The sequence below is a fragment of the Roseomonas sp. KE0001 genome, from assembly GCF_016107285.1.
Classification (GTDB): Bacteria; Pseudomonadota; Alphaproteobacteria; order Acetobacterales; family Acetobacteraceae; genus Pseudoroseomonas.
Genome location: NZ_RCVQ01000005.1, coordinates 170952 through 285046, shown reverse-complemented (window position 1 = coordinate 285046; position 114095 = coordinate 170952). Strand labels below are relative to the sequence as shown.

Sequence of the window (114095 nt, the reverse complement as noted above, 5' to 3'; positions counted from 1 at the left end):
GACCTATGTGGACCTGCGCCGGCTGCCGGAACTGTTCTGCGGCTTTCCGCGCCGGCGTGGCCAGGGACCGACGCTCTATCCGGTGGCCTGCTCGCCGCAGGCCTGGGCGGCGACCACGCCGCTCGCCCTGCTCGGCACCTGCCTGGGTCTCAGCTTCGATCCCGTCGCCGGCTGCATCCGCTTCGAGAAGCCCGCCCTGCCGCGCTTCCTGGACGGGCTGACGCTCCGCAACCTGCGCCTCGGCGAGGGCCATCTCGACATCGGCTTCGGACGGGCCGGCGGCACCTTCGCCCATCCCGCCGGCGAGGTGGCCATCCAGGTCCTGAGCCGGAGCAACGGGCTACGCGCCGAGCTCCGGGCCTGATCCCGGATCAGCCGGGCAGCGGAAGGCCCGGCACCATCGCCCGCAGGCGCCGCACATCCGCCTCGGTCGGATGCGCGGTGCCGGCATTGGATACGGCGGCGGCACCCGCCGCGACGCCCCAGGCGAAGGCATCCTCATCCCCTGCGCCGCGCGCCAGGGCCAGGGTCATGGCGGCGACGAAGCTGTCCCCCGCGCCGACCGCGCCGCGTACCGTCACCGGCAGCGCGTCCAGGCGGCGCAGCCCACCCTCCCAGGCCAGCAGCGCGCCATCCTTGCCAAGCGTGACGGCGATGCGCCGCGCGATCCCACGGCCCAGCATCTCCCGCGCCGCCGCTTCCAGATCTCCCTCGCCCCGCAATTCGCGCTCGACCAGGGATTCGAATTCGCCGAGGCTCGGCTTGATGAGCTCGATCTCCGGTCCCACCCCGGCGCGCAGCGCGGCGCCGGAGGTGTCGAGCACCATGCGCAGCCCGCGCCGCCGGGCGATGGCACCGGCCCGGGCATAGAAATCCTCCGGCACGCCGCGCGGCAGGCTGCCGCTGGCCACCAGCCACTCGCCCTCCGGCAGCTCCTCCAGCGCGGCCAGCGCGGCCTGCCATTCCGCCTCGGCGACCTCGGGCCCCTCGGGGACGAAGCGGAACTCCTCGCCCAGGCTGCGGTCCAGCACCGTCTGGCTGATCCGGGTGCGGCCGGCGATCGGGATGCTGCGGTGCGGCACGCCGATCTCCTCGAGCAGCTCCTCCAGGAAGTGCCCGGTGACACCGCCGACCAGAACCATGGCCAGGGTCTCGCCGCCGAGCTCGCGCACCACGCGGGCGACGTTGACGCCGCCGCCGCCCGGGTCCTGCCGCTCGTCGAAGGTGCGGACCTTGCGCACGGGACGGACCTTCTCCGCCTCGCAGGCCAGGTCGATGGTGGGGTTCAGGGTGAGGGTGCTGATTCGCATGGACATCCCCCCATAGTTCGGAGCCTGGCGCGGGAGCGCAACCCGAAGATGCCGTGCCCCCTGCCCCGTGCCTTCCGGTTCAGCCCGGCGCCTTGTGGATCGGGTCGACCCAGGGGACGTTCTCCGGCTTCTCCACCGGCTCGATGTCCAGGTTCACCACCACCGCCTCGTTGTCGCTGCGCACCAGCACGCATTCCAGCGTCTCGTCGGTGGAGGCGTTGATTTCCTGGTGCGGCACATAGGGCGGGACGTAGATGAAGTCGCCCGGACCGCCTTCGGCGACGAATTCGAGCCGCTCGCCCCACCGCATGCGGGCGCGGCCCTTCACGATATAGATCACGCTTTCCAGCGGCCCGTGGTGATGCGCGCCGGTCTTGGCATTGGCGTGGATGTGAACTGTGCCAGCCCAGATCTTCTGCGCGCCGACCCGCGCGGCATTGATGGCCGCGGCGCGGTTCATGCCGGGCGTGCTGGCGGTGTTCGGGTCCAGGCTGTCGCCAGGGATCACGCGAACGCCGCTGTGCTTCCAGCCATCCTCCGGGATGCCCGGCGGAAGGTCTTGGTGGTCGTGTCCGTCATGCGGCATGAAGCTATCCTCCCGCCCCTCATCGTGGAATATCGAGATGTGTCCAGAATAATCGTGCTTCCGTCAAGCCGGCACGGGTCGTCTCCCTTTGTCACGGCAACGACATCGGGGCGTCATTCCATCGTCGTCATCCACGCGTAACCGGTCGCGCCCATTGTCGCAGATGGGGATGGGAATGGCGCGCCGGAAGAATGTCCTGCTGATTGTCGTCGACCAGTGGCGCGCGGATTTCGTGCCGGTCCTGGGCGCGAAGTTCCTGCGCACGCCGAACCTCGACCGCCTCTGCCGGGAAGGCGTGACCTTCCGCAACCACGTGACCAACGCCGTGCCCTGCGGCCCGGCGCGGGCCAGCCTGCTGACCGGGCTCTATCTGATGAACCACCGGGCGGTGCAGAACACGGTGCCGCTGGACGCGCGGCACATGAACCTCGGCAAGGCCTTGCGCGGCATCGGCTACGATCCCGCGCTGATCGGCTACACCACCTCCACGCCCGATCCGCGCTCCACCACGTCAGAGGATTTCCGCTTCACTCTCCTGGGCGACCTGATGGAGGGCTTCCGCAGCGTCGGCGCCTTCGAGCCCAGCATGGATGGCTATTTCGGCTGGCTGGCGCAGAAGGGCTACCCGCTGCCGGCCAACCGCGAGGACATCTGGTTGCCCGAGGGGGAGGATGCCGCCCCCGGCGCGACCGACCGCCCCTGCCGCATCCCGGCCGCGCTGTCCGACACCGCCTACTTCACCGAGCGCGCCCTGACCTACCTGAAGGGCAAGGGCGACAGGCCCTGGTTCCTGCATCTCGGCTACTGGCGTCCGCATCCGCCCTTCATCGCCCCTGCCCCCTACAACCGGATGTACGCGCCGGCGGAGATGCCGGCGATCCGCCGCCGGTCCGACTGGCGGGAGGAGGCGGCGCAGCATCCGCTGCTCGGCTTCTACCTGAGCGGCATCGGCCAGGGCTCCTTCTTCCAGGGCGCCGGCGGCGCCGCCGCCGAACTGTCCGAGGCCGCCATCCGGCAGATGCGCGCGACCTATGCCGGGCTGATCACGGAGGTGGATGACGCGCTCGGCGCGGTCTTCGCCCATCTGGACGAGACGGGGCAGTGGGACGACACGATGATCGTCTTCACCTCCGACCATGGCGAGCAGCTTGGCGACCACTTCCTCCTGGGCAAGGTCGGCTATCACGATGAGAGCTTCCGCGTCCCGCTCGTGGTGAAGGACCCGCTGGCGCCCCAGGGCGCCGGCCGCATCGAGGATGCCTTCACCGAGAGCGTCGACGTGCTGCCGACCATCCTGGAATGGCTGGGCGGCCAGCCGCCCCGCGCCTGTGACGGCCATTCCCTGCTGCCTCTGCTGCGCGGCGAGCGGCCCGCAGGATGGCGCGACCACCTCTTCTACGAATACGACTTCCGCGATGTGTACTATTCCAGACCGGAGGCGGCGCTCGGCCTGCCGATGGACGCCTGTTCGCTCTGCGTCGTGCAGGATGCGCGGTGGAAGTATGTCCATTTCACCGCCCTGCCGCCGCTGCTCTTCGACCTCGAGCGCGACCCCCATCAGATGACCGATCTGGCCGGGAATCCAGGGCATTGCGACGTCGTCGCCCGTTATGCCCGGAAGGCGCTGTCGCACCGCATGTTGCACGCCGAGCGCACGCTGACCCATTTCCGCGCCATGCCGGGCGGCCTGGAGAGGCGCGGCGAGGTGTGAACCTTGCCCGCCGGCCCTGCGTCGGGAGGCTCGGAGGAAGGATGGCCTCGATCGCGCGGCGCGCTGTTCCTGGCGCCGTCCTCCCGTCTCCGGCCTCCCTTATGGCTGGCAAGGTTCACAGAGGCGCCCTGAGGCACGGACACCGCGTTTCCAGGCGTTAGCGAGCCTTCCTTGCCTCATCTGGTGAGCGGGCCGGCGGCCTCCCTCCCCTGCCCGACCCGCGGTCCCACCCTGTTCCGGCAGGCGCGCCGGGGGGTTCCGGGCACCGCGTTCCGCGGCTGTCTCCTGCGGCGAGCGGGGATGTGAACTTCCCCAGCCGAACGCTTCATATGGTGTTTTGAAGCCTGTTCCTCTACCATATCTAGCATAAGGCCTGCGATCGATTCGCAACTTCCCAGGACCTTGCAGACCGGAGCCAGTCGATATGGATGGTTACAGCCAGCCGCTTCACGCCCTTGCCCTGCCGGGGCGTGGCCCCGCCACGATCCCGGGTCGGAGCTTTGGCGAGAAACCGCTGGCGGCCCGCCGGCTGGACAGCGGCATGGGGCTCGCCGTCGGGCGGCGCACGGTCTTCCGCCCCGAGGATGGGGAGGATTTCGGCCGGGTGGCGGATCGTGTCGCGGCGGGGAATATGAGCCTGCTGCCGGGCGGCGACAGGGCGGGCGAGCAGGCGAGGCTGCGCAACGCCATCGCGACCGGCGCGCTTCTGACCTCGGGGCGCCACCTGCAGCATGGCGATGCCGGACAGGCCGGGCGCAATATGGAGGTCTTCACCAACTGCGCCACGGCCATCACCGCCTTCGCGGAGTTCTACCTGCTGCTGAACGGCTCCGGCGTGGGGCGCGCCTATGACGATGCGCTGATCGCCATCGACTGGGCCAAGGCGCCCGAGCTGCGCCTGCATCTCGCCGCCGACCATGCCGACTATCCCGCCGATCGCGCCGCGCGGCTGCGCTTCGGCCTGGAGATGGGCCTGCTGCCCTGGGGCACGGGCGAGGCGGAGTTCGACGCCGCGGCCGAGGCGCAGGTGCTGGACTTCCTGGCCCGCGAGATGATCCCCGGCCTCGCCCCCCTGCCTGCGAATGCCGTGCTGCACCGCGTGGAAGACAGCCGGGAAGGCTGGGCGAAGGCCATCGAGATCCTCGAGGCCATGGCGTTCCGCCAGGAGCGCGACCGGGTGCTGGTGCTCGACCTGTCCGCCATCCGGCCTGCCGGCAGCCCGATCCGCGGCATGCAGGGCCGCCCCTCCTCGGGCCCGATCTCCCTGCTGCGCGGCCTGATCCATATCCGCCGCCACGTCATCGAACCCGCCCGGACGCGCGACCCGGCCTCGGAGGTCCTGCAGCCCTGGGAGCAGGCCCTGCTGGTCGATCATCATCTCTCGGTGGAGGTGCAGGTCGGCGGAGCCCGACGCGCGGCCCGCATGGCCACCAAGTCCTGGCGCGATCCCGGCATCCGCCGCTTCATCCGCGCCAAGTCCGAGGGTGGGCTCTGGACCGCCAACCACTCGGTCATGGTGGACCGGGATTTCTGGCAGCGCCTGCGCGGCGGGGATCCGGCGGACGCCCTCACCCGCCAGGCCCGAATGGTCTTCGAGGAGGTCACCGCCTGCGCCTATATCAATGGCGAGCCCGGCTTCATCAACGGCGACCTGCTGGAGGACCACCGGACCGGCAGCGCCTGGAACAAGCCGGTGCATGAGGATGGCCGCGACTTCCACAGCGCCCGCTATCAGGTGGACGCCGCCGCCGGCCTGCTGGCCGAGGTGGCCCGCCGCGCGGCGACGGCGCAGTTTCCCGTCACCACCAATCCCTGCGGCGAGATCACGCTGCATGTCACCGGCGGCTACTGCGTCATCGCCGATTTCGCGCCCCTGCTGGCCTGCCCGTTGGACCTGGCCAGCATCACCCCCGGCGCGGTGCCCGATGAGATCGCCGCGCACTGGGACGCGCGGGTTGAGGACGCGGTGCGTCTCGGCGTCCGCTTCCTCATCCGCGCCAATCGGATGGACGCCCTCTACGGCGAGGAAGTGGCCCGGACGAACCGGATCGGCATCGGCCCGACGGGCCTCCATGAATGGGCCTGGATGCGCTTCGGCCTCGGCTTCGCCGACCTGCTGGACGAGGCCCGCGCCGCCCCCTTCTGGTCCATGCTCGACCGTCTTTCCGAAAGCGCCAAGCAGGAGGCGGACGACTACGCCGACGAGCTCGGCATGGCGCGCCCCGTGACGGTGACGACGGTGAAGCCGGCCGGCACCACCAGCAAGCTCTTCGGCCTGACCGAGGGCGCCCATCTGCCGGCGCGGCGCCAGTATCTGCGCTGGGTGCAGTTCAAGGGCACGCGGGACGAGACCGGCGCGTGGCGGCCGGGCTCCGACCCCCTGCTGGCGGATTACGCGGCGCGCGGCTATCCCCTGCGCGAGCTGCGCAGCTTCCCGGGCATGACCATCGTCGGCTTTCCTACGGTGCCGCTGGCGCAGCGGCTCGGCATGGAAAGCGGCCTGGTGACGGCGCCCGAGGCCACGCCGGACGAGCAGTATCGCTGGCTGCGGCTGCTGGAGCGGCACTGGATCGGCGCGGAGCGGGGCAACCAGGTCAGCTACACGCTGAAGATCTATACCGACCGGCATGATCTCGAGGCGTTCCGCGCCATCGTGCTGCGGGAGCAGCCGCGCATCCGCTGCTGCTCCGTCCTGCCGAGCCGGCCGGACTCCGAGCTGGGCTACGAGTATCTGCCGGAGGAAGAGGTGTCGGCCGGGCGTTTCGCTGCCCTGGTCGAAGGCATCGACGACAGCGCCGTGCGGGAGGCCGTGGACTGGGCGCACCTGCAATGCGCCAGCGGGGTCTGCCCCATCTGAGCACGACTTGCCCGGCCGACCTTCAGGGATCCAGGAAGGCCGGCCGCGCGTCGCGCGCCACGCGGATGCCGCGCGCGGACAGGCTGGCCAGCAGCCAGTCCTCTGGCAGGCGCAGATAGCGGATCAGCAGGCCCAGGTAGAGCCCCATGAAACGGGGACCGTGCCCATCCGAACGGCCATCGAAGGTGGTGCTCAGGGCATGGGCCAGTTCGTGCAGCAGAAGCCAGGCCGGGAATTCCGGCGGCAGGCGGATGCGGAGACGATCGGCATCCGCCTGCCGCCGGCGCGCCTGGACCGGCAGGCGCTCGACACGAGGCGGGTGACGCAGCCCCTGCTCGGCCCAGAGGGCATCGACCATGGGCTGCGCCGCCTCGAAGCGAAGCGTTCCCGGCGCAAGCTCCGCCATGATGGCGTCCTCCCACGCATAGACCCGCCCGCGCTGGACATCGCGCGCCGTCACGGCAGCCGCTCCCTCTCCTGCCCCCGCAGCGGCCGGTTGAGATTGATCCGGCCTCCGGCGTCGTAGCCCTGCCGATAGGCGGCATCCAGCCGGACGGCGCTGGGCCGGGTTCGGGTCAGGCGGATGCGGGTTTCACGGAAGGCCTCTTCCACCGTCGCCTGCTTGACCACCATGAGCGCGGCGCCCGCCGGCGCCTCCCTGTGCCGCTGCCGGCCACGCTCGCGGTGCATGGCCTCCAGGCGCTCGCCGACGCGGACGGCCATGCCCTGCTGGTGGCGCCGGGACGCCACGCGCAGATCCGGGCCGCGAAGCTGCGGACGGAGGGCGCGGAAGGCTTCGAGCTCATGCCGCATGCCTCTCTCGACGACGGCGAGCAGATAGATGGCCAGGCTGACATCTTCCTCGAAACCAAAGAATACGTACTCCGCCTGTTCGCCCTCCCGCGCCAGCCAGACCTTGCAGTCGCAGAAGCGCGCCACGGCCGGCACGCAGGCATCGATGGGTCGTCGCTGCCGTCCCATCAGAGGGACGCTGCGTTGGACGCAGACCGACTGCCGGACCTCAATCTCGCTCATGCTCAGCGCGTAGCGGTCGAGCAGGCGGCCCACCATCTCCGCGGCTTGCAGGGCCTCGGCCTCCGTGCAGCCGTTGGAGACCGTCCTCTCCGTCAGCAGGCGGATACGCTCCTTGACCTTCGCAAGTTCATCGGATTGGCTCACGAAAAGGCCTCTTCCTCTGCCTGCCCTCCCGCACTTGGATGCATCCAACCCTGGGTGCGGTGCCCATGGAGGGCGTCGATTGGATGCATCCAAGTGCGGGAGGGGCTTCCCATTCTGAAGCCGACTGCTTATGCGGAGAGCAACCGTTCGGGAAGCCGCGATCGCATGAGTCAGTCCGAAGCCTTCCGGCATGTCGCCCAGGTGCTGCGCGAGGCGCAGCGCAGCGCCATCGAGATCGAGAACGCGCCGGAGCGGCGCAAACGACTGCGGGATTTCTCGGTCGCGGAAATCGCCAGTCTGTGGGGAGTGGCGCCGCGCCTGTTGCGTCAGGCCCTTCCGCGCCAGGAAGTCCGGGGGATCGCACCGCGCGCCCGTCTCACCTTCGGTGAGTTGCAACAGGCTCGGCGCCAGCTTGAGGCTCAAGGGAAGCTCATCTCCACGCGTCGCGACCCGGCTTCCGGCGAAGCCCTGGCCACTGTCGTCTTCACCAACTTCAAGGGCGGTTCCGCGAAGACGACCAGCAGCGTTCACTTCGCCCAATATATGGCGCTCGCGGGCTATAGGGTGCTGATGGTCGATCTCGACAGCCAGGGCAGTGCCTCGGCGCAGTTCGGCTTCCAGCCCGGCCTCGACGTCGGGGCCGAAGGTTGCTTCACAGCCTGGCTGAACCGTCCTGCCGGCAGCGCGGCCGAGCCGGCCGTGAGGCTCTGTCGCCCGACCTACTGGCCGGCCATCGATCTCGTCCCCGCCAGCCCAGCTTTAGGAGAGGGCGAGGAGATTCTCGCGCGCCGTGCCGGGCAGGGGGTCGAGGAGGAAATCCTTTACTTCGACGAGTTGAAGGCTTTCCTGAGCACGGTTCAGGACCGCTACGACATCGCGGTGGTCGACACCCGTCCGGACGTCAACATGCTGATGTCCACGGCCCTGCACGCCGCCACAGGCATCATCGTGCCCAGCCGCGCCACCATGACCGACCTGGCCTCGACCGGCGAGTTCTTCGCCCATCTGTCCGATTACACCGCCGAGTTCCAGGCCGCCTTCGGACACGGCCTGGACTTCGCCTTCAGCCATATCCTGCTCACCGCCTTCGATCCCACCGACCGCAGTCAGGATGCCCTGGCGCAGCTGATCCGCGAGCGCTTCGGGTCTCTTGTCCTGCGGGAGGCCTTCCTGCATTCCCGGATCGTCGGCACGGCGGGCTTCGGCAAGGAAACCCTCTACGAGTACGAGCCCAGCACCGACCGGGCCGCCTACAACCGGGCCATCGCCAGCGCCAACGCCGTCAACCGCGCCATCGAGGCCGCCATCCTGCGCCACTGGGGGCGGGCGAGCGGCGAGGGGCGGCCGGGTCGCAAGGAGCAACAGGCATGAAGCCTCCCGCATCCCGCTTCCAGAACCTGGCCCAGGCCTTGCGCGACCGGACCGCAACGGTGGCCGGTGAGCCCGCGGCCCTCGGCTCGCCTGGGGCGACGCACCGCCCCGCGGCGGCCCTGGGCGCCATGGCGGAAGGCCTGCGCGAGCGCATCGGCCGGCTGGAGGCCGAGCTGGCCCGCGCCAGCACCACCAATGCCGCCCTGGAGGAGCAACTGGCCCGGACCCGCGGGCTGGCCGAGCGGGCGGGGGCCTCGGAGGAGGAGTTTCTCTTCCTGGACCCTGGCCTGATCCGCGACCCCTTGCCGCATGACCGCCTGCCGGGCGCCTTCGAGGGGCCGGAATTCGAGGCCTTGCTGGCCGATATCCGGGCCAACGGGCAGAACGATGCCATCACGGTCCGGGTGGCGGGGGAGGGGGGGTTCGAGATCGCGGCCGGGCGGCGGCGCCTCGAGGCCTGCCGTCAGCTGGGCCTCCAGGTCCTGTCCCGCGTCCGCCCGCTGGATGACGCGGCCATGCTGCGGGTCCAATTCTCGGAGAACGAGCGACGGGAGGATATCTCCGCCCTGGAGCGGGCGCGTTGGTTCGCACAGGTGCGGGCGCGCCTCGATCTCCAGTCGCGCGAGATCGCCGCGCAGTTCGGTCTCGATCCCTCAACCCTCAGCCTCTATCTGCGGCTGTCGCGCTTCCCCGAGGAGATCATCCGCCGGCTCAAGGAGCCACGACGCCTGGCCATGCTGCGGGCGCGGCGGGTGATGGAGGCCGTGGAGGCCGATGAGGCGGTGCTGCCCCGCATTCTCTCCGCGCTCGATGCCCAGATGCAGGATGCGGGCGGTGACCGCGGCCTGATCGATGGCGAGGAGCAGATCGCTCTCCTGATGCGGGCCGCCGAGGGGCGCGGTCCCGCCGCCTCCGGCCGGGCCGCCCTGCCGGAGCGGCGGCATATCGTCCATAAGGGTCAGAGGCTGGGAACCTTGACCCGCAATGGCGGCCAATGGGTGTTCCGCTTCGCGACGGCGCTGCCGGACGAGACGGTTCAGTCGTTGATCGACCGGCTGCCGGAGCTGATGGCGCGGGAGCCTTCCCCGAAGTCGTGACCCCGGGCGCTGCCGGGGTGTGAACCTTGCAAGCCGGCTAGGGGCGGATGGGAGGCGGGGAGGGCTCCAGCAGCAGTCCGCGGTCGGTGACGCGGACCTTGGCGTTCTTGTAGGAGGACAGCGCCAGGTGAAGCGGCCCCTCGAACTGGGTCTTGAAGTTCTTCAGCGCGCCGACCTTGGAGCCGAACTGCCGCCAGAGCCTTTCCCAGCCGATCGGCGTCTCCTTCTGCAGGGAGTGCAGCCGGTAGGCGAGCCAGAGGTAGATGTCGATGGCGAGAGGGGAGGTGGTCATGTCCCGCAGCGCCGCGCGGTCCACCAGCACCGGATGGCGCCGCAGCTCGTCGAAGAAGGCCTGCGACAGCATCACCCGTTCGACCAGCCGCGCCGTCTTCTTGGAGCGCGGGTCGGGCTCGCCGACATAGCTGAAGGCATCGACCAGCCGCTGGTTGACGATGACGCCTTTCTTGTCGTTGCCGAAGCTGAAGTCGACCGTGCAGGTGGCCAGCCGCTCCAGCTGGTCGGCCACCTTGCCGTTGCTCGGCCCGCCGCGGTTGATGCCGAGCCGGGTGACGACCGCGCTGGCGGAGCGGCCCATGTGGATCTCGCGGCTGCCGCGCTCCAGCGCCTCGGTCTGCCAGTCGATCAGCAGCAGCCGGGCATAGCTGCCGAAGGGCGTGCCGATATACTCCTGGCTGTTGTCGTCCCGCAGCCGCACGCCCGGCCGGACCAGCAGCCGGGCGAAGTCGGTCTCGATCAACCAGTTCTGGTCCTTGGGCTGGTCCCGGTGCGGCAGGCCGGCCAGGCACCAGGCGGAATAGCTGTAGCCGATCTCGCTGGTGCCCTCGAATTCGCGCACGATGGCCGAGGAGGCGTTGTCGGCGATCTGGCGCCCCATCCGGCCGGCCAGGGCCTTGGACAGGCTGTTCGGCCTGGGCTCCAGAATGGCGAGTTGGGCGGCCTCGACCGCACCCTTGACACCTTTGGTCGCGACCACCCGATGCACGTCCGTGCCGGTCTGGAACAGGTCGCCCTGGTTCCTGCGAGCCGTGCCTCGTTCCGCGGTGCGGCCAATGGGGTGGTCAGGGGGAATCGTCTTCGGCTCGACCATGGGGCGAAAACTGCAACGGCTTCCCGGCCGCCGTCGATGCGAACCTTGCCAGCCGTTCCCTCCCAGGCCTGTGATCCTTGCCAGCCCAGGGCAATCCTTCGGGATTCAGGAGGATTGTTATTGAAGAAGGGCTGGCAGGGTTCGCGTGGATAACCCGCCAGGCATTTGATTCTGGAGGCTTAATGCCGGATCGGCCGGGCTGGCAGGGATCACAGCGGACGCGGCGCGGGTGGCTGGCAAGGTTCACAGGGACGGCTTCGCCCAGGCTGGCAAGGTTCGCATCGGCTGGCAAGGTTCACAGCACGAGGGGCGATTCGCGGATGCCGAGTCCCGCCTGCGGCCCGCCAGCCGGCCTGGAGGGCGGCGGGAAGGCGGCACGGGCGGTCCTGGCTGGCAAGGTTCACAGGCCGCCTCAGCGGAAGTCGCGGCTGGGCTGCAGGCGGGGCGAGCGGGAGGCGGAGGTCTCCGCCTCCAGCCCGTCCAGCAGCGCCGTCCGATCGATCAGGCGGCTGGCGATCAGATGCAGGATGGGCACGGCGTGGTCGCCCTGGCCGCGCTCGACATGGCCTTCCACGATCAGCAGGCGGGCGCCGATCAGGGCACGGCGGTCGCGCCGCGCCAGGCTGGCATAGACCACGATGTTGGCGCTGCCATGCTCGTCCTCGGTGGTGAGGAAGACCACGCCCTTGGAGGTGCCGGGGCGCTGACGCATCAGCACCAGGCCGGCCAGGCGAAGGCGCGCGCCGCTCGCCGCCGCCGCCAGGCGCCGGCTGTCGTCGCAGCCGAGCGCGTCGAGGGTCGGGCGCAGCAGCGCCAGGGGATGCCGGCCGAGGGTCAGGCCGGTCGCACGGTAGTCGGCGACCAGGGCCGCGCCCTCGCCGAGGGCGGGAAGGCGGGGCTGCGGCTCCGGCAGCAGCGGCAGGCTGTCCTGGGTGGCGAAGAGGGGCGGCGGGGCGCGCTCGGTTCCATGGACGGCCCAGGCGGCCTGCCGGCGGTCCATCCCGCAATCCCGGAAGGCGTCCGCCGCCGCGAGGGCCTCCAGGGCGGCGCGCGACAGGCCGGCGCGGCGCAGGGCTTCCTCCGGCCCCGTGAAGGGCGCGCCGTTGCCGGCCTGGCGCGCCTGCACCAAGGCCTGCCCCTCCGCCGCCGCCAGGCCCCGCACCATGCGCAGGCCAAGGCGCAGGGCGAGGCCGCCGGATCCTGCCGCTGCCGCCTCCAGCGTGCAGTCCCAGGCGCTGACGTTCACCGCGACCGGCCGCACCGTCACGCCATGGGCCACGGCGTCGCGGACGATCTGCGCCGGGGCGTAGAAGCCGAGCGGCTGGCTGTTCAGCAGGGCGCAGGCGAAGACCTCCGGATGGTGGCACTTGATCCAGGCCGAGGCCCAGACGAGATGCGCGAAGCTCGCGGCATGGCTCTCCGGGAAGCCGTAGTCGCCGAAGCCCCTGATCTGCTCGAAGACGCGCTCGGCGAAGTCCCGTTCATAGCCACGCGCCGTCATGCCGCCGACCAGCTTCTGCCGGTACTCGTCCATCTTTCCGGACTGCCGGAAGCGGCCCATGTCGCGCCGCAGCCGGTCGGCCTCGGCCTCGCTGAAGCCGGCGGCGACGATGGCCAGCCGCATCGCCTGTTCCTGGAACAGCGGCACGCCGAGGGTGCGGCCCAGCACCGGCACCAGCTCGTCCGGCGGGTGCGGCGGGGCGGGGGAGGGGAAGACGACCGGCTCCGCCCGGGCGCGGCGCTGGAGGTAGGGATGCACCATGCCGCCCTGGATCGGCCCCGGCCGGACGATGGCGACCTGCACGACCAGGTCGTAGAAGCAGCGCGGCCTCAGGCGCGGCAGCATGTTCATCTGCGCCCGGCTCTCCACCTGGAAGACACCGACGGAATCCGCCCGCTGCAGCATGGCGAAGGTGTCCGGGCACTCGCGCGGCAGGCTGCGCAGCGCGGCGGGAAGCTGCTTGTGCGCGGCGAGCAGGTCGAAGGCGCGGCGCAGGCAGGAGAGCATGCCAAGGCCGAGCACATCGACCTTCAGGATGCCGAGGGCGTCGATATCCTCCTTGTCCCATTCGAGGACGGTGCGGTCCTCCATCGCCGCCCGGGTCACCACGGCCAGCTCGACCAGCGGCCCCTCGGTGATGACGAAACCGCCGACATGGGTGGCGAGATGGCGCGGGAAATCCTGCAGCTCCTCGGCGAGGCGGAGCGCCAGGGCCAGGCGCGGCTCCTCCGGATCGAGCCCCTCGCCGGCGGCGAGCGCCGGCAGCGTCTCTTCCCGCCCCGGCCCCCAGGCGGCGCCGGCCAGGCGCGCGGTGACGTCCTCGCTGAGGCCCATCGCCTTGCCGACCTCGCGGAGGGCGCTGCGGGGGCGGTAGCGGATGACGGTCGCGCAGATGGCGGCGCGGTCACGGCCGTAGCGGCGGTAGATGTGCTGGATGACCTCCTCGCGCCGCTCGTGCTCGAAGTCGACGTCGATGTCGGGCGGCTCGTCGCGCGCGGCGGAGAGGAAGCGCGCGAAGAGCAGGTCGTGCTGCTCGGGATCGATGGCGGTGATGCCGAGCACGTAGCAGACCGCGGAATTGGCCGCGCTGCCGCGGCCCTGACAGAGGATGCCCTCCGCCTCGGCGAAGCGGACGATCTCGTGCACCGTCAGGAAATAGGGCGCGTAGCCGAAGGCGCCGATCAGCCGCAGCTCCTCCTCGAGCCGGCGCAGCAGGCCGGGTGCCGGGGCGTCCCACCGCGCGGCCACGGCCTGCCGCACGCGGCCCTCCAGCGTCTCCTGCGCGCTGCAGCCGTCCTCCAGGATCTCGTGCGGATATTCGTAGCGCAGCTGGCCGAGCGAGAAGCCCGCGCTGGCGCGCAGTATCCGCAGGCTCCAGTCGAGGGCCGCCGGATGGTCCCGGTAGAGGGCGCGCATCGCCGCCAGCGGCTTGAGCCGCCGCTCGGCATTGGGCTCGGCCTGGAAGCCCAGATCCTCGACCCGGCGGCCCAGGCGGATCGCGGTCATCACATCGGCCAGGCGGCGGCGGCCGGGCGTGTGGAAGCGCGGCTCGGTGCTGGCCAGCAGCCCGCCGCCCGCGGCCTCGGCCATGGCGGCGAGGCGGCGCAGGCGCGTCGCCTCGTCGCCCGCCTGGACGCAGGCCCCGACGCAGAGCAGCGGCAGGGCCAGCCGTCCGCGCAGCCGGTCCGACCAGTGGCGCAACCCCGCCGCGACCGCCGCGCCGGGCAGGCCGGGCGGCGGCAGCACGGCGAGCGCCCAGCCCTCGGCGGCCGCCTCCACCGCGTCCGGCGCGAGGCGGCAGGCCTCGCCGCGCGCCGCCATCCGCGCCGCGGAGAGCAGCCGGGTGAGGCGCCCGTAGCCGGCGCGGTCGGTGGGCCAGGCCAGCATCTCCGGCCCATCCTGCAGCACCAGCCGGGCGCCCAGGGCGAAGGGCAGCCCCGCCTCGCGCGCCGCGACATGGGCGCGCACCACGCCGGCCAGGCTCATCCGGTCGCAGAGGCCGAAGCCGGCATGGCCGAGCGCCGCGGCCATGGCCACCAGCTCGTCGGGCTGCGAGGCGCCCTCCAGCAGCGAGAAGCAGGAGCGGGCGCAAAGCTCGGCGAAGCCGGGCGGATCCTCAGGCGAAGAGGCCATGCAGGAACCAGCGGGCCTCGCTGCGGCAGAGCCAAAGGCGCAGCCCGTCCTCGCATTCCACGCGCCAGTAGTCGCGGGGCGGCCGCTCCGGCGCCGCACCCCACCATTCCGCCTCCAGCCGCTCCGGCCCCTCGCGATGCCGCAGCGGGCGCGGCCGGCCGCGCCAGACCAGGCCATCGGGGGCCGCCTCGACCGGCTCCGGCCGGGCCAGCAGCCAGACCGGGCGTGGGCGGCCGCCCCAGGGGCCATCCTGGTGGTTGTCCCAGTCCGAGGGCGTCCGCACCACGGCGAAAGGCGAGACCGCCCGCACCGCCTGCTCCGGCCAGTGCGAGGCACAGGGCTGCGCCCGCCAGACGGGCAGGCGCTGGCCCAGCCGGTCCAGCAGCCGCTCCAGCGCCTCCCGCGCCGCCGCCTCGCCATCCGCCAGCCCCTCGGACTGGCGGGCCTCGAGCGGCTGGGTCTCGAGGGCGCGCACCTCCAGCCGCTCGATGCCGAAGCCCGGCGCCACCCCTTCCAGCTTCTCCCGCAGCAGGCGGGCAAGGTGCGCCGGGTCGCGCACCGGGCCGCCGGTGCCGAGCCCGATCTCCTGCCGGCTGCCATCCACCCGCCGCAACGCCAGCCGCAGGCGGCGCAGCCCCTGGCCCGCCGCCTCGAGCCGATGGCAGAGCTCGGGCAGCAGGCGCGCCAGGGCCGCATCCAGCCCGGCGCGCGTGATCAGCGGCTCGGGCGGGGCGAGGGTGGCGGCGAAGACCGGCGGCGGCGCGAGGGGGCGCAGCGCGGCACGGGCGGCGCCGGTGGCCAGGTCGAGCCGTGCCAGCAGGCCGGGACCGAAGCGGCGCGTCAGCGGCCCGCGCGGCTGCGCCAGCACCTCCCCGATGCGCCGCAGCCCCAGGCCGCGCAGCCGCCGCAGCATCTCCGCCGGCAGGCGCAGCCGTTCCAGCGGCAAGGGGGAGAGGGCCTCGGCCTCGGTGCCGGGGGGGAGGATGCGAGGCGGCTCGCCCGGCACCGCGTGCCGGGCCAGCGCCGCCGCGGCCGCGGCATTGCCGGCCATGGCCGCCAGGGCGGCATGTCCGCAGGCCTCCAGCGCCGCCAGGGCCTGCCGCGCCAGCGCCGCCTCGCCGCCCGCCAGCGCCTCGCAGCCGGTGGTGTCGAGCAGCAACGTGTCGGGTGCCTCGGTGGCCACCAGGGGCGTGAAGCGCCGCAGATGCAGCGCCAGGGCCGTCAGGCGCGCCGCCGCGCGGTGCGGATCGTGCGGCAGCACCGTCGCCTGGGGCACCATGGCGCGCGCATCGGCCAGGGCCATGCCGGCCCGCAGGCCGAGCCGCGCCGCCGCCGGATCCACCGCCATGACCAGGCGGCGCGGCCCCTCAATGCCCCAAAGCAGCAGGGGGCCGGGGTCCAGCCCCTCGCTCTCCAGCCAGGGCAGGTGCAGCGCCAGGATGCGGCGGGGCGCGGCCTCCATCACGCCGGCTCCGCGCGCAGCGACTCGCCGTCCCAGGACACCCGCCAGCGCCGTGCCGCCTCCAGCCGGGGCGCGCGCAGCAGCGTGATCTCCCAATGCGGCATGGCGGGGGAGCGGGGGTCGGGGGCCGGCAAGGGGCGGATCCGCCAGCGCGTGCGCGCCGTGGTGGGGCCGGCCGGCTCCCCGGCGGGGCGGAGGAGCAGGGCCAGGGCGCCGCGCTCCGCCGCCAGCTGCAGCCGCCGCAGCGCGGTCAGGCCCGGCGGCGGCCCTTCCGCCAGCCGCAGGAGCACTCCCGCCACGGCCGGGCAGCGCAGGCTCTCCTCCATCGCCCAGAGCGCCTCGTCGCACCGTTCCGCCTGGACCAGCACCAGCCGCTCGGGCGGCAGGCCGAAGCCATGCAGCCCGGCGGCCCAGCCCGTCGGCCCCGGTTCGATCCAGCACACCGTGCCGCCGGCCCGGCCGAGCAGGATGGCGGCGAAGCCCAGCGCGGCCGGCATCTGCTCCTCCCCGGTGGTCAGGATCTCATGCAGCATGGCGCGCGGCAGCCCACCGGGAGGCAAGGCGTCATCCAGGGTGGCGCAGAGCGGAATGCCGGGCAAGGCCTCCAGGCCGGGGCAGAGGGCACCCCGCTCGAGGCGGGCGATGCGTTCCCGCAGGCTGGCCAGGGAGGGTGGGTGGGCGGGGCTGGGCATGTTCTAGTTTTGTTCTTATCTTGCCGCGCTTGCAAGCCTGTCGCGCCCAGGCTTGAGCGGGCGGGGCGGGGCTGCCCCTACGAGATTTCATTGCTGTGAACCTCCCGACCAGTATAGACGGGTCCGCCCCAGCCCCCGGAGCATGGATGTCAAGCAGTCTCGCGCAGTTTCAGGACGGAAATCCGCCGCCGCGGCGCGCCATCCGCCCTGACCGCGCCTGCCCTGCTGCCCTCCCGCGCCGCATGGCGGCCGGCACTTCGCCCCCCCGGCTTTCCGCTTGGCCTCTCCTTGGACACCGGGCCTCGCGATTTTCCTCCTCATGCGGAGGGGTTTTTGCGGTGGGTCCGCCTTCCTAGATAAGCGCGGACCGGTGGGCGGCCGACGCACCGCCCGACCCCCAGAGCGATCCCCCGCCAATGTCCGTGTTCGCCCTCCGGCGTGACGCGGGGCGGGCGGCGGCATGGCACGAGACAGACGGGACCCCCTCGGTCCCCCATAACGAAGCAGGTGAATCAATGGACGGGATGTTTACCTACGGTACGGCGGATCAGAACGATGCCGAGGGTGGCGAGACCCTCAAGGCGCGGCATTCGGCGTTCGGGGACATCCTGGGCCAGGAAGGTCAGGACCTGCCCGAGCGCGACGGCACCCTGACCGAGGAGGCGCGCGGCTGGCGCGCCGGCTATGACGCCGGCGAGGAAGGCCTGGACGCTTCCGCCGGGGAGCAGGACGACGAGGCCGAATCCCCCCGCGAGGAGGCGGAGGCCGAGGAAAGCGCCGACGAGGCGGGCGAGGGCGGCAACGTCAACGAGGCCAGCATGGCCCGTTCCGACGATCCCGTCCGCATGTTCCTGCGCGAGATGAGCGGCACCGACCTGCTGACGCGGGAGCAGGAGATCGCGCTGGCCCAGCGCATCGAGGCCGGGCGGGACGCCATGCTGGCCGGGCTCTGCGAGAGCCCGATGACCTTCGTGCACATCGCCGCCTGGAAGACCGCGCTGGAGCAGGGGCAGATGCCGCTGCGGGACGTGGTCGAGCTCGAGGCCATGGCGGCCGATGCCGCTTCCCCCGCCGTGGCCGTCGAGGTGGAGGAGGGCGAGGAGGCCGAGGCCGCGCCGCACGCCACGCTCGACGAGAAGATGAAGCCGGAGGTGCTGGCCGCCTTCGTGGCGGCGCTGGAGGCGCATGAGCAGCTGCGCGCCATGCCGCCCCGCAGCAAGGCCGCGATGGCCTATCGCCAGGAGATGGTGGGCCTCTTCGCCGCGCTGCGCCTGCGTCCGGCCCGGCTCGACCTGCTGGTCGGCCAGGTGCGCGACACCAACCGCCGCCTGCTGGCGCTGGATGGCAAGGCGATGCGCCTGGCCACCGCCGCGCGCATGGACCGCGACCTGGTGATCAGCCTCTGGGACGGCAGCGAGCAGGGCGCGGCGGCGCTGCTGCAGGCGGTGCAGAAGGCCAAGACCAGCTCTGCCAAGCGCGAGGCCAGCCTGCGGGAGCTGCGAGAGGGCCTGCCGGGAATCCGCGCCGCCGTGGCGGCGCTGGAGGTGGAGAGTGGCCTGCCGGCGGCCGAGCTGCGCCGTGTCTGCGCCGAGGTCGGCCGTGGCGAGCGCGACATGCGCAAGGCGAAGGAGGAGCTGACGCGGGCGAACCTGCGTCTCGTCGTCCACATCGCCAAGCGCTACCGCAACCGCGGCCTGATGTTCGGCGACCTGATCCAAGAGGGCAACATCGGCCTGATGCGCGCGGTCGACAAGTTCGACTGGCGCCGCGGCTTCAAGTTCGCCACCTACGCCACCTGGTGGGTGCGGCAGGCGATCACCCGCTCGCTGGCCGATCAGGCGCGCACCATCCGCGTGCCGGTGCACATGACCGAGACGGTGGGCAAGGTGGCGCGGATGAGCCGCCGCTTCCAGCAGAAGGCCGGCCGCGAGCCGACGCCGGAGGAGCTGGCGGGCGAGCTCGGCATGTCGGTGGACAAGGTGCGCGCCGTGCAGCGCCTGGCGCGCGAGCCGGTCAGCCTGGAGAACCCGATCGGCGAGGATGATGACGGGCGCCTCGGCGACTTCATCGAGGACGAGAACGCGGTGATCCCCTTCGAGGCCGCCGCCCGGTCCTCGATGCGCGACGCCACCATGCGCATCCTCTCCGACCTGACGCCGCGCGAGGAGCGTATCCTGCGCATGCGCTTCGGCATCGGCGGCGAGAACGACCACACGCTGGAGGAGGTCGGCAAGACCTTCAACGTGACCCGCGAGCGCATCCGCCAGATCGAGGCGAAGGCGCTGAAGAAGCTGCAGGTCTCGAAGCGCGGACGGTCGCTGCGCAGCTTCCTGGCCTGAGCCGGGCCAGGGGATCGCCCCTGGGCTCGCCCCCGGCCCCGCGATTGTCGGCGGCGGTTCAGAGGATCGCCGTCTCCACCGCGCCGACGCCCGCGAACTCCGCCCGCACCCGGCTGCCGGCCTCCACGGCGGGCATGCCGGTGCAGCTTCCCGTGGTGATCACCATGCCCGCCTTCAGCCCGCCGTAGCGGTGGGCGCCCTTGTTGGCGAGCCACTGGATCAGCCGGATCGGCTCCCCGGCCGAGTTGCCGCCAACCTGCTCGACCACCACCCTGTCATTGAAGGTGAGCTTCACCGGCAGGGCGGGCGGATCGATGTGGCGCCAGTCCATGACCGCCGGCCCGACCACCAGGGCGCCATGGCTCGCCTGGTCGGCGGTGTGGCTCAGCGGATCGCGCCCCAGGCTGACGAAGCGCGTATCGACGATCTCGATCGTCGGATGCAGGCTCTCGATGGCGTCCAGAACCTCCTCGCGCGAATAGGGCGCCTCGCGCGGCGGCAGGTCGGCGCCGAGGCGGTAGCCGATCTCGGCCTCGATGCGGGTGATATTGAAATCGGCGGCGGCATAGGGCGTGGCGTCGAAGCGCAGGTTGCGCTCGTGCAGCGGCGCGCCGGAGGGATCGGCGGTGGGGGAGGCGGCGCCGACCTTGAAACCGGCGATCGGGCCCAGCGCCTCAGCCACCAGCGCGTGGATGGCGAAGACATCCTCCATGGAGGCCGGCTGCGCGCCTTCCGGCAGCGCCTCCAGCCAGTTGCGGCTGCGCCGGGCTTCCAGCAGGGCGGCGGCGGCGGCGGCGGTATCGGTGGCCATAAGCGGGGTTTCTCCTTGGTGATCTGACGGTGGTCGTGGGGGCTGGGATCGTCGGGGCAGCGGGCCATGACGCGGCCGCGGCATCCTGCCGCAAGCCGGCGGGGCCGGGGAGGGGGGCTTGTGACGGGCGGCACCGATGCTATCGAGGCGGCTGTCAGGAGGCCCGCGAGTCGTGACGATCAATCCCCCCGGCATCTCCTCTGGCATCGCCGCGCCCGGCCGTTACCTGCTGCTGCGGCTGGGCACCCGGCGCTGTGCCCTGCCGGCCGCCGCGGTGCGGGAGCTGCTGCCGCTGCCCCGCCTCTGGCGGCCGCCCGGCCTGCCCCGTCCCTTGGCCGGCTTCCTGAACCTGGGCGGCGCGGCGGTGCCGGTGCTCGACCTGCCCCGCCTCCTCGGCCTGGCCGATCCCGCCGGCGGGGCCGAATCGGCGCTCTACCGCCACCTCGTCCTGACGGCGGGCGTGCTGCCGGGGCAGGATCTCGCCCTGCTGGTGGACCGCGTGCTGGACATGATGCCGGCCCCCGCCTCCGCGCTGCGGCCACTCGCGCCGGAGCAGAGCCTGAACGGATGCGCCGCGGCGGAGATCGAGACGCCCGAGGGTTTCGTGCATCTCCTGGCGCCGGAGCGGATCCTGCTGGCGCAGGAGCGGTCGCGGCTCGCGGCGCTGCGCGACGCGGAACAGGCGCGCCTGGCGGAATGGGATGGCGCCGTCTGATGCCGCCGTGCTGATGCCGGGGTCGCGCCCGGACTTCATCCCCGATGCGGAGTTCGAGCGGCTGAAGGCGTTGCTCATCGCGCGGACCGGGCACTTCTACTACCAGGACAAGGATACCCTGCTGTGGGAGCGGCTGCGCCGCCGCCTGCAGCGCACCGGCCTGCGCGGCTGCGGCGCCTATCTGGACCGCCTCGCCGATCCTCTGCTGGGCGAGGCGGAATGGATGGCGCTCGAGGCCGAGATCACCATCGGCGAGACGTTCTTCTTCCGCTACGCCGAGCAGTTCGCGGCCCTGCGCGGCACCATCCTGCCGGAGATCCTGGGGCGCCGGGCGCCGTCACGGGGCCTGCGGATCTGGAGCGCCGGTTGCGCCAGCGGGGCGGAGCCCTATTCCTTGGCCATCCTGCTCCGCCGGATCCTGGGGGAGGAACTGGCGGAATGGCGGGCCTATCTCCTGGGCACCGACCTGAACGAGGCGGTGCTGCAGATGGCGCGGGCCGGGCGCTACAGCCGCTGGGCGTTGCGCGGCGTGCCGGCGGAGGAGGTGGAACGGGACTTCCTGCCGCAGCCCGGCGGGCGGGACTGGCTGCTGCGGCCCGAGCACCGCGCCATGGTGCGCTTCGAGCGGCACAACCTGCTCAGCCTGCTCGACGGCACGTCGCCGCTGCAGATCAATGAATTCGACCTGATCCTCTGCCGCAACGTACTGATCTACTTCCACCCCGACACGGTGGTGCGGATCGTGCGCGCCCTGGCGGAGCGGCTTGCCGAGGGCGGCTGGCTGCTGCTGGGCCATGCCGAGCCGAACCCCGCCTTCGCGGAGTTCCTGGAGGTGGTGAACCTGGCGGGCACCGTGGCCTACCGGCGGCCCGCCGCAGATCTCCGGCCGCCGGAGGCGGCACCGCCGCCTCCGCCCCCGCCCCCGCCCTCCGGCCCGCCTCCCCCCCCGCGTGTCCTTCCGTCGTGGCCACCGCCGCCCCGCAGGGCCGTTCCGCCGCCCCCGCCGCCCCCGCCGGCGTCGCCGGGCGCGGCGGCGCGCGAGGATGCGGAGGTGGCGCTCCGACGCGTCCGCCAGTTGGCCGATGCGGGAGACCTGCCGGCCGCCCGCGCAGCCTGCGAGACGGTGCTGGCGCAGCAGCCGATCCGGCCAGCGCCGCACTACTACAAGGGGCTGATCGCCCGTGGCCTCGGACAGCCCGGCGAGGCGGAGCGCGCCTTCCGTGACGCGCTCTACCTCAAGGGCGATTTTCCCATGGCCCATTACCAGCTGGGGCTGTTGTTGCTAGATGAGGGCCGCCAGATGGCCGGCCGGCGCGCCCTGGCCACGGCCGCGCGCCTGGCCCGGGAGTTGCCCGCCGCCACGCCGCTGGAGGAAGGGGACGGCATGACGGCCAGGCAATTGAGGGAGTTGGTGCGGTTGCATCTCGAGGCTCCTCCCGCAGGCCCGGCCCGCTGATGCCCGGCGGGCTCTCGCCGCTGCCGGGACTGCGCCGCCAGGCCGAACGCCTGCTGGAGGAGCGCACCCGGGCCCTGGCCGGCCGCGCCGCCGGCAGCCGCGCGCAGCCGAGCGTCGCCGTGCTGGCCTGTGGCCTGGGCGAGGAGTTCTGCGCCCTGCCGCTGCATGCGGTGCTCCGTATCCTGAGTTTCGTGCCCTGCGCGCCGCTGCCGGGGACGCCGCCGGCCATGCTGGGCGTCTGCGGCCAGGGCGGCATGCTGTTCAATGTCCTCGACCTGGCCGCCGCCCTGAGCCGGGGCGCCGCCCCGGCGGGGGGGCATCTGCTGCTGCTGCGCCACACCCCGCGCCGCTTCGCCCTGCGGGTGGACCGCGCGCTCGGCCTCGCCCGGCTGCCGGCGGCGCTGCCCTTCCTGGCGGCGGAGGATGCCGCCACGCCGGTCACCGCCCATGCGCCCCTGCCGGCCGAGCTGGCCGGCGAACTGCCCGCCGGCCGGCGGCCGGTGATGTCGCTGATCGATCCCCACCACCTGCTGCGCCCCTATCTGGCGCAGAGCCATGCCGCCCCGGAGGCCGAGACTTGAGCATCGCCAACCGCATCCTCCTCGGCTTCGCCACCATGACGCTGCTGCTGGTCGGCCTCGGCGCCTACGGCCTGCACCAGATCGGCGTGGTGACGCAGTCCTCCGAGATCGTCGTCACCCGTGACGTCGCCATGCTGCGCCAGTTGCTGCTGTTGCAGGAGACCGAGGCGCGGATGCAGGAGACGCGCAGCCGCACCGTGGCCCGCTTCCTGGTGCGCCGCCTGGAGCAGCCGGTGGAGGGCGAGAACCCGCAGCAGGCCTGGCCGCGCCACGCCAGCCAGGCCGAGCGCGTGCTGGGCGAGATGCAGAGCCTGGCCGCCCAGAACATCGCCACGGCCATCACCCGCGAGCGGCGCGAGGGCTGGCAGCGGATCAGCCAGCAGCTGGCCCAGGCGGGATCCGTGCTGCGGCAGCTGCGCGAGCTCAGCGGCGAACAGTTCCAGGCGATCCGCGCCGACGACCTGTCCGCCGTGGCGGCGGAGGGCGCCAGCCTGCTCAATGCCCATACCGAGTTCACGGTCCTGCTGCAGCAGATCCAGGAAACGCTCAACGAGATCGTCGTCACCGGCCAGCGCGCCAGCCTCGACATCTACGAGGAGAGCCGTGTCTCGGTCCTGCTGATGCTGCTCGGCGCGCTGCTGCTCGGCATCGCCGTCACGCTGATGATCCGTCGCTCCATCGCCCGCCCGCTGGCCAAGCTCATGACCTTCGTGGAGCAGGTCGGGCGTGGCGACCTCGGCGGGCGCGCGGCGGAGGACGGGCCGGCCGAGCTGCGCCGCCTCGGGGTCGAGCTGAACGGCATGGTGGAGGGGCTGCGGCAGCTCGCGCGGCAGAGCCGGGACGCGACGGAGAACCTGAACGCCGCCGCCGCCGAGATCCGCGCCAGCACCCAGGAGCAGGCGGCGAGCGTCGAGGAGCAGCTGGCCGCCGTGCAGGAAACCGCCGCCACGGTGGACGAGATCACCCATTCCGGCGGCCAGATCGGCAAGCGGGCGCAGGAGGTGATCGCCTCCGCCCAGGCCACGGCGCAGACCTCGACCGCGGGCCTCGTCGCGGTCGACGAGACGGTGCGCGCCATGGACGCGATCCGCGAGCAGGCCGAGGCGGTCGCCGGCCACATCGTCGCGCTGTCGGAGAAGACCCAGGCGGTGGGCGAGATCATCGCCACGGTGAACGACATCTCCGAGCGCTCGCACCTGCTGGCGCTGAACGCCGCCATCGAGGCGGCGGCGGCGGGCGAGCAGGGGCGCAGCTTCGCCGTGGTCGCCGGCGAGATGAAGACCCTGGCCGACCAGGCGAAGGACGCGACCAACCAGGTGCGCTCGATCCTGGGCGACATCCAGCGCGGCATCAACGCCTCCGTCATGTCGACCGAGGAGGCGGTGAAGCGCGTCGCCGCCGGGCGCGAGCGCACCGGCGTCACCCATGCGACGATCACCGAGATCACCGGACGGATCCAGGAAAGCGTGCAGACCTTCCAGCAGATCGTCGCCAGCACCAACCAGCAGCAGCTCGGCATCGAGCAGGTGATGAGCGCGCTGCAGAACATCCGCCAGGCCAGCCAGCAGACGGCTGCCGGCACCCGGCAGCTCGACATGGCGGCGGGCAACCTGTCGCAGCTCTCCCAGCAGCTGGTGACGCTCTCCGACCGGTACCGCCTGTGAGAGCCCGTTCGAGAATGACCGCCGCCTGAGCCCATGAACGATTTCCGCCAGGAGCTTCTCGCCGCCTTCGCCGCCGAGCATCGCGAGCATCTCGATGCGATCCGCGCCGGCCTGATGGCGGCCAGCGCCGGCGAGCCCTATGACCTGCGGGACATGTTCCGCCGGGCGCACAGCCTGAAGGGCGCGGCGCGGGCGGTCGATCTGCCTGCCGTCGAGGAGCTGGCGCACCGCCTGGAGGCGGTTCTCAGCCGCGTCTCGGAAGGCGGCCTGGCGCTGTCGGCGGAGGTGGTCGCGGCGCTGCGGGCCGGGCTGGATGGCGTGGAGAGCCAGGTGGCGTCGCTGGATGCGACGGGCGGCGCGGCGCCCCGGCCCACCGCCGCGCTCGGCGCCCTGGACGGCGTGCTGGGCGCCAAGGCCGGGCCGGGCGAGGCACCGCGGTCCGGGGCGGCGCCAGCCCCGCCCTTGCCCCCGACCCCGACCCCGACCCCGACCCCGGCTCTGGCCCCGGTGCACCCGGCCGAGGTCGTGACGGGGCCGGACTATCTGCGCCTGCGTGCCAGCCAGCTCGATGCCTTGTCCGGCGCGGTGCATGCGCTGGCCGCCGGCCTGCAGCACCGCGATTCCCTGCAGGCCGGCTTGGCCGCCCTGGAGGCCGAGCTGCGCGGGCTGCGGCGCGGCTGGGAAGCCGCCCGGCGCGGCGCCGGCGGGCCCGGAGCGGGGGGCCAGCAGATGGCGGAGCTGGACCGGGCGCTGGACCGCGCCCTGCGCCAGGCGACGCGGCTCGGGCGGGAGCAGCGCGCGGCGGTAGCGGCGGAGGATGCGTCGCTAGCCGAGCTCCGCCGTCAGGTGGAGCGCATCGCCCTGGTGTCCGCCGAGACGGTGCTGGGCGGCCTCGGCCCGATGGCCCGCGACCTGGCGCGCGAGGCGGGGACGGAGGCGTTGCTGCGCCTGGAAGGGCTGGACCTGCAGGCCGACCGCCGGCTGCTGCAGGCGCTGAAGGACCCCGTCACCCACCTGCTGCGCAACGCCGTGGGCCACGGCCTCGAGAGCGACGCCGATCGTCGCCGCGCCGGCAAGCCCGCAGCCGCCGAGATCGGGCTGCGGCTGCGGATCCGTGGCGGCCTGTTGCTGCTAACTGTCTTCGATGACGGGCGGGGCCCGGATCTGGCGCGGATCGAGGCCGTGGCGGTGCGCCAGGGCCTGCTGCCACCGCGCCCGGCGGATGCGCCGCCGCCGCCGGCCGACCACCTGCTGTCCCTGGTCTTCGAGCCCGGCTTCTCCACCGCTGCCGCGGTCGATCGGCTTTCCGGCCGCGGCATCGGCCTTTCTGTCGTGGCCGAGGCGGCACGGCGCCTGCACGGCACCGCGCGGATGCGGCCCCGCCGCCCCTGGGGAACCGAGGTGGAACTGGCCCTGCCGCTGTCCGCGGCGCGCCAGCCGGTGCTGCTGGTGGAGGTCGCCGGGCGGATCTACGGCCTGCCGGGGCATGGGGTGGAGCGGTTGCTGCGGCTGCGGGCCGATGGGCTGGAAAAGGTCGAGGGCCGCAGCATCGCGCGCATCGGAATCGAGGGTCGGGACGTTATCGCCCCTGTCATGGCCTTGCCCCTTCTTCTGGACCAGCCCGCGCTCCCCATCCCCATCGAGGCCGATCACATCCAGGCCGTGCTGCTGCGCAGTGGCGAGCGGCGCTGCGCCCTGGCGGTGGACCGCCTGTGGGATGTGCGGGAACTGACCGTCGAGGGGCTGGACGCGCCCTTCGACGCCGGCGCCGCCAGCCTCCTCATGGGGGTGGCGTTGCGAGACAATGCGGCGCCCGTGCCGGTGCTGAGCCCCGAGGCGCTGATCGGCCGCTGGCTGCGCGAGGAAGGCCGGCTGGCCGCCGCCGGTCTCAGCCTGGCGCCGCAGGGCCCCGCCCCGGCCGCGGCGGCCACCATCCTGGTGGTGGATGATTCCATCACGACGCGGACGCTGGAGAAGAGCATTCTGGAGGCGCAGGGCTACCGCGTCCTGCTGAGCGTGGACGGGCTCGACGCGCTCAACCTGCTGCGCGGCGACGCGGTGCCCGACCTGGTGGTGGCGGATGTCGAGATGCCGCGCATGGACGGCTTCGCGCTGTTGCAGGCCATGCGCGCCGACCGCCGGCTGGCCGCCATGCCGGTAATCCTGATGACCTCGCGGGCGGATCCCGAGGATGTCCGGCGCGGTCTCGAACTCGGCGCCAATGCCTATCTGACCAAGCAGAAGTTCGACCAGCGCGAACTGCTCTCGACCATCGGACAGTTGCTTTGAGCCTTTCCGCGCCCGCCCGCGTCATGATCGTCGAGGATTCCGCGGTGGTGCGCCGCCTCCTGGCGCATATCGTCTCGCGCGATCCGCGCCTCAGCCTGGTCGCCGCGGTCGGCTCGGCCGAGGAGGCGCTGCGCGAGCTGCCGCGCATCCGCCCCGACGTGATCTCCATGGACATCCGCCTGCCCGGCATGGATGGGCTGGAGGCGACCCGCCGCATCATGGCGGAGCAGCCGACACCCATCGTCGTCATCGCCGACAGCGTCGAGGATGCCTCGCTGCGGATCTCCATGAACGCGCTGCGCGCCGGGGCCCTGGCGGTGGTCGAGAAGCCGGTGGGGATGGAGAGCGGTGGCCACGACCGCATCGCCGAGACCATCTGTACCCAGCTCTCGATCATGAGCCAGGTGCCGGTCATCCGCCGCCGTGGCGTCACGCCGGGCCCCGGTCTCCGGCCGGAGGCGGTTCCGGCGCCGCAGCCGGAGGCGCCGCGCCTGCTGGCCATCGCCGCCTCCACCGGCGGGCCGCCGGCCCTGGCCCAGGTGCTGGGCACGCTGCCGGCGGATTTCCCGCTGCCGGTGCTGCTGGTGCAGCATATGGGAGGCGCCTTCATGGAGGGCTTCTCGCAATGGCTGGATGGGCTGGTCCCGCTCAAGGTCGGCCTGGCGCGGGATGGCGAGGCGCCGCGCCCCGGCCATGTCCACGTGGCCCCCGGCGACCGGCATCTCCTCCTCGGCCCGGGCGGGTTGATGCAGGTCAGCGCCGGGCGGCCGCTGGCCAGCCAGCGCCCCTCCGCCACCCTGCTGTTCCGCTCGGTCGCGGCGGCGCTGGGGCCGCGTGCCGTCGGCGTGCTGCTCACCGGGATGGGCGAGGATGGCGCGCTGGGTCTGGCGGAGCTGCGCCAGGCCGGCGGCTTCACCCTCACCGAGCACGAGAGCACGGCGGTGGTCTACGGCATGCCGGCGGCGGCGGTGCGGCTGGGCGCCTCCTGTCTCAGCCTGCCGCTGCCGCTGATCGGGCCACGCCTGGCGCAGATGGCGCGGGGGCGGGGGGCATGAGCGAGTCCGCCGGGCCGCTGCTGCTGGTCGAGGATTCCGAGACCCAGGCACTGCAGATGCGCCACATGCTGGAGGGCCACGGCTTCCCGGTGCGCCGCGTGGCCACCGCCGAGCTGGCGCTGGAGGCGCTGAACGGCCCGCTGCCGGCGCTGGTCATCGCCGACTATCATCTGCCGGGGATCAATGGCGATGAGCTGGTGCGGCAGATCCGGCTGAACAGCCGGACCCGCGCCATCCCCGTCCTGATGCTGACCGAGGCGCGCGAGGGCGACCTGGAGCGGCAGGGGCTGGAGAGCGGCGCCGATGCCTATGTGGCGAAGTCGGCGGCGCCGGAGATGCTGCTGCCGCGCATCCGCGCGCTGCTGCGGCAGCGGACCGCATCGGCGGCGCCGGAGACGGCCGCCGCGCCGTTCCGCCGCGCCCGCCTGCTGGTGCTGCATGAAAGCCCGACCTACCGGAGCTATCTCACCGGCCTGCTGGAGCGCAGCGGCCACGAGGTCACGCCCTTCGCCCGGCCGGAGGCGGCCCTGGCGGCCGTGGCGGAGCAGCGCGACCGGTGGGACGGCGTGGTCTTCGGCATGCCGCAGGAGGGCGGGGAGGCCGCGGACCTCTGCCGCCGCCTGGGCGCGCTGCGCGACCCCGGCGCCGGCGCCGGCTTCCAGATCATCACCCTGGGCGCCGAGGACCCGGCCGGGCACGAGGCCATGGCCCGCACCTACGAGGCCGGGGCGGACGACATCATCCCCGCCTCCGCCGATGCCAAGGTTCTGGTCCTGCGGATCAACGCCGCCCTGCGCCGCAAGATGCTGCAGGAGGAGGACCGGCGTGCCGCCGAGGAGAGCCGGGCACGGCTGACGGCCGTGGAGCGGGCCCGCGCCGAGGCTGCCGCCGCCCAGGCCAAGGCCGCGCTGGCCGAGGCTCTGGAGCGCGCCAACCGCGAATTGCGGGACACCCAGACCAAGCTGGTCCAGGCCGCCAAGATGGCCTCGCTCGGCGAGCTGGTGGCCGGCATCGCGCATGAGATCAACAATCCCCTGGCCTTCATCCTGGCGCATCAGGGCACGGTGGAGCGGCTGCTCGGCCAGATCGAGGCGACGATGCCGGAGGCGGCCGAGGGGCGGCCGCAGCTCCTCCGCTGCCGGGAGCGCGTCGGCGCCATGGCGCTGGGGCTGCGCCGCATCCAGGAGGTGGTGGTGAATCTGCGCAAGTTCTCGCGCCAGGAGGACGCCTTCCGGGTTGTGAATGTCCCCGATGCCCTGGACACGGTGCTGGCGCTGCTGGCACACAAGCTGGGCGACCGTGTCATCGTCCAGCGCCACTACACGGCCGTGCCGGAGCTTTGCTGCTCCCCCGCGCTTCTGAACCAGGTGGTCATGAATATCATCAGCAATGCCACCGATGCCATGCCCGAGGGGGGGACCATCGCCATCACCACCCGGAACGACATGCGCGACTACCAGATCGAGATCACCGACACCGGGCCGGGCGTGCCGCAGGCGATGCGCGACCGCATCTTCGAGCCCTTCTTCACCACCAAGGCGGTCGGCCAGGGCACCGGCCTCGGGCTGGCCATCGCCTACAACGTCATTCAGGCGCATGGCGGCACCATCCTTGTCGATGACGGCGAGTCCGGCGGCGCGCGCTTCCTGATCAGCGTGCCGCGCGAGCCGGACACGGCGGCCGAGCATGCCTGATCGCAGTCCGGCGACGATCCTGCTGGTCGACGACGAGCAGGAGATCCTCGTCGCCCTTTCGGATCTCCTCGAGGATGAGTTCCGCGTACTGACCGCCGGCTCGGGCGCGCAGGGGCTGGAGATCCTGGCGCGCGAGCCGCGGGTGCATGTCATCATCTCCGATCAGCGCATGCCGGAGATGCCGGGCGACGTGTTCCTGGCTCGCGCGCGCGAGATCACTGCCGCGGAAGCCCTGCTGCTGAGCGGCTATGCCGACCTCGAGGCGGTGATCAACGCGGTGAACAACGGCCGCATCGCCGGCTACGCGCCGAAGCCCTGGGAGCCCGCCGGCCTGCTCAGCATGGTGCGCGGCGCCGTGTCGCGCTACCGGCTGGCGCAGGCGCTGGAGACGGAACAGGCCCTGCTGCAGGGGCTGATGGCCAGCTCCGCGGCGGCGGTCAGCTTCAAGGATGAGGCAGGCGAGTTCGTCCGCCTCAACGCGGCCAAGGCCCAGTCCCTCGGACGCAGCGTGGAGGAATGCCTGCATCGCCGGGAGGCGGATATGCTCGACCCGCCGGTCCGGAAGGCCCTGCTCGCCGCCGAGGCGGCGGCGCTGGAGAGCGGCCTGCCGGCGGAGCAGGTGGAGCAGCGGCAGCAGGATGGCATGACGCGCTGGGTGCGCGTGACCCGCACGCCGATCCGCAACCGCGGCGGCCAGATCACGCACCTGGCCGTTCTGGAGCAGGACATCACCGACCAGCGCAACCTGGAGCAGCGCCTGCATCAGTCCGAGAAGATGCAGGCGCTGGGCACCATGGCCGGCGGCGTGGCGCACGACTTCAACAATCTGCTGACCGCCATCCTCGGCACGCTCGAGCTCCTGACCCGCATCGGGGATGGGGACAGCCGGCGCCAGCGGCTGCTGCGGAACGCCATCATGGCGGCGGAGCGCGGCTCCTCCCTGACGCAGCGGCTGCTGAGCTTCAGCCGCAAGCGGGATCTCCAGCTGCAGCCGACCGTGGTGGACAGCCTCCTGCGCGACACCGAGGATCTGATCCAGCGCAGCATCGGCAACGGGATCGGGCTGCGCTGGCACCTGGCGCCGGAGCTCTGGCAGGCCATGGTCGATCCCGAGCAGCTGAGCCTCGCCGTGCTCAACCTCTGCATCAACAGCCGCGACGCCATGGAGCAGGGCGGCACCATCACCATCTCGACGCGCAATGTCAGCCTGGCGGACGGCGAGGCCGCCGACCTGCCCTCCGGTGACTACGTGTCCATCGCGGTCACCGACGACGGGGCGGGCATGGCGCCCGCCGTCCTGCGCCAGGCCTTCGAGCCGTTCTTCACCACCAAGGAGGTCGGGCGGGGCACCGGCCTGGGCCTGTCCATGGTCTATGGGCTGAGCCGCCAGTCGGGGGGCACCACCCTGCTCAGCAGCGAGCCGGGGCGGGGGACCACGGTGGAATTGCTCCTGCCCCGCGCCCGTCGGCCACGGGCCGAGGCGAAGGAAGAGGATGGCCAGCCGGCGGCGGGGGCAGCGCGCGCCAGGATCATGGTGGTGGATGACGATCCCGGCGTCCGCAGCATCACCACGGCTTTCCTAACAGATCTGGGCCATCAGGTGACGGAGGTGCCCAGCGGCGAGGCCGCCCTGGCCACGCTGGAGCAGGGCGCGGGCTGCGACCTGGTGGTGACCGATCTGGTGATGCCCGGCATGAGCGGTGTCGAGTTGGCCCGCCGGCTGCGGGCGACATATCCTTGCCTGCCCTTGCTGGTGCTGACCGGCTATGCCGACCCCGAGCTGCTGCCGGAGGGCCTGCCCCTGCTTCGCAAGCCCTTCCGGCAGAATGAGCTGGCCGGCAGGGTGGCGGCCCTGCTGGACCCCGCGCGCGGCTGACGGCGCCGGGCCGGATCGGAAGCATCAGGGGCGCCGCAGCAGGTCCGCGGCCTTCTCCGCCACCATGATCACCGCCGGCTGGATGTTCGAGGACGGCACCAGCGGCATCACCGAGGCATCGGCGATGCGAAGCCCGGCGATGCCGCGCAGCCTGAGCTCAGGGTCCAGCACGGCGGCGTCATCGGCCCCCATGCGACAGGTGCCGCAGGGGTGATAGACTGTCCCGCCGGTGCGGCGGATGTGGTCGAGCAGCGTCGCGTCATCGTCCTGCCCGGCGGGCGGCGCGATTTCCTCCCGCACCAGCCCGGCGAAGGGCAGGGCGCGGCCGATGCGCCGGCCGAGCCGCGCGCCCTCCAGCATGATGCGCTGGTCCTGCGGCGCGTCGAGGTAGTTGGCGTGGATCAACGGAGGCTCCGCCGGGTCGGGGCCGCGCAGCCGGATCTCGCCACGGCTCTCGGGCCGGCACTGGCCGAAATTGATCATCACCCCCGGCAGCCGCGGCAGCACGTAGCTGCCGGGGTTCAGGCCGAAGTTGATGAACTGGTACTGCACCTCCGCCTCCTCCGCGCCCGGCGTCACGCGCGCGAAGGCGGTGGCTTCGGTGGCTCCCACCGCCAGCGGGCCGTCGCGCCGCAGCGCGTAGCCGAGCACCGTGCGGGTCAGGCCGAGGCGGCTGGCCATGATCTCGTTCAGCGTGCCGGCGGGGCGGGTGCGGAAGGCGAGGCGGGCGATCAGGTGGTCCTGAAGGTTGCGCCCGACGCCCGGGCTGTGCCGCAGCACGGGAATGCCGAAGGCGGCAAGATCGGCGCCGTCGCCGATGCCCGACAGCATCAGCAGCTTCGGCGTGGCGATGGCGCCGGTGCAGAGCACCACCTCGCGCGCGGCGCGGAAGGTCTCCTCCGTGCCATCGGCGCGGCGCGCCAGCACACCCATGGCGCGGCCCTGCTCGACCAGCAGGCGCCGCGCCTCGATGCCGGTGACGACACGGAGATTGGGCCGCCGCCGCGCCGGGCGCAGATAGGCCCGCGCCGTCGAGACCCGCCGGCCGCCGCGCACATTCATCTGGATCGGCATGACGCCATCCACCGCGCCGTCGTTCATGTCGGCGTTGCGCGGCAGGCCGAGGCTTTCGCAGGCGGCGATGAAGGCGCGCGCGCCCTCCGACAGCCGCGCCACCTGGCTGACCGGCAGGGGCCCGCCCTTGCCGCGCGTCTCTCCCGGCGGCCCCGCCCAGTCCTCCATCCGCCGGAAATAGGGCAGCACGTCGTCATAGGCCCAGCCGCGCGCCCCCGCCTGCGCCCAACGGTCGTAATCCCGTGGCGAGCCGCGCAGGAAGACCAGGCCATTGATCGAGCCGGAGCCGCCCAGCACCCGGCCGCGCGGCCAGTTGATGCTGCGGCCCTCGAGCGCGGGTTCCGGCTCGGTCGCGTACTTCCAGTCATAGCGCCCGCTGGCGAACAGCCGCGCATAGCCGGCGGGCACATGGATCCACAGGTCGCGGTCCTCCGGTCCCGCCTCCAGCAGCAGCACCCGCGTGGAGGGGTCCTCCGACAGCCGCGCCGCCACCACGCATCCGGCCGAGCCGCCGCCGACGACGATGTAATCCGCGATCTCTCCCGTCACGTCATCATGATCCCGCCGGCGACATCGACGGTCTGGCCGGTGATGAAGGAACTTTCGTCGGAGGTGAGGTAGAGCGCCAGATCGGCCACCTCGGAGGGCAGGCCGAGGCGGCCGAGCGGCGTCGCCGCCACCTGCGCCGCGTTCATGCTGTCATCGACGGTGCGGATCAGCGGCGTGTCGATGCGGCCCGGCGCGATGGCGTTGACGCGGATGCCCGCCGGCCCGAGCTCGGCGGCCAGATGCTTGGTCAGCCCGATCAGCCCCGCCTTGGTCGCCGCGTAGTGCACGCCGACGACGCTGGAATAGGTCTTTCCGGCGACGGAGGACATGTTGACGATGGTGCCGCGCCCGGCCTCGCGCATCGCCGGCGCCAGCAGCCGGATGGTGTTGAAGCAGCCGCTGAGATTGACGCCCACCACGCGCTGCCACTCCTCCGGCGCCATCTCCCAGACCGGCGCCGCCTTGCCCTGATGCTTGGGCGAGATGCCGGCATTGTTGACCAGCGTGGTGAAGGCGCCGCCGAGCCGCGCCTGCACCGCCGTGACGGCGATGGACAGCGCGTCGAAATCCGCGACATCGGCGGCGACGGCCTCGGCCCGCCCGCCCGCCTCGCGGATCGCCGCCGCCACCTCCTCCGCCCGCTCCGCATAGGCATCCAGCACGCCGACCGCGGCGGCCCGCCGGCCGAAGCCCTCCGCGATGGCGGCGCCGATGCCCTGCCCGGCGCCGGTCACCAGCACGATCTGCCCGGCATGGCTCGGGCGTCCGGCGATGGTCCCGCTCATTGTCTTCTCCTGGTGGTCCGGCCCTTGATCGTCCGGCTTTGGGCGAAGTGAGGCACCCCTCAGATCCCGAGATAGGCGCGGCGCACATGATCGTCGCGCAGCAGCGCGGCACCGGTGTCGCTCATGACGATCGCGCCGTTTTCCAGCACATAGCCCCGGTCGGCGATGCTCAGCGTGCGGAACACGTTCTGCTCGACGATCAGCACGGTGACACCGGTCGAGGCGATGCGCTCGACCACGTCGAAGACCTGGCGGACGATGATCGGCGCCAGCCCGAGCGAGGGCTCGTCGAACATCAGCAGCTTCGGCCGCGCCATCAGCCCGCGGGCGATCGCCACCATCTGCTGTTCGCCGCCCGAGAGCGAACCCCCGTACTGGTCCAGCCGCTCGCGCAGGCGCGGAAACAGGTCCAGCACCTCCTCCAGCGTCTCCTGCATCCGCGCGCGCGCGGCCGGGGTGTAGGCCCCCATGCGGAGGTTGTCGCGCACGCTCATGAAGGGAAAGAGCTGCCGCCCCTCGGGGATCAGGGTGATGCCGCGCGCCACAACCTCATGCGGCTGCATGCGGCCGATCTCCTCGCCCTCGAAGGTGATGCGCCCGGCGGTCGGCCGCACCAGGCCCGCGATGCTCCGCAGCGTCGTGGTCTTGCCCGCGCCATTGGCGCCGACGATGGTGACCACCTCGCCCGCCCGCACCTCGGCGCTGATGCCGTGCAGGATCGTGGTGCGGCCATAGCCGGCCTGGACCTCATGCAGGGTGAGCATGCGCGAACTCCTCGCCCAGATAGGCCTCGATCACCGTTGGGTCGCGCACCACATGCGCCGGCCTGCCCTCCGCGATCAGCCGCCCGGAATTGAGCACGATGACGCGGTCGGACAGCGCCATGATGGCCTGCATGACGTGCTCGATGGCGATGATGCTGACGCCGCTGTCGCGGATGTCCTCGATCAGCCGGATGGCGCGCCGCACATCGGTCTGGTTGAGCCCGGCCATCACCTCGTCCAGCAGCAGGATGCGTGGCTCCATCGCCATGACGCGGGCGATCTCCAGTCGCTTCAGCCCGCCGATGGTGAGCGAGCGTGCCTCGGCGTCGCGCTGCGCCCAGAGTCCCATCCGCTGCGCCACCTCCAGCGCCTTCTCCCGCGCCGCGGCATGGGTGGGATGGTTGTGGAAGGCGCCGATCATGATGTTCTCCAGCACCGTCATGGCGGCGAAGGGCTGGACGATCTGGAAGGTGCGCCCCACGCCCGCCCGCGCGAAGCCGTGCGGCGTGCGGGGGGTGATGTAGCCCCCCTCCTCGGCGCGGACGCGCACGATGCCGCTCTGCGGCGCGAGGAAGCCGGAAAGCTGGTTGAACAGCGTGGTCTTGCCGGCGCCGTTCGGCCCGATGATGCCGAGAACCTCGCCCTGGCGCAGCGTGAGACTGACATCGTCGGTGACGGTGAGCCCGCCGAAGCGCTTATGGAGATGCTCGGCCACCAGGATCGGCTCACCGATGGCACGCCGGACGGGCGCAGCCGCCTCGGCCGGGACGGTGGCCGGCGCCGCCACCTCCACTTCGCGCGCCTTCGGCCTGCGGCGGATCAGGCCGGCCAGGCCATCGGGGACGAACAGCACGATCAGCACCAGAACCGTGCCGTAGACGAAGCCGTGCAGGCCGAGCGCCGAGGCGCCGAGCCAGCCGCGCGCCAGCTCGGTCAGCGGCACGACCAGCAGCGTGCCCAGCAGCGGCCCCATCACCGTGCCGATGCCGCCGATCAGCGCGAACATCGCGATCTGCACCGAGAAGGCGAGGGAGAACATCGCCTCCGGCTCGATGAAGGTCAGGTACATGCCATGGAAGGTGCCGACCATCGAGGTCAGCGCGGCGGAGAGCGCGACGGCGTGTAGCCGCACCCGGAGCGTGTCGACACCCGCCGCCGCGGCGGCCGGCTCACGCTCCCGCGTCGCCACCAGGTAGTAGCCGAAGCGGGCATGGCGGACCCAGGCGGCGACGGCCAGGGTCAGCGCCAGCAGGCCGAAGGCGATCAGCATGGAGGGCCAGCGCTCGAAGAAGATCATCCAGGCCCAGCCGGTCTGCAACGGCACCATCAGCCCGACGGCGCCTCCGGTCAGGTCGGTGAAATGCAGCGCCAGCAGCCGGATCACCTGCAGGAAGGCGATGGTGGCCAGCGCGAAGAACGGTCCGCGCAGGCGGAAGCAGGGCAGGCCGATGCCGACGCCCACCAGGGCCGAGAGGGCCGCGCCCGCGAGCATGCCGATCCAGGGCGAGACGCCGAGCGGCACCAGCAGACCCGCCGTATAGGCGCCGATGCCGTAGAAGATGGCGTGTCCCAGGGAAAGCTGTCCGGCGAAGCCGCCGACGATGTTCCACGCCGTCGCCAGCGCGCCATAGAGGCAGATGGTGATGAAGACGTGGAAGACGAAGTCGTCCTGCACCAGAAGCGGCACTGCCAGCAGCAGCAGGAGGAGGAGCGCGGCCGCGGCGGTGCGGGGATCGAGGAGCCTGCCCATGCCGTTCACTCCGAGCCGCGCCCGAGGCCGAAGAGCCCCGTCGGGCGCACCAGCAGGACCAGGAGGAAGAGGCCGAAGATCACCACCTCCTTGAGGTCGGGCGCGATGTAGTAGGCACTGAGGCTGTCCACCAGCCCGATCAGCAGCGCGCCGACGAAGGCGCCGTGCAGGCTGCCCATGCCGCCCAGCACCACGACGACGAAGGCGGTCAGCACGAAATAGGTACCGACCGTGGGCGATGTCGGATAGAGCGGCGCCACCAGCACCGCGGCCAGCCCGACGCAGGCGGCGCCGATGCCGAAGGTGACGATGTAGATGCGGCGCACGTCGACGCCCATGAGCTGCGCCGCCGCGCGATGCTGCGCGGTCGCGCGGATGGCGCGGCCGAGATAGCTGCGCTCCAGAAACAGGTGCAGCGCGACGACGACGGCGATGCCGCAGCCGAACATGACCAGCTGGCCGATCAGCACGCGGAAGGGGCCGAAATGGATCGCCTCCCGCACCCCGGGGGCGGGCGTGGCGTAGAGGTCGGCGCCGAAGACCAGCAGCGCCAGGTTGATCAGGGCCGTGGACAGCCCGACCGTCGCGAAGATCTGCACATGCGCGTCGCGCGCGTCGAGCAGCGGCTGCAGGATGAAACGCTGGATCAGCACGCCGATGACGAACAGCACCAGCACCACCGGCGGCGCCAGCACATAGGGGTGCAGGCCGAGCTGGCTGGTGCCGATCCAGGTCAGGTACATGCCAACCATCAGCAACTCGCCATGGGCGAAGTTCACGAGCCGGATGATGCCGAAGATCAGCGTCAGCCCGATGCTGATGATGGCGAAGAGGCCGCCCAGCATGAGGCCATTGATGACGAGCTGCAGGAAGGTTTGCATGACGTCTCCCCCAAGGGACCTGGCTGGGCGTGGCCGGGCGCTGCCAGGCGCGCGGGCTGTCAGCGGCGCAGGCGCAGGTCGGAGACCGCCGCCTCGGACGGGAAGACGGTGACGAGCTTGCCGTCCTGCCATTGCAGGCCCATCATCTTGGACCGCTGGTTCTGGCCGTTCTCGCCGAACCGCACGCCCCACCCCGCCGCGGTCTGGCCTTCCGGGATGTCGAGCGCGCGCAGCGCCGCGGCGATGTCGTCGGCCGAGAAGGACTTCGCCTTGTCGATGGCCTCAAGATAGATCTTGGCGCCGGCGTAATTGCCGAGGCTGTGGCCGGAGCGCGGCTCCATGCCGTACTTGGCGCGGTAGGCCTCGAGGAAGTGCGGGATGCCCGGCGCCGCCTTGGGGTTGGTGGCGATCTGCGTGAAGTCGATGTTCAGCACGCCGTCCATGACGTCCTGGCCGACCGCCTGCATGGTCTCGCGCAGCGAGTAGCCGCCGCCGCCGCCGATGATGGCGCGCGGCCTGAAGCCGGCCTCGCGCGCCTGGCGGAAGAACAGCACCGTGTCGTTCTGGTAGGAGGTCTGCAGCACCACATCGGCCTTGGCCGATTGCAGCCGCAGGATCAGCGCGGACATGTCCACGACATTGGCCGGATAGGGCAGCGTCTCGACGATGTTGAGGCCCTGCTCCTTGGCGAAGCCCGCCTGGAAGCGCCCGACCGTGGTGCCGTAGAGGCTGTCCTCATGGATGATGGCGACGCGCAGGTCCCTGGGCTGCACCGAATGGGCCGGCGCCACGGCGTTGATCACCATCTCGATCGAGCGCTCGGCCATGTCCCTGGCCGTCGGGTTGGTGCGGAACAGATAGCGGAACTTGCGGTCGGTGATGGAGTCCGAGACCGCGCCCATCTCCAGGTAGGGGATGCGCGCCAGCTCGGCCACCTGGCTCGCCACCTGCGCGCGGGCCGAGGAATAGGTGCCGAAGATCGCCTTGACGCCGGAGACCGAGATCAGCCGCCGCGCCTCGGCCACTGCCTGGTTGTTGTCCACCGCGTCGCCGCGCACCAGGACGATCCTCTCGCCCTGCACGCCGCCCGCGGCGTTGCGCTCCTCGACCGCCAGCTCCAGCCCGCGCCAGCTTTCGTCACCCAGCACGGCCAGCTCGCCGCTGAAGGGATAGAGGGCACCGAAGCGAACCTCGGCTGCGGCCCGGGCGCTGCCCATCGCGATCATCGCGACGCCGGACAGCAGCCCCAGCGCCCACCGGCGTGTCGTCATTCCGTTCATACCCGTGATTCCTCCCCGTTCCGCCGTTCTTCGCGGCTGTTCAATCCTCGTCCGGCCGCAGCAGGATCTTCACCGCATCCTTCCGCCGCGCCATCTCGAAGCCACGCGCCGCCTCGCGCAGCGGCAGGCGGTGCGTGACCATCGCCTCCAGCGCCGCGCGGTTGGCGGGATCGGCCAGCAGCGCCAGGACGCGCGGCCAGGCGTCGCGGGTCGTGTCATGCGCCGCGCGGAGCTGGTGCTTGTTGCGCACCAGCGTCGTGACCGGAACTTCCAGCGGCCGCGAATGGATGCCGGCGATCACCAGGATGCCGCTGGAGCGCAGCACCGACAGCCCCTCGGTGATGGAGGTGGTGACGCCGGTCGCCTCGATCACCCGGTCGACCGCCTCGCCGAAGACCTGCCGCACCGCCTCGGCCATCGGCGTGTCGCGCAGATCGACCCGGTGCCGGATGCCCATGCGTTCGGCGCAGGCGAGACGGAGCGCGTCGTCGAAGCCGGCCAGCAGCACGCGCGCGCCGCGAAGCTGCGCCATCCAGGCGATGCCCAGTCCGATCGGCCCCGGCCCCAGCACGAGAACCGCGTCGCCAGGCGCGATCTCGGCGACGCGCAGCGCGTTGTCGGCGATCGAGAGCGGCTCGCTCAGCGCGCCCAGCGCGACATCGACACCCGCGGGCAGGCGGAAGCAGTTGAAGGCGGGGGCGACGAGATGGGGCGCGAAGCCGCCATCGCAATGCAGGCCCAGGATGCGCCGCGCCTGGCAATCCTGCATCCGGTCCTCACGGCAGGCGCGGCACTGGCGGCAGCCGATGGTCGGCCAGGCGGTGACGGCATCGCCGATGGTGAGGCCCTGGACGCCCTCGCCCACCGCCGTGACATGGCCGGCGAACTCGTGCCCCATGGTCAGCGGCAGGTGCGGCACCATGAATTCGTAGCCCGGCGTCCATTCATAGGCATGGATGTCGCTGCCGCAGATTCCGGCGGCGGCGACGCGAATGCCGACCTCGCCCGGTCCCGGCGGCGGGGGCGGCGCCACGTCCCGCAGTTCCAGTCCTGGCCCGGCGGCCAGCTTGCGCAGGGACAGCACGCGCCTATGTCCGCGGAGCCTGCGGATGGCGCGGGCCCGTGCCGGCCCGTCCCGTCCTGGTCATCGGCAACGTCCTTCCCTGGTCATGACACTTGTTATGCGTCATTTGTTATAACAGTGAGGATGTCGCACGGGGCCTGTCAATCATGAACACGCGGTCCGTCCCGCCTGCCGCTCCCCGGCGGGAGGCGGATCCCGGCTTCACCCGGATCTCCCGCGACAGTGTGAGCGGGCAGGCCTATCAGGCCATCCGTTCGGCGCTGATGCTCAGCCGCCTGCGGCCGGGCGAGAGGCTGTTGCTGCGGCCGCTCGCGGAACAACTCGGCATCAGCGCCACCCCGGTGCGGGAAGCCCTGTTGCGCCTGGTTTCCGAGCAGGCCTTGCAACTTGACGAACGCGGCACCGTCTTCGTCCCCGTCATCGACCGCGCGCGATTCCTGGAGATCCGTTCGCTGCGCTGCAACCTGGAAGGCCAGGCCGCCGCGGCCGCGGCCTCACGGGCGGGGGCGGAGCAGATCGACCGTCTGGCCGCCATCCATGAACGGCTTGCCGCCGCCGAGGCGGAGCGGGATTTTGGCACGGCCATCCAGTCCAACGAGGCCTTCCATTCCGGTCTCTGCCGCCTGGGCGGGATGCCGGTGCTCCTCGGGCTGGTCGAGATTCTCTGGATGCAGTGCGGGCCTTTGCTCAGTCACCTGTATGACCGGGGGCCGCTGCTCTGGCCCCGTCACGGCCATCTGTCGGTGCTGGATGCCCTGCGGCGCGGCGATGCGGCCGGCGCGCGGGCCGCCGTGATCCGCGATATCGAGGAGGGCGGCCGGCCGCTGCTCGACATCCTGGCCTGAGGCGGGCCAGGATCCTGTCCCGGCCCGCCTCGGGCGTCGTCCTCAGGCCTTGGCGGCCTTGCGCTTGTTCTTCTTCAGCGCCGTGTGCGCGGCATCCTTCAGCGACGGCGAGGGCTTGAAGCGCACGGTCGCGCCGGCCTTCACGGGAACCTTCTCGCCGGTGCGGGGATTCAGCGCCGTGCGCTTCGGGGTCTCGCGCACGATGAAGGCGCCGAAATCGGGGATGGTGAAGCGCCCGGTCTGGACGATCTCGGACTTGATCGCCTCGATGATGTCGCCGGCCAGGGCATTGGCGCCGATCCCGGTGATCTCGATGGACTTCTGGATGGTATCGGCCAGGAACTTCTTCGACATGCTCTTGCCTTTCAGAGGATGCGGATAGCCAAAGCACAGGCCGCGTCCGCCGTGAAGTCCCAGATTCGCCTTTGCTGCACTGAAACCGGCTTGATGTGGCCCCGGCGCCCGCCCACCCTGGCGGTCAGCCGCGACGGGAAGGGAGCCCAGGCCGTGAAGAAGCTGATCAACGATCCGCGCCGTGTGGTACGGCAGATGCTGGAAGGGCAGGTCGCCCTGCATCCCGGTCAGGCCCTGCTGGCCGGGGAGGATGTGGTTCTGCGCGCCGAGATCCCGCCGCCCGCCGCGCGGCGCGTCGCCGTGCTGTCCGGCGGCGGCGCCGGGCACGAGCCGGCCCATGCGGGCTATGTCGGCGAGGGGTTGCTGGATGCCGCCATCGCCGGGGACGTCTTCACCTCCCCCAGCACCGATGCGGTGCTGAGCGGCATCCGTGCCGTCGCCGGCCCGGCGGGCGCCGTGCTGGTCGTCAAGAACTACACCGGGGACCGGTTGAACTTCGGCCTGGCCGCCGAGCTGGCGCGGGCGGAGGGCATTCCCTGCGAGATCGTCGTCGTGGCCGACGATGTCGCGCTGCGCGACACCGTGCCGCCGGAGCGGCGGCGCGGCATCGCCGGCACGGTGCTGATCCACAAGATCGCCGGCGCCGCCGCGGCGCGCGGCCTGCCGCTCGGCGAGGTGGCCGGCATGGCGCGGGCGGCGGCGGAGAATCTCGGCAGCATGGGCGTGGCGCTCGGGGCCTGCACCGTTCCCGCGGCCGGCCGGCCAGGCTTCACGCTGGAGGAGGACGCGGTCGAGCTCGGCCTTGGCATCCATGGCGAGCAGGGCGTCTGCCGGGCGCCGTTGCAGCCGGCCGATACCCTGGTCGACACCCTGCTGGACAGCATCCTGACCGATCTCGGGCTGCGCGCCGGCGAGTCCGCGGCGCTGCTGGTCAACGGCCTGGGCGGCACGCCGCCGATGGAACTGGCGATCGTGGCGCGCCATGCCCTGGCCCGGTTGCGGCGGGAGGGGATCGAGGTGCCGCGGGCCTGGTGCGGCAACTATCTCACCGCGATCGAGATGCCGGGCTGCTCGCTGAGCCTGCTGCGGCTGGATGCCGATCGCCTGGCGCTGCTGGATGCGCCGGGGCACGCCCCGGCCTGGCTGGCCGATGGCCGCGTCGCGGAACCGCGTATCCTGCCCGCGCTGCCCTCGCCAGCGCCGCGCGAGGCCACGGCGCCCGGATCGCTCGCGCCCGCGCTGCGGGGCGGGATGGAGCGCGTCGCCGCCGCGCTGGAGAAGGCCGAGGCTGAGTTGACCGCGCTCGACAGCGCCGCGGGCGACGGCGATCTCGGCCTCAGCATGGCGCGGGGGGCCGCCGCGCTGCGCGCCCTGCCGGAGACGGCCTTCGCCACCCCGGCCACCGGCCTGGCCCATATGGGGGAGGCGCTGCGCCGGGCCATCGCCGGCAGTTCCGGCCCCTTCTACGCCGTGGCCCTGCTGCGCGCCGCGCGGCGGCTGGAGGGCCGCGAGGCGCCGGATGCCGCGGACTGGGCCGCGGCCTTCCGGGAGGCGGTCGAGGCCATCGCCGCGCTGGGAGGCGCCCGGCCGGGGGACCGGACCATGCTGGATGCCCTGCACCCGGCCGCCGAGGCCTTCTCCGACGCGACGGCGCGCGGCTCCGGCCTGCGGGATGCCTGGGGCGAGGCGGTGGCCGCCGCCGAGGCCGGCCTGCAGGCCACCGCCACCATGCAGCCGCGGCTGGGCCGCGCCGCCTATCTGGGCGATCGCGCCCGGGGCCAGCCGGATGCCGGAGCGGCCGGGGTGCTGGTCTGGATGCGGGCCCTGGCGCGATGAGCGGCAGGCCCGGGGCGATTTCCCGCTGGAGCCTGTTCAACCGGGGAGAGGTGCCGCCGTTATCGGTACGGCCCGTGCCGCCGCAGCCCCATCGGGCGGCGGCGGCCGGGCGAAACCGCCTCGCCCCGGGAAGCTCCCTGATGCACGACCTCTCCCCCACCCTGGCCCGGCCTCTCGCGGCGGCCTCGCTGCCCGCCCTGCTGCTGCTGGCGGCCCTGCCGGTACAGGCCCAGGTCGCGGCACCGGCGCAGCCTCAGGGGCAGGAGCAATCCCGGGAGCGGGCCCCGGCAGAGGGACAGGCCCAGCCCACGGCGCCGGAGGAGGCCCCCGCCACGCCGCCCGCCCAGCCGCAGCCGCAGCCGCAGCCGCAGCCGCAATCCAGCCAGCCGGGCGCGCCGCCCGCTGAGGGGGAGGCGCTGCCTCTGGCGGGGCGGGAGATGGTGGGGAAGGGGGAGATGCTGCGCATCCTCGGGCAGGATGTGAAGGGCGTCAGCGGCATCGTGGTCGGCCAGCTGGTCAATGTCCTCGTCACGCCGGAGGGGCAGCCCCGCGCCGCCGTGCTGGACTATGGCGGCTTCCTGGGGGTCGGGCGGCGGCGCATCGCCGTCGCCTGGTCGACCCTCCGCTTCACCGAGAAGGGCATCCAGTTCACCCTCAGCCGCGACCAGCTGCGCGGCTTCCCCGATTTCCGCGATGGCGAGGACGTGGCCATCGCCACCGCTCCGCCGCCCCCCGCGCCGGGCGGCGCGGCGCCGCCGGGTAACGCTCCCACTGGCGCCACGCCCTCGCAGGACGCGGCCCCTCCCGCAGCGCCGCCGGCCGCCACGCCGCCACCACAGACCAGTCCAGCGGAGCCCGGTGGCAGGCCGGGCTGACGCGCCATGGCGAGCAAAGCCAGCCTGCGGGGTCTCGACGGTCTGAACTTCTTCATGGCGAATGTTCAGACCGGCTTCGGCCCCTTCGTCGCCGTCTATCTCACCACGCAGGCCTGGACCGAGGTCGAGATCGGCTTCGCGCTCAGCCTCGGCACGCTGACCACCATGCTCAGCCAGGTCCCCGCCGGGGCCCTGGTCGATGCCACCCGGCACAAGCGGCGCGCGGCGGCGCTGGCGCTGCTGGGCATCGCCGCCTCCGCGGTGCTGCTCGCCGCCTGGCCGGCCACGCTGCCGGTGCTGCTGTCCGAGATCCTGCACGGGGTGGCAAGTTGCGTGCTGACGCCGGCGATCGCCGCCATCAGCCTCGCATTGGTCGGCCGACAGGCGCTGGGCGAGCGGCTCGGGCGCAATGCCCGCTTCGCCTCGCTCGGCGGCGCCGTCGCGGCGGGCGGCATGGGGCTGATCGGCACCTATCTCTCCAGCGCCGCGGTCTTCTGGATGACCGCGGCGCTGACCGTGCCCAGCCTGATCTCCCTCGCCTTCATCCGGGAGCGGGACATGGCGGCCGCCATCGCCGCCGCGCAGTCCAGCAGCGGCGAGCGCTCGCGGATCTGGCCCCTGCTGCAGCAGCGCGGCGTCTTCATCTTCGCCGCCTGCGCCATGCTCTTCACGCTCTCCAACGCCGCCATGCTGCCGCTCGCCGGCAGCATGGCCACCCGGCACGCCGGCGACGAGGCCAACCTGATCATCGCGGCGAGCATCGTGGTGCCGCAGCTCGTGGTGGCCGCGATCTCGCCCTGGGTCGGCCGGGTGGCGGAGCTGCGGGGCCGGCGGATCGTGCTGATCATCGGCTTCGCCATGCTGCCCCTGCGCGGCCTCCTGCTGGCGCTGGTCGATCAGCCGGCCGGGCTGGTCTTCATCCAGGCGCTGGACGGCATCAGCGCCGCCGCGCTCGGCGTCATGCTGCCGCTGATCGCCTCCGACCTGACGCGCGGCACCAACCATTTCAATCTCTGCATGGGCATCTTCGGCCTGGCCGTCGGGGTCGGCGGGACGCTGAGCACGACGATGGCCGGCCTGGTGGCGGTCTGGATCGGGTCGGGCGCGGCTTTCGCTCTGCTGGCGGTGATCGGCCTGCTCTGCACCCTCCTCGCCTGGCTCGCCATGCCCGAGACCCGCGAGGAAATTCCGGCCGGAGCCGTGGCGGCCGGCTGAGGGGGGGGGCGGATCGCCCGCCCCCGCCCGCTCACTTCCCCTTCTGGTTCTTCAGCAGGTTGCCCTGCTCCCCCGGACCCGTCGTCTTGTCGCCCGGGCGCGTGGTCTCCGCGTCCTTGGTGCTGTGACCGGTCATCATCCCGGTCAACTTGCCGAGCTTCGGCGCATCCTTGGGCGGTGTCTTCGGATCGTCGGCCATGCCGGTGCTCCTTTCTGCGGTGACCGGGGATCAACCGGCGCGGCACAGGCAGGGTTGCCTCAGCCCTCCCGGCGAGGGTCCAGGATGTCGTCCACCACGTCGCCCAGCAGGTTCAGCCCCAGCACCGCCAGGGCCAGGGCCACGCCCGGCACCGCGGCCATGTACCAGTGGGTGCGGAGCGCCTCGCGCCCAGCGCCGATCATCGAGCCCCAGCTCACCAGGTTGGGATCGGAGAGGCCGAGGAAGGAGAGCCCCGCCTCGGTTAGCATGGCGGTGGCCATCAGCACCGAGGCGGTGACCAGGATCGGCGACAGGGCGTTCGGCAGCACATGGGCCAGCAGCAGGCGGCTGCTGGAGGCGCCGCAGCAGAGCGCGGCATCGACGAAGTCGCGCGCCCGCACCGCCATGACCTCGGCCCGCGCCAGCCGGGCGATGCCCGGCCAGGAGGTGAGGCCGATCGCCAGGATGACATGACCGATGGACGGTCCCAGCACCGCCACCACGGCGATGGCGAAGAGGAAGGGCGGCATGGTCTGGAACACCTCGGTCAGCCGCATCAGCAGCATCTCCGCCCGGCCGCCGAGGAAGCCGGCGAGCGCACCGACTGCCGTGCCGATGGTGAGCGACACCGCCGCCGCCGAGAGCCCCACCAGCAGCGAGACGCGGGCGCCGTGGAAGATGCCGCTCGCCAGGTCGCGCCCCATCAGGTCGGTGCCGAGCCAGTAGTCCGGGTCCTGGCCGGGCCAGAGGCTGGGCGTGGCGACCATGTCCAGCGGGTCGTCGGGGTAGAGCCAGGGCGCGGCCAGCGCCATGGCGCCGAGCCCCAGCACCAGCAGCAGGCCGATCAGCCCGCGCGGGGTGAGCAGCAGCCTCCACCCCCGGCTCATGCCGCGCGCACCCGCGGGTCGGCCAGGCCATAGAGCAGATCGACCAGGAAGTTCACCAGCACCACCGTGACCGAGCTGGCCAGCACGATGCCGAGCAGCAGGTTGAGGTCGCGCCGCAGGATGGCGTCGAAGGCGAGGCGCCCGAGGCCAGGCCAGGAGAAGACCGTCTCCACCAGCACGCCGCCGCCGATCAGCGCGCCGGCCTGCAGTCCCACCATGGTCAGCACCGGCAGCAGGGCGTTGCGGCCGGCATGCACCGCATCGACCTGCCAGGGCGAGAGGCCCTTGGCGCGGGCGGTGCGGACATAGTCCTGCTTCAGCGCCGTGAGCATCGAGGCGCGCATCAGCCGGGCATAGAGCGCGGCGTAGAAGAGCGAGAGGGTGCAGACCGGCAGCACCATGTGCCGCGCCGTGTCCAGCGCCAGGGCGAGGCCGGACAGATCGGCGCCGGGGTCGCGCATGCCGCCCACCGGCAGCCACTGCAGCCGGACGCCGAACAGCACGATGCCCATCAGCCCGACCCAGAAGAGCGGCGTCGCATAGGCCAGCAGCACGCCGGCCGAGATGATCCCGTCGAGCCAGCTTCCCGCGCGCCGCGCGGCGAGGCCGCCGAGCAGCATGCCGCTGCCGGAGGCGAGCAGGATGGCGGGCACCATCAGCAGCAGCGTCGCCGGCAGGCGCTCCAGGATCAGCGTCAGCACCGGCAGGCCAAGGCGGTGGGAATGGCCGAGATCGCCGGTGACGACATTGCCGAGATAGTGCAGGAACTGCATCCAGACGGGCTGGTCGAGGCCGAAGCGGGCGCGCAGCTCCGCCATCATCTCCGGCGTCGCCGCGCCCTGTTCGCCGGCCAGCACATCGGCCAGATCGCCGGGCGCCGCCTGCATCAGCAGGAAGTTCACCAGCACCACCCCGAACAGCACCGGCACCGCCTGCACCAGCCGCCGTGCGGCCAGCCAGGCCACGCCGCCCGCCATGCCGCTCAGCCCTCCAGCCAGGCGTGCTTGAGGGAGGAGTAGGCGGCGTCCGGCCCCGTGGCCACGTCGCGCAGGGTCTTGGCGTGCACGGTGAAGAAGTGCAGCTCGATCAGCGGCAGGTTGGGCAGGTCGGTCGCCGCCAGCGCCTGCATCTCGCGGAACAGGCGGGCGCGCTCGGCCGGGTCCACGGCGCGCTGCGCCGCCTCGATCACCTGGTCCATCTCCGGATTGCTGTAGCCCGAGGCATTGGTCCAGGGCGTGCCCTTGTTGATCGCCTTCGACCAGAACAGCCGCTGCACGCCGATCTGAGGATCGGAGAAGGACGAGGCCCAGGAGCTGGAGATGTCGAACTCGTAGTCCGTGAAGACACGGCGCAGGTAGCTCGGCGTGTCCTGGCTGCGCAGTGTCAGGTCGATACCGACGCGGCGCAGCGCCTGCCGCACATACTCGCCCGTGCGGCGGTAGTCATCGCCATAGGGCAGGTAGTCGTGGCTAAGGGCGAAGCGCATGCCGTCCGCGCCACGACGGAAGCCGGCCTCGTCCAGCAGCGCCTCGGCCTTCTTCACGTCGAAGGGATACTTCGGCACGTCCGGATTGTGGAACCGCGTCAGGCTGGACGGCACCGTCGAGACCGCCGGCTTGCCGAAGCCGTGCCAGACGGTCTTGGCGATGATGTCGCGATTGATGGCATGGGCGATCGCCTGCCGCACCCGGCGGTCCTTGAGCTCCGGCTTGCGCAGGTTGAACTCGAGGAACAGCCAGGGCGAGATCCATTCGTAGCCCCGTGTCTCGACGGCGAGGCCGGGCAGGGCGCGCAGCCGCGCCACGTCGCTCAGCGGCACCGGGCTGTAGGGGGCGTACTGCGCCTGCCCGGTCTCCAGCAGGGCCGCGCGCGCCGCCGCGTCGGGGACGATGCGGAAGACGATGCGGTCGAGATAGGGCTTGCCCTCATCCCAGTAGTCCGGGTTGCGCTCCAGGATGATGTGCTCGCCGCGCACCCATTCCCGGAAGCGGAAGGGGCCGGTGCCGACCGGCTTCAGGTTGGCCGGGTTGGCCAGGGCATCGCCGCCCGCATAGATGTGCCTGGGCAGGATCTGCGCCTCATAGGCGTTGAGCGCGCTCAGGATCACCGGCGAGGGTTGCCGCAGGCGCAGCGTGACGGTCAGCGGGTCCGGCGTCTCGACGGCCTCGACGGCGGCGAAGGTGGCGCGACCGCGCGGATGGATCTTCCGCCAGATCTCCTCCAGCGAGAACTTGACGTCCTCCGCGGTGAAGTCCTGGCCGTCATGCCACTTCACGCCCGGCCGCAGGCGGAAGGTGAGCGAGAGACCGTCCGCCGCCAGCGTCCAGCTCTGCGCCAGGCAGGGCTTCAGCGACATGTCCCAGTCGTAGGTGAAGAGGCCGTCGAAGATATTGGTCGAGACCACGCCGGTCGGCGCGCCCGCGTTCAGCGCCGAGACCAGGATCGGCGGCTCGGGCTGCACGATGGCGGTCAGCGTGCCACCGCGGCGCGGCGTGGCGGCGGGCTGGGCGAGCGCCATACGGGAGGGAATTCCAAGGGTGGCGGCGCCCAGGCCGGCGAGCAGGAGGCGGCGGGACATGGCGGGAGGGATCATGGCTTCTGCTCCGCGAGCGGCGAGGGGGGCGGACTATATTCAACGGAATCCGGTCGTCAAACCGCGAAACGCGCATGTCTGGACGCCGAAGCGGCACCTGCACCGATAATTAGCGAGTGAAAATGGTAATAGGGTTTGCAAACCCTATTCGATTGTGTTGAATATGCCCCGTGTTCACCGGGCGGGTCACGCCGCCCCGCGGGGATTTGACCCATGCAGCTTGCACCGCGTCACCAAACGCTAAAGCGCCTTCCATGCTCCGCCTGCGGCGGGACGGGACGGCAGCAGACCTGCCGAATGCGTTGTCGGCGCTGAGCGCCGCCGCATCCCCCTCCCCATCGCAGGAGCCGCCACGACCGGCGGCCGGAGATATCCCATGATCGCTTCCCGTCCCGTCGATGTCGGCGGCCGCTTCGTCGGCGTCGTCGTCGCGTCCCATGACGCCTGGTTCTTCAAGGCCATCGATCCGATCGTCGACGATCTCGATGGTGGCCGCTTCGCCAGCCCCGCCGAGGCGGGCCGGGTGGCCCGGCTGGTGATCGAGCGCCAGCAGAGGGCCCGTCTGGTCCGGGCCCTGCCGGCTCGCCACGCCGCCTGACGGCCTCGCTTCGACGAAGGGCCCTTGGCGAAAGGCTCTTTTCCCGGCGGGGGCGGCGCGTGCAGGATATCGGCACGCCAGTCCTCGCCGCGCTTTCCGCCGAGGAGATGACATGAAACGACGTACCCTGCTGCAGACCGCGGGAGGGGTGGCCCTGGCCGGCCTTTCCGCGCCCGCCCTCCATGCCGAGGGGCGCTGGCCCAACCGGCCGCTCCGCATGATCGTGCCCTACACCCCCGGCGCGGCCACCGACGCCATGGCGCGGCTCGCCGCCCAGAAGCTGCAGGAACGCCTGGGGGTCGGCGTCGTGGTGGAGAACCGCTCGGGCGGCAGCGGCACGCTGGGGGCCGGGCTGGTCCTGCAGGCCCCGGCCGATGGCTATACCATCATGGGATCGGCCTCGATCCATCCCGTGGCGCGGCAGGTGATGAAGGCGGTGCCCTACGATCCGGTCGCCGATTTCCAGCCGATCGCCCGCACGGCGCGCGGACCCTGCGTGCTGGTGCAGGACAGGCGGTTGCCGCAGCAGACCCTGGCCGAGACCATCGCCGCCGCCCGGGCCGAGCCGGCGCGGTGGAGCTTCGCCACCTCCTCCCTCGGCGCCGCCGGGCATCTCGCCTCGATCGAGTTCAACCGCCTCGCGGGCACCAGCATCGAGATCGTGCCCTATCGCGGTTCGGCGCCGGCGCTGACCGATGTCGCCGCCGGCAATGTCCAGCTGATGTTCGACCCGGCCCTGGCCACGCTGCCGCTGATCCGCGACGGGCAGGTGCGCGGCCTTGGCATCGCGACGCCGGCGCGCACCGAGCTGGCGCCCGAATTGCCGACCCTGGCGGAATCGGGGCTGCCCGGCTTCACCTTCTATTCCTGGTACGGGGTCTGGGCGCCGCGTGGCGTCCCGCGCGAGATCGCCCTGCAGCTCAACGCCGCCATCCTCGATGGCATGCATGAGCCGGAGACGGTCCGGCGCCTCGCCGGCCAGGGGTTCGAGCCGGTGCGGGAATCCATCGACGAGGTGGAGCGCTTCATCGCGGCCGATGTGGCGCGCAGCGCCGAGCTGCTGCGGATTGCCAATTTCGAGCCTGTGTAGTCCTCTGCGGACCCTGCTTCCCGGCCCTCCCCTTCAGGAACCTTCGCATGCCCGTTCAGGCCACCGCCGCCGTCGACCCCGCCGACCATGAGAAGGTCCGCGACTGGTTCCGTGAACTGTCCGAGCATGTGCGCGCGGTGGACTTCGCCGCGGCGCGCCACCTCTTCGCCGAGGACTTCCTCGCCTTCGGCACCTTCACCGATTTCGTCAGCGGCCAGGCGGAAACCGAGGCGAACCAGTGGCGCAGGGTGTGGGGCACGATCGACGGCTTCACCTACCGGCTCGACGGGGTGCGGTCGATCGTCTCGCCGGACCGTCTCTTCGCCATCGGCCTGGGCATCTGGGATTCCACCGGATACCACCCCGACGGCACGCCGTTCGACCGGCCGGGCCGCACCACCGTCTCCCTGGCGCGGGAGACGGTGGACGCGCCCTGGGTGGCGACGCATACCCATATGTCGCTCTTCCGCGGCACGCCCGATGTATCGCATGGCGACAGGCCGGCGAAGAGCTGAGGCGCATCCGGCAGGGAGGCCCGCATGACGCGCCCCGCCACTCTGGCCATCCACGCCGCCGCGCCGCCGCGCGCGGCGGGATCGCCGGTCACGCCGCCGCTGGTCGCCGCCACCAGCTTCCACACCGATCCTGACGCGGTGGGCTTCTCCGCCCAGGATCTCGGTGAATCCGCGCCGCATTTCTACACGCGCTGGGGCAATCCGACCGTGGCGCTGCTGGAACAGCGCCTGGCCGCGCTGGAAGGCGGGGAGGCGGGGCTCGCCTTCGCCAGCGGCATGGCGGCCGCGACCGGCCTGTTCCTGCACCGGCTGCAGCCGGGCGCGCATCTGCTGCTCAGCGATGTCTGCTACGCCGGCGTCGCCGAATTCGCGCTCGATACGCTGGCGCGCTACGGCGTGGCGGTCAGCAGCGTAGACATGTCGGACCTCGACGCCGTGGCGGCGGCGATGCGGCCGCAGACCCGGCTGCTGCATGCCGAGGTGCCGGCCAACCCGATCCTGCGCCTGGCCGACATCGCGGCGCTGGCGGAGATCGCGCATCGCGGCGGCGCCGAGCTGTCGGTCGATTCCACCATGGCGACCCCGATCGCCACGCGGCCCCTCGCCCTCGGCGCCGACTGGGTGATCCATTCCCTGACCAAGTATGCCTGCGGCCATGGCGACGCGCTGGGCGGCGCGGTGATCGGCCGCGCCGCGCCGGTCGATGCGCTCCGCAAGGACGCCCTGATCCATTACGGCGGCGCCATCAGCCCCTTCGCCGCCTGGCTGATCCTGCGCGGGCTGGAGACGCTGCCGGCCCGCATGGCGCTGCATGAGAGCAATGCCCGCGCGGTCGCGCAGTTCCTGGAGGGGCATCCCCGTATCGGCAAGGTCTACTGGCCCGGGCTGGGGAGCCATCCGCAGCACGCGCTGGCGCGGCGGCAGATGCGCAATTTCTCAGGCATGGTCAGCTTCACCGCGCCGCAGGACAAGGCCCTGGCGCGGCGCTTCGCGGAACGGCTGCGCGTCGTCACCTACGCGGTCTCGCTCGGCAAGACGCAGAGCCTGCTCTTCCATATTCCCAGCGAGGACATCCTGCGCTCCTCCTTCCGGCTGGAGGGCGCGCGGGCCGAGGCCTACCGCGCCTGGACGGGAAGCGGCACCTTCCGCCTCTCGGTGGGACTCGAGGATTCCGCGGATCTGATCGAGGACCTGGCGCGGGCGCTGGAAGGGTAAGGAAGCGAGGCCGCGGCGCCCGACCCTTTCACCCGGCCCGCAGCCTCTCCTTCAGCGCCGCCACCACCTCGCGCCGCGCCGCGTTCGCCTGGGTCAGCAGCGCCGTCTGCCCGATGAAGCCGTGCGGCATGCCCTCATAGACGGTGAGTCTGTGCTCGACGCCCGCCTCCTGCAGGCGGTTGGCGAGATTCAGGCTGTCGTCCAGCAGGGGATCGAGCGCGGCGGCCTGCAGCAGCAGCGGCGGCAGTCCGGCGAGCCGCGCGTGCAGCGGCGCGGCGCCGGCATCCCGCCGCAGCGCCGGATCGGGGAGGTATTGCGACCAGAACCAGTTCAGCTTGGCGGTGGACAGGCCGAAGCGGCCGTCGCCACGCTCCCGGTGCGAGGGCGTGTCGTGCTCCGCCGAGAGCATGCCATAGACGAGGATGCCGAGCCTCGGCCCGGCCTCGCCGGTGTCGCGCAGCCGCAGCAGAGCGTTGAGCGCCAGGTTGCCGCCGGCGGAATCGCCTCCGACGGCGAGCCGGCTGCCGTCGATGCCGAAACCGCCGGCCGCGTCGCGCAGCCAGCGCAGCGCCGCCAGCACCTGCCCGATGGCGGTGGGATAGGGATGCTCCGGCGCCAGCGCGTATTCGAGACCGACGACGACGACGCCCGCCTCGTCGGCGATCTCGCGCTTCCAGCGGTCGAGGCTGTCGAGATCGCCCACCGCGAAACCGCCGCCATGGATGTGCAGATAGGCCGGCAGCGGCCCGTCCTGGCGCGGGCGGTAGAGGCGCAGTCGCAAGGGCGGGCTGGTGCCGTCCAGCCGGTGCTCGACGGTCTCCACGGCCGGCCCGCCCTGGTTCAGGAACCGCTGGTAGGCCCGCGTCGCCGCGCGCGCCTCCGCGATCGGCTGGGTCAGCACGTCGCCGTTGCTGACGCCGGCCTCCTTCAGGCGGCCCTGGGCGACGGCCAGCTCCGCATCGGGCTTCAGGACGGGTGCGATCATCGGCATCTCCCTGGATCTGCGCCGCGTGAGGGAATCCGGCTTACACCGCGCCTTCGGCGCTGCCCAGGAGGGGCGGCGCGCGGAAGGGTTCGTCCCAGGCGAAAGGCTCGCGGATGGCCTCGGCGAGATGGTCGATCAGCCGCCGCACCTTGAGCGGCAGGGCGGGGGTGGGTGGCCAGACCAGCTGGATGTCGTCCGACACCGGCGTCCAGCCGGGGATATGGACCGGGATGAGCCGCCCCTGCCGCACCCGGTCGGCGACCAGGAACGTGGGCAGGACGATCAGCCCGAGGCCGGCGCAGGCCGCGTCCATCAGCGCCTCGCCCGTATTGGCCGTGAGCCGGCCGCGCAGCACCAGGGAGCGCTCCTCGCCCTCTGGCGCCGCGCTGCGGGCGAAGCGCCAGAGGTGGCCGGCGGCGATATTGGCGTAGCCCAGGCAGGAGTGCTGGGCGAGCGCCTCCAGCCGGTCCGGCAGGCCGTGCTGCGCCGCGTAATCGGGACTGCAGCAGAGCGCCCGGTGGCTGCGGCCGAGGCGGCGGCTGCGCAGCGCGGAATCCACCAGCCTGCCGGTGCGGAGCGCCAGGTCGTGGCCGCCGCCCAGAAGATCGACATGCCGGTCGTCGAGATCGAGGGCGACCTCGACATGCGGCCATTGCCGCATGAAGCCGGCGATCACGGGGCCGAGGCTCAGGGCGCCGCCGCCGAAGCTGAGCGGGGCGGCCAGACGGATCAGCCCGCGCAGGGCGCCCGACTGCGCCATCACGTCGTCGGCGACGGTGTCGAGCTGCGCCAGCACCGCGCGCGCCCGTTCCGCCAGCAGGGCGCCGGTCTCGGTGGGCGTCATCTGGCGCGGCGCCCGGTTCAGCAACTTGGTCGAGAGCTGCAACTCGAGCTGCGCGATGCGTTTGCTCACCACGGATTTGGCGAGGCCGAGACGGGCGGCGGCGGCGGTGACGGTGCCGCTGTCCACCACCTGCAGGAAGGTTGCCAGGGCTTCGATATCCGGCCGCATCGTTTCCATCTAACGAACGATGGGTTTCCCATCAACCGCTTGAGTGCGACGCCGCGCGAACGCACCTTGGGACCACAGCGAGAAAGGGTTCTCCCGCATGAGCAAGATCCTGGTCCTTTACTACTCCTCATACGGCCATATCGAGACCATGGCGCAGGCCGTGGCCGAGGGTGCCCGCCAGGTGGCGGGGACCGAGGTGGTGATCAAGCGCGTGCCGGAGACGGCGCCGGAGGAGGTCGCGAAGGCGGCCCACTTCAAGCTCGACCAGGCGGCGCCGATCGCGACCGTGGCCGAGCTGCCAGACTATGACGCCATCATCCTCGGCACGCCCACCCGCTTCGGCCGCATGGCCTCGCAGATGGCGAGCTTCCTCGACCAGACCGGCGGGCTGTGGTTCCAGGACAAGCTGGTGGGCAAGGTCGGCTCGGTCTTCACCTCCACCGCCAGCCAGCATGGCGGGCAGGAGACCACGCTGGTCTCCAACATGGTCAACCTGCTGCACTACGGCATGGTCGTGGTCGGGCTGCCCTACAGCGAGAAGCGGCTGACCGACATCACCGCGGTGAACGGCGGCACGCCCTACGGCGCCACCACCATCGCCAATGGCGACGGCTCGCGCCAGCCGAGCGAGGCCGAGCTGGAGATGGCGAAGTTCCAGGGCCGCCATGTCGCCGAGGTGACCAACGCGCTGGTGAAGGGCCGCGCCGGATAGCCGACCCGTCCGGGGGCGCAGCCGCGTCCCCGGAACCTCAGGACAGGAGGACTGCCATGCAGCTCCACGGGATCCATCACCTGACCGCCGTCTCGGCCGATGCGCCGGGCAACCACGACTTCTACACCCGCGTGCTGGGCATGCGCCTGGTGAAGAAGACGGTGAACCAGGACGACACCAGCGCCTATCATCTCTTCTACGCCGATGGCATCGCCTCGCCCGGCAGCGACCTCACCTTCTTCGACTGGCCGGCCCCGCCCGAGCGGCGCGGCACCGGCAGCATCGTCCGGACCGCGCTGCGCGTCTCCGGCGAGGCGGCCCTGCGGGCCTGGGCGAAGCGGCTCGAGGCGGCGGGCGTGCGCGCCGGGCCGCTGGGCGAGTTCGACGGCCGGCTGCGGATCGAGTTCGAGGACCCGGAGGGCCAACGGCTCACCCTGCTGGACGATGGCGGCGCCGGGGAGGCCCACCCCTGGGCGAAGAGCCCGGTGCCGGCGGCGGAGCAGATCCGTGGCCTCGGCCCGATCACCATCAGCGTGCCGGACCTGCGGCGCTCCGAGCCCTTCCTGACGGAGGTGCTGCAGATGCGGCGCGGCCGCGCCTACCGGACCGGGGACACCCAGCCGGTGGAGGTGCAGGTCTTCGAGATGGGCGAGGGCGGCCCCGCGGCGGAGCTTCACGTCCGCGTCGAGCCGCACCTGCCGCGCGCGACGCCGGGAGCCGGCGGGGTGCATCACGTCGCCTTCCGGGTGCGTGACGAGGAATATGGCTACTGGGTCGATCGCTACACCAAGCTCGGCCTGCGCTCCTCGGGGCCGGTGGACCGCTTCTGGTTCCGCAGCCTCTACGTGCGGGAGCCCTCGGGCATTCTCTATGAGCTGGCGACGGACGGTCCGGGCTTCGCGACCGACGAGCCGATGGACCGGCTGGGCGAGACCCTCTCCCTGCCGCCCTTCCTGGAGCCGCAGCGCGCCGCCATCGAGCGGGGGCTGAAGCCGCTATGAGCGGCGGGACGGGGCTGCTGGCCGGCGGCACGGGGCCGCATGCCAACCGGCCGGTGGCTCTGGCCGGAGCTCCCCTGGCCAGCGCCGCCGCGGCGCTGATCCTGGTGCACGGGCGCGGCGGCGGGCCGGAGGACATGCTGGCATTGGGGCGGGAGCTGGCGCCGCCGGGCATGGCGCTGCTGGCGCCGGAGGCGGCGGGCCACAGCTGGTATCCCCACCGCTTCATCGAGCCCACGGCGCGCAACGAGCCCTGGCTCTCCTCGGCGCTCTCGGTCCTGGCGGACGTGCTGCCGCGGACGGGCCTGCCACCGGAGAAGGTGGCGGTCCTGGGCTTCTCCCAGGGAGCCTGCCTGGCGCTGGAATTCCTCGCCCGCCGCCGGGCCCCGCTCGGCGCCGCCATCGGCTTCAGCGGCGGGCTGATCGGCGACCGGCTCGGCCCGGTGCCGAGCGAGGAGGTGCTGGCCGGAATGCCGGTCCTGCTCGGCTGCAGCCGGCTCGATCCGCATATCCCGGAGCGCCGGGTGCTGGAGACGGAGGCGCATCTGCGGGGCCTGGGCGCCGCCGTGACCACGCGCCTCTATCCCGGCGGCTTCCACGGGGTGAACCAGGAGGAGGCGGCGCTGGCCCGGACCCTGCTCGCGACGCTCACCGCCGGCTGAGCCGGCCCTCAGCGCCCATGCCCGGCGAACCTGTCCGCCCAGGCCGGCAGGGCGCCGGGATAGGGCAGGGCGGCGGCGGCATGGACGCCGCGGGCGATGGCGCGGGCCATCACCGCCGTCGCCACCTGGCCCAGCACGGTGAGATTGCCCGCCGGGCGCGCCCCCGTGGCGGCCGCGAAGACCGTGTCGCCGTCATTCGGCCCATGGGCCGGCAGCAGGGCGCGCGCCAGCCCGTCATCCGCCATGACGGCCAGCCGGTGCAGCTGCGCCTTGGTGAGCGTGGCATCGGTGACGATGGCGCCGATGGTCGTGGCCGTGCCGGTGCCGCCCTTCAGCCGTGGCGCCAGCTGGCCCGGGGAGAGGCGCGGCGGCAGGCCCAGCCCGCCGAACTCGTCACCCTGCTCGAAGGGCGCGGCCCAGAACCAGGGGCCGTCGCCCACCAGCGGATTGCCCACTGCGTTCACCGCGACGATGGCGCCGACCCGTGTGCCGTCGGGCGCGAGGGCGCTGGCCGAGCCGAGCCCGCCCTTGACGGTGGCCGTGGTCGCGCCGGTGCCGGCTCCCACCGTGCCCAGCGCGAAGGCGCCGGGCCGCGCCGCGCGCGCCGCCTGGTAGCCCATCTCCAGATAGGGGCTGAGCCGGCCCCAGTCCTTGTCGCCGCCATTGACGAGGTCGAAGAGGATGGCCTGCGGCGCCAGCGGGATGAGGGCGCCGGCGAAGCGCTGGCCACGCCCGGCCTCGCGCAGCGCCGCCTGCACGCCGCCCGCCGCGTCCAGCCCGAAGGTCGAGCCGCCGGAGAGGACGAAGCCGTCCACCCGCTCCATCGAGGCCTCCGTGCTCAGCAGCGCCACGTCGCGCGAGCCGGGCGCGCCGCCGGAGACGCGGGCCGCGGCGACCGCCGGCTCGTCGAACAGGATGGCGGTGACGCCGGAGCCGAGGCGCAGGTCGGTGGCATGGCCGACGCTCACGCCCGGGATGTCGGTCAGCAGGTTCAGGGCGCACATGCGGCGAGGATGCCCGAGGCCACCCGCCTCGCCAAGCCGGCGCGCAGGCCTGCCGGAACCCTGGCTTGAGCGGTTTGCGGCGCGCGGCTTCTTCGCTAAAGCAGGGCGAGCATAGGCCGGAGGATTCATCATGCCGCTCGATCACACCGCACGGGGCGTCTATCCCATCGCGCCCACGCCCTTCGATGCCGGGGGCCGCATCGACTATGCCTCCGTGGACCGCATGACCGACTTCTATCGCGAGGTCGGCAGCACCGGCATGACGGTGCTCGGCGTGATGGGCGAGGCGCCGAAGCTGGACGGCGCCGAGGGGCTGGAACTGGCCACCCGCTTCGTGCGGCGCGCCGAGGGCCTGCCGGTGATCGTCGGCGTCTCCGCGCCCGGCTTCGCGGCGATGCGGGGCCTGGCGCGCGGCGCGATGGATGCCGGCGCCGCCGGGGTGATGATCGCGCCTCCCAACACGCTGCGGACCGACGACCAGATCGTCACCTACTACCGCCAGGCGGTGGAGGCGATCGGCGAGGACGTCCCCTTCGTCATCCAGGACTTCCCCCTGACCTTCTCGGTGGTGATGACGCCCGGCGTGATCCGCCGCATCGTGCAGGACAATCCCTCCTGCGTCATGCTGAAGCACGAGGACTGGCCGGGCCTCGAGAAGATCTCGACGCTGCGGGGCTTCCAGGCGGACGGCTCGATGCGTCCGGTCTCGATCCTCTGCGGCAATGGCGGGATGTTCCTCGACTTCGAGGTGGAGCGCGGCGCCGACGGCGCCATGACCGGCTACGCCTTCCCCGACATGCTGGTCGATCTGGTGCGGCTGCAGGCCGAGGGCCAGCGCGACGCGGCGCATGACCTGTTCGACGCCCACCTGCCGCTGCTGCGCTACGAGCAGCAGCCCGGCGTCGGCCTCGGCATCCGCAAGTATCTGATGGCGCGGCGCGGCATCATCGCCTCCGACGCGCAGCGCAAGCCCGGCGCGCCGATCAGCCCGAAGGCGAAGGCCGAGGTCGAGTATCTCCTGGCCCGCCTCGCCCGGACGGATGCGCGCGCCGGCAAGCTGGTCCCGGTCTGAGCCCAAAGGGGGGCGCGGACACCGTGCCCCCGCGCCTGTCACAGCCAAGCCACAGTCCGGGCACATCTCTGCCGCGAGGCGCTGATCCCTTCTGCACGTCGGTTGATCCTGTGTTACGCCTGTCATCACGAAATCGCGAGTGATGCTGGGCGAGCCAGGGCGCCGCCGGACAGGAAGTGGAGCAGGCAATGGTCGCAGGCGCGGACTGGTGGCGTGGCGCGGTTCTCTATCAGGTCTATCCGCGCAGCTTCGCCGACAGCAACGGCGACGGGGTGGGCGACCTGCCGGGCATCACCGCCCGGCTGGACCATATCGCCCGCCTGGGTGTGGACGCGGTCTGGATCTGCCCCTTCTACGCCTCGCCGGGGCGGGATTTCGGCTATGACATCGCCGACCATCTGGCCGTCGATCCGCAGTTCGGCACGCTGGCGGATTTCGACGAGCTGCTGCGCCAGGCCCATGCGCGCGGGCTGAAGGTGCTGCTGGATCTGGTGGGCGGCCATACCTCGGACCAGCATCCCTGGTTCCAGCGCAGCCGCGCGCGCCGCGACGCGCCGGAGGCGGACTGGTATGTCTGGGCCGATCCGAGCCCCGACGGCACCCCGCCCAACAACTGGCTGAGCGTGTTCGGCGGCGCCGCCTGGAGCTGGGAACCGCGGCGACGGCAGTACTACCTGCATCACTTCCTCTCCTCCCAGCCCGCCCTCAATCTGGCCAATCCGGCGGCGCTCGAGGCGGTGCTGGCGGTGGGTGAGTTCTGGCTCCGGCGCGGGGTGGACGGCTTCCGTCTCGATGCCATCGACTTCCTGGCGCACGACCCGGCGCTGCGCGGCAACCCCGCCCGGCCCCCCGCCGACGGACAGGTGCCCGCCAAGCTCTTCGGCCTGCAGGAGCACCGGCACGACATGATGGATGCATCCATCATGCCGATCCTGCGCCGCATCCGCGCCCTGACCGACCGCTATCCCGGCACCACGACGCTGGGCGAGGTCTCCAGCCAGGACGGCGCCTTCGCCCGCGTCCGCCGCTACAGCGCGGGCGAGGACCATCTCCACATGGCCTATACGCTGCGCCCGCTGCGCGGCGGCTTCGACCACGCGACGGTGCGCGACCTGCTGCGCGAATCGGCGGGGGAAGGTGAGGAGGGCTGGCCCTGCTGGTCCTTCTCCAACCACGATGTCGAGCGCGCCGTCAGCCGCTGGAATCCCGACCGGCCGGCGGCACCCGATCCGCGCTTCGCCCGGCTGCTCGCCGCGCTGCTGCTGTCCCTGCGCGGCAGTGTCTGCCTCTACCAGGGCGAGGAGCTGGGCCTGACCGAGGCGGAGCTGACCCTGGAGCAGCTCCGCGACCCCTTCGGACTGTGCTACTGGCCGGAATTCCGTGGCCGCGACGGCAGCCGCACGCCCATGCCCTGGCGGGCGGCGGCGCCGCAGGCCGGCTTCACCACCGGCCAGCCCTGGCTGCCGGTGCCGGCCGGGCACCATGCCCTGGCGGTCGACCGGCAGGAGGCCGAGGAGGGCAGCCTTCTGCGGGTCTGGCGGCGCCTGCTGCGCCTGCGCCGCGCGCATCCGGCGCTGGTGCGCGGCAGCCTGCGGCCGCTCGACCTGCCGCGGCCCCTGGCGGGGCTGGTGCGGGACTATGCCGGGCAGCGCATCCTGGCCCTGTTCAACCTCTCCGGCGAAGCCGCCTTGACGGTGCTGCCGATGCCGGGCGGGGCGAGGATGCTGCCGGAGGCGGCGGGCCTCGGTGGCCGCATCCAGGGCGATACCGCCCTGCTGGCGCCCTTCGGCGTGGTGCTGGCGGAGCTGGAGACCAGCGACCGGACCGTGCCGCGGCGGGCGGCGCGCCTGATCCGCGCCTGAAGGTCGGCTCAGCCCGCGTCGGCTCAGGCGGTCGGTCGCAGCATCTCGAAGAGATGCGTGACCTCGGCATAGTCGCCGCGATAGCCGCAACGGGCGACCGGCTGCGCGGCGGCCGTGTCGAACCGGCCGTCCCGGAGGTACTCCCGGCGGATATGCACGCCCACCACCTGACCGATCGCCATGAAGCCGTCGAGCAGGCGGCCCTCGACATCCCGCAGCTGCAGCACCTGCAGCAGCTTGCATTCCAGCGCCGCCGGGGCGAGGGCGACGCGTGGCGGGGCCACCTGGCTCGAGGGCGCGGCCTCCAGCCCGGCGCGGATCATCTCGTTCTCGCCGGGCGGCAGGGGGGCGCAGGTCTCGTTCATCGCCCCGGCCAGGGCACGGCTGGCGAAGTTGCAGACGAACTCGCCGGTGGCCTCGACATTGCGGAGGCTGTCCTTGCGGCCCTCGCTACCGAAGGCCACCACCGGCGGATTGGTGTGGAAGCCGTTGAAGAAGCTGTAGGGGGCGAGATTGACCCGGCCCTCGGCATCGACCGTGCTGATCCAGCCGATCGGCCGCGGCGCCAGGATCGCCTTGAATGGGTCGTGCGGCAGGCCGTGGCCCTGGCGCGGGTCGTAGAAGTAGGTGTCGTCCATGGCATCGGCTCCTTCCGGCGGGGTCGTCCGGGCGCAGCAAGCCAGGGGATCGGCGGCCTGTCGAGGACCTCCGCCTTGTCGGGCGGGCCGGCAGGGTGTTTCCTGGCGGCCCCGGCCCCTCGGGCCGACCGCCCCCGGAGACAGGAGCCTTCATGGACCGTCGCAGCCTTCTCGCCGGTGCCGCAGCCACCGCCGTCGCGGCCTCCCTGCCGCGCCCGGCCTTGAGCCAGCCCGCCTCGGCGCGGTTGCTGAGATATGTTCCCCAGGCCGACCTGACGGTCACCGATCCGGTGCTGACCACCGCCTATATCACCCGCACGCACGGGCTGATGATCTACGACCAGCTCTACGGGCTCGACGCGCAGCTGCGCCCGCAGCCGCAGATGGTCGAGGGGCACAGCGTCGAGGAGGACGGGCGCCGCTGGACCTTCCGCCTGCGCGAGGGGCTGCTGTTCCACGATGGCGAGCCGGTGCGCGGCCGCGACTGCATCGCCTCGATCCGGCGCTGGGCGCAGCGGGATTCGCTCGGCCAGGCGCTGATGGCGCGCACCGACGAGATGTCGGCGCCCGACGACCGCAGCTTCGTCATCCGGCTCAAGCGCCCCTATGGCGCCATGCTCGACACCCTGGCCAAGGTCGGCCCGCCGGCCCCGCTGATCATGCCGGAGCGGCTGGCCAGCGCCGATGCCAGCACCGCCGTCACCGAGATCGTCGGCTCCGGGCCCTTCCGATGGAAGGCGGATGAGCGCGTCGTCGGCGCCCGTGTGGTCTATGAGCGGTTCGATCGATACCGCCCGCGCGAGGCGGGCACCCCGTCCTGGGCGGCGGGGCCGAAGCGGGTGCATTTCGACCGGGTGGAATGGCACGTCATGCCCGATCCCGGCACCGCCACCTCCGCCCTGACGAATGGCGAGGTGGACTGGTGGGAGAACCCGACCAACGACCTGCTGCCGATCCTGGAGCGCAACCGCAACATCCGCACCCAGGTCTCGACACCGCTCGGCACGCTTGGCACCGGCATCTTCAACCATTTGCATCCGCCCTTCGACAAGCCGGCGGTGCGCCGCGCCGTGCTGGGCGCCATCAACCAGCAGGACTTCATGATCGCCGCCGCCGGGACCGACCCGGCGCTGTGGCGCGCGCCGGTCGGTGTCTTCACGCCCGAGACGCCGATGGCGACGCGCGCTTCGCTCGATGTCTTCGGTACGCCGCCGGGGCTGGAGCGCTCCCGCAAGGCCCTGGCCGAGGGAGGCTACAACGGCGAGCGCGTGGTGCTGATGGCGCCGTCGGACCAGCCGGTGCTGGCCGCGCTGGGCGAGGTCTGCAACGACCTGCTGAAGCGCCTCGGCATGAACGTGCAGTTCGAGGTGATGGACTGGGGCACCCTGGTGCAGCGCCGGGCCAGCAAGGCGCCGCCGGGCCAGGGCGGATGGTCGATGTTCAACACCACCTGGTCCGGGCTCGACATGATCAATCCGGTCGTGACGCAAGTGCTGCGCGCCGGGGGCGCGCGCGGCTATTTCGGCTGGCCCGACATCCCGCGCCTGGAGGAGCTGCGCGAAGCGTGGCTGGAGGCGCCCGACCTCGCCGCGCAGCAGGGCATCGCCAGGGAGATCCAGGCCGTGACGATGCGTGAGGTTCCCTTCCTGCCGCTCGGCCAGTACTTCTACAAGACGGCCTATCGCAGTCATCTGACCGACCTGGTCGAAGGCCTTTTCGTCTTCTGGAACATCCGGCGCGCCTGACCTCGCGCCACAGGAATCCCGCCATGCCCGTACTCGACCATATCCGCCGCTATCAGGATGAGTTGACCGCCATCCGCCAGGATCTGCACCGGCATCCGGAGCTGGGTATGGAGGAGCGGCGCACGGCGGAGATCGTGGCGCGCAAGCTGGAGGAGTATGGCGTCGACGAGGTGCATCGCGGTGTCGGCGGCACCGGCGTGGTCGGCGTGCTGCGGGCGGGGCAGGGGAACCGGGCGGTGGGGCTGCGCGCCGACATGGACGCCCTGCCGATGCAGGAACTGACCGGCCTGCCCTATGCCAGCGAGGCGCCGGGCCGCATGCATGCCTGCGGCCATGACGGCCACACCGCCATGCTGCTGGGTGCCGCGAAGTACCTGGCCGAGACGCGCGACTTCCACGGCACGGTCAACCTGATCTTCCAGCCGGGCGAGGAGGGCTGCGGCGGCGCTCTGGCGATGCTGCAGGACGGGCTGCTGGACCGCTTCCCCTGCGACACCCTCTACGGCATGCACAACGCGACCGGCCTGGATGTCGGCCGCTACGCGATCGGTTCCGGCCCCTTCATGGCGGGCGGCGCCTTCTTCGACATCACCGTGCACGGCAAGGGCTCGCACGGCGCGCGTCCCGAAGCCAGCATCGATCCCGTGCTGACCGCCTGCCATATCGCGACGGCGCTGCAATCCATCGTCGCGCGCAACCTCTCCCCGCGCGACACGGCGGTGGTGAGCGTCACCCGGGTGACGGGTGGCGATGCCTACAACGTGATCCCGCAGAGCGCCGTGCTTTCCGGCACCGCCCGCTTCTTCCGGCAGGAGGTGGCCGAGCAGATCCAGGCCGCGATGCGCCGCGTGGCGGAAGGTGTCGCGACCGGCTTCGGCGCCCGGGCGGAGCTCGACTTCCGGCTGATCTTCGCGCCCCTCAACAACGACCCGGAGGCGACGACGGCGCTGGCCGATGCGGCCGCGGAGCTGGTGGGCGAGGAGGCTGTCAAGCGCGACCGCGACCCGGTGATGGGTTCGGAGGATTTCAGCTTCATGCTGGAGAAGGCGCCGGGCGCCTATATTCATGTCGGCAACGGCCCGGGGGCGGCGGCGCACAATCCGCACTACAACTTCAACGACGAGGCGATCCCCTACGGCGCCTCGCTCTATGCACGGATCGTCGAGCGCAGCCTGCGCGGCTGAGGCGGAGCCCGCGCCGGGCCTTCCATCGGATCGGGTTCCGCCTCAGCGCAGCCCGACGATCCGGAGCGCCTTGTCGAGCAGGCTGGCGGGGCTGAAGCCGTGCACCTCCCACGCCTCGCCGTTGCGATCGACGGCGAAGCGCCGCTGCGGCGGTTCTCCCAGCCCCCAGAAGTCCAGGATGGCGTGGGGCGAGGAGAGCCCGACATCCAGCAGGAAGGGCCCGGCGCTGCCGGCGCGCCTCTCGCCCGTCCCGGCATGCAGCGGCACCCCATGCTCCATGGCGGGGATGCTGTGGATCTCCACCAGCGGGCGGTCCTCCCCCCTGCCCCAGGCGCGGTAGGTCTCGCCCGGTCGCGCCTCCTGGAGGGTGGGGTGCCCGATCTCCAGCCCGTGCAGATCGAGCCACTGCTTCAGCACCTCCTCCGCATTGCCCGGGCGGACCGTGGCATCGGCCTCGCCCTGCCAGACCGAGACACGGGGCCAGGGGCCCTGGTGCCGCGAGGCGGCGCGCACCGCGTCGCCCCGCTCGCCGGCACTGCGCTGCGGTGCCTGGAACATGGCCTCGAAAGCCTGGGGCACCGTGCTGGCCGCACCATAGGGCAGGCCGGCGAGGATCGCCCCGCCCGAGAAGACCTCCGGGTAGGTGGCCAGCATGACCGAGGTCATCGCGCCGCCCGCGGAAAGTCCCGCGATGAAGACCCGCCGCGGATCCAGCCCGTCATGCTCCAGCATCCAGCCGATCATCTGTCGGATGGAGAGGGCCTCCCCCGAATCGCGCCGGGTGTCCTCGGGCTCGAACCAGTTGAAGCAGAGATTGCCGTTGTTCTCCCGCCGCTGCTCCGGCATCAGCAGGCCGAAGCCGACCTGGCCGGCAAGGTCGGACCAGCCGCAGCCGTGGTCGAAGCCGGCCGCGCTCTGGGTGCATCCGTGCAGGGCCACGACCAGGGGCGCGCCGCGGGGCAGGTCCGGCGGCAGGAAGCGCAGCATCCGCAAGGCGCCGGGATTGCCGCCGAAGGCCGTGACCTCGGTGAGACGATCGGCCGTGGCTTCGGTGCCGGCCGGGTCCCGGAGCGGCGCCTCCGAGTTTCCTGTCATCAGCCGGGTCCAGCGTTGCCGCAGCCGTATCATTTCATCCAGGCCATGCAGGACGTCCGGCATCGTCGCTCCCGTGCGGGTGGTGGCGGGTTACATGTGGGGGGCGCGCATCATGTTGCAATGCAGCATACTCCACGCTGAAACCGATGCCTTGGTATTAAACTTCTGCAACAAGGCTCTTTGAGCCGAGGTTGACAGCCGCGGACCAGCGCCGGTTAGCTGCGACGCAGCACAGTCAGGAGGCTTCCATGCCCCAGTCCAGGACCATCCTCACGATCTGCGGCAGCCTGCGGAGCGGGTCCTACAACGCCGCGCTGGCGCGTGCCCTGCCGGCCCTGGCGCCGGAGGGCCTGCGGATCGTCGCCTCGCCCGGCCTGGACGAGATCCCGTCCTACAATGCGGATGTCCAGGGGGCGGGCTTTCCGGCTCCGGTCACCGCCCTGGGCGAGGCGGTGCGCCAGGCCGATGGCGTGATCTTCGTGACGCCGGAATACAACTACTCGGTGCCCGGCGTGCTGAAGAACGCCATAGACTGGCTCTCCCGCCTGCAGCCCGCGCCCTTCGCGGGCAAGCCCGTGGCCATTCAGTCCGCCTCGATGAGCGTGCTCGGCGGGGTGCGGGCGCAGTATCATCTGCGCCAGGTCCTGGTCTTCCTGGACGCGCTGGTGCTCAACAAGCCCGAGATCATGGTGGCCTCGGCCCAGGCGAAGTTCTCCGCCGAGGGAGAGCTGACCGACGCGGCGACGCGGGATTTCGTCAAGGCGCAGCTCGCCGCCTTCGCGGGCTTCGTCGACCGGTTCGGCGGCCGCTAAGCCCCGGGCTGGCTCGGGGCGCGGCAGGGATGGTACAAGGCCGTGGCCGCGCCGGCCCGGCCCGGCCGCCCCGACGCGAGTGAGCCCGATGCGCCCCTTCCGCCCTTTCCGCCCTTCGCGCTCCTGGGCGCTGGCGCTGCTGCTGGCCCTATCGGCCGCGGCGCATCCCGTCCGCGCCGCCGGGCTGGTCTATGTGCTGAACTCCGGGGACGCCACCATCCAGGTGCTGGATGCCGAGACGCGGGCGGAGCGGCGCCGTATCCCCGTCCTGCGGGAGGTGCACCATCTTTCCCTGACGCCGGACGGCCGGTTGCTGATGGTGGGCGACTCCGGCGCGAACGAGATGCTGTTCATCGATCCGGGCACCGGCGAGGTGCTGCGCCGCGAGGCCCTGTCCAATCCCTATCATCTGGGCTTCAGCCCGGACGGGCAGATCCTGACCATCACCAGCCTGCGCCGCGATCAGGTGGACATCTACCGCTGGACCGGCGAGGCGCTGGAGCTGGTGAAGCGGCTGAACATGCCCGACATGCCGAGCCACCTCGCCTACAGCCCGGACGGCAAGGTGGTCTATGTGACGCTCCAGGGCACCGGCAATATCGCCGCGGTCAGCCTGGAGACGCTGGAGCCGCTCTGGAGCCTGGATGTCGGGCCGGAGCCCGCCGGCATCATCTGGCACAACGGCCGGCTGCTGGTCGGCATCATGGGCAGCGACCACATCGCCGTGATCGATCCCGAGACACGGAGCGTCGAGCGCACCATCACCATTGCGCGGGGTGCCCATGCGCTGTTCCCGGCGCCGAATGGCGGCCCGATCTACGTCACCAGCCGGGTGGACAGCCGCATCACCCTCCTCGATCCGCAGACGCTGGCGGTGACGCGGAGCTGGAAGATCCCGGGTGGGCCGGACTGCATCAGCATCGATCCGCAGGGGCGGCTCTGGGTGACGCTGCGCTGGCAGGGCCGCATCGGCATCGTCGACCCGGAAACCGGCCGGATGGAGACGCAGCGCGTGGGCCGCTCGCCGCATGGCATCCTCTATGCGGGCAGCGGCGGCGCGGCGGGCGACAGGCCGGCCGCCCCCGCCCCGTGACCCCGCCCGTCATGCCCGGCCGCCGGTCGCTGCTGGCGGCGCTGGGACTGGCCGCCGGCCCCGCCGCCCGCCCCGCCGCCGGACAGTCCCTGGCGCGGCCCGCCCTGCCGCAGTGCCGCGCCGGCACCCTCTACCTGACGATCGACACGGGATGGGGGCGCGAGGCCGAGATGATCGCCGCGGCGATGCGCCGCCACGAGGTCCGTGCCACCCTCTTCCTGGCCCATGAGCCGGATTTTCGCGGCGATCGGACGCTGGGGCCGGGCTGGGCCGGATTCTGGCGGGCGCGGGTCGCCGAGGGCCATGCCTTCGCCAGCCATACCTGGCGCCACTGGTATCTCGGCACCGACCCCGGGCCCGGCCTGGTGCGTTACGCGTCGCGCCGGGGCGAGGGCAGCGAGACGCTGGATCAGGCCGGGTTCTGCGCCGAGCTGGCGCGGCCGATGGATGCGCTGCGCGCCATCGCGCCCGAGGCGCGCATCCTGCCGCTCTGGCGCGCCCCCGGCGGCCGCACCTCCCCCAACGCGCTCCGCCTCGCGGCCGCCTGCGGACTGCGGCACCAGGGGTGGACGGCGCGGGGCTTCCTCGGCGACGAGCTGGACAGCGCCCGCAGCCCGAATGCCACGCTGCTGGCCCAGGCCCTGAGGCAGATCCGCGACGGCGAGGTCCTGCTGATGCATTGGGGGGTCCGCAGCCGGCGGGAGCCCTTCGGCCTGGTCTTCGAGGATCTGCTGACGGGGCTGCTGGCCCGGGGCTTCTGCTTCGCGCCGCTGCCGCCGCAGGGTATATGACAGCGTCACCGGAGCGAGGGGAGGGCGGGGCATGCTGGATGCGCTGCGGGATGCCTGGGATGGCCTGAACGGCTGGATCTTCGAGACCCTCGTGCAGCCCGCGCTCTATGCCGCGGGCCTGATGGAATGGGCCGAGGACGCCTTCGACTGGATCAACTTCGCCCTCTTCGGCCTGCTCCAGGTGGTGATCATCTACGCGGTCTGTCGCCCGCTGGAGGCCTGGCAACCCGTGGAGCCACGCGCCGACCGCCGCAGCATCCGCACCGATATCCTCTACACCCTGCTGACGCGGCTGGGCCTGCTGCCGCTGATCGCCTTCGTCGCCTTCTCGTCGCTCGGCGCCCGGCTGTCCGGCCTGGTGGCCGAGAGCGGCTGGGTGCCGCCGACGCTGGAGACGCTGTTCCCCATCCTGCGCGAATGGCCGCTGCTGGCGCTCGGCGTCTACATCGTCGTGTTGGACTTCGGGGAGTACTGGCGGCACCGCTTCCAGCACATGTTCGGCTGGTGGTGGGCGCTGCATGCCATCCATCACGCGCAGCGGCAGATGACCTTCTGGACGGATGATCGCAACCATATCCTGGACGACGTGATCGGCGCCGTCTGGTTCGGCGGCATCGCCCTGCTGATCGGCGTGCCGCCGGGGCAGTTTCCCATCGTCGTCGTGGTGCTGCGCCTGGCGGAGGCGATGAGCCACGCCAATGTCCGCCTCTCCTTCGGCCGGGTCGGTGAGCGTCTGCTGGTGTCGCCGCGCTTCCATCGGCTGCATCACGGCGTGCTGGGCTCGGGCGAGTCGGGCAGGAACTTCGCCGTGCTGCTGCCGGTCTGGGACTGGATCTTCGGCACCGCCGACTTCCGGCGCGATGTCTTCCCGCGCACCGGGGACCCGGATCTGCCGGAGGAGATGGCGACGGGCGGATGGCTGCGGCAACAGGCCGTGGGGCTGCGCCGCATGGGCGCGGCACTGTTCGGCCGGAGCTGACACCCGCCGGGGCAGGCACCTTTGGCCGAGCGGACCCCCTCAGGCGGAAGGTCCCACCCGGTGCTGGCGCAGGATGCGGCCGGTCGCCGCGTCCACCTCCGCCAGGCTGACCTCATAGCCCCAGAGCGAGGCCAGCAGCTCCAGCGTCACCCGTGCGTCGTTCTCCACCAGCAGATGGCCCGACTGGGTGCGGTGCTCCAGCATCAGCCGCCGGTCGCCGCCGAGGTCGACATCCACGACCAGGATCTCGGGCGCCATGCGGCCGATCTCGTAGGTGCCGGCGAGGGAGCGGCGGATCTGGCGATAGCCCTCCTCGTCATGGATGGCATCGACCGTCAGATGCGGGCGGGCATGCTCGTCACGCAGGCGGAACAGCCGGAAGTCGCGGATGACCTTGGGCGAGAGGTACTGCAGCAGGAAGCTCTCGTCCCGGTATTCGGACCAGGCGTGGCGCAGGGTGCCGAAGGGGTCCCGGTTGCCGGCGAAGTCGGGGAACCAGCGCCGGTCCTCCGCCGTCGGCTCGGTGCAGATGCGCTCGATGTCGCGCATCACCGCGAAGCCCAGCGCATAGGGATTGAAGCCGCCGAAGCGCGGATCGTCGAAATCCGGCTGCGTCAGCACATTGGCGTGGGAGGACAGGAACTCCAGGAAATGCCCGTCATGGATCCGGCCCTGCTGATGGAACCGGTTCATGATGTAGTAGTGCGTCCAGGTGGCGCAGCCCTCGTTCATCACCTTGGTCTGGCGCTGCGGGTGGAAGTACTGCGAGATCAGCCGGACGATGCGCAGGATCTCCCGCTGCCAGGGCGCCAGGCGGGGGCCGAACTTCTCCAGGAAGTAGAGCAGGCTCTCCTCCGGCAGGCGCAGCCGCCGCTGCCGCTCGGCGACCGGGTCGGCCGCGGCGGGGGCGGCGCCGGTCTGCGGCAGGGTGCGCCAGAGATCGTTGAAGACCCGCTCGTCATGCTCCCGGCGCTCGCGCTCGCGCTTCTCCTCCGCCTTGAGGTCGAGCGGCTTGCCGGCGGTCGGGTGATGCACGCCCTGCGCCGAGAGGGCATGGGCGGCATCCAGGATCCGCTCCACCGCGGCGCGGCCGTGGCGTTCCTCGCAGCGGGCGATGAAGCCGCGGGCGAATTCCAGATAGTCCAGGATGCCGGAGGGATCGGTCCATTCCTGGAACAGCCGGTTGTTCCGGAAGAAGTGGTTGTGGCCGAAGGCGGCGTGGGAGATGACCAGCGCCTGCATCGTGGCGCTGTTCTCCTCCATCAGATAGCTGATGCAGGGCCTGCTGTTGATGACGATCTCATAGGCCAGGCCCTGCAGGCCCTTCCGGTACAGGCCCTCGTGCTGCATGAAACGCTTGCCGAAGGACCAGTGCTGGTACATCAGCGGCATGCCGTTCGAGGCATAGGCATCGAGCATCTGCTCGGCGGTGATGACCTCGATCCGGTTCGGATGGACCGAGAGGCCAAGCTCCTTCTCGGCGATCTCCTCGGCGGCGTCATGAATGCGGCGCAGCGTGCCGAAATCCCAGTCCGCGCCCTCGAACAGCAGCCCATCCCCGCTCATGGCGCGCGCTCCCTCGCCCGGGCCTCGCCGCGCGAGAAGAGGCTGCGGAAGACCGGGAAGATGTCGCGCTGTTCCGAGACGCGGCGCAGCGCCAGCCGCTCGGCCCGCGCCGCCAGCCCGGCATAGCCGCGCCAGAGGTCGCTGGTGCGGTGCAGCAGCGCCTCGGGCGTGCCGATCTCGATATAGGCGTAGTGCTGCACGGCCGGCAGGATCTCGGCCTCCAGCAGGGCGACGGCGTGGCCCGTGTCGCTCGGATGGTTGTCGCCGTCCGAGGCCTGGGCGCCGTAGATATTCCATTCCGTGGCCGGGTAGCGCTCGCGCTGGATACGGATCATCTCCGTCAGCGCCGAGGAGACCACCGTACCGCCGGTGCGCGGATCGTGGAAGAAGGCATCCTCGTCCACCTCCTGCGCCGTCTCGGTATGGCGGATGAAGACCAGGTCGACGCGCTTGTAGCGCCGCTCCAGGAAGACGTTCAGCAGCAGGAAGAAGCGCTTGGCCATCTCCTTCATCGGCTCGGTCATCGAGCCGGACACGTCCATCAGGCAGAACATCACCGCCTTGGAGGAGGGGCGGGGCACCTGCTCGAAATTGCGGTAGCGGATGTCGATCGGGTCGATGAAGGGCACCCGGCCACGCCGCCGCATCACCTCCTCCAGCTCCAGCCTGGCCGCTTCCAGCCGGGCGGGATCGGTGCCGCTCGCCTCCAGGGTCTCGATCTCCGCCTCCAACGCCTCCGCCTCAGCCGGCTTCGGGCGGCGCAGCCCGATGCGGCGGGCGAGCGACTGGCGCATGGTGCGGCCGAGGTCGAGCTGGGCCGGATTGCCGGAGACGGTGAAGCCGGCGCGGGACGGGGCGGGCTTCTCCATGTCCTTGATCTGGCGCTTCACCAGATCGGGCAGTTCGAGATCGTCGAAGAACAGGTCGAGGAACTCATCACGGGTCAGCAGGAAGCGGAAGCTGTCCTCGCCATCGCCCTGGCCGGCGCCGGGACCGCTGCCACCACCCCCGCCGCCGCCGCCCGGCGGGCGGGGGATGCGGTCGCCGGTGGAAAAACTCTTGTTGCCGGGCAGGACATGCTCGCGCGCGCCGCCGCTGAAGACCGTGTGGAAGCCTGGCTCGGCCAGCGTCCTGGCCGGAACGGTCACCGCCTCGCCGCGCCCGTCCTCGCCCTTGCCCGCATCCCGCAGCGAGCGCGCGGCGATAGCCGCCTGGGCCGCGCGGGTCACGGCCGCCTTGGCCCGGTTGAGCACGCGGACCCGGTTCTCGAGGCTCTTGCCGTGGGGGTTGGGCCGTCGGTCGATGATGTCCAAGTCGGACGCCTCCCTCTGGTGGCCTCAGGCCGACTGCTTCACGCGCATGTACCATTCGACCAGGCGGCGGACCTGGCGCTCGGTATAGCCGCGCGCGACCATCCGGCTGACGAATTCGTCATGCTTCCGCTCGGTGTCCCCATCCTTCTTGGAGCCGAAGGAGATCACCGGCAGCAGATCCTCCACCTGGCTGAACATGCGCTTCTCGATCACCTCCCGCAGCTTCTCATAGGAGGTCCAGGACGGGTTGCGGCCGCCATGGTTGGCGCGGGCGCGCAGCGCGAACTTGACCACCTCGTTGCGGAAGTCCTTCGGATTGGCGATCCCGGCGGGCTTCTCGATCTTGGTCAGCTCCTGGTTCAGCAGGTCGCGGCTCATCAGCTGGCCGGTGTCGGGGTCCTTGAAGTCCTGGTCCTCGATCCAGGCATCCGCGTAATCCACGTAGCGGTCGAAGAGGTTCTGGCCGTAGTCGTGGTAGCTTTCCAGATAGGCCTTCTGGATCTCGTGACCGATGAACTCGGCGTAGCGCGGCGCCAGCTCGCCCTTGATGAAGGCGAGGTACTGCCGCTCCACATCATCGGGGAACTGCTCGCGCTTCACCGCCTGCTCCAGCACATACATCAGGTGCACCGGATCGGCCGAGACCTCGGAGGGATCGTGGTTGAAGGCGGCCGAGAGCACCTTGAAGGCGAAGCGGGTGGAGATGCCCTCCATGCCCTCGTCCACGCCCGCGGCGTCGCGGTACTCCTGCATGGTACGCGCCTTGGGGTCGGTCTCCTTGATGTTCTCGCCGTCATAGACACGCAGCTTGGCGAAGATGGTGCTGTTCTCGTGCGGCTTCAGGCGCGAGAGGACGGAGAAGCGGGACAGCATCTCCAGCGTGTGCGGGGCGCAGGGCGCGCGGGCCAGCTCGGAGCCGCGGATCAGCTTGTCGTAGATCCGCGCCTCCTCGGTCGCGCGCAGGCAGTACGGCACCTTGACGACGCAGACGCGGTCGATGAAGGCCTCGTTGGTGCGGTTGTTCTTGAAGCTCTGCCACTCGGCCTCGTTGGAATGGGCGAGCACGATGCCGGTGAAGGGAATGGAGCCGATGCTTTCCGTGCCGACGTAGTTGTTCTCCTGCGTCGCCGTCAGCAGCGGGTGCAGCATCTTGATCGGCGCCTTGAACATCTCGACGAATTCGAGGAGCCCCTGATTCGCCCGGTTCAGGCCGCCGGAATAGGCATAGGCGTCCGAGTCGTTCTGGCTGAACTGCTCCAGCTTGCGGATATCGACCTTGCCGACGAGGGAGGAGATGTCCTGGTTGTTCTCGTCACCGGGCTCGACCTTGGCTATGGCGATCTGCCGCAGGCGGGAGGGGTAGAGCTTGACCACGCGGAAACGCGAGATGTCGCCGTCGAACTCGTCGAGCCGCTTGATCGCCCAGGGCGAGGCGATGCCCGAGAGGCGGCGGCGCGGGATGCCGTAATCGCCCTCCAGCATGGCGCCCATGCGCTCGGGGTCGAAGAGGCCGAGCGGGCTCTCGAAGACCGGGCTGAGCGCGTGGCCGGCCTTCAGCACATAGATCGGCTGCTCCTCCATCAGCGCCTTCAGCCGCTCGCCCAGCGAGGACTTGCCGCCGCCGACGGGGCCGAGCAGGTAGAGGATCTGCTTGCGCTCCTCCAGCCCCTGCGCGGCATGGCGGAAATAGGCCACGATACGCTCGATCGTGTCCTCCATGCCGTGGAACTCGCTGAAGGCCGGGTAGAGCCGCATGGTCCGGTTCATGAAGATGCGGCCGAGCCGCGCGTCGCGCGCGGTGTCGACGAGCTGCGGCTCGCCGATGGCCTTCAGCATCCGCTCGGGCGCCGAGGCATAGAGGCTGGGGTCGTCACGGCACGCTTTCAGCCACTCCGCCAGGGACATGTCCTGCTCGCGGCGGTCCGCTTGCAGGGAGGCGTGGAGGCGGAAGAGGTCGTCAGCATGTCCCATTTGTCTCGCTCCTACCTTCGCGGTGGTCCGGGCGGCGGTGGTCTTGATCGCGCCGCCCGTCAGCGTGCTCGTTCAGCGTTTCCGGGGGCCGGGCGGCGACGCCGCCTCGCCTCCGATTCCCCCGGCCTCCGGCCCTGGCATGGCCCTCGCGTCCCGTCTCCGCCGGCGACGCCTTCCCGCCGGGAGGAGAAGACCCGGGCCGGCTTCCGCAGTGCAGCGTAATCCGCAAATCTGTCATGCTGCACACGAAAAGGTGTAATTCGGCAAAATTCGTTCAACCTGTGCCTTCGGCACCACGCCGGCCGGGCGGCGCACCGAACCCTGGAAAAGAATCTGGGTCGGAAATGGAATGCCGCAAGCGCGCGGCGCTCCTGACCAGCCAATACGGCCTCTTGGGCTGGCCGGCCGGCCGCCATCCTCACCCCTGGCGGGGTGCTCGCGGAATGGGATGTCCGTGCCGCATGAAGCCTTCAATCGCATCACTCGAGAGGCATCCGGCGGTTCGGCGGGATCGCCGGTCCCGCACGGGACGCCATCGGCGGAAAGCGTGCCATGAGATTCCCATGGGCGCGACAGATGTTACATCGTCGTGGCAGAAAGCCGGGACATCATCCCGGAAACGCACAATCGAACGGGAGGAAGGGAGAGAGGATGCAGGAGCAGGACACGCCATTGCTGGTCCGGCGCCAGGGCGCCGTCGTACGGCTGGTGCTGAATCGTCCGGCGCGGCGCAACGCGCTGAGCGCGGACCTCATCGCCCGGCTGCGCGAGGCGCTGGAGTCGCTGCGGCGGGATGCGGGCGCGCGCATCGTCGTGGTCAGCGGCGCGGGTGGCCATTTCTGCGCCGGGCTGGATCTGGGCGAGGTGGGGGCGGCGGAGGCCACCGACGCCAAGCTGGCGGCGCAGCTCGAACGCAACCGCAGCATCGGCGCCTGCTTCGAGGCGCTCGCCGCCCTGCCGCAGGTGGTCATCGCCCAGGTGGAAGGCTCGGTCTATGCGGGAGGCCTGGGCTTCGTCTGCGCCGCCGATATCGCCCTGGCCGACGCCTCCGCCCGCTTCGCCGCGCCCGAGGTGCGGCGTGGCCTGGTGCCGGGACAGATCCTGCCCTGGCTGGTGCGCCGCATGGGCCGGAGCGCCGCCACGCGCCTGGTGCTGCAGGCGGGCGTCCTCGATGCCGGCGCCGCGGCGCGGGCGGGGCTGGTGCATGAGGCGGCGGAGGACGCCGCCGCGCTCGACCGGCGCGTGGCCGAGGTGATCGCGGAGCTGCTGCAGGGCGCGCCCGGGGCGCTGGCGGAGACCAAGCGGCTGATCGCCGCCCTGGGCCCGGTCTCCCCCCCGGCCTATGCGGAGACCGCGGCGCAGGCCTTCGCCCGCGCCGCGGCCGGGGAGGCCGAGGAGGGCATCGCCGCCTTCCGCGAGAAGCGCCCGCCCGCCTGGACGCGGGGCTGAGCCGCGGCGGCAGCGGGGGAGGGACGGTTTGCCGGCCACCGGCCGCCCCTATATCGCGTCGCACAATGCCCCTGCTCCCCGCTCCCGGCTCAGAGACGCTCATGCCCTGTCCATCGCCACACCTGCCGCGACCGGCGCGGCGGCACGCCTTCCCGACGGACCGCGCCGCGCGGCGGCCGACGTGACGGCGAGCGGTCAGGAGAGGGCCGAGGCGCGCCTCGGCCAGGGGATGGACGGCGCCATGGTCCTGGTCTTCGCCCTGGCCTGCGGCGCCATGGTGGCCAACCTCTACTACGCCCAGGCGCTGATCGGGCTGATCGGCCCGGCCCTGAGGCTGCCCGACAGCCTCGCCGGCCTCACCGTCACCGTGACGCAGCTGGGCTATGGCGCCGGGCTGCTCCTGCTGGCCTCGCTCGGCGACCTGGTGGAGAATCGCCGGCTGATCCTGCTCACCGTGGGCGGCACCGGCCTGGGGCTGGCGGGCATCGCCGTATCGGGCTCGGCCGCCGGTTTCCTCGCCGCCTCCTTCGTGGTGGGCTTCTGCGCCGTGGGCGCGCAGGTGCTGATCCCGCTCGCCGCGCACCTCGCCGAGGAGCGGAACCGGGGCCGGGTCATCGGCAATATCATGGGCGGGCTGATCGGCGGCATCATGCTGGCCCGGCCGGCGGCCAATATGGCGGCGGCCGGCTTCGGCTGGCGCGCCATCTTCTGGTTCTCGGCCGGACTGATGCTGGTGATCCTGGCGATGCTCTGGCGCATCCTGCCGCGTCGGTCTCCGCGCAGCGGCCTGCACTATGGCCAGATCCTGGTCTCGACGCTGCATCTGCTGGCCCGGCAGCGGGTGCTGCAGCGCCGGGCCGCCTATCAGGGCCTGGTCTTCGCCATGTTCAACCTGTTCTGGACGGCCGTGCCGCTGCTCCTGGCCGGGCGCTTCGGCCTGGACCAGCGCGGCATCGCCCTCTTCGCCTTGGCCGGGGCGGGGGGCGCGCTCGCCGCGCCACTGGCCGGGCGGCTGGCCGACCGGGGCCTGGTCTGGCAGGCCACCGGCCTCGCCCTGCTGGGGCTGCTGCTGGGCTTCCTGGCCGCCGGCTGGATGGCGGCGGCCGGCTGGCTGCTGGGCCTGGCCGTCGTCGCCGTGCTGCTCGATGCCGCGACCCAGACCAATCAGGTGGCCGGCCAGCGGGTGATCTACAGCCTGGCCGCCGAGGCGCGGAGCCGGCTGAACGCCGGCTACATGACGGTGGTGTTCCTTTGCGGCGCGGCGGGCTCCTGGCTCGGCGCCTTCACCTTCACCCATGGCGGCTGGTGGGCGACCGTGCTGACCGGTGCCGGCCTTGCCGTGATGGCGCTGCTGATCTTCGCCACGGAGCGGCGGCCCCGGTAGCGGGGCCCGGTAGCGAGAGCCCGGTAGCGGGGCCCCGGCTTCCGGGCGCCCTTTCCCGCGGGCGCGATCCGCGTCAGCATGGCGGCGGCGTCGTCCGCCCGGCGGGCCTGGCCCACGGGACCGGCACGACTGCCACACCCGGCCGCGACGGCGCGGCCCCCCAAGGATTGCGCGCGATGGGCGATACCCCCAGGATCATGCTGCTGACCGGCGCCAGCCGCGGCATCGGCCATGCCACGGTCAAGCGGTTCCAGAGCGAGGGCTGGCGCATCCTCAGCGTCTCGCGGCAGCCCTTCTCGGAGGAATGTCGCTGGCCGGGCGCGCGCTGGGGCCATATCCAGGCCGACCTGTCCAACCCCGACCAGGTGCAGGCGCTGATCGCCGAGGTGCGCGAGCGCCTGCCGGGCGGCCGGCTGCATGCCCTGGTCAACAATGCCGGCATTTCCCCCAAGGGGCCGGGCGGCGCGCGGCTCGGCGCGCTGGACAGCGACCATGCCGTCTGGACCTCGGTCTTCAACGTCAACCTCTTCTCCACCGCCGCCCTGGCCCGCGGGCTCTTCCCGGAGCTGAAGGCGGCCGGCGGCAGCATCGTCAACGTCACCTCCATCGTCGGCTCCCGCGTGCATCCCTTCGCCGGCGCGGCCTATGCCTGCTCGAAGGCGGCGCTGGCGGCGCTGACGCGGGAGATGGCGCATGAATTCGGCGCCCATGGCATCCGGGTGAACGCCATCGCGCCCGGCGAGATCGACACCGCGATCCTTTCCCCGGGCACCGAGGAGATCGTCGAGCGGCAGATCCCGATGCGCCGCCTCGGCCGGGCGGAGGAGGTGGCCGAGACCATCCTCTTCCTCTGCTCCGCCGCCTCCTCCTACGTGAACGGGGCGGAGATCCACATCAACGGCGGCCAGCACGTCTGAGCCACGCAGGGCGGAAGGTCGCGCATGCTCAAGGGGCTTCACCCCTATCTGACGCCGGAGCTGCTGCGGGTCCTGGCCGCCATGGGCCATGGCGACACGCTGGTCCTGGCCGACGCCAACTTCCCCGCCGCCGCCCGGGCGCGCCGCCTGCTGCGCTTCCCCGGCCTCGAGGCCGATGCCGTGCTGCGCGCCATCCTGACCGTCCTGCCGATCGACGACTTCATCGACGACCCGGTGCGGGTCATGGCCGTGGTGGGCGATCCGGCGGCGCGGCCCGAGGCGGTCCAGGCCTTCGCCGCCGTCCTGGCCGAGGCCGGCGCGCCGCCGCCCGTGGCCATCGAGCGCTTCGCCTTCTACGAGCAGGCGGGCGCGGCCTTCGCCATCCTGCAGACCGGCGAGCGGCGGCTCTACGGCAACATCCTGCTGACCAAGGGCGTCATCGCGCCATGAGCGGCTGGGTCGATGCCCACCACCATGTCTGGCGCCTGTCGCGCGGCGGCTATGGCTGGCTGCGGCCCGAGCTGCCGATCCATCGCGACTACGGGCTGGAGGATCTGCGGCCTCAGCTCGGCCCCGTCGACACCACCGTGCTGGTCCAGGCCGATGCCACCGAGGCCGAGACCGCCTTCCTGCTGGAGGTGGCGCGCGGCTCCGGCGGGCTGGTGCGCGGCGTGGTGGGCTGGACCGACCTCGCCGCGCCCGGGGCGCCGGCGCGCATCGCCGCCCTGGCCGCCGATCCGTGGCTGAAAGGGCTGCGGCCGATGCTGCAGGACCTCCCCGAGGCCGACTGGATCCTGCGGCCGGAGGTGCGGCCCGGGCTGGAGGCGATGGCGCGGCACGGGCTGCGCCTGGACCTGCTGCTGCGCGCCGACCAGCTCGGCCTCGTGCCGGTCCTGGCACGGCGCCACCCGGATCTGCCGATGGTGATCGACCATGGCGCCAAGCCACCGATCCGCGAGGGACGCTGGCATCCCTGGGCCAGCCGGCTGGCCGCCGCCGCCGCCATGCCCTCGGTCCATTGCAAGCTCTCCGGGCTGGTGACCGAGGCCGCGCCGGCCTGGACGGAGCAGGAGCTGGAGCCCTGGGCCGGGCATATGCTGGCCTGCTTCGGGCCGGAGCGGATGATCTGGGGCAGCGACTGGCCGGTGCTGGAGCTGGCGGGGAGCTATCCGGCCTGGCAGGACGTCACCTCCAGGCTGCTGGCGCGATGCACCGGGGCCGAGCGCGCCGCCGTGCTGGGCGGCAACGCGCGCCGCTTCTACGGCCTGGGCTGACACGGCCGGGCCGTGTGGCCGGCGAGGTCCCCCCTCTGGCCAGCCGGCCCGATCCGGCCCACCCTGCGCGCTCCCGCCCCGCCGATGGAGGCCCCGCGCCGCGCCATGACCGCTCCCGCTTCCCCTGCCCCGGTCGCCCTGCCTGAACTGCTGCGGCTGGGTGCCGTGCCCCTGGCACGGATGATCCGCGCGCGCGAGATCTCCGCGGTCGAGCTGATGCGCGCCTGCCTCGGCCATGTCGCGGCGGTGAACCCGGTCTGCAACGCCATCGTCTCGCTGCGCCCGGAAGAGGAGCTGCTGGCCGAGGCCGAGGCGGCCGACCGTGCCGTGGCGGCGGGGACGGCGGTGGGGCCGCTGCACGGCCTGCCGCAGGCGATCAAGGACCTGGCGGCCACCCGCGGGCTGCGGACCACCCTGGGCTCGCCGCTCTACCGCGACCAGGTGCCCCAGCAGGACGCCATCTTCGTCGCGCGCATGCGGGCCGCCGGCGCGATCCTCATCGGCAAGACCAACGTGCCGGAGTTCGGCTACGGCTCCAACACCTACAATCCGGTCTTCGGCGTGACGCGCAACGCCTACGACCCCTCGCGCATCGCCGGCGGCTCGAGCGGCGGCGCCGCGGTGGCCCTGGCCCTGCGCATGCTCCCGGTGGCCGATGGCAGCGACATGGGCGGCTCCCTCCGCAACCCGGCCGCCTACAACAACGTCTTCGGCTTCCGTCCCTCGCAGGGCCGCGTGCCGGCCGAGAATGCCGACCCGTTCTACACCCAGATGTCCACCGACGGGCCGATGGCGCGCAGCATCGCGGATCTCGCCATGCTGCTCTCGGTGCAGGCGGGGCGCGACGAGCGCGTGCCGCTCTCGCTGGAGGATCCCGGCTTCCGCTTCGAGGACCGGCTGGACTTCGACCCCGCCGGCCGCCGCCTCGCCTGGCTGGGCGATCTCGGCGGCCACCTGCCGTTCGAGGCGGGCATCCTCGAGCTCTGCGAGCGGGCCTGCGCGCGCTTCACGGCGCTCGGCGCCAGGGTCGAGGCGGCCCGGCCCGACTTCGACCCGGAGCGGCTGTGGCGCGCCTGGGTGGTGCTGCGCCAGCACAGCATCGGCGGCAAGCAGCGCGGCCTGATCGAGGACCCGGCGACGCGCGACCTGGTGAAGCCGGAGGCACGCTGGGAGATCGAGGGAAGCCTGCGCCTGTCCGCGAACGACGTCTACGACGCCGGCGTGGCGCGCGGCGCCTGGTACCAGGCGCTGCAGGCCCTGTTCCGCCACCATGATTTCCTGCTGCTGCCGACGGCCCAGGTCTGGCCCTTCGATGCCGGGGAGCACTGGCCGAAGGCCATCGCGGGCCGCGCCATGGACAGCTATCACCGCTGGATGGAGGTGGTGGTCGGCGCCACCATGGCCGGCTGCCCCGCGATCAGCGTGCCTGCCGGCTTCTCGCCCGAGGGCCTGCCGATGGGCCTGCAGATCATCGGCCGGCCGCGCGACGATCTCGGCGTGCTGCGGATGGCGGCGGCCTATGAGACGCTCTGCCCCGAGCTGACCCGCCTGCCGCCGATGATCGCCGGATGAGCGTCCGGCGGGGGAGGGGCCTGCCGGTTCCTTGTGCCGCGGCGCCGAACGTGCTGGAAACGCTGGAAAGCCTTCCCCGAAGCCTCGGCCAGGAGCGGAACCGATGAACAGCCCGACCCCGACCGGACGCCCTTCCCCCGAGCCCCGCGCGCCGGCGGATGCGATGCCGCGGCTGGTCGGCGACATCGGCGGCACCAATGCCCGCTTCGCGCTCTGCGGCCCGGATGGACAGGTGCGGGAGGAGCGCAAGCTGCCGGTCGCCGACCATCCCGGGCTGATCGAGGCGGCCGAGGCCTATCTGGCGGGGCGCGAGGTGCGGGATGCCGTCTTCGCCGTGGCGACGCCGGTGCTGGGCGATACCGTCGCCTTCACCAACAGCGCCTGGCGTTTCTCGATCCGCGCGGCGCGGGAGCGGCTCGGCCTGCGCGACCTCGCCGTCATCAACGACTTCGTCGCCCAGGCCACCGCCATCCCGGCGCTCGGCGGCGAGGATCTCCGCGCGCTGAAGCCGGGCGAGGCGAAGGCCGGGCGGCCGAGGCTGGTGATCGGCCCCGGCACCGGCCTCGGCGTCGCCTTCCTGCTGCCCGACGGCCCCGCCTCCGGTGGCCAGGGATGGCGCGTGGCGCCGAGCGAGGCGGGCCACGCCTCCTTCGCGCCGCAGGACGCGCTGCAGGCCGAGCTGCTGCGGCGGCTGCGGGAGATCCATGGCGGCCATGTCTCGGCCGAGCGGCTGGTCTCCGGGCCCGGCCTGTTGCAGACGGCGCGGTCATTGGCGGAGATCCGCGGCACCGCCATCCGCTACGAGACGCCGCGCGATGTCTCGGACCGCGCCGCCGCCGGCGACTGTCCGACCTCGGCCGAGGCGGTGCGGCTGTTCTGCTTCCTGCTGGGCTCGGTGGCCGGCAACTACGCCCTGACCCTGCTGACCGAGGGCGGCGTGCATGTCACGGGCGGGCTCTGCCGCAACCTCGGCCCCCTGCTCGACAGGGAGGAGCTGATCCGCGGCTTCACCGCGAAGGGTCGTTTCTCGGGCTATCTGGAAACCATCCCGATCGGGCAGGTGTTGCGCCCGCATACCGGGTTGCTGGGCGCCGCCCTGCATCGCCACGTCTAGATCAGGGAGCGCGCCGATGCCGGGCAGCGAGATCGGAGGCGAGGAGAAGGGGGTCCGCCTCGTCTTCGACGGGCACGCCATCGAGGCACGGCCGGGCCTTTCCCTGCTGCAGGCCTGGATCGGCGCCGGGCTGCCCCTGACGGAGAATGTCGGCTGCCTCGGCCAGGGCGTCTGCGGCGCGTGCCGGGTGCTGGTGCGGCGGACGGGCGAGCGCATCGCCGGCACCGCCCTGGCCTGCGAGGTGGTGGCCGAGGAGGGGATGCAGGTCGCCTTCATCGATCATTTCCCGGCCCGGCGGCCGCATGCCTACGACCTCGAGGCGCTGGGCGACAGCTGGTCCATCCCCGAGCAGATCGATCGCGTCTTTCCCGAGGCGCGGCACTGCCGCCATTGCAGCGGCTGCGACCGCGCCTGCCCCAAGGGGATCGAGGTGCAGCGGATGGTCAACCTGGCCGCCGAGGGCCAGGTCTTCGCGGCGGCCGGGCTCTTCGACCACTGCGTCATGTGCAACCTCTGCGTCGCCGCCTGCCCGGAGCATATCGACCCCGCGCATCTCGGCCAGTTCGCCCGCCGGATGAGCGCCGCCCTGACCCTGCGCCCGGCCGACCTGATGCAGCGGCTGCACGAGATCGAGGGCGGCGGCCAGCGGATCGACCCGGACGCGCCCGGGGCCCAGCCACCCGCAGCCCCGCCGGCATGAGCGGCGGCCTGCCCTATGACGAGGCGATGCGGGCCTGGGCCGCCGCGGCCCCGGCGCCGGAGCGGGCCTGCCCCCTCGCCGTGCCGGAACTGCTGAAGGGCTTCCATCCCGATCATCGCCCCGGCGGGCTGGTGCCGCTGCGCGCCGGTCCGGATGCCGGGGCGACCGTGCCGCCCGAGCTGGCCGCGCTGCTCGAGGCGGATTCCCTGCTGGAGGACATCGACATCGCCGGGGCGCCGATCCTCGATGCCGACGTGCTGGTGCTCGGCGGCGGCGGGGCCGGATGCGTCGCCGCGCTGACGGCGGCGCGGGCCGGCGCGCGGGTGCTGCTGGCCACCAAGCTCCGCATGGGCGATGGCAACACGGTGATGGCCGAGGGCGGCATCCAGGCGGCCGTGGGCGCCGAGGACAGTCTGCAGCGGCATTTCGAGGATACGCTGCGCGCCGGCCATTTCGCCGCCGACCGGGCGCTGGTCGCGGCCCTGGTGGGCGACGGGCCGGATTGCATCCGCTGGCTGATCCGCCAGGGCATGGGCTTCGACCTGACCGACGAGCGGCAGCGCATGGGCGGCACGCTGCTGCGCCGGAAGCCCGGCGGCGCCACGGCGGCGCGGCTGCTCTCCTACCGCGACTTCACCGGGCTCGAGATGATGCGGGCGCTGCGCGAGGCGGTGCTGCTGACCCCCGGCATCGCCCTGCTGGACCGCCATCCGGCGCTGGAGCTGCTGACCGACGACCGGGGCCGCTGCGGCGGCGCCGCCCTGCAGGACCTGGAGCAGGGGCGGCTGGTGCTGGCCCGCGCCGGCGCCACCATCCTGGCCACGGGCGGCGCCGGCCGGCTGCATCTCGCCGGCTTCCCGACCTCCAACCACTATGGCGCCACGGCGGACGGGCTGGTGCTCGCCTATCGCGCCGGGGCGCGCCTGCGCGAGGCGGACAGCTTCCAGTTCCACCCGACCGGCATCGCCTGGCCGCCGCACATGGAGGGCGCCCTGGTCAGCGAGGCGGCGCGCTCGGCGGGGGCGCGGCTGGTGAATGCGCGGGGCGAGCGTTTCGTCGCCGAGCTGGCGCCGCGCGACGTGGTGGCTTCCGCCATGCTGCGCGAACTGGCCGAGGGGCGCGGCGTCGTGCGCGACGGCCGGCACGGCCTCTTCCTCGATACGCCCAGCCTGGAGCGGGAGCAGCCGGGCATCCTAAGCCAGCGCCTGCTGACCCTGTCGCACCTCGCGCGTCGCGCCGGCTTCGATCCGGCGCGAGAGCCGTTCCTGGTGCGGCCGACGCTGCACTACCAGAATGGTGGCGTGGCGATCGACAGCGCCGGCCGGACCGCCCTGCCGGGCCTGCTGGCGGCGGGCGAGGTGACGGGCGGGCTGCATGGCCGCAACCGCATGATGGGCAATGCGCTGCTGGAGCTGGTCGCCTTCGGGCGCCGCGCCGGGGCGGCGGCCGCCGCCGGGGCGCGGGCCGAGCGGCCGCGCAACCTCGGCCTCAACCACCTCGCCGGCTGGCGGCGCGGCCTGCTGGCCGCCGGGCTGGATCTCGGCCGCAAGGCGCCGCTGCTCTTTCCGCCCTATGGCAACGTCACCGCCGAGGGCCTGCTGGGGCGCGCCGCATGAAGGTGCTCACCGATCCGGCCGCCTGTGTCGGCGCCGACCTCGGGGCCTGGCTGGCCGGGGGCGGCGGCCAGGGCCTGGCCCGGGCCCTGGCCGACCCGGGCGCCATCCTCCCCGTGCTGGAGCAGTCCGGCCTGCGCGGCCTGGGCGGCGCAGGCTTCCCGACGCACCGCAAATGGGCTGGCGTCGCGGCGCAGCCCGGGCCGGAGCGGTGGATCATCTGCAACGGCAACGAGGACGAACCCGGCACCTTCAAGGATCGCTTCCTGCTGGCCGCGACGCCGCATCAGGTGATCGAGGGGGCGCTGATCGCCGCCCTGGCGGTGAAGGCGACCCAGGTGGTGCTCTACATCAACCCGCGCGAGAGGGAGGCGGTGCTCACCTGCCGCGCAGCCGTCGCCGCCTGGATGGCGCATCCGCTGGCCGCTTCCGTCTCGGCGGCGATCGGGCAGGCGCTGACGCTGCAAGTGCGGGAGAGCTCCGGCCATTACATCGGCGGCGAGGAGACCGGCGCGATCTCCAGCGTCGAGGGGGGCTTTCCCTTTCCCCGGCTGAAGCCGCCCTTTCCCTTCCAGCAGGGCGTGCACGGGGCGCCGACACTGGTGAACAATGTCGAGACCCTGGCCCATGTGCCGCATATCCTGCGGCACGGCGCCGCGTGGTACCAGGCCCTCGGCCTGGGCGGGGCGGCGGGCACCAAGCTCTACTCCCTCTCGGGCGACGTGCTGCGTCCCGGCCTGCACGAGCTGCCGATGGGCACCAGTCTGCGCGAGCTGGTCTTCACCCAGGGCGGCGGCATGCTGGCGGGGCGCGGCTTCAAGGCGGTCTTCACCGGCGGCCCCTCCAACACCCTGCTGACGGCCGGCGATCTCGACGTGGCGCTGGATTTCGAGAGCCTGCGGGCGCGCGGCTCGCGCCTGGGCACCGGGGCGATGATCGTGGTCGGCGAGGGCACCAGCATCCTTCGCAAGACGGCGGAGTATGTCGCCTTCTTCGCCAACAATTCCTGCGGCCAGTGCCCGCCCTGCAAGATCGGCACGCATCAGGTCTCGCGCATCCTGGAGCGGCTGGACACCGGAGCCGGCCGCGCCGGCGACCTGGCGGCGCTGGAGAACCTGGCGCGTCTGCTGCCGGGCAGCGGCCGCTGCGGGCTGGTGGACGGGGCGGCGACGGTGCTGGCCAGCTCGCTCGCGACCTTCCGCGCCGAATACGAGGCCGCCCTGCCGCGCGGCTAGTCGCGGGGGCACGCCGTGTGCCGCATCTCCACCAGGGCTTCGGGGGAATGCCAATCATGACCATGGAGACTGAGCGCTTTCACATCGTCACCGGCGGGCCCGGCGCGGGGAAGAGCACCCTGATCGCCGCCCTGGCGGCCGCGGGCGTGGCGACACGGCCCGAGGCTGGCCGGGCCATCATCCGGGACCAGCGGGAGATCGATGGCCCGGCTCTGCCCTGGCGCGACCGCGCCGCCTTCGCCGAGGCGATGGCGCTCTGGGACATGCGTTCGCACCGGGAGGCGGCGGAGCGGGCGGGGCCGGTGGTGTTCGATCGCGGCCTGCCCGATGTCATCGGCTATCTGCGCCTTTGCGGCCTGCCGGTCCCGGCGCATCTCGACCGCGCCGCCCGCCGCTTCCGCTACCATCGCCAGGTCTTCCTGGCGCCGCACTGGCCGGCGATCTTCCACGGCGACGCCGAGCGGCGGCAGGACGCGGCCGAGGCCGCGCGCACCTGCGGGATGATGGCCGAAACCTATGCGGACTATGGTTACGAGCTGGTGCCGCTGCCCCTCGCGCCGGTCGCGGAGCGGCTGCGCTTCGTCCTGGCCCGGATCGGCGCTCCACTCAGCGCAGCGGCAGCAGCCAGGGCACCAGCGCCACGCTGACCGCCATGACGATCAGGGTGAAGGGCACGCCCACCCGCACGAAGTCGCCGAAGCGGTAGCGGCCGGGGCCCATCACCAAGGTGTTCACCGGCGAGGAGACCGGCGTTATGAAGGCGGCGGAGGCGGCCAGCGCCACGATCATGGCGAAGGGGTAGGGCGAGAGCTCCAACTCCCGCGCCGTGGCGATCGCGACCGGCGCCATCAGCACCGCCGTCGCGGTGTTCGAAATGAAGAGGCCGATGAGGGCGGTCGCCGCGAAGAGGCTGGCCAGCAGCGCCTGGGGGCCGGCCTGTCCGACCAGCCCGATCAGCCCCTCCGCCGCCAGGGCGATGCCGCCTGTGCGCTGCAGCGCCAGGGAGAAGGGCAGCATGCCGACGATCAGCACGATGCTCTGCCAGTGGATGGCCTTGTAGGCGCTGTCGAGGTCGATGCAGCGGAAGCCCAGCATCATCAGGCACCCGATCAGCGCCGCATGCACGTGCGGCACCAGGCCGCTGACCATCAGCCCGACCACCACGGCCAGGCTGAGCAGGGCCTGCGGCGCGCGCGTGACAGCGGGCGAGGGCTCCTCCAGCTCGCGCGGCTGGTTCAGCAGCACGAAATCGCGGCGGCCGAGCTGCGAGCGGCGCAGCGCCTTCCAGGGGCCGACCAGCAGGAGCGTGTCGCCCGATTGCAGCTTCTCCTCCAGAAAACCGTCGGAGAAGCTCTTCAGCCCCCGGCGCAGCCCGGCGACGGTGAGGCCGTAGTGGCTGCGGAAGGCCGCCTCCAGCACGGACTTGTCCCGCAGTTCCGAGCCCGGGACGATGATGACCTCGGCCAGCCCCACGGCATGCGGCTGGGCGGCGGGGTCGAGGCCTTCCAGAGGCAGGGGGTGGAGGCTGAGCTGGTCGCAGAGCAGGGCCAGCTGCTCCGGGTTGGCGGGGAGCGTCGCCACCAGCACGTCGCCACCCAGCAGCGTCACCTCCGCGGCGGCGTCCAGCATCTCGGCCGCGAGGCGCCGCCGCCGCTCGACCACCAGGACATTCAGCCCATGCCCGGCGCGCAGCCGCAGCGATCCCAGGCTGTGCCCGGCCAGGGGCGAGCCATGGCCCAGGCGCAGCCGGTGCAGCCGCCCCTCCAGGCTGTAGTCCCGGATCAGTTCCTGGAGGGTGGGGGCGGTGCCGCGCGCCTCGGCCACCGCCTCGGCCGCGCCGGTGAGCCAGCGCCGCGCCACCAGCATGTAGCCGATGCCGAGCAGCAGCACCGGCAGGCCGAAGGGCGTGAAGCCGAAGAAGCCGAAGCCCTCATGCCCCCACCGCTGCAACTCGCTGTTGACCACCAGGTTCGGCGGCGTGCCGACCAGGGTCAGCATGCCGCTGATCAGCGCGGCGAAGCTGAGCGGCATCATCAGCTGGCCCGGCGGCGCCTGGAGCCGCGCGGCGGCGCGCAGCACGACAGGGATGAACAGCGCCACCACGCCGGTCGAGCTCATCACCGAGCCGAGCAGGGCCACGATGAGCATGAGCAGCACGATCAGCCGTACCGTGCTGCCGGCGGCCCGCCTCACCAGCCAGTCGCCCAGGCGGCGGGCGATGCCGGTCCGCACCAGCCCCTCGCCCAGCACGAAGAGCGCCGCGATCAGCACCACGCTGGGGTCGCTGAAGCCGGCCAGGGTCTCGCCGATGGTCAGGATGCCGGTCAGCGGCAGGGCGACGAGCATGATCAGCGCCACGGCGTCGACGCGCGGCTGGTTGCGGATGAACAGCACGACCGCCAGCCCGAGCAGGAGCAGCACCAGGACAAGGTCGGCATTCATGCGCGCGGATCCCCTTGAGGCGAATGGCGACGAGGAGGGGCGATCCTCCTCCTGGGCGGGAGGGTCCCGGCACGGCCGGGGCAGCATGGGCCCAGGGATGACCCGGCGCGGCGCGCATCGCAACCCCGCCGGGACAGGGACGCCGTGGTGCCCGACTATCGCGGCAGCCGGGGAAGCCGCAGCCGGCCGCTGATGACCACCAGGCCGAGCAGCACCATGGCGGTGCCGAGCCATTGAACCGGCAGCAGCCGCTCGCCCAGCAGCAGGCCGCCGATCAGCGTGGTGTTGACCGGCACCAGCATCATGGCCAGGGGCGCCGCATTGGCGCCGGCGCTGGCCAGGATGGAGAAGTACAGGATGAAGGCGAGGGCGGTGCAGAACACGCCGAGCGCCAGGATCACGAGCCAGATGGCCGGAGAGGGCGGCGGCAGGGTCCAGGGCCGGTCGATCAGCAGCGCCAGCGGCAGCGAAAGCAGGGCGGCGGCGGTGATCTGGCCGGTCGCCGCGGCCACCGGCCGGACCCGCAGGCCACGGAGCCGGCGGCCGAAGATCGCCGCCAGGGCCTGGGAGAGGGCGGCCAGCATCGCCGCGCCGGCGGCGAGCAGGACACCGTCCGAACCGGGGATGCCAAGCGTCGGCGCCATCAGCACCGCGACCCCCGCCACGCCGATGGCGGTGCCGGCCAGCCGCGTGGCGGTGAGCCGCTCGTCCTGTGTCAGCAGATGCGCGGCGATGGCGGTCAGGAAGGGCGTGGAGGCGTTCAGCACCGAACCGAGGCCGATACCGATCGTCTTCTGCGACCAGATGATCATGGTGAAGGGCACAAGGTTGTTGAGAATGCCCATGCCCAGGCAGGCCAGCAACACCTCGCGCCGGAGCGGCAGGCGCTGACGCAGAAGGGGCAGCAGCGCCGCGAGGACGGCCGCGGCAATGAGCGTGCGCAGCAGGACGACGGTCAGGGGCGGCAGCGCGGCGACCGAAAGCTTCATCAGCAGATAGCTGCAGCCCCAGAGAAGGGAGAGCAACGCCACCCGCAGCCAGACCGATGCCGTCACGCGTCACGCCCCCTCTCGGTGCAGCGCCTGGATGGCACCCGAGGCAGGTTGCCACAGGTCGCGCCGGCGCGGCAGTCCGATGCGCCGGCGGCTGTGGCACAGGATTGTGCAGGATGGCGCGAATATCGTCGCGGCGGGCCGGAACGGCGCCGCGCAAGCCGATTTGCCGCCTTGCCGCATCACCATGGCGCTGCCAAGCTTCGCGCGGAGGGCCAGGTTTCACCACGGTCCGGGATGCGGGATCGTTCGCCATGACCACCTTTCTGCTCCGCCGCCTGCTGCAGTCCATGGGCCTGTTGTTGCTTGTGTCAGTCATCGGTTTCGCGATCCTGCATCTCGCGCCCGGCGGCCCGCTTTCGCAGTTCGCCACGAGCGACATGTCGCAGGAGGATCTGGACCGCATCGCCCGGCAGCTCGGCCTCGATCGTCCGCTGCCGGTGCAGTATCTTGACTGGCTGTGGCGCATGTTGCAGGGCGACTGGGGCCGTTCCTTCCGCGATCAGCAGCCGGTGCTGTCGATCATCGGCTCGCATCTCGGCCCCACGCTGGAGCTGATGCTGACCTCGACGCTGATCGCCATGCTGCTTGGCGCCTGGATCGGCATCCTCGGCGCCATTCGCCGCTACTCCATCTTCGACATGCTGGCGACCGTCGGCTCGATGATCGCGCTGTCCATCCCGACCTTCTGGTTCGGCCTTGTCGTCATCTATGTCTTCTCGGTCGAGCTCGGCTGGTTGCCGGCAGGCAACCGCCACACCGTGGGGGACGGCACCTTCCTCGACCGGCTGCACCACCTGATCGCGCCCTCGATGGTGCTGGCGCTGGTCAGCACCGCGATCTGGAGCCGCTACATGCGCTCCTCCATGCTGGACGTGATCAACCAGGACTATATCCGCACGGCACGGTCCAAGGGATTGCCGGAACGGCGCATTCTGCTGCACCACACCGTCCGCAATGCGTTGCTGCCGATGATCACCATCGCCGGTCTGCAACTGCCCTCGCTGCTCAGCGGCGCGCTGGTGACGGAGACGATCTTCACCTGGCCGGGAATGGGCCGCCTGTTCCTCGATTCCATCAGCTACCGCGACTATCCGACGGTGATGGGCATCCTGATGTTCAGCGCCGTGCTGGTGCTGCTCGGCAGCCTGATCGCCGATCTGCTCTACGGCGTCGCCGATCCCCGCATCCGCCTGTCCTGAAGGGGCGCCCCATGTCCACCACCGCCCCCGCGCCGACGGCATCCTCCGCCGCGCCGCCCCCCGTCGCCTTCCCGGCGCTGCGGCGATTCCTGCGGCACAGGCTCGCCATGCTCGGGGCGGGCGTGATCGTGCTGATGCTGGCCGGCTGCGTGATCGGACCTTCCCTGCTGCCCTTCACGGATGTCTTCATCGACATCCGCGCGCGCTTCTCGCCGCCCCTCTCCGGCGCGCATGTGCTGGGCACCGACCAGCTTGGTCGCGACATGCTGGCCCGGCTTCTGATGGCGGGGCGCATCTCGCTGGCCGTCGGCTTCGCGGCAATGGCCATCAGCATGGCGATCGGCGTCACCGTCGGGCTGGTCGCGGGATACTACCAGGGCATCCCCGGCATGGTTCTGATGCGTTTCGTCGATGCCATGCTCTGCTTCCCCAGCATCTTCCTGCTGCTGGCGATCTCGGCGCTGATCGAGCCCTCGGTGGAATCCATCGTGCTGCTGATCGCCATCACCTCCTGGATGGAGGTCGCGCGCATCGTCGAGGGGCAGATCCGCGCGTTGCGCGAGCGCGACTTCGCGGTGGCCGCGGAAGCCATGGGCGCGCGGGATTCGCGTGTGATGTTCCGCGAGCTGCTGCCCAATGCCATGGCGCCGATCGTCGTCGCCGCGACGCTCAATGTGGCGCACGCCATCCTGGCGGAGTCCTACATCAGCTTCCTGGGCTTCGGCATTCAGCCACCCACCCCGAGCTGGGGCAACATGCTCGACAATGCGCAGAGCTATCTGACCAGCGCGCCCTGGCTCGCGATCCTGCCCGGCGCCGCCATCGCCCTGGCCGTGACCTGCTTCAACTTCATCGGCGACGGCCTGCGGGATGCGCTGGACCCGCGCATGGAGGGGCGGTGATGGCCATGCCGGACGAGATGGCGCTCACGGATGTCCTCGATGTCCGCGGCCTCGACATCAGCTTCCACACCCGTCGCGGCATCCTGCCGGCGGTGCGCGATCTCTCCTTCCGGCTGGGCGAGGGCGAGACGCTGGCGCTGGTCGGGGAGTCCGGCTCGGGGAAGAGCATCACGAGCCTCGGCATCCTGCGCCTGACACCGCCGGCGCCCTTCTGCCGTATCGGGGGGCGGGTGCTGCTGCGCGACCGGAACCGCTCGGTGCACGACCTGACCGCCCTGTCCGAAGACGGCATGCGCGGCCTGCGCGGGCGCGTGGCGGCGATGATCTTTCAGGAGCCCATGACCTCGCTCAACCCGGTGCACAGCATCGGCGACCAGATTTCGGAGGCCGTGCGGCAACACCTTGGCCTTGGCCGCCGCGTCGCCCTCGAGCGGGCGGTGGAGCTGCTCGACATGGTGGGCATTCCCGCCCCGCGCCAACGTCTCTCGGCCTATCCGCACCAGTTGTCGGGCGGCATGCGGCAGCGCGCGATGATCGCCATGGCGCTGTCCTGCGAGCCCTCGCTGCTGATCGCCGACGAGCCGACCACGGCCCTGGATGTCACCATCCAGGCGCAGATCCTGGAGCTGCTGCGCCGGCTGCAGGAGAAGACCCGCATGGGGGTGATCTTCATCACGCACAATCTCGGCGTGGTGGCGGAGATCGCCGACCGCGTCATGGTGATGTATGCCGGGCGCGTCGTCGAGCAGGCGGATGTGGTGCCGCTCTTCAAGACGCCGCGCATGCCCTATACGCGCGGCCTGCTGCGCTCCGTGCCGCGGCTGGACCTGGCGGGGCGGCGCGCGGGCGAGCTGGCGGCCATTCCCGGCAATGTGCCCGATGCGCTGCATCTGCCGCCGGGCTGCGCCTTCGCGCCCCGCTGCGACTATGCGCTGTCCGGCGTCTGCGATGTCGCCGTGCCGGATCTGGAGGCGGCGGGGGCGGGGCACTTCGTCCGCTGCGCCCGCTGGAACGAGCTGGCCCGTGAGGACGCGGCATGAGCGCGCCGGCGGATGTCCTGCTGCAGGTTGAGGATCTGCGGAAGTGGTTTCCGGTCGAGGGCGGCCTGCTGTCGCGGGCACGCCATCACGTCAAGGCGGTGGACGGCGTCTCCTTCGAGATCAGGAAGGGCGAGGTGCTGAGCCTCGTCGGGGAATCCGGCTCCGGAAAGAGCACGGTCGGCCGGACCGTCCTGCGGCTGGAGACGCCGAGCGGGGGCAGCATCCGCTTCGCCGGCCAGGATGTCACCCGCCTGAGCCGGGCCGCGATGCGGCCGCTGCGGCAACGGATGCAGCTCATCTTCCAGGACCCGTACGCGTCCCTCAACCCCCGCATGACCGTGGAGGATCTGGTTGCCGCGCCGCTCGACATCCACGGCGGCGCCGGAACGGCGGCGGAGCGGCGCACCAGGGTGGAGGCGGCGTTGCAGCTCGTCGGGCTGCCGCCGCAGTCGATCACGCGCTACCCGCACGAGTTCTCCGGCGGCCAGCGCCAGCGCATCGGCATCGCGCGCGCCCTGATCACCGGACCGGACCTGCTGGTGGCGGACGAGCCGGTCTCCGCCCTGGATGTCTCGATTCAGGCCCAGGTGGTGAATCTTCTGCTGTCGCTGCAGCGGCGGCTCGGCCTGGCCATCCTCTTCATCTCGCACGACCTGGCGGTGGTCGGGCATATCTCCGACCGGATCGCCGTGATGTATCTCGGCCGGCTCGTGGAGGTCGCCGAGACACGACGCCTCTTCACCACGCCCCGGCATCCCTATACCGAGGCGCTGCTTTCCGCGGTTCCCATCCCGGACCCCACGCTTCGGCGCGAGCGGATCATGCTCAGCGGCGACCTGCCGAGCCCCCTCGATCCGCCCTCGGGCTGCTCGTTCCGCACCCGTTGCCGCTATGCGCTGCCCGATTGCGCCGCGGTGCGGCCGCCGCTGCGGGAGGTGGCGCCGGGCCATTTCAAGGCCTGCATCCGGGACGATCTGAACATGGCGGGCCAGGACTGGAGCGGATCGTAGAGGCCAAGAAACTCGAAGCGTGGACGAGTAAAGGTCACGGACTAATCCGCTACCACAAGATCAGTCACGATGGTCCCCGGCATAGATTCGAAGCCGTAAAGATACAATATCGTGAGGCGACAATCTCATCATGAGAGATTGACCTTGGTTGAAAGCCATTATTCATCTCGCCGAGACAGATGCATTGCATGATGAAACTTAAACCTCATCGACAGGCGGCAACTTCTGCCGCAACCAGGGCAATATCGGGTTGCGAGGCTTGAACTTAACATTTACAAAAATGTGAGCGAGCCGGGACCGGAGGAAAAGCCTTCCGGTTCAGAGGCATCGACCATTGACGAGATGGAAAGGGACACCGCCGCCGCCACAGGATCATGTGCAGGAAGGTGTGCGGGTCCCTTCGATCACCCTCACCATCCCATTTCACCTGCAGGATGATCGCGACGCTCCTCGTCGCTTCGCCTTGACACCTACTTCTTTCGACCGCGACTGGTCCTGGGATCTGTCATCTTCCGGGATGACATCGGGCATCTGATGCGATGCCCATCGCTGCGAGTGCGGTGATCGCCGCGCATCGCCAGATCCGGCTCCCGCCGGATCGGCGCCGATCAGGACGGTGCCAGCAATATCCGATGGTCGACAACCTTCCGGTTGTCGCCTGCGTGCGCGACCCGCGTACGCAAGCGGAGGCGGCCGCATGCCCGGCGCTCCTCCTTTCATCGCCTTCGCACGGGCCTGGCCGGATATGGCCGGGCGTGAAGGACCCCGCGCGCGTCCACCTCCAGGGTGACGCCATGACGGCTGCCGGCGCCCGGTGAGGGGCGGCGCGGCGCGCCATGCGGAGATTCCGCTGGCTAAACGATTTCTTAACGCACTGTCGCTTAGTCCTTAACGGATCGAGCTAGCAGCAAGGGATTTTCCATGGCCGCTCAGACCCCCATCCGCGCCGCTGACTTCATCGACAGCGTCGGCATCAACACGCATCTGTCCTGGGGCGGATCGACGAGTGCCTACGCCAACCGGACGGCGGTTCTGGAAGCCATCGACTATCTCGGTGTCTCGTTCATCCGCGACGGCTCGCCGACCGAGGGCTGGACCATGCCCCTGTACCGGACGCTGGCCGACAAGGGCATCCAGTTCAACATCGTCGTCACCGGGCCGGAGGTCACGCAGTACGGCAGCTACGCGAAGGATCTCCAGCGTATCGAGACCCTGCTGAAAACCCATCCCGACGCCGTTGTGTCGATCGAGGGGCTGAACGAGATCAACATGTTCGGCGTCACCTACAATGGCGTCAACACGGCGCATGACATCTCGATCGGCCGCGCGCTGCAGGCGAAGCTGCATGCCGAGGTCAATGCCCGCGCCCTGCTGGACGACATCCCGATCCTGAACCTGTCGGTCGGCGGCCTGACGGCGCAGGAGGCCGCGAAGCTCGGCGATCTCACGGCCTGGGCCGATTATGGCAACTGGCATGTCTACTTCGGCAATGGCGACCAGCCCGGCAAGAACATCGAATCCGGCGTGGCCAACGCCAAGAAGTTCTCCTCGGGCGATCCCGTGCAGATCACCGAGGCGAACTACTACACCGCGGTTCACGCCATGGAATGGGGCGGCGGCGGCGTCACCGAGGAAGTGCAGGCGAAGCTCAACCTCAACCTCCTCCTCGATGCCAAGCGGGCCGGTGTCGAGCGCACCTATCTCTATGAGCTGATGGACAACAGCACCAAGGCGGGCGCGACCTCGACCGTCGAGGGCAGCCTCGGCCTGTTCCATTCCGACGGCACGCCCAAGAAGGCGGCGACCGCCATCCACAACCTGCTCACCATCCTCGAGGATGACGGCGGCAATGCCGGCGGCTTCGCGACCAAGCCCCTGGACTTCTCGGTCAGCGGCCTTCCTTCCAGCGGCCGCACGATGCTGATGCAGGAATCGAACGGCAACTACGACATCGCCATCTGGGCCGAGCCGGACATCTGGAATGAGGCCAGCCGGACCGCGATCTCGGCGCCGAATTCCTCCGTCACCGTCAATCTCGGCAAGGTCGCCGGCACCATCAAGGTCTATGACCCGCTGATCGGCACCTCGCCCATCGCCACGGCGAGCAACACCAGCAAGATCACCGTCAATGTCTCGGATCATCCGCTGATCGTCGAGGTGATCGGTGTGAACGACGCCTCCGCCGCGGCGCCGATCGACACGGACAAGGCCGGCCTGACGCAGACCATCGGCTCCGGCTCCGACAGCCTGTCGATCCGCATCAGCCAGGATGCCTGGAACGGCGACGCGCAGTACGCGGTGTATATCGACGGCAAGCAGGTCGGCAGCACCTTCACCGCGCATTCGCTGCACAACTCCGGTGTGACCGACACCCTGACCGTCAAGGGCGACTGGGGCGGCGGCGTGCACACCGCCGAAGTCAGGTTCCTGAACGACGCCTGGGGCGGCACCCCCACGACCGACCGCAACCTCTATGTCGAGAGCGCGACGATCGACGGCGCGAGCATCTCCGGCGCCGCCAAGGACCTGAAGTCGCCGGGCAGCGCGACCTTCACCTTCACCGCCTCGGACAGTGCCTCCGAAGCGCCGAGCGCGGCGCCGGCGCCCGCCGCCATCGTGCTCGACGGCAGCGACGCGCTGACCGGCGCGCTGGGCAACCAGAGCTGGGGCGGCGTCTCCGTCACCGGGCTCGGGATCACCGGCAGCGCGGCCAGGGTGAACAAGACCGCGGACGGCCTGGCCGTGCAGGGCAGCCGCTTCAACAACCAGATCGACCATGACCACGTCACCGGCCGCAGCGAGGCCATCACCCTGGACTTCGATACTGGCGTGGACTCGGCGACGATCCAGCTCAGCCGCATGGTGGCGAACGAGCATGGCTCCGGCGCGGAGCGTGGCGCCTGGAAGGCCTACAACGATGCCGGCGTGATGGTCGCGCAGGGGATCTTCGACCCGACGCAGGGCACCAAGGTCGGCGACTCCTCCTACAGCTTCTCCATCGATCCCGCCGCCAGCTTCTCCAGCCTGGAGATCTCGGCGACGGGCTATGCGAAGCCGAACGGGGTGAATGACAGCTCGGACTTCGCCCTGGCCAAGATCACCTATCACCCCGACGCGGTGCTCTGACGCGACCGGCGGCCGGATGAAGACATCCGGCCGTCACGCGCGGCAGGATCAGCCGAGGCCGCGCAGCGCCACGAAGGCGCGGCCCTGGCCGGCGCCGTTGGACCAGCCGAGCAGGGCAGGGTCCGCAGCGCCTTTCGCCGCCACGGCGGTCCCGTCCTCCCCCTTCGCCAGCAGCCCATCCCTCACTTCGGCCGGGCATCGCACGGGCAGGGATGGCGCGGCCGTGACGACGATGGTCAGTTCGCCCTCCCGCGCATCCAGCATGCAGATCCCGGCCACCGGCGCATCGGAGCGCGTGCCGCGCCGGACCCGCCCTCCCGGTGCCATCTCCAGCACGTCGCCCTGCTTCACGCCGCCGCCTGTGGCCACCTGCAGGAACTGTCCCCGCCACTCGCCGGGTTCCTCCAGCTTCCAGTAGCGGTGCCCGTGCATGGTCGCGGCGGAGGGATGCAGCAGCGGCTTCCCGCTCTTGCGGCAGTTGTTGATGAGATGGCCGATATGGCCCTGGATCTCGCAGGCATGCGCGAAGTCGACGCGCAGCAGGGCCTCGTCGCCGGGCAGCAGGGCGAAGGGTTCCTTGAGCTGCAGCCAGCGCACATGCTCCGCCCGCTGGAAATCCCAGATGGCGCGTCGGCCGCGCCCATCCGCCGTCAGCCGGTTGGAATCCTGCCATTGGAAGTAGCAGGTGTCGAAGGTCGTGTTGCGGACCACGGCGCGGCGCGGCGTGTTCTCGTCCTGCAGCCAGGCGTTTCCCACATACTCGAACATGCAGTTCAGGAAGACACAGTTGCCGACCATGACCTCCATGCCGTTGCCGGCTTCCTTCATGATGGCGTAGGGACCGCCGCCGATGTAGCAGGAGATCATCGTGCAGCCGCCCATCTGCGTCGCCGGATGGACCGCGACGGCCGCCATCGTGCAGCCGCTGAACATGCACTTCTCGAACAGCAGGTCACCCCAGAGGTAACGGCTGGGGCTGGAGAAGTAGACATTGTAGTGGTTCTCGCGGCAGACCACGTCCTCGAAGCGGCTGTGGTCGCCGACGATGTCGAGGCCGGTGCGGAAGCGCCGCGCCCAGCAGCGCGTCATGCGCCGCCGCGAGCCCCATCCCCAGCCGCTCATCTGCGCCGGCGCCTTGCCCAGCACCGGCTTGTCGCCCGGACCTTCCAGGCAGATGTCCTGCCACAGCCCTTCATACATGCCGTCGCCCTCGCGCCGCCTGGGGCAGAGCACGGCGAAGCTGTCCGGTCCGAGATCCTGTGGCCAACGGTAGATCGTGGCCAGCGGCCCTTCGCCCAGCCAGTTGACGGTGGTGCCGGGGTCGCCCCATTCCCGGCTTTCCGGGAAGGTGAGGGTCCGGTTGCAGACATAGCGACCGGCCGGGGAGACGACCACGCCGCCGCCCCGCGCCGAAACCATGTTGATGGCGCCCTGCGTGGCCGCCCAGTCGATCTCGTCCTCCAGGCTGGTGGCGTGCGGATAGTCGGCCCTGGCGGCGGCGAGGCTGCGGTAGCGCTGCTTCAGCGGATGGCTCCGCCCGTCGCCGATGGCGCCGAGGTCGCGCACCGAGACGAAGCCCTGGCCGCGCAGACCGGCGACGGTGAGGGGCCGGGCGACGCCGTCCCGGCCCAGCGCATTCACCATCCCCTCGCGGTCCAGAGGGCCGGCGGGTGGCGTATCGGTCGCCATGGATCAGGCCACCAGCTGCGGCTCGGCCGGGCGGGCGGGACGATCCGGGGCGGAGCCGGGGGCGCGGCCCTGGCGGCGCATGGCGCGCGCCACCTCCTCGCGGATGCGGCGCTGGAAGACCGTGCGGTCGTACTGCGCGGCATGCCGGCGGATGGCCTGGGGGTCATAGGCATCGGGGTCGAAGCCGCTCAGCACGCCGGCCAGGCTGCCGGCCTCCTGCTCGGCGAAGAACTCACCGGTGACGCCGGGCCGCACCGTGTCCAGCGCGCCGCCCTGGCCGAGCGCGATGACCGGCCGGCCGGACGCCATGGCCTCCAGGGGGGTGATGCCGAAATCCTCGATCGCCGGCAGGATGAAGGCGGCGCAGCGCGCGTAGAGATCCGCCTTGCGCGCGCCATCCACACGGCCGACGAACTCGATGGTCGGGCCGGCCATCTGCTTCAGCCGCGCCGTGTCGCGCCCGTCGCCGGCGACCAGCAGCTTCAGGCCGAGCCGGTTGCAGGCCTCGATGGCGACATCCGCGCGCTTCCAGCCCACCAGGCGCATCAGTAGCAGGTAGTAGCCGTCATGCCGCGGCGCGACGTGGAACTCGTTGATGTCGATCGGCGGCGGGATCAGCGCGCTGCGGCGGCGATAGGTCTTGCGGATGCGCCGCTGCACCAGATCGCTGGTGGCGATCCAGTGATCCACGCCCTGCGCCGAGGCGATGTCGAGTCCGCGCAGCGGCGGGAGGAAGGGTGCGATCAGTCCGCGCTTGACCTTGCCGAAGCCCTCGCGCCGCGCATAGGCGTCGAAGTCCCAGAGGAAGCGCGAGGGCGAGTGGCAGTAGCAGACATGCGTGGTGTCCGGCCCGGTGGTGACATTGTGCGCGAAGTTGAAGGCGCTGCTGATCACCAGGTCGTAGCCATCCGTCACCAGGCTCTGCATGGCGAAGGGGTAGAGCGGGAAGACGATGCGGTGAAAGCGGTTGGCGCCGGGCAGGCGGTCGAGCCAGCTGGTGCGGATGCCCCAGTCACGGAAGCGCGGCGGCAGCAGGTCCGGATGATAGCTCGGCGCCATGATGGTGGCGTCCGGATAGATCGCGCGCAGCTCCTCCAGCACCTTCTCGGCGCCGCCATACTGGTTGATGACGTCGTGGACGATGGCGACCTTCATGCCCGGCTCTCCGCATGCGTGGCGACAACCTGGTCGTAGACCTCGGCGACCTTCCGGCAGAACACCTCGGGCGCGAAGACCTCGCGCGCCGAGCGGGCCGCCGCGGCGCCGAGCGCCGCGCCCTCCGGCCCGGCCGCGCGCGCGATGGCGGCGGCCAGGGCAGGGGCGTCGCCCGGCGCCACGATCAGCCCGGTATGGTCGTCCCGAATGCCCTCCTCCGTGCCGCCGACGCGCGTGGCGACGATCGGTCGGCCGAGCGCCATGGCTTCCAGCAGCACCATGCTAAGGGATTCATGCTTCACCGAGGCTTGCACGACGACATCCATCGCCCGCATCCAGGCGCCGACATCGGCGCGGAAACCGGTGAAATGCACGCGGCCGCGCAGCACGGGGTTCTCGGCCATGGCGCGGATCTGCGCCTGGAAGCCGGCCTTATCCTTCAGCGCCAGCGGGCCGACGATCCAGAACTGCGCCTGCGGATGGTCCCGCGCCAGCAGCTCCGCCGCGCGCAGGAAGACGTCCTGCCCCTTGCGCGGCTCGATGACTCCGAAGACGCCGATATGCGGGCCGGGGCCGGTGACCTCGGCGGCGGGAGCGGGCGGCGGGCCGTCCAGCAGGCGCGCCTCGATGCCGTTCGGAATGACGCTGCCGCGGTCGAGATCGGCGCCGATGCTGGCCAGCAGCGCGGTACCGGCGCCGGAGACGGCGATGTAGCGGCTGTAGTCACGCACCGCCTGGCGCAGCGCCAGCGCGTAGAGCGGACGGGCCGGCAGGGATTCATGGACGTGCAGCAGGATGGGCAGGCCGAGCGCCCGCGCCGCGCGGCGCGCATAGAGCGAGCCGACCGGATGATGCGCGTGGATCAACGAGACCTGCTCGTCGCGGCAGATCCGCTCCACCGCCGCGGCACCCTGGCGCCAGGCCAGCGGATAGCGCAGCAGCACGCGCGGATCGGCGGTGATGCGCATGCGGTCGAAGGGCGTGGGCGCCACGCGCAGCCCCTGCGCGCGCGCCGCCTCGGCCAGCTCGCCGCCGTCGGGGCAGGCCAGGATGGGCTCCCAGCCATGCCGGGGGAGGCCGCTGGCCAGGTTCAGGATGACCCGTTCCACGCCGCCCAGATGGCCGACGCGGTTGACGATCAGGACGCGGCGGCGCTCGGCGCGCGGGGGGAGGGCGTTCATGTGCGGACCGGCTCCGTCGCCGCCGGCCGCCGCGCGGGCGCGGGCGCGGGCGGCGGCGCGTCGGGAGCGGCATAGACCGAGGCGGGCGGGTCGGGCATCGGCGTGACATGCTGCCGCTCCCAGGCCTTGGCCTGCCGCAGGAACTCGCCGGAGGCATGCAGCCCGGCCCAGATGAAGCCGCGTGGCCCGAGCTTCCAGCAACCCGAGACGATGTAGATCCAGCCGAAGCGCAGCAGCGGCTTCAGGAACAGCATCAGCGCGCTGGCCTTGCCGGCCTCGGACAGCATCCGGCCCTCGAGATCGGAGTTGCGGTCCAGCGTCTGCATCTGCGCCGAGATGGAGTAGTTGCGCCAGTGCAGCAGCGGCCCATCCAGCATGAGGGCGGCGCCGGGGACGCGGATCTCCTCATGCACCAGCATGGTCGGGTCCCAGTTGCCGAAGCGGCGGTTGAACAGGCGGATGAAGTTCATCCGCTTGCTGCGCCGGCGCATGCTCGGCATCAGCCGGCCCAGGAATTCATCCTGGCGGTCCACCACATAGCCATTCCGCGGATCGGGGCCGGCGGCCAGCGCGGCCTGGATGGAGGCGGCGAGCTGCGGCGTGACGATCTCGTCGGAATCGATGGAGAGCAGCCAGTCATGCGTGGCCAGCTCGACGCCGCGCCGGTGCTGCTTGCCCCAGCCCAGCCAGTCCTGATGCACGACGCGCGCGCCGAGCCCTTCGGCGATCTCCACCGTGCGGTCGGTGCTGCCGGAGTCGAGGATCAGCACCTCGTCGGCGAAGGCGACGCTCTGCACCGCGCGGGCGATGCAGCCTTCCTCGTTCTTCGCCAGAATCAGGACGGTCAGCCTCGCGCGGGCCTCGCCGGAGGGCGACAGGGGGGTGGCGGTCATGCAAGATGTTCCCGTCTCGGCTGAAGGGGAGGCGTGGGATGTTCGGACGGCGCGGCCTGCTGGCCACGGGATTGGCTTTCCTGCCGGGCGGCCGGACGGCGCGGGCCGCCGGGACCTCGCTCGTTCCCGCCGCGCATCCGGTGCTGGGCGATCATCTCGATCGCCTCCTGGAGCGACTGCCGGCCGGCACCCGGGCGGAACTCGTCGCGATGGGGGGCCGGCTGCGGCACGGTGGCCTGCTGGCCGAGGCGCTGCCTTTTCCCGCGGCGGCGCTCTTCGCCGGATTTCCCGGCGGCATGGCGGCGGAGGAACTGCGGGACTGGCTGCGCCACCCCGAGGGGCTGCGGCTGTGGCGGCAGGGCTGGGCGGAGGCCGGCTTCCACGCCCTGCCCTGCGGTGTCCTGGAGACGCCCCTGGCCCTGCGGGCCGGTCCCGGAACCACCGCCGAGGACCTCCGCCCCCGTGCCATGGCGGTACGGCCAGGGCCCCTGGCCATGGCCTGGGAGAGCCTGCCGGCCGCGACGCAGGGCGAGGGCACGGATGCCGCCCTGGGCTGGGACAAGCCGGGGTGGGACAGGCTGGAGTGGGAGAGAAGCGGGCGGCGGGCCTTCGCCTGGCCCGCCGCCTACGGTCAGCTGATCGAACTCGCCATGCCGGCCGAGGACTGGCGCCGGCTTTCCGGGGCGGCGCGTGCCCAGCTGACTGACGCCTGTGCCCTGGCCCTGGCGGAGCCCGCCCGGCTGGAACCGGCGGCCCGGCCCTTGCCGCCGGCCCTGGCGATGGGGCTGGCCCAGGCCCTGGGCCATAGCCTCGCCCTGCTGGTGCCCGAGCCGGCGCGGCGTGCCTACGCGGCGGCGCGCCGGGCCCGCTGGATCGGCCCGGCCATGGCCTGACGGCTGCCGGGCCTGCCTCATGTGCCCTGCAATCCGCGACGCAACAGGGCGATGTCGGCCGCGCTGGGCAACAGCGCCGGCAGCGGCAGCCCGAGCGTCCGACGCATGCCGAGCAGCAGCCCCGTCAGGCGCACCAACCCGCCGGCCAGCACCGCATAGGCGGCACCGATGGCACCGAGCCAGGGCACCAGCACCACCAGCGCCAAGGCCGTGGCGGCGAAGGAGACGGCCTGCACCGTCGAGGTGAAGCCGGGGCGGCCCAGGCAGAGGAAAAGCTGCATCGGCACCTGGCAGAGGCAGGAGATGGCGGCGCCGATCAGCAGGATATGGAAGATGCCGGCGGCGGCGGCGAATTCGGGGCCGTAGAGCAGGCGCAGCGCCAGCCCGCCCAGCACCCAGCCGCCGGCCACCATGCCGAACATGGCGTAGAGGATGACGCGGAAGAGCCGGTCGTGCATCGCCTTGGTCGAGGCTTCGTCGCGCCCGGCCATGGCCGGGAAGCCGACCGAGGCGACCGCCTGCTGCACCACCATCACGAGGCGCGACAGGCCGAAGGCGACGACGTAGAGGCCGAAATCCGCCTGCGACACCATCGTCACCAGCACCATGCGGTCGAGCGAGAGGGCGAGATTGGCCAGCACCGCATTGGGCGCGGCGCGGAGCGCGAAGGAGACGAGCGGACGCGCCTCCCGCCCGGCGCCGCGCCAGTGCGGCCGGCCCAGGCGCCACTGCCAGACCAGGAGCAGCCCCAGCACCAGCACCGCGCCGGCGAACATGCAGCCGGCCGCCAGCTCCGGCGTCATCGGCAGGGCCGCCGCGGCCACCAGGAGCAGCAGAAGATAGAGCAGCACATCGGCCTGATTGGCCGTGTTGGCCAGGCGGTACTGGCCGAGCGCGCTGAAGCTGTTCTTCAGCACCATGGCGATCAGCATCACCGGCGTGGCGGCCATCACCATGACCTGCGCGGCCAGGACGGTTTGCGGGTCGTAATTCCGGCCCATCAGCCAGGGCAGCAGCGCCAGCCCGACCAGGACACCGAGGGCCGAGAGGCCGAGGCCCAGGATGAGCGTCGCGCCCAGCACGGCGCCGGCGCGCTCCGGATGGCCCTTGGTGCGATAGACCTGCGCATAGGGCAGGCCGGCCAGCGCCATGGTGGCCAGGACCAGCGGCCAGAAGGTGATGGCGGCATAGGCGCCGCGCCCCTCCGGCCCCAGCATGCGGGCCAGGAAGACGCCGGTGGCCAGGTTCACCAGGGTGATGAAGGCCTGGCTGAACACCGTCTGCAGGAAGGCGAAGGCGGTGCGCTCGCCACGGACCAGCCCTCGCAGGCCGCGGCGGAGCGCGGCGCCGATCTCAGGCATGGAAATAGGCCGCGCGCAGCCCCCGGCGGTAGGCGCCGTGCGCCGGCGCCATCTTCGGATCGATGCCGTTCAGCACCACGCCGGCGATGCGCACCTCGGCCATCTGCAGGGCGGCGACGCCGTCCAGCACCGCCTCGCGATGCGACTTGCCCGACTGCGTGACCAGGATGGTCTCCTGCACCATGCGGCCGATCAGCGCGGCATCCGACACCGGGCCCACCGGCGGCGTGTCGACCAGCACGTAGTCATAGGCCTTGTCGGCGGCTTCCAGCAGCTCGGCCATGGCCGTGGTCGCGAGCAGGTCCTGCGGCGCCACGGCCTCCCCCTCGAAACGGCCCGCCGGCAGGATGTCCAGGCCGGCGACACTGTCGGAGGCGACGGCGGCGGTGGCCGGAAGCCTGCCCGAGAGGACATCCACCAGCCCCTGCTCGGCCTCCCGGCCGAAGGCGGCGCGCGCCACGCCGGGGCGGCGCAGGTCGGCATCGATCAGCAACACCCGGAGGCCCGAGGCGGCCAGGCTGCGCGCCAGGGCCAGGGCCAGGCTGGTCTTGCCCTCGCCCGGCAGGGCCGAGGTGACCGCCAGGCTGCGGATCCGGCCGATCCCGGTGCGGGGCAGCGCCAGCAGCATGCGCAGCGAGCGCAGGGCCTCCGCCGTGGCGGATTTCGGCTGATGCAGCACCTGCCAGTGCGGCGGGCGCCGGCGGGAGGTCTGCGGCAGCGCGACAAGCCCGCGCAGGCCGGTGGCCGCCTCCACCTCGCCGAGGGTGGCGAAGCCGGGGCGCAGACGGTCGCGCAGCATGGCGAGGCCCAGCGCGGTCACCGCCGCGACGACGCCGGAGATCGCCAGCAGCAGGCTCTTGCGCGGGAAGCTCGGCAGCAGCGGCGGCGTCCCGTAGGAGACCACGCGCGCATCGGCCTGCTGGATGCCCTCCTGCGCCGCGACCTGCTTCTGGCGGCTGAGCAGGTTCTCGTAGAGGGTGCGGGTGATGTTGACCTGCCGCTCCGCCTCGCGCGCCGGCGCGTCGTTGCGCTCATAGGCGCCCATCTCGCGCTCGAGATCGGCGACCGAGCGGCGCAACTCCATCTCCCGGGCGCGCGAGATCTGCACCTCGCTCTGCAACCCGCGCAGGACTTTGCCGACCTCCTCGCCGATCTTGCGCTGCACCTCGGAAACCTCGGCGCGCGCCGCGCGCAGGGACGGGTGGCTATTGCCGAACTGCGCGGCCATCTCGGCCTCGCGGCGGCGGGCGATCGCCTCCTGCTCACGCAGGCGCGAGATGGTGGCGGAGGCCTGCACGTCGGTGTCGGCATCGCCGGCGGCGGCCAGGCTGCGGCTTTCGCGCACGCGCTGCAGGCGGGCCTCGCGCTGCGCCAGATCGGCGCGGGCCATGGTCAGCTGGGCGTTCATCTCCGCCAGGCGCTGCGCCGTCAGGGAGGTGCCACCGGGCTGATAGAGCTGGAAGCGCTCGCGGTACTCCTGCAGCTCCCGCTCCGCCAGGCGCAGGCGATTGGCCTGCTCCTCCACCTCACGGTCGAGCCAGCTGCGCGCCGCGGTCAGAGCCTCGTTCTTAATCCGCCGCTGGTCCTCGATGTAGAGATCCACATGGCGGTTCACGATGCGGGTGGCGAGCTCGGGGCTGGACGCCTGGAAGGTCACGTTGATGACGAAGGAGCGGCCCGTATTGAAGACGGACAGACCGCGCTGATAGCTGGCGACCGCGATCTCGAAGCGCGTCTGCTCGTCGGGATCGCCGGCGAGAGCATCGGTCCAGCCGTCCAGCATTCGCGCCGCCGAGGTCAGGCCGGCGCGGCTGGCCAGATCCGCCAGGCCGCCCACGATGCGCGCGGACAGCGGCGGCGTCGGCTGGAAGTCGGCGAGCTTGGTCAGCTCGAGATCCTCGACGACGCGGCGCATCAACTGCGGGCTGGTCAGGATCTCCACCTCGCTGCGCACGGCATTGCCGTCGATGCCTGTCGCCGGGCCGGTCAGCACCTCGCGCAATTCCGCGTAATGCAACTGGCGCGTGTTCAGCATCACCATCGCGCTGGAAGAATAGATGGGCTGAAGGTTGATGATCACCACGAAAGCGAGGGCGAGCCAGGCCAGGATCCAGAGCGCGATGAAGCGCCGCGAGCGCCGGAAGATCCCCGCCAGGGCACCGAGCGAGGTCTCCTTCGACGCATGCGATCCCTGCGGCAGGGCGAGAGCGGGGAGATGGCTCTCCCCTTGTCCGTCAGGAATGCGGGCCGGGATCATCGCGAAATCCTCTTGCAGGGGCCGGGGGACAGCGACATGGCGAGGCGTGGTGGCATCGGTGGGGGGCTCCGCTTGGCAGATCCTGGAAAGCCGGACCCGCCCCTACTGGGCGCTTCGACAGGCGGCCGAACATCCTGGAATGCAGGTTTTCTGGCCTTCGGCGAGCACTTGGCCGGATACTAAGTCACAGTGAACCGCAAGTAGAACAAGATAAAATTTGGTCAGATCCGCTTACGTGATCTCACATTTCTTTGACCTTCGGCGTGCCTGTCGATGCGCATAACGCATTGCAGCATTCCACCGCAAGCCAGTATCTATTCCGAGCACGACACAAGACCTGTAGCAAAAAAAAGTCATATCTGGTTATTCAACCAAAAAGTTTCCCCTTGCGTGCGGGGGTGGATTCGTCACCCTTAAATGAACGCGCCTGGAGACCGATTGCATGTCAAGGCAAAATTATCGCGTCCTGGTTGCGGGCGGTTCGGGCTTCATCGGATCCAACCTCTGCCGCCGCCTGCTCGAACAAGGACATGAAGTCCTTTGTGTCGACAATTACTTCACGGGTTCGCGCTCCAACATTGCGGACCTGATCGGGAACCCCCGATTCGAGGCGATGCGCCACGATGTTACTTTCCCGCTTTATGTCGAGGTTGATCGAATATTCAATCTCGCCTGCCCGGCCTCGCCGGTGCATTACCAGTACGATCCCGTGCAGACGACCAAGGTCAGCGTGCTTGGCGCGATCAACATGCTTGGCCTTGCCAAGCGATTGAAGGCGCCCATCCTGCAGGCTTCCACCAGCGAGGTGTATGGCGATCCCACCCAGCACCCGCAGCGCGAGTCCTACTGGGGGAATGTCAACCCCATCGGGAGGCGCGCCTGCTATGATGAAGGCAAGCGCTGCGCCGAGACGCTTTTCTTCGATTACCGCCGCCAGCACGGCCTGAATGTAAAGGTCGCGCGGATCTTCAATACCTACGGTCCGGCGATGCATCCCGCGGATGGCCGCGTGGTTTCCAACTTCATCGTGCAGGCGCTGCGCGGAGAGCCCATCACGATCTATGGCGATGGCTCGCAGACCCGCGCCTTCTGCTATGTCGACGATCTGGTGGAGGGGCTGATCCGCCTGATGGACACGCCGCCCGAGGTCACCGGTCCGGTGAATCTCGGCAATCCCGGCGAGTTCACCATCCGCGAGCTGGCCGAGATGGTCATCCGCATGACCGGCTCCAGCTCGCAGCTCATCATGACGGCGCTGCCGGCCGATGATCCGAAGCAGCGTCGCCCCGACATCAGCAAGGCGCAGGAGCTGCTCGGCGGCTGGACGCCGAAGGTGCCGCTCGAGGAAGGGCTGGCCAGCACCATCGCCTATTTCCGCGAGGTGCTCAGCGGCGACGAGCCGCAGCCGCTGCCGCACATGGCGGCGGAAGCCTATGCCAATGCCCGGCTGCGCGTCGCCGCGCCGGAGGCGCCGCGGCCCGATCCGGCCGGCAGGCTCCGCGCATGAGGACCGGGCAGGCTTACAACGCCGACCTGCTGCGCCTTCTGGCGGAGCCGTCGCGGCCTGTCCGCCAGGGCGCTGGACACGCCTTCCGGGCGTCCAGCCATGCCATCAGGGTCTGCGTCGCCCTGGTCGACGCGCTGCAGGTGGCGGCCCTGGGCCTGCTGATCTGGGCGTTGTTCCCGCAGTCGATGGAGAATGGCTGGAGCGCCGCCGGCCTCGCCGTGCTGGCCGCGGTGCTGGCCGGCGTCACGCGCCGCGCGCTGCGGGTCGGCACGGCGCCGCAGCCGGATGCCGTCGCCGCCGTCGCCCTGCGCGCCGCCCTGGCCGTGGTGATCGCCGTCCCCACGGTGCTGTTCTGCGCCTGGATCGCCCGCCTGCCCGATGCCGGGGTGGGGCAGTCCATGCTCGGCTGGGGCCTGTTCTGGATTCTGGGCGCGGCGCCGGTGGCCTTCGGGCTGCGGCATCTCGCCAACCACATGGCGATCCGTCTTGGCCGCGCCGGTCCCGCCGTCGCCATCCTGGGCGATCCGGCGGAGCGGCAGCCGCTGGTCGATGTCGTGCAGCGCTTCGGCGCCTCCGGCTGGCACCTGGCCGCCTCCGCCGAGGAATCGCCGGAGACCCTGGAGCGCCTGGCCGGCCTGGCCGAGGCCGGTGAGCTCGACACGGTGATCCTGGCCTGCCGGGGCGAGGGCGCCCTGGAGCGGATCGAGGCCGTCTGTGCCCGCCTGGCCGACCAGCCGGTGCGGATCTGCCTCTCGCCCGGCTTCACCCCGGCCATGGCCGGGGCCCTGACCGGCCCGAGCCTGGCGGCCCTGCCGCTCTATGACCTGCGCGGCCGGCCTCAAAGCGGCTGGCCGGCGACGGCCAAGCGCAGCATGGACATCCTGCTGGCGGGTGGGGCGCTGCTGGTGCTTTCGCCGTTCCTGGCGCTGGTCGCGCTGGCCATCCGTCTGGAATCGCCCGGCAGCCCCTTCTTCGCCCAGTGGCGCTTCGGGCAGGGCAGCCGGCCCATCAAGGTCTGGAAGTTCCGCTCCATGTATGCCGATCGCGGCGACCGCACGGGTGCCGCGCGCACCCTGGCGCGTGATCCGCGCGTGACGCCGATCGGGCGGTTCATCCGCCGCACCAGCATCGACGAGCTGCCGCAACTCTTCTGCGTGCTGCGTGGCGACATGTCCCTCGTGGGCCCGCGTCCGCATCCGCTTCACATGCGCGTGGGCGATGCCTACTACTTCGATGCCGTCGAGGGCTATCGCGTGCGCCATGCCATCAAGCCCGGCCTCACCGGATGGGCGCAGATCAACGGTTCGCGCGGCGAGGTGGACACCCTGGCCAAGGCCCGCCGGCGGCTGGAGCTGGACCGGTGGTATCTGGACAACTGGTCGCTTTCCCTGGATCTCTGGATCATTCTGCGCACGGCGCTGGGCGGCTTCTCGACGCGCGGCGCGGATTGAGGCGGGTCCTCCCGCCCATGGCCAGGCTGCCCCGGCCTGTTCCGGGCCGGGGGCTTCCGCAGGCGGGCCTTCGCCTGCGGCCTATCATCAGCGGACGGCGCGACCATCCATGACACCAGCCCTGACCCTGCCGGCCCGCGGCACGCGCCTCGAGGAGGGGGGTGGCCTGCTGCAGGCGGATGCCATGCTGGCGGCCTGCGTCGCCCTGTTCCTGCCGCTGGCGATGCTGGCGGCCGGGCTGGCCGGCCCCCTGCGCCTGCTCTACCCGGCCATGGCCGTGGTGGCGGCCGGCTATCTCTACTTCCGCAACTCGCCCTGGTATGTCGGCCTGCTCGTCTGGCTGTTCTGCGCCTCGCCGCTGATCCGCCGCATGGTCGATCTGCCGCTCGGCTTCCAGCAGTCCAGCCCGATCCTGCTCGCGCCCTACGCCGCGGCGCTGTTCTGCGCCATCTCCTTCGTGACCTACCTGCTGCGGCCGCGGGCCAGGCTGATCGGGCCTTTCGTCGTCTTCCTCGTCTGCGTCGGATACGGCTGGGTGCTCGCCGCCTTCGCCGGCCGGCTGGCCTCCGGCATGGTCGATGTCCTGAAATGGGGCATCGGACCGCTGGTGGCCGTGCATCTGATGGCCCAGGCGAAGCAGTATCCGGCATTCCACCGCGTCGTGCTGAACAGCTTCGGCATCGCCTGCCCGGCCATGGCGGCCTATGGCATCATGCAGTTCATCGAACCGACGCCCTGGGACGCGGACTGGGTCTCGAACATGATCCTGCAGGGCATGACCTCGATGGGCCAGCCCTTGCCCTTCGAGCTGCGCGTCTTCGGCACCATGCATTCCCCGGGCTCCTTCGGCGCCTTCCTGATGGTCGGGTTGATCCTGCTGATCGGCCGGCCGCTGCCGCTGGCGCTGCCCGGCATGGCGCTGACGGTGCTGGGGCTGGCGCTGGCGCAGTACCGCGCCATCTGGACCGGCACGGCGATCGGCGTGCTGCTGGTCCTGTTCGGCGGCACGGCGCGCGAGCGGATGCGGATCATCATCGGCGGCATGGTGCTGGTGCTCGCCATGGGTCCCATGATCGCGGTGCCGGAGATGCAGGAGACCATTACCAAGCGCATCGAATCCCTGACGACGCTCGCCGCGGACGAGAGCGGCGAGGACCGGCTGAACCAGTACCGCGAGTTCCTGGAGGGCGAGGACCGGCTGATCATCGGCGAGGGGCTGGCCATCACCGGCGCCTCCCGCCAGATGGACGGCAAGCAGGGCGTGGTGATCGACAGCGGCATCATCGAGGTCTACACGGCGCTCGGCATCATCATGGCCACGGTGATGTTCGCCGCCATGGCCGTGCTGGTGCTGCGAACCTTCCGGGCCTCGGATGCCGTCTCGCCGCATATGCACCTCTACCGCGCCGTGGTGGTGGCCAGCTTCCTGCAGCTGCCCTTCGGCTCGGTGCATGTGGGCGAGGCGGGCTTCGGCGCCTGGCTCTGCCTCGGCCTCGCCATGGCCTCGATGCTGCCACGCAGTGACATCAGGAGAACGACGTGACGGACCGGCTCTGCATCGCCACCTGGATCGTGCTGGACAAGGTCGAGGAGGCGACGGACTTTCCGTCGGTCGGCGAGAACTCTTCCCGCGCCGCCTTCCAGCTCGTCTACTGGCGCTGCGTCGCGACCTTCTTCGCCACCAGCCTGGCGCATGATCCGGAAGCGCGCCACGTCCTCTATTCCAATGTGGATGTGGCCGAGGCGGCGCCGCCCGGCATCCTCGCCCATCTGCGCGCGCTGGGGGTCGAGTTCCGGCTCTGCGACATCACCTTCCGCCTGCCGAGCGGCAGTGTCAGCCGCTGGGGCAATCAGTTCTATGTCCTCGATGTCATTCGCGACTTCGCCGCGCATCCCGGGGGCGAGGCGCTGGTCCTGGTCGATTCCGACTGCGTGATCCGGCGCGCGCTGACGCCCCTGCTGCCGCGCATCCGTGAGCATCGCTGCCTGACCTATACGCTGCGCCCGCGGGACCAGAAGAATTACGAGCTTGGCCAGCTGCTCAACGGCATGAGCCATGCCCGCATGGGGCAGGTGCTCGAGGAGACCTTCGGCGTCTCGGTCGCGGAGCCGCCGCAGTATCACGGCGGCGAGTTCTTCGCCGCCACGCATGGCTTCTGCCGCGACCTCCTGCCGCGGATCGAGCAGCTCTGGCCCCGTGCCGTGGCCGAGGCGCGCTGGCCGGATTCGATCAAGGAGGAGGCGCATTTCCTCTCCATCCTGGCCTATGCCCAGGGCGTTCCGTCCTATACGGCGAATGACGTGATCCGGCGCATCTGGACCAACTTCGAGGACATCAACACCCAGCCCGACGATGCCGCGCTGGCGATCTGGCATGTCCCGGCCGAGAAGAAATACGGCATCCGCCGTCTGTGGCGGCATATGGAACGGCGCCGGCTGGTCGGCCAGAGACTGTCGCCGGAGACGAGCAACCGCTTGACCCGCCGCTATATCGGCGTGCCCCGGCGGGGGCCGGTGAAGCTCCTGCAGGATGTCGCGGAGAAGCTGCGCGAGCGGCTGCGGCAGCAGCTGGCCCGCTCCCGCCCTTCCGTCGCGCCCAAGATGCGGCGCGATCCCGCCAGCGGCTGAGGCCGGACCTCAGTCCGCCGCCAGTACCGGCTGAGCCTCGGCCCGCTGGTCGCCGGCAGCCGGCAGCGGCTGGATCAGGCCAAGACGCACCAGCTGCGCGGAGGATTCATAGCGTTCCGATACCGCGCTGCTGAAGTCGACGCCCCCCTTCTTCTGCAGCCCCTCGACATAGCGCCGGTAATCGGCGCCGTCGTTCTCATAGGCGCCGCGCGACAGCTCGGCCCGGGCGCGCTGCTCGAAATCGCCCAGGAACTTGAAGTGCAGCAGGGCCGCCGTCGCCGCGGACATGCGGGCCCCATGCAGGTAGTGGCCGGCGGAGGCGTAGCGCAGGCCAGGCCGCCAGCGCACCAGGGGCACCTTGTTCAACAGGGGCGGATAGGGCGGGCGCAGGCGCTGGATGGCAGGGATGCCGCGGAGGCCAGGCATATCGGCCAGGCGATAGCGGATGGCGCGCGCGATGCGGGCCGGCGGACGCCAGTCCAGCATGTCGGGATAGAAGACGCGCAGACGCGGACCGCCGATGACGCGGCGCCCGCCATCCGGCAGCATCTTGATGCGGTAGCCGCTGCGGTCGAAGTAGGGGCAGGCCTGGAGGAAAGACATTCCTGGCCGGTAATCCGCCGCGATGGCCGCGCCGCGCGGATACATGTCGAGCATCATGGCATGCAGGGCTTCCTCCTCCCGCGCCGCCAGTCGTGCGCAGAAGTCCGGCAGAGGCCGCGTCTCGCATCCGGCATAGATCAGCAGCTCATCGGCATCGACGACAACGCACCACTGTCCCATCCCATGGAGGTTGAGCAGCGGCTCGATCCAATCCATTCCGGCGCGTGCCGAGGACATCTTCTGCTGCGTGACGAAGAGATGGCAATCCGGCTGCTGCCGCAGGAAGTCGACGGAGCCGTCATCCGACCCGTTGTCGATCAGGAGGAAGCGGCCGACGCCGAGGTTCCTGTAGTGGTCGAGGAAAGCGGGAAGGCGGCCGGCCTCGTTGCGAATCTTGGCGAAGAGGCGGATCTCCCGCGGGTCCTCGGGGATGGGGCGCCCGTCCTCCGGCGGAAGCGGCGGCGGCAGCTTCGGCGTGTCGGTCACCTTGGCATCTCCTTCTCGGCGGCGGGGGCGGGGCGATTGTTCCGCGCCCCCCCTTTGTCGTCCATTCCGTTCGCGGCCCGCCGATTGACAAGCGCGCGATGGTCTTGGGCCCTCAGCGGGTTCGCAGGAACGCGGCGAAGGCGGCGAGCGTCTCCTCGCTGACGTGGTGCTCGATGCCCTCGGCATCGCGTTCGGCGACCTCGGCCGGCACGCCCACGGCCTGCAGCAGATCGACCACGACCCGATGCCGCGCCCGCACCTTGCAGGCCAGCGCATGGCCGGCCTCGGTCAGGAAAACGCTGCGGTAGGGCTTGGAATAGGCGAGGCCGAGGCTCTTCAGCCGGCTGATGCTCTTGATGGCGGTCGCGTGCGAGACGCCGAGGCGCCGCGCCAGGTCGGTCGGCCGCGCCTCGCCGTCCTCGCTGAGCAGGTCATCGATCAGCTCGACATAATCCTCCAGCACCGCGGAGGCGCGGCCGGCGCGGGCGGAGGCGTGGCGCGCCGCCTGGTCGCCCTCCGCCGGCATGTCGGCGGCCGCCGCGGGCCGGTCGGGAGGCGTCTGGCGGACCTCGGGAAGCTTGGTGTCGGGCGGCGTCATCGGAGCCGCAAGATGCCCCAGGGGCGAAGGTGTTGCAATCGCGGCAGATCGCATCAGATAAGTGTTGATTGTAGCCGAAGCTACAGGCTTAATATCCAGCATCAGATCGGTGACGCTGGCACAAGAGGACCTGAATGACCCTTGCCCCCTATCGCCGCGCCCTGCTGGCGGCCTGCGGCCTGAACCTCCTGCTGGCCACCGCCGCTCCGGCCCAGACGCCGGAGAAGGCCGGCCCGCTCCGGGTGGTCACGACCTTCACCATCCTTCAGGACATGGCTCAGGCCGTGGCGGGCGAGGCGGCCGTGGTGGACTCCATCACCCGCCCCGGCGCCGAGATCCATGACTATGAGCCGACGCCGCAGGACGTGGTGAAGGCGCAGAAGGCCGATCTGGTGCTGTGGAACGGCCTGGGCCTGGAACGCTGGTTCGAGCGCTTCTTCCAGCGCCTGGACGGTGTCCCTTCCGCCACCCTCAGCGAAGGCGTCGCGCCCATCGCCATCACCGAGGGGCCCTATCGCGGCCGCCCCAACCCGCATGCCTGGATGTCGCCGGCCAATGCGGCGATCTATGTCGAGAACATCCGCAAGGCCCTGTCGGCGGCCGATCCGGCCCGGGCCGCGACCTATGCCGCCAATGCCGCCCGGTACACCGCCGAGATCCGCGCCCTCGACGCGCCGATCCGCGAGCGCTTGGCGCGGATCCCCGAGCCGCAGCGCTGGCTGGTCAGCTGCGAGGGCGCCTTCTCCTACCTGGCGCGCGACTATGGCCTCCGGGAACTCTATCTCTGGCCGATCAACGCCGAGGAGGAGGGCACGCCCCGGCAGATCCGCCGGGCCGTGGACACCATTCGCCAGCACGCCATCCCGGCGCTGTTCTGCGAAAGCACGGTCAGCGACCGCGCCATGCGGCAGGTGGCGCGGGAGGCCGGCTCGCGCTTCGCCGGGACGCTGCACGTGGACAGCCTGACCGATGCGGGCGGCGAGGCGCCGACCTATCTGCGGCTGCTGGACTTCAACGCCAATGCCATCCTGGCCGGCTTCCGTGAGTGAGGCGCCGGCGGCCGGCCTCTGGCGGCGCCTTGGCCAGGCCCTGTCGGGCCGCCGCGCCACGCCGGGCGGGCCGCCGGGCCTTGTCGACCTGGTCGTGGAGGGGCTCGACGTGGCCTACGCCAATGGCCATGTGGCGCTGCGTGCGGCCGATCTGCGGCTACGGCGGCCCACCATCTGCGGCCTGCTCGGCGTCAACGGCGCGGGCAAGTCCACGCTCTTCAAGGCCATCATGGGCATGGTGACGCCGGCGGCCGGCTCGGTCCGCATCGGCAGGCTGGCGGTGCGGGAGGCGCAGCGCCGCAACTGGGTCGCCTACGTGCCGCAGAACGAGGAGGTGGACTGGTCCTTCCCCGTCTCGGTGCGGGATGTCGTCATGATGGGTCGCTACGGCTACATGAGCCGCCTCCGCATCCCCGCCGCCGCCGATCGCGCGGCGGTGCGCGCGGCGCTGGAGCGCGTCGGCATGGCGGATTTCGCCGGGCGGCAGATCGGCCAGCTTTCCGGCGGCCAGAAGAAGCGGGTCTTCCTGGCCCGCGCCCTGGCGCAGGACGGGCGGCTGATCCTGCTCGACGAGCCCTTCGGCGGGGTCGATGTCACCACGCAGGAGCAGATCATGGCCCTGCTGCGGGAGTTGCGGGAGGAGGGACGGATCATTCTGGTCTCCACCCATGACCTCGCCAGCGTGCCGCAGCTCTGTGACGAGGTGGCGCTGATCAAGGGCACCGTGCTGGCCGCCGGCCCGACCGGGGCGGTCTTCACCCGGGCCAATCTGGCGAGGGCCTTCGGCGCGGGCACGGCCGCGGGGACCGGCGGCGGCGCGGTGACGCTGCTGGCCGAGCCGGAGGGCGGCACGCTGGTGCTCGGCGAGGGGGGCGAGATCCTCGGCCGGCTGCAGCCCGTCGAGGCCCCGCTGGATGTCCCGGCGCATGGCTGAGGCGCTGC

Annotated in this window: 96 protein-coding genes (2 of these 96 cut by a window edge); 57 read left to right on the top strand and 39 right to left on the bottom strand. The window is 71.5% G+C overall.

The window, feature by feature from the left end:
- A protein-coding gene (locus D9598_RS12365) for an amylo-alpha-1,6-glucosidase (protein ID WP_198366818.1) crosses the window boundary here: on the top strand, positions 1 to 364 show its 3' portion. 1838 nt of this gene lie to the left of the window's left edge; only the last 364 of its 2202 coding nucleotides appear in the window; the start codon falls outside the window, past its left edge; the stop codon is at positions 362 to 364.
- Positions 365 to 371: 7 nt separating this feature from the next.
- Here the strand turns inward: D9598_RS12365 and D9598_RS12360 are convergent, their stop codons facing one another.
- The gene (locus D9598_RS12360) at positions 372 to 1310 is read right to left on the bottom strand and encodes a 1-phosphofructokinase family hexose kinase (RefSeq protein WP_232477159.1); all 939 of its coding nucleotides are present in this window, start codon (positions 1308 to 1310) and stop codon (positions 372 to 374) included.
- A gap of 79 nt (positions 1311 to 1389) precedes the next feature.
- Positions 1390 to 1896: a cupin domain-containing protein gene (locus D9598_RS12355; RefSeq protein WP_198366816.1), complete on the bottom strand. Its 507-nt coding sequence runs from the start codon at positions 1894 to 1896 to the stop codon at positions 1390 to 1392.
- A 175-nt stretch (positions 1897 to 2071) separates the two neighbouring features.
- On the opposite strand from D9598_RS12355, the gene pehA reads away from it, so the two are divergent.
- Positions 2072 to 3607, top strand: a complete 1536-nt coding sequence (gene pehA, locus D9598_RS12350) for a phosphoric/sulfuric ester hydrolase PehA (RefSeq protein ID WP_198366815.1) — start codon at positions 2072 to 2074, stop codon at positions 3605 to 3607.
- 424 nt (positions 3608 to 4031) lie between these two features.
- Entirely contained in the window at positions 4032 to 6464 is a 2433-nt protein-coding gene (locus D9598_RS12345; RefSeq protein ID WP_198366814.1) for a recombinase, read from the top strand.
- Positions 6465 to 6486: 22 nt separating this feature from the next.
- Here the strand turns inward: D9598_RS12345 and D9598_RS12340 are convergent, their stop codons facing one another.
- Together D9598_RS12340 and D9598_RS12335 are read right to left on the bottom strand one after the other, a co-directional pair.
- Positions 6487 to 6924 (bottom strand): hypothetical protein, encoded by a 438-nt coding sequence (locus D9598_RS12340; protein ID WP_198366813.1) that lies wholly within the window; start codon positions 6922 to 6924, stop codon positions 6487 to 6489.
- A complete protein-coding gene (locus D9598_RS12335; protein WP_198366812.1) occupies positions 6921 to 7643 on the bottom strand; it encodes a DUF2786 domain-containing protein in 723 nt (240 codons plus the stop codon). The genes D9598_RS12340 and D9598_RS12335 overlap by 4 nt, the downstream gene beginning before the upstream one ends.
- A 165-nt stretch (positions 7644 to 7808) precedes the next feature.
- Between D9598_RS12335 and D9598_RS12330 the strand changes: the two genes are divergently transcribed.
- Positions 7809 to 9014: an AAA family ATPase gene (locus D9598_RS12330; RefSeq protein WP_198366811.1), complete on the top strand. Its 1206-nt coding sequence runs from the start codon at positions 7809 to 7811 to the stop codon at positions 9012 to 9014.
- A complete protein-coding gene (locus tag D9598_RS12325; protein ID WP_198366810.1) occupies positions 9011 to 10111 on the top strand; it encodes a ParB/RepB/Spo0J family partition protein in 1101 nt (366 codons plus the stop codon). The genes D9598_RS12330 and D9598_RS12325 overlap by 4 nt, the downstream gene beginning before the upstream one ends.
- A gap of 37 nt (positions 10112 to 10148) precedes the next feature.
- Here D9598_RS12325 and D9598_RS12320 read toward each other — a convergent pair whose 3' ends face one another.
- The 4 genes from D9598_RS12320 to D9598_RS12305 all read right to left on the bottom strand — a co-directional run bounded on the left by D9598_RS12320 (position 10149) and on the right by D9598_RS12305 (position 17007).
- Positions 10149 to 11219, bottom strand: coding sequence for a replication protein RepA (locus D9598_RS12320; protein ID WP_198366809.1), 1071 nt, complete (start codon positions 11217 to 11219; stop codon positions 10149 to 10151).
- A gap of 412 nt (positions 11220 to 11631) precedes the next feature.
- Positions 11632 to 14853 (bottom strand): error-prone DNA polymerase, encoded by a 3222-nt coding sequence (locus D9598_RS12315; protein WP_198366808.1) that lies wholly within the window; start codon positions 14851 to 14853, stop codon positions 11632 to 11634.
- A complete protein-coding gene (locus tag D9598_RS12310) occupies positions 14837 to 16315 on the bottom strand; it encodes a DNA polymerase Y family protein (protein ID WP_198366807.1) in 1479 nt (492 codons plus the stop codon). The genes D9598_RS12315 and D9598_RS12310 overlap by 17 nt, the downstream gene beginning before the upstream one ends.
- A complete protein-coding gene (locus tag D9598_RS12305) occupies positions 16315 to 17007 on the bottom strand; it encodes an ImuA family protein (RefSeq protein ID WP_198366806.1) in 693 nt (230 codons plus the stop codon). The genes D9598_RS12310 and D9598_RS12305 overlap by 1 nt, the downstream gene beginning before the upstream one ends.
- A gap of 515 nt (positions 17008 to 17522) precedes the next feature.
- Here D9598_RS12305 and rpoD point away from each other — a divergent pair.
- Positions 17523 to 19346, top strand: coding sequence for an RNA polymerase sigma factor RpoD (gene rpoD / locus D9598_RS12300; protein WP_198366805.1), 1824 nt, complete (start codon positions 17523 to 17525; stop codon positions 19344 to 19346).
- A 58-nt stretch (positions 19347 to 19404) separates the two neighbouring features.
- Here rpoD and D9598_RS12295 read toward each other — a convergent pair whose 3' ends face one another.
- Positions 19405 to 20157: a 2-keto-4-pentenoate hydratase gene (locus D9598_RS12295; RefSeq protein WP_198366804.1), complete on the bottom strand. Its 753-nt coding sequence runs from the start codon at positions 20155 to 20157 to the stop codon at positions 19405 to 19407.
- A 172-nt stretch (positions 20158 to 20329) separates the two neighbouring features.
- Here D9598_RS12295 and D9598_RS12290 point away from each other — a divergent pair, with 172 nt between their 5' ends.
- Genes D9598_RS12290 through D9598_RS12255 form a run of 8 tightly spaced genes read left to right on the top strand, consistent with a single transcriptional unit; the run spans position 20330 to position 31487 of the window.
- Entirely contained in the window at positions 20330 to 20872 is a 543-nt protein-coding gene (locus tag D9598_RS12290) for a chemotaxis protein CheW (RefSeq protein WP_370592006.1), read from the top strand.
- The gene (locus D9598_RS12285) at positions 20859 to 22328 is read left to right on the top strand and encodes a protein-glutamate O-methyltransferase CheR (RefSeq protein WP_232477158.1); all 1470 of its coding nucleotides are present in this window, start codon (positions 20859 to 20861) and stop codon (positions 22326 to 22328) included. The genes D9598_RS12290 and D9598_RS12285 overlap by 14 nt, the downstream gene beginning before the upstream one ends.
- Entirely contained in the window at positions 22328 to 22909 is a 582-nt protein-coding gene (locus tag D9598_RS12280; protein WP_198366802.1) for a chemotaxis protein CheW, read from the top strand. Before D9598_RS12285 ends, D9598_RS12280 begins: the two co-directional genes overlap by 1 nt.
- A complete protein-coding gene (locus tag D9598_RS12275; protein WP_198366801.1) occupies positions 22906 to 24573 on the top strand; it encodes a methyl-accepting chemotaxis protein in 1668 nt (555 codons plus the stop codon). The genes D9598_RS12280 and D9598_RS12275 overlap by 4 nt, the downstream gene beginning before the upstream one ends.
- Positions 24574 to 24606: 33 nt before the next feature.
- Positions 24607 to 26862: a response regulator gene (locus tag D9598_RS12270; protein ID WP_198366800.1), complete on the top strand. Its 2256-nt coding sequence runs from the start codon at positions 24607 to 24609 to the stop codon at positions 26860 to 26862.
- Positions 26863 to 26885: 23 nt separating this feature from the next.
- Positions 26886 to 27917 carry a chemotaxis-specific protein-glutamate methyltransferase CheB gene (gene cheB, locus D9598_RS12265; RefSeq protein WP_198366927.1) on the top strand — a complete coding sequence of 344 codons (1032 nt, stop codon included), beginning with the start codon at positions 26886 to 26888 and terminating at the stop codon, positions 27915 to 27917.
- Positions 27914 to 29611, top strand: coding sequence for an ATP-binding protein (locus D9598_RS12260; RefSeq protein WP_198366799.1), 1698 nt, complete (start codon positions 27914 to 27916; stop codon positions 29609 to 29611). The genes cheB and D9598_RS12260 overlap by 4 nt, the downstream gene beginning before the upstream one ends.
- Complete coding sequence (locus D9598_RS12255; protein ID WP_198366798.1) at positions 29604 to 31487, top strand: response regulator; 1884 nt, start codon at positions 29604 to 29606, stop codon at positions 31485 to 31487. The genes D9598_RS12260 and D9598_RS12255 overlap by 8 nt, the downstream gene beginning before the upstream one ends.
- Positions 31488 to 31511: 24 nt before the next feature.
- Here D9598_RS12255 and D9598_RS21635 read toward each other — a convergent pair whose 3' ends face one another.
- From D9598_RS21635 to D9598_RS12220, 7 genes are read right to left on the bottom strand one after another with little or no spacing between them, the layout of a single operon-like run.
- Positions 31512 to 33110 carry a GMC family oxidoreductase N-terminal domain-containing protein gene (locus tag D9598_RS21635; protein ID WP_198366797.1) on the bottom strand — a complete coding sequence of 533 codons (1599 nt, stop codon included), beginning with the start codon at positions 33108 to 33110 and terminating at the stop codon, positions 31512 to 31514.
- A complete protein-coding gene (gene fabG, locus D9598_RS12245; protein WP_198366796.1) occupies positions 33107 to 33895 on the bottom strand; it encodes a 3-oxoacyl-ACP reductase FabG in 789 nt (262 codons plus the stop codon). Before fabG ends, D9598_RS21635 begins: the two co-directional genes overlap by 4 nt.
- 59 nt (positions 33896 to 33954) lie before the next feature.
- Positions 33955 to 34659, bottom strand: a complete 705-nt coding sequence (locus D9598_RS12240) for an ABC transporter ATP-binding protein (protein WP_198366795.1) — start codon at positions 34657 to 34659, stop codon at positions 33955 to 33957.
- The gene (locus D9598_RS12235; protein ID WP_198366794.1) at positions 34643 to 36409 is read right to left on the bottom strand and encodes an ABC transporter permease subunit; all 1767 of its coding nucleotides are present in this window, start codon (positions 36407 to 36409) and stop codon (positions 34643 to 34645) included. The genes D9598_RS12240 and D9598_RS12235 overlap by 17 nt, the downstream gene beginning before the upstream one ends.
- A 5-nt stretch (positions 36410 to 36414) precedes the next feature.
- A complete protein-coding gene (locus D9598_RS12230) occupies positions 36415 to 37290 on the bottom strand; it encodes a branched-chain amino acid ABC transporter permease (protein ID WP_198366793.1) in 876 nt (291 codons plus the stop codon).
- A 59-nt stretch (positions 37291 to 37349) separates the two neighbouring features.
- Positions 37350 to 38561: an ABC transporter substrate-binding protein gene (locus D9598_RS12225; protein WP_232477157.1), complete on the bottom strand. Its 1212-nt coding sequence runs from the start codon at positions 38559 to 38561 to the stop codon at positions 37350 to 37352.
- Positions 38562 to 38610: 49 nt separating this feature from the next.
- The gene (locus D9598_RS12220; RefSeq protein ID WP_198366791.1) at positions 38611 to 39654 is read right to left on the bottom strand and encodes an alcohol dehydrogenase catalytic domain-containing protein; all 1044 of its coding nucleotides are present in this window, start codon (positions 39652 to 39654) and stop codon (positions 38611 to 38613) included.
- A 146-nt stretch (positions 39655 to 39800) separates the two neighbouring features.
- Between D9598_RS12220 and D9598_RS12215 the strand changes: the two genes are divergently transcribed.
- Positions 39801 to 40499: a GntR family transcriptional regulator gene (locus tag D9598_RS12215; RefSeq protein WP_198366790.1), complete on the top strand. Its 699-nt coding sequence runs from the start codon at positions 39801 to 39803 to the stop codon at positions 40497 to 40499.
- A 42-nt stretch (positions 40500 to 40541) separates the two neighbouring features.
- On the opposite strand, the gene D9598_RS21120 is transcribed toward D9598_RS12215, so the two are convergent.
- Entirely contained in the window at positions 40542 to 41075 is a 534-nt protein-coding gene (locus D9598_RS21120; RefSeq protein WP_232477156.1) for an HU family DNA-binding protein, read from the bottom strand.
- On the opposite strand from D9598_RS21120, the gene D9598_RS12205 reads away from it, so the two are divergent.
- The 3 genes from D9598_RS12205 (at position 41007) to D9598_RS12195 (ending at position 44779) form a co-directional block, all read left to right on the top strand.
- Positions 41007 to 42689 carry a dihydroxyacetone kinase family protein gene (locus D9598_RS12205; protein ID WP_198366789.1) on the top strand — a complete coding sequence of 561 codons (1683 nt, stop codon included), beginning with the start codon at positions 41007 to 41009 and terminating at the stop codon, positions 42687 to 42689. The two genes, D9598_RS21120 and D9598_RS12205, sit on opposite strands and share 69 nt — an antisense overlap.
- Positions 42690 to 42829: 140 nt before the next feature.
- Positions 42830 to 43564, top strand: a complete 735-nt coding sequence (locus D9598_RS12200; RefSeq protein ID WP_198366788.1) for a PRC-barrel domain-containing protein — start codon at positions 42830 to 42832, stop codon at positions 43562 to 43564.
- A gap of 6 nt (positions 43565 to 43570) precedes the next feature.
- The gene (locus D9598_RS12195) at positions 43571 to 44779 is read left to right on the top strand and encodes an MFS transporter (RefSeq protein WP_198366787.1); all 1209 of its coding nucleotides are present in this window, start codon (positions 43571 to 43573) and stop codon (positions 44777 to 44779) included.
- A gap of 31 nt (positions 44780 to 44810) precedes the next feature.
- Here D9598_RS12195 and D9598_RS12190 read toward each other — a convergent pair whose 3' ends face one another.
- The 4 genes from D9598_RS12190 to D9598_RS12175 are packed head-to-tail and all read right to left on the bottom strand — an operon-like array spanning position 44811 to position 48443.
- The gene (locus tag D9598_RS12190) at positions 44811 to 44978 is read right to left on the bottom strand and encodes a hypothetical protein (RefSeq protein WP_198366786.1); all 168 of its coding nucleotides are present in this window, start codon (positions 44976 to 44978) and stop codon (positions 44811 to 44813) included.
- A gap of 59 nt (positions 44979 to 45037) precedes the next feature.
- Entirely contained in the window at positions 45038 to 45865 is an 828-nt protein-coding gene (locus D9598_RS12185) for an ABC transporter permease (RefSeq protein WP_198366785.1), read from the bottom strand.
- A complete protein-coding gene (locus D9598_RS12180) occupies positions 45862 to 46842 on the bottom strand; it encodes an ABC transporter permease (RefSeq protein ID WP_198366784.1) in 981 nt (326 codons plus the stop codon). Before D9598_RS12180 ends, D9598_RS12185 begins: the two co-directional genes overlap by 4 nt.
- Positions 46843 to 46847: 5 nt before the next feature.
- A complete protein-coding gene (locus D9598_RS12175; RefSeq protein ID WP_232477155.1) occupies positions 46848 to 48443 on the bottom strand; it encodes an ABC transporter substrate-binding protein in 1596 nt (531 codons plus the stop codon).
- A 391-nt stretch (positions 48444 to 48834) separates the two neighbouring features.
- On the opposite strand from D9598_RS12175, the gene D9598_RS12170 reads away from it, so the two are divergent.
- From D9598_RS12170 to D9598_RS12155, 4 genes are all read left to right on the top strand, one after another.
- Positions 48835 to 49056, top strand: coding sequence for a hypothetical protein (locus tag D9598_RS12170; protein WP_198366782.1), 222 nt, complete (start codon positions 48835 to 48837; stop codon positions 49054 to 49056).
- Positions 49057 to 49168: 112 nt separating this feature from the next.
- Complete coding sequence (locus tag D9598_RS12165) at positions 49169 to 50146, top strand: tripartite tricarboxylate transporter substrate binding protein (RefSeq protein ID WP_198366781.1); 978 nt, start codon at positions 49169 to 49171, stop codon at positions 50144 to 50146.
- Between the two features lie 47 nt (positions 50147 to 50193).
- Positions 50194 to 50661: a DUF4440 domain-containing protein gene (locus D9598_RS12160; protein WP_198366780.1), complete on the top strand. Its 468-nt coding sequence runs from the start codon at positions 50194 to 50196 to the stop codon at positions 50659 to 50661.
- Positions 50662 to 50685: 24 nt separating this feature from the next.
- The gene (locus tag D9598_RS12155; protein WP_198366779.1) at positions 50686 to 51876 is read left to right on the top strand and encodes a PLP-dependent aspartate aminotransferase family protein; all 1191 of its coding nucleotides are present in this window, start codon (positions 50686 to 50688) and stop codon (positions 51874 to 51876) included.
- Between the two features lie 28 nt (positions 51877 to 51904).
- On the opposite strand, the gene D9598_RS12150 is transcribed toward D9598_RS12155, so the two are convergent.
- Positions 51905 to 52861, bottom strand: coding sequence for an alpha/beta hydrolase (locus D9598_RS12150; protein WP_232477154.1), 957 nt, complete (start codon positions 52859 to 52861; stop codon positions 51905 to 51907).
- A 40-nt stretch (positions 52862 to 52901) separates the two neighbouring features.
- Positions 52902 to 53873 carry a LysR family transcriptional regulator gene (locus D9598_RS12145; protein WP_198366777.1) on the bottom strand — a complete coding sequence of 324 codons (972 nt, stop codon included), beginning with the start codon at positions 53871 to 53873 and terminating at the stop codon, positions 52902 to 52904.
- A 97-nt stretch (positions 53874 to 53970) separates the two neighbouring features.
- On the opposite strand from D9598_RS12145, the gene wrbA reads away from it, so the two are divergent.
- From wrbA to D9598_RS12130, 3 genes are read left to right on the top strand one after another with little or no spacing between them, the layout of a single operon-like run.
- Positions 53971 to 54585 (top strand): NAD(P)H:quinone oxidoreductase, encoded by a 615-nt coding sequence (wrbA, locus tag D9598_RS12140; protein ID WP_198366776.1) that lies wholly within the window; start codon positions 53971 to 53973, stop codon positions 54583 to 54585.
- 56 nt (positions 54586 to 54641) lie between these two features.
- Positions 54642 to 55586, top strand: coding sequence for a ring-cleaving dioxygenase (locus D9598_RS12135; RefSeq protein ID WP_198366775.1), 945 nt, complete (start codon positions 54642 to 54644; stop codon positions 55584 to 55586).
- On the top strand, positions 55583 to 56245 hold the full coding sequence (locus D9598_RS12130; RefSeq protein WP_198366774.1) for an alpha/beta hydrolase: 663 nt from the start codon (positions 55583 to 55585) through the stop codon (positions 56243 to 56245). Before D9598_RS12135 ends, D9598_RS12130 begins: the two co-directional genes overlap by 4 nt.
- 8 nt (positions 56246 to 56253) lie before the next feature.
- Here the strand turns inward: D9598_RS12130 and D9598_RS12125 are convergent, their stop codons facing one another.
- Complete coding sequence (locus D9598_RS12125) at positions 56254 to 57249, bottom strand: P1 family peptidase (protein WP_198366773.1); 996 nt, start codon at positions 57247 to 57249, stop codon at positions 56254 to 56256.
- 130 nt (positions 57250 to 57379) lie between these two features.
- Between D9598_RS12125 and D9598_RS12120 the strand changes: the two genes are divergently transcribed.
- Both D9598_RS12120 and D9598_RS12115 read left to right on the top strand, forming a co-directional pair.
- A complete protein-coding gene (locus D9598_RS12120) occupies positions 57380 to 58321 on the top strand; it encodes a dihydrodipicolinate synthase family protein (RefSeq protein WP_198366772.1) in 942 nt (313 codons plus the stop codon).
- Positions 58322 to 58509: 188 nt separating this feature from the next.
- Entirely contained in the window at positions 58510 to 60183 is a 1674-nt protein-coding gene (locus tag D9598_RS12115; RefSeq protein WP_198366771.1) for an alpha-amylase family glycosyl hydrolase, read from the top strand.
- 23 nt (positions 60184 to 60206) lie between these two features.
- Here the strand turns inward: D9598_RS12115 and D9598_RS12110 are convergent, their stop codons facing one another.
- Positions 60207 to 60821: a flavin reductase family protein gene (locus tag D9598_RS12110; RefSeq protein WP_198366770.1), complete on the bottom strand. Its 615-nt coding sequence runs from the start codon at positions 60819 to 60821 to the stop codon at positions 60207 to 60209.
- A 152-nt stretch (positions 60822 to 60973) separates the two neighbouring features.
- Here D9598_RS12110 and D9598_RS12105 point away from each other — a divergent pair, with 152 nt between their 5' ends.
- Both D9598_RS12105 and D9598_RS12100 read left to right on the top strand, forming a co-directional pair.
- The gene (locus D9598_RS12105) at positions 60974 to 62566 is read left to right on the top strand and encodes an ABC transporter substrate-binding protein (RefSeq protein WP_198366769.1); all 1593 of its coding nucleotides are present in this window, start codon (positions 60974 to 60976) and stop codon (positions 62564 to 62566) included.
- 23 nt (positions 62567 to 62589) lie between these two features.
- Positions 62590 to 63750: a M20 aminoacylase family protein gene (locus D9598_RS12100; RefSeq protein ID WP_198366768.1), complete on the top strand. Its 1161-nt coding sequence runs from the start codon at positions 62590 to 62592 to the stop codon at positions 63748 to 63750.
- Between the two features lie 42 nt (positions 63751 to 63792).
- Here D9598_RS12100 and D9598_RS12095 read toward each other — a convergent pair whose 3' ends face one another.
- Complete coding sequence (locus D9598_RS12095) at positions 63793 to 64845, bottom strand: PHB depolymerase family esterase (protein ID WP_232477153.1); 1053 nt, start codon at positions 64843 to 64845, stop codon at positions 63793 to 63795.
- A 248-nt stretch (positions 64846 to 65093) separates the two neighbouring features.
- On the opposite strand from D9598_RS12095, the gene D9598_RS12090 reads away from it, so the two are divergent.
- The 4 genes from D9598_RS12090 to D9598_RS12075 all read left to right on the top strand — a co-directional run bounded on the left by D9598_RS12090 (position 65094) and on the right by D9598_RS12075 (position 68520).
- Positions 65094 to 65657 carry an NADPH-dependent FMN reductase gene (locus D9598_RS12090; RefSeq protein ID WP_198366766.1) on the top strand — a complete coding sequence of 188 codons (564 nt, stop codon included), beginning with the start codon at positions 65094 to 65096 and terminating at the stop codon, positions 65655 to 65657.
- A gap of 88 nt (positions 65658 to 65745) precedes the next feature.
- On the top strand, positions 65746 to 66750 hold the full coding sequence (locus D9598_RS12085) for a beta-propeller fold lactonase family protein (protein ID WP_198366765.1): 1005 nt from the start codon (positions 65746 to 65748) through the stop codon (positions 66748 to 66750).
- A gap of 11 nt (positions 66751 to 66761) precedes the next feature.
- A complete protein-coding gene (locus D9598_RS12080; RefSeq protein WP_198366764.1) occupies positions 66762 to 67541 on the top strand; it encodes a polysaccharide deacetylase family protein in 780 nt (259 codons plus the stop codon).
- Positions 67542 to 67572: 31 nt separating this feature from the next.
- Positions 67573 to 68520: a sterol desaturase family protein gene (locus D9598_RS12075; protein ID WP_198366763.1), complete on the top strand. Its 948-nt coding sequence runs from the start codon at positions 67573 to 67575 to the stop codon at positions 68518 to 68520.
- 39 nt (positions 68521 to 68559) lie between these two features.
- On the opposite strand, the gene D9598_RS12070 is transcribed toward D9598_RS12075, so the two are convergent.
- The 3 genes from D9598_RS12070 to D9598_RS12060 are packed head-to-tail and all read right to left on the bottom strand — an operon-like array spanning position 68560 to position 73370.
- A complete protein-coding gene (locus tag D9598_RS12070) occupies positions 68560 to 70086 on the bottom strand; it encodes a SpoVR family protein (RefSeq protein WP_198366762.1) in 1527 nt (508 codons plus the stop codon).
- Positions 70083 to 71399, bottom strand: coding sequence for a YeaH/YhbH family protein (locus tag D9598_RS12065; RefSeq protein ID WP_198366761.1), 1317 nt, complete (start codon positions 71397 to 71399; stop codon positions 70083 to 70085). The genes D9598_RS12070 and D9598_RS12065 overlap by 4 nt, the downstream gene beginning before the upstream one ends.
- 24 nt (positions 71400 to 71423) lie before the next feature.
- Complete coding sequence (locus tag D9598_RS12060) at positions 71424 to 73370, bottom strand: PrkA family serine protein kinase (protein ID WP_198366760.1); 1947 nt, start codon at positions 73368 to 73370, stop codon at positions 71424 to 71426.
- Positions 73371 to 74021: 651 nt separating this feature from the next.
- On the opposite strand from D9598_RS12060, the gene D9598_RS12055 reads away from it, so the two are divergent.
- The 11 genes from D9598_RS12055 to D9598_RS12005 all read left to right on the top strand — a co-directional run bounded on the left by D9598_RS12055 (position 74022) and on the right by D9598_RS12005 (position 85275).
- Entirely contained in the window at positions 74022 to 74819 is a 798-nt protein-coding gene (locus D9598_RS12055; protein WP_198366759.1) for an enoyl-CoA hydratase-related protein, read from the top strand.
- Positions 74820 to 75000: 181 nt separating this feature from the next.
- Positions 75001 to 76203, top strand: coding sequence for an MFS transporter (locus D9598_RS12050; protein WP_370592005.1), 1203 nt, complete (start codon positions 75001 to 75003; stop codon positions 76201 to 76203).
- Between the two features lie 176 nt (positions 76204 to 76379).
- Positions 76380 to 77120 (top strand): SDR family NAD(P)-dependent oxidoreductase, encoded by a 741-nt coding sequence (locus D9598_RS12045; protein ID WP_198366758.1) that lies wholly within the window; start codon positions 76380 to 76382, stop codon positions 77118 to 77120.
- Between the two features lie 24 nt (positions 77121 to 77144).
- On the top strand, positions 77145 to 77570 hold the full coding sequence (locus tag D9598_RS12040) for an RbsD/FucU family protein (protein WP_198366757.1): 426 nt from the start codon (positions 77145 to 77147) through the stop codon (positions 77568 to 77570).
- The gene (locus D9598_RS12035) at positions 77567 to 78394 is read left to right on the top strand and encodes an amidohydrolase (RefSeq protein WP_198366756.1); all 828 of its coding nucleotides are present in this window, start codon (positions 77567 to 77569) and stop codon (positions 78392 to 78394) included. The genes D9598_RS12040 and D9598_RS12035 overlap by 4 nt, the downstream gene beginning before the upstream one ends.
- Positions 78395 to 78499: 105 nt before the next feature.
- Positions 78500 to 79966 carry an amidase gene (locus D9598_RS12030; protein ID WP_198366755.1) on the top strand — a complete coding sequence of 489 codons (1467 nt, stop codon included), beginning with the start codon at positions 78500 to 78502 and terminating at the stop codon, positions 79964 to 79966.
- Positions 79967 to 80069: 103 nt separating this feature from the next.
- Complete coding sequence (gene glk, locus D9598_RS12025; RefSeq protein WP_232477152.1) at positions 80070 to 81080, top strand: glucokinase; 1011 nt, start codon at positions 80070 to 80072, stop codon at positions 81078 to 81080.
- A gap of 16 nt (positions 81081 to 81096) precedes the next feature.
- Positions 81097 to 81780 (top strand): 4Fe-4S dicluster domain-containing protein, encoded by a 684-nt coding sequence (locus tag D9598_RS12020; protein ID WP_198366754.1) that lies wholly within the window; start codon positions 81097 to 81099, stop codon positions 81778 to 81780.
- A complete protein-coding gene (locus D9598_RS12015) occupies positions 81777 to 83396 on the top strand; it encodes an FAD-binding protein (protein WP_198366753.1) in 1620 nt (539 codons plus the stop codon). Before D9598_RS12020 ends, D9598_RS12015 begins: the two co-directional genes overlap by 4 nt.
- Complete coding sequence (locus D9598_RS12010; protein ID WP_198366752.1) at positions 83393 to 84628, top strand: NADH-quinone oxidoreductase subunit F; 1236 nt, start codon at positions 83393 to 83395, stop codon at positions 84626 to 84628. Before D9598_RS12015 ends, D9598_RS12010 begins: the two co-directional genes overlap by 4 nt.
- 56 nt (positions 84629 to 84684) lie before the next feature.
- Positions 84685 to 85275: an AAA family ATPase gene (locus D9598_RS12005; RefSeq protein ID WP_198366751.1), complete on the top strand. Its 591-nt coding sequence runs from the start codon at positions 84685 to 84687 to the stop codon at positions 85273 to 85275.
- Here the strand turns inward: D9598_RS12005 and D9598_RS12000 are convergent.
- Positions 85235 to 87070: an SLC13 family permease gene (locus D9598_RS12000; protein WP_198366750.1), complete on the bottom strand. Its 1836-nt coding sequence runs from the start codon at positions 87068 to 87070 to the stop codon at positions 85235 to 85237. The two genes, D9598_RS12005 and D9598_RS12000, sit on opposite strands and share 41 nt — an antisense overlap.
- A gap of 155 nt (positions 87071 to 87225) precedes the next feature.
- Positions 87226 to 88125: a DMT family transporter gene (locus tag D9598_RS11995; RefSeq protein ID WP_198366749.1), complete on the bottom strand. Its 900-nt coding sequence runs from the start codon at positions 88123 to 88125 to the stop codon at positions 87226 to 87228.
- 251 nt (positions 88126 to 88376) lie between these two features.
- On the opposite strand from D9598_RS11995, the gene D9598_RS11990 reads away from it, so the two are divergent.
- The 5 genes from D9598_RS11990 (at position 88377) to D9598_RS11970 (ending at position 95402) form a co-directional block, all read left to right on the top strand.
- Complete coding sequence (locus D9598_RS11990) at positions 88377 to 89324, top strand: ABC transporter permease (protein ID WP_198366748.1); 948 nt, start codon at positions 88377 to 88379, stop codon at positions 89322 to 89324.
- Positions 89325 to 89335: 11 nt separating this feature from the next.
- Complete coding sequence (locus D9598_RS11985; RefSeq protein ID WP_198366747.1) at positions 89336 to 90226, top strand: ABC transporter permease; 891 nt, start codon at positions 89336 to 89338, stop codon at positions 90224 to 90226.
- A complete protein-coding gene (locus D9598_RS11980) occupies positions 90226 to 91266 on the top strand; it encodes an ABC transporter ATP-binding protein (protein WP_232477151.1) in 1041 nt (346 codons plus the stop codon). Before D9598_RS11985 ends, D9598_RS11980 begins: the two co-directional genes overlap by 1 nt.
- A complete protein-coding gene (locus tag D9598_RS11975; protein WP_198366746.1) occupies positions 91263 to 92276 on the top strand; it encodes an ABC transporter ATP-binding protein in 1014 nt (337 codons plus the stop codon). The genes D9598_RS11980 and D9598_RS11975 overlap by 4 nt, the downstream gene beginning before the upstream one ends.
- Positions 92277 to 93197: 921 nt before the next feature.
- Complete coding sequence (locus D9598_RS11970; RefSeq protein WP_198366745.1) at positions 93198 to 95402, top strand: carbohydrate-binding domain-containing protein; 2205 nt, start codon at positions 93198 to 93200, stop codon at positions 95400 to 95402.
- A 48-nt stretch (positions 95403 to 95450) separates the two neighbouring features.
- On the opposite strand, the gene D9598_RS11965 is transcribed toward D9598_RS11970, so the two are convergent.
- The 4 genes from D9598_RS11965 to D9598_RS11950 are packed head-to-tail and all read right to left on the bottom strand — an operon-like array spanning position 95451 to position 100320.
- Entirely contained in the window at positions 95451 to 97091 is a 1641-nt protein-coding gene (locus tag D9598_RS11965; RefSeq protein WP_198366744.1) for a hypothetical protein, read from the bottom strand.
- 3 nt (positions 97092 to 97094) lie between these two features.
- Entirely contained in the window at positions 97095 to 98246 is a 1152-nt protein-coding gene (locus D9598_RS11960; RefSeq protein ID WP_198366743.1) for a glycosyltransferase, read from the bottom strand.
- Positions 98243 to 99427 carry a glycosyltransferase gene (locus D9598_RS11955; RefSeq protein WP_198366742.1) on the bottom strand — a complete coding sequence of 395 codons (1185 nt, stop codon included), beginning with the start codon at positions 99425 to 99427 and terminating at the stop codon, positions 98243 to 98245. The genes D9598_RS11960 and D9598_RS11955 overlap by 4 nt, the downstream gene beginning before the upstream one ends.
- Positions 99424 to 100320: a glycosyltransferase family 2 protein gene (locus D9598_RS11950; RefSeq protein WP_198366741.1), complete on the bottom strand. Its 897-nt coding sequence runs from the start codon at positions 100318 to 100320 to the stop codon at positions 99424 to 99426. Before D9598_RS11950 ends, D9598_RS11955 begins: the two co-directional genes overlap by 4 nt.
- 38 nt (positions 100321 to 100358) lie before the next feature.
- Here D9598_RS11950 and D9598_RS11945 point away from each other — a divergent pair, with 38 nt between their 5' ends.
- Complete coding sequence (locus D9598_RS11945) at positions 100359 to 101213, top strand: hypothetical protein (protein ID WP_198366740.1); 855 nt, start codon at positions 100359 to 100361, stop codon at positions 101211 to 101213.
- 17 nt (positions 101214 to 101230) lie between these two features.
- Here D9598_RS11945 and D9598_RS11940 read toward each other — a convergent pair whose 3' ends face one another.
- Together D9598_RS11940 and D9598_RS11935 are read right to left on the bottom strand one after the other, a co-directional pair.
- Complete coding sequence (locus D9598_RS11940) at positions 101231 to 102574, bottom strand: lipopolysaccharide biosynthesis protein (RefSeq protein WP_198366739.1); 1344 nt, start codon at positions 102572 to 102574, stop codon at positions 101231 to 101233.
- Entirely contained in the window at positions 102567 to 104831 is a 2265-nt protein-coding gene (locus tag D9598_RS11935; protein WP_198366738.1) for a polysaccharide biosynthesis tyrosine autokinase, read from the bottom strand. The genes D9598_RS11940 and D9598_RS11935 overlap by 8 nt, the downstream gene beginning before the upstream one ends.
- Positions 104832 to 105273: 442 nt before the next feature.
- On the opposite strand from D9598_RS11935, the gene D9598_RS11930 reads away from it, so the two are divergent.
- From D9598_RS11930 to D9598_RS11915, 4 genes are all read left to right on the top strand, one after another.
- Positions 105274 to 106338 (top strand): UDP-glucuronic acid decarboxylase family protein, encoded by a 1065-nt coding sequence (locus tag D9598_RS11930; RefSeq protein ID WP_198366737.1) that lies wholly within the window; start codon positions 105274 to 105276, stop codon positions 106336 to 106338.
- Complete coding sequence (locus D9598_RS11925) at positions 106335 to 107789, top strand: sugar transferase (protein ID WP_198366736.1); 1455 nt, start codon at positions 106335 to 106337, stop codon at positions 107787 to 107789. Before D9598_RS11930 ends, D9598_RS11925 begins: the two co-directional genes overlap by 4 nt.
- A gap of 109 nt (positions 107790 to 107898) precedes the next feature.
- Positions 107899 to 109332, top strand: coding sequence for a hypothetical protein (locus D9598_RS11920; RefSeq protein WP_198366735.1), 1434 nt, complete (start codon positions 107899 to 107901; stop codon positions 109330 to 109332).
- Positions 109329 to 110417 (top strand): hypothetical protein, encoded by a 1089-nt coding sequence (locus D9598_RS11915; RefSeq protein ID WP_198366734.1) that lies wholly within the window; start codon positions 109329 to 109331, stop codon positions 110415 to 110417. Before D9598_RS11920 ends, D9598_RS11915 begins: the two co-directional genes overlap by 4 nt.
- A 9-nt stretch (positions 110418 to 110426) precedes the next feature.
- Here the strand turns inward: D9598_RS11915 and D9598_RS11910 are convergent, their stop codons facing one another.
- Positions 110427 to 111506, bottom strand: coding sequence for a glycosyltransferase family 2 protein (locus D9598_RS11910; RefSeq protein WP_198366733.1), 1080 nt, complete (start codon positions 111504 to 111506; stop codon positions 110427 to 110429).
- Positions 111507 to 111618: 112 nt separating this feature from the next.
- The gene (mntR, locus tag D9598_RS11905; RefSeq protein ID WP_198366732.1) at positions 111619 to 112104 is read right to left on the bottom strand and encodes a manganese-binding transcriptional regulator MntR; all 486 of its coding nucleotides are present in this window, start codon (positions 112102 to 112104) and stop codon (positions 111619 to 111621) included.
- Between the two features lie 134 nt (positions 112105 to 112238).
- Here mntR and D9598_RS11900 point away from each other — a divergent pair, with 134 nt between their 5' ends.
- The 3 genes in view from D9598_RS11900 to D9598_RS11890 are tightly spaced (each overlapping or abutting the next) and all read left to right on the top strand, a layout consistent with a single transcriptional unit that may run on beyond the window.
- On the top strand, positions 112239 to 113153 hold the full coding sequence (locus D9598_RS11900) for a metal ABC transporter substrate-binding protein (RefSeq protein WP_198366731.1): 915 nt from the start codon (positions 112239 to 112241) through the stop codon (positions 113151 to 113153).
- Positions 113146 to 114087 carry a metal ABC transporter ATP-binding protein gene (locus tag D9598_RS11895; RefSeq protein WP_370592004.1) on the top strand — a complete coding sequence of 314 codons (942 nt, stop codon included), beginning with the start codon at positions 113146 to 113148 and terminating at the stop codon, positions 114085 to 114087. The genes D9598_RS11900 and D9598_RS11895 overlap by 8 nt, the downstream gene beginning before the upstream one ends.
- On the top strand, positions 114080 to 114095 hold the start of the coding sequence (locus D9598_RS11890) for a metal ABC transporter permease (RefSeq protein ID WP_198366729.1). Its footprint extends 848 nt past the window's final position; 16 of the gene's 864 nt are visible here — the first part of the coding sequence; its start codon is at positions 114080 to 114082; its stop codon lies off the right edge, out of view. The genes D9598_RS11895 and D9598_RS11890 overlap by 8 nt, the downstream gene beginning before the upstream one ends.

Coding starts and splice junctions, on each gene's coding strand:
- glk (WP_232477152.1), top strand. CDS start 80,070: ATGAACAGCCCGACCCCGACCGGACGCCCTTCCCCCGAGCCCCGCGCG.
- D9598_RS12020 (WP_198366754.1), top strand. CDS start 81,097: ATGCCGGGCAGCGAGATCGGAGGCGAGGAGAAGGGGGTCCGCCTCGTC.
- mntR (WP_198366732.1), bottom strand. CDS start 112,104: ATGACGCCGCCCGACACCAAGCTTCCCGAGGTCCGCCAGACGCCTCCC.
- D9598_RS11955 (WP_198366742.1), bottom strand. CDS start 99,427: ATGAACGCCCTCCCCCCGCGCGCCGAGCGCCGCCGCGTCCTGATCGTC.
- D9598_RS12225 (WP_232477157.1), bottom strand. CDS start 38,561: ATGACGACACGCCGGTGGGCGCTGGGGCTGCTGTCCGGCGTCGCGATG.
- D9598_RS12155 (WP_198366779.1), top strand. CDS start 50,686: ATGACGCGCCCCGCCACTCTGGCCATCCACGCCGCCGCGCCGCCGCGC.
- D9598_RS12330 (WP_198366811.1), top strand. CDS start 7,809: ATGAGTCAGTCCGAAGCCTTCCGGCATGTCGCCCAGGTGCTGCGCGAG.
- D9598_RS12040 (WP_198366757.1), top strand. CDS start 77,145: ATGCTCAAGGGGCTTCACCCCTATCTGACGCCGGAGCTGCTGCGGGTC.
- D9598_RS12075 (WP_198366763.1), top strand. CDS start 67,573: ATGCTGGATGCGCTGCGGGATGCCTGGGATGGCCTGAACGGCTGGATC.
- D9598_RS12235 (WP_198366794.1), bottom strand. CDS start 36,409: ATGGGCAGGCTCCTCGATCCCCGCACCGCCGCGGCCGCGCTCCTCCTC.
- D9598_RS11930 (WP_198366737.1), top strand. CDS start 105,274: ATGTCAAGGCAAAATTATCGCGTCCTGGTTGCGGGCGGTTCGGGCTTC.
- D9598_RS12285 (WP_232477158.1), top strand. CDS start 20,859: ATGGCGCCGTCTGATGCCGCCGTGCTGATGCCGGGGTCGCGCCCGGAC.
- D9598_RS12180 (WP_198366784.1), bottom strand. CDS start 46,842: ATGGCGGGCGGCGTGGCCTGGCTGGCCGCACGGCGGCTGGTGCAGGCG.
- D9598_RS12120 (WP_198366772.1), top strand. CDS start 57,380: ATGCCGCTCGATCACACCGCACGGGGCGTCTATCCCATCGCGCCCACG.
- D9598_RS12255 (WP_198366798.1), top strand. CDS start 29,604: ATGCCTGATCGCAGTCCGGCGACGATCCTGCTGGTCGACGACGAGCAG.
- D9598_RS12090 (WP_198366766.1), top strand. CDS start 65,094: ATGCCCCAGTCCAGGACCATCCTCACGATCTGCGGCAGCCTGCGGAGC.
- D9598_RS12150 (WP_232477154.1), bottom strand. CDS start 52,861: ATGATCGCACCCGTCCTGAAGCCCGATGCGGAGCTGGCCGTCGCCCAG.
- D9598_RS12060 (WP_198366760.1), bottom strand. CDS start 73,370: ATGGGACATGCTGACGACCTCTTCCGCCTCCACGCCTCCCTGCAAGCG.
- D9598_RS12160 (WP_198366780.1), top strand. CDS start 50,194: ATGCCCGTTCAGGCCACCGCCGCCGTCGACCCCGCCGACCATGAGAAG.
- D9598_RS12260 (WP_198366799.1), top strand. CDS start 27,914: ATGAGCGAGTCCGCCGGGCCGCTGCTGCTGGTCGAGGATTCCGAGACC.
- D9598_RS12030 (WP_198366755.1), top strand. CDS start 78,500: ATGACCGCTCCCGCTTCCCCTGCCCCGGTCGCCCTGCCTGAACTGCTG.
- D9598_RS11945 (WP_198366740.1), top strand. CDS start 100,359: ATGTTCGGACGGCGCGGCCTGCTGGCCACGGGATTGGCTTTCCTGCCG.
- D9598_RS12125 (WP_198366773.1), bottom strand. CDS start 57,249: ATGTGCGCCCTGAACCTGCTGACCGACATCCCGGGCGTGAGCGTCGGC.
- D9598_RS12240 (WP_198366795.1), bottom strand. CDS start 34,659: ATGCTCACCCTGCATGAGGTCCAGGCCGGCTATGGCCGCACCACGATC.
- D9598_RS12105 (WP_198366769.1), top strand. CDS start 60,974: ATGGACCGTCGCAGCCTTCTCGCCGGTGCCGCAGCCACCGCCGTCGCG.
- D9598_RS12200 (WP_198366788.1), top strand. CDS start 42,830: ATGCACGACCTCTCCCCCACCCTGGCCCGGCCTCTCGCGGCGGCCTCG.
- D9598_RS11965 (WP_198366744.1), bottom strand. CDS start 97,091: ATGGCGACCGATACGCCACCCGCCGGCCCTCTGGACCGCGAGGGGATG.
- D9598_RS12045 (WP_198366758.1), top strand. CDS start 76,380: ATGGGCGATACCCCCAGGATCATGCTGCTGACCGGCGCCAGCCGCGGC.
- D9598_RS12320 (WP_198366809.1), bottom strand. CDS start 11,219: ATGGTCGAGCCGAAGACGATTCCCCCTGACCACCCCATTGGCCGCACC.
- D9598_RS12115 (WP_198366771.1), top strand. CDS start 58,510: ATGGTCGCAGGCGCGGACTGGTGGCGTGGCGCGGTTCTCTATCAGGTC.
- D9598_RS12145 (WP_198366777.1), bottom strand. CDS start 53,873: ATGCGGCCGGATATCGAAGCCCTGGCAACCTTCCTGCAGGTGGTGGAC.
- D9598_RS11960 (WP_198366743.1), bottom strand. CDS start 98,246: ATGAAGGTCGCCATCGTCCACGACGTCATCAACCAGTATGGCGGCGCC.
- D9598_RS11990 (WP_198366748.1), top strand. CDS start 88,377: ATGACCACCTTTCTGCTCCGCCGCCTGCTGCAGTCCATGGGCCTGTTG.
- D9598_RS12185 (WP_198366785.1), bottom strand. CDS start 45,865: ATGAGCCGGGGGTGGAGGCTGCTGCTCACCCCGCGCGGGCTGATCGGC.
- D9598_RS12015 (WP_198366753.1), top strand. CDS start 81,777: ATGAGCGGCGGCCTGCCCTATGACGAGGCGATGCGGGCCTGGGCCGCC.
- D9598_RS12215 (WP_198366790.1), top strand. CDS start 39,801: ATGAACACGCGGTCCGTCCCGCCTGCCGCTCCCCGGCGGGAGGCGGAT.
- D9598_RS12110 (WP_198366770.1), bottom strand. CDS start 60,821: ATGGACGACACCTACTTCTACGACCCGCGCCAGGGCCACGGCCTGCCG.
- D9598_RS12310 (WP_198366807.1), bottom strand. CDS start 16,315: ATGGAGGCCGCGCCCCGCCGCATCCTGGCGCTGCACCTGCCCTGGCTG.
- D9598_RS12165 (WP_198366781.1), top strand. CDS start 49,169: ATGAAACGACGTACCCTGCTGCAGACCGCGGGAGGGGTGGCCCTGGCC.
- D9598_RS11940 (WP_198366739.1), bottom strand. CDS start 102,574: ATGCCTGAGATCGGCGCCGCGCTCCGCCGCGGCCTGCGAGGGCTGGTC.
- D9598_RS12010 (WP_198366752.1), top strand. CDS start 83,393: ATGAAGGTGCTCACCGATCCGGCCGCCTGTGTCGGCGCCGACCTCGGG.
- D9598_RS21120 (WP_232477156.1), bottom strand. CDS start 41,075: ATGCAGGGCGACCTGCCCTTCCAGCATCTGCCGTACCACACGGCGCGG.
- D9598_RS11935 (WP_198366738.1), bottom strand. CDS start 104,831: ATGATCCCGGCCCGCATTCCTGACGGACAAGGGGAGAGCCATCTCCCC.
- pehA (WP_198366815.1), top strand. CDS start 2,072: ATGGCGCGCCGGAAGAATGTCCTGCTGATTGTCGTCGACCAGTGGCGC.
- D9598_RS12175 (WP_232477155.1), bottom strand. CDS start 48,443: ATGTCCCGCCGCCTCCTGCTCGCCGGCCTGGGCGCCGCCACCCTTGGA.
- D9598_RS12080 (WP_198366764.1), top strand. CDS start 66,762: ATGCCCGGCCGCCGGTCGCTGCTGGCGGCGCTGGGACTGGCCGCCGGC.
- fabG (WP_198366796.1), bottom strand. CDS start 33,895: ATGAGCGGGACCATCGCCGGACGCCCGAGCCATGCCGGGCAGATCGTG.
- D9598_RS12100 (WP_198366768.1), top strand. CDS start 62,590: ATGCCCGTACTCGACCATATCCGCCGCTATCAGGATGAGTTGACCGCC.
- D9598_RS11925 (WP_198366736.1), top strand. CDS start 106,335: ATGAGGACCGGGCAGGCTTACAACGCCGACCTGCTGCGCCTTCTGGCG.
- D9598_RS12360 (WP_232477159.1), bottom strand. CDS start 1,310: ATGCGAATCAGCACCCTCACCCTGAACCCCACCATCGACCTGGCCTGC.
- D9598_RS12055 (WP_198366759.1), top strand. CDS start 74,022: ATGCAGGAGCAGGACACGCCATTGCTGGTCCGGCGCCAGGGCGCCGTC.
- D9598_RS12270 (WP_198366800.1), top strand. CDS start 24,607: ATGAACGATTTCCGCCAGGAGCTTCTCGCCGCCTTCGCCGCCGAGCAT.
- D9598_RS12070 (WP_198366762.1), bottom strand. CDS start 70,086: ATGAGCGGGGATGGGCTGCTGTTCGAGGGCGCGGACTGGGATTTCGGC.
- D9598_RS12000 (WP_198366750.1), bottom strand. CDS start 87,070: ATGAATGCCGACCTTGTCCTGGTGCTGCTCCTGCTCGGGCTGGCGGTC.
- D9598_RS12325 (WP_198366810.1), top strand. CDS start 9,011: ATGAAGCCTCCCGCATCCCGCTTCCAGAACCTGGCCCAGGCCTTGCGC.
- D9598_RS12355 (WP_198366816.1), bottom strand. CDS start 1,896: ATGCCGCATGACGGACACGACCACCAAGACCTTCCGCCGGGCATCCCG.
- wrbA (WP_198366776.1), top strand. CDS start 53,971: ATGAGCAAGATCCTGGTCCTTTACTACTCCTCATACGGCCATATCGAG.
- D9598_RS12280 (WP_198366802.1), top strand. CDS start 22,328: ATGCCCGGCGGGCTCTCGCCGCTGCCGGGACTGCGCCGCCAGGCCGAA.
- cheB (WP_198366927.1), top strand. CDS start 26,886: ATGATCGTCGAGGATTCCGCGGTGGTGCGCCGCCTCCTGGCGCATATC.
- D9598_RS12230 (WP_198366793.1), bottom strand. CDS start 37,290: ATGCAAACCTTCCTGCAGCTCGTCATCAATGGCCTCATGCTGGGCGGC.
- D9598_RS12095 (WP_232477153.1), bottom strand. CDS start 64,845: ATGACAGGAAACTCGGAGGCGCCGCTCCGGGACCCGGCCGGCACCGAA.
- D9598_RS11980 (WP_232477151.1), top strand. CDS start 90,226: ATGGCCATGCCGGACGAGATGGCGCTCACGGATGTCCTCGATGTCCGC.
- D9598_RS12130 (WP_198366774.1), top strand. CDS start 55,583: ATGAGCGGCGGGACGGGGCTGCTGGCCGGCGGCACGGGGCCGCATGCC.
- D9598_RS11950 (WP_198366741.1), bottom strand. CDS start 100,320: ATGACCGCCACCCCCCTGTCGCCCTCCGGCGAGGCCCGCGCGAGGCTG.
- D9598_RS12085 (WP_198366765.1), top strand. CDS start 65,746: ATGCGCCCCTTCCGCCCTTTCCGCCCTTCGCGCTCCTGGGCGCTGGCG.
- D9598_RS12315 (WP_198366808.1), bottom strand. CDS start 14,853: ATGGCCTCTTCGCCTGAGGATCCGCCCGGCTTCGCCGAGCTTTGCGCC.
- D9598_RS11975 (WP_198366746.1), top strand. CDS start 91,263: ATGAGCGCGCCGGCGGATGTCCTGCTGCAGGTTGAGGATCTGCGGAAG.
- D9598_RS12005 (WP_198366751.1), top strand. CDS start 84,685: ATGACCATGGAGACTGAGCGCTTTCACATCGTCACCGGCGGGCCCGGC.
- D9598_RS12305 (WP_198366806.1), bottom strand. CDS start 17,007: ATGCCCAGCCCCGCCCACCCACCCTCCCTGGCCAGCCTGCGGGAACGC.
- D9598_RS12295 (WP_198366804.1), bottom strand. CDS start 20,157: ATGGCCACCGATACCGCCGCCGCCGCCGCCGCCCTGCTGGAAGCCCGG.
- D9598_RS12195 (WP_198366787.1), top strand. CDS start 43,571: ATGGCGAGCAAAGCCAGCCTGCGGGGTCTCGACGGTCTGAACTTCTTC.
- D9598_RS12135 (WP_198366775.1), top strand. CDS start 54,642: ATGCAGCTCCACGGGATCCATCACCTGACCGCCGTCTCGGCCGATGCG.
- D9598_RS11920 (WP_198366735.1), top strand. CDS start 107,899: ATGACACCAGCCCTGACCCTGCCGGCCCGCGGCACGCGCCTCGAGGAG.
- D9598_RS11970 (WP_198366745.1), top strand. CDS start 93,198: ATGGCCGCTCAGACCCCCATCCGCGCCGCTGACTTCATCGACAGCGTC.
- D9598_RS12190 (WP_198366786.1), bottom strand. CDS start 44,978: ATGGCCGACGATCCGAAGACACCGCCCAAGGATGCGCCGAAGCTCGGC.
- D9598_RS11900 (WP_198366731.1), top strand. CDS start 112,239: ATGACCCTTGCCCCCTATCGCCGCGCCCTGCTGGCGGCCTGCGGCCTG.
- D9598_RS12170 (WP_198366782.1), top strand. CDS start 48,835: ATGATCGCTTCCCGTCCCGTCGATGTCGGCGGCCGCTTCGTCGGCGTC.
- rpoD (WP_198366805.1), top strand. CDS start 17,523: ATGGACGGGATGTTTACCTACGGTACGGCGGATCAGAACGATGCCGAG.
- D9598_RS11985 (WP_198366747.1), top strand. CDS start 89,336: ATGTCCACCACCGCCCCCGCGCCGACGGCATCCTCCGCCGCGCCGCCC.
- D9598_RS12035 (WP_198366756.1), top strand. CDS start 77,567: ATGAGCGGCTGGGTCGATGCCCACCACCATGTCTGGCGCCTGTCGCGC.
- D9598_RS12345 (WP_198366814.1), top strand. CDS start 4,032: ATGGATGGTTACAGCCAGCCGCTTCACGCCCTTGCCCTGCCGGGGCGT.